The sequence below is a fragment of the Streptomyces sp. NPDC005820 genome, from assembly GCF_040630255.1.
Classification (GTDB): Bacteria; Actinomycetota; Actinomycetes; order Streptomycetales; family Streptomycetaceae; genus Streptomyces.
The window spans coordinates 1-111682 of the sequence record NZ_JBEXXE010000029.1 but is presented as its reverse complement, the minus strand read 5'-3'; the positions used below and the strand labels follow the sequence as shown (position 1 = coordinate 111682).

Below are 111682 nucleotides of genomic sequence, written 5' to 3'. Positions count from 1 at the left end.
GCCGGTCGGCGAACAGCCAGGCGGCGTCCGGGGTCTCGGCGCGGTGGCGGTTCGGGGAGCCGCAGTCGGCCTTGGTCTCGTAGCCGAAGTAGCCGACGTATCCGCCGGTGAAGTCGAACGGGAGCCCGGTGGCGTCGACCCGGCGGTTGGCCAACTGCCGCTTGAGGTAGTCGAAGACGCTCGCGGTGACCTTGCGCGGGGGGCGTCCGGCCCGCTCGATCTCGCAGCGGCCGGCCTCGACGTCGTACCGGACGAACTCGGCGAGCGGACCGCTGTCGTCGCCGAGGAAGGAGAAGCGGGCGAGGCCCTGCTCGACCCGGGAGCTGTCCAGCCAGAACGAGCGCGCCGATCCGGCGAACAGCCGGCTGAAGACGGCCTCGGTGTCGACCGCTCCGGCGATCCGGCGGGTGTGCAGCCGGTAGGCGGGGAGGTTGCCCTGCCGGGGGCGGGGGATGGTCGGCCCGGCGATCGAGGCCGAGGGGACGGCGGTGTTCTTGGAGCGGGGGCGGCGGGCCCGCTCGGCGGTGAGGTTGCGGAAGTTCACCAGCATGCGGTGGCCGTACTCGGTGAGCACCGACTCCGGGTGGAACTGCACGCCCCACAGCGGCCGTTCGCGGTGCCGGATGCCCATGAGGACGTCGTCCTCGGCCCAGGCGGTGGCCTCCAGGGTGTCGGGCAGCGGCTCGTGCACGGCGAGGGAGTGGTAGCGGACCGCGGTGAAGTGCTGGGGCAGCCCCTGGAACAGGTCCCGGTCGTCGTGCCGCACCTGGGTCAGATGCCCGTGCCGGGGCTGCGGGGCGGGCGCCACCCGGCCCTGCTCCCCGAGCGCGATGCCCTGGTGACCGAGGCAGACGCCGAGGACGGGCACGGTCGCCTCGGCGAGCACCCGGGCGCTGATGCCGAAGTCACGGGCCGTTCCCGGATGTCCCGGACCGGGCGAGACCACGACATTGTCGAAACCGCCGAGTACGTCTAATACATCGATCCCGTCGGCACCGCCGGCGTCATTGTGGATCACCACCGGCTCCTCGCCGTTGACCTCGGCGATCAGCTGGAACAGGTTGTACGTGTACGAGTCGTAATTGTCGATGAGCAGGGTCTTCACCCGCCCACCTCCTTCGTCGTTCACGAACCTATACGGTCCGTCGTTTGTGCCGCCCACGCAGCGCCTGAAGCGGGGGATACAGCCATTTCTTGAAGAAACGCTGAAGGCGCGGCATGAGAATCCAGGTGACGAGAGCCGTCACACACAGGCAGAGCAACAGCGTGCGAATGAACGGATTGAGGCCGCCGAGATAGGGCAGCACGATCAGATTGAACAGGAGCACCGGTGGGAACACCGCGCTCATATTCACGAACCACAGTTTCCATTTCGCCGGCGGAGTGGGGGGAGCAGGCGGGGGCGGCGGCGGGGACAGGGGGGCCTGGGTGTCGAACCACTCCTTCGACCCCTGCACGCTACGGCGGCCCGCCCGTTCGGCGATGCCCTGGGTCCGTACGTCCCATTGGACCCGGTCGGGAGAGAACTCCCAGGCCAGGGCCGTGTCTTCGGTGGCGAAGCGATAGACGACATGCCACTCCGCCTCTCGATCGACAAGGACGCCACCCCCGAGGAAACCCGGCTGCCGGGCGCTCGCGCCCAGCATGGCCCACCCCCAGGTGTGGAAGTCGGCCTCGCGGCCCGGCACCACGTGATAGGCCACGGTCACGGTGACGGGATTACTGCTCACAGGGGGCAGTACGGGGTGGGGGACCGTCGCGTTCAAAGATTCAACGAGTTTTTTGTGGCCGTCCTGTGAGTGTCCGAATCGCGGCTCTTGCCGGTGTTTCTGGCTCCTTGGTGTCATCTGTCGGACGGTACTGCGGGTAACTTCCGCCGAATTCAGGAAAGTGCTTGCCGTCGTCGCTCGGATGGTTGGACGATCGCGGTCCGAGATCGAAGGAGATCTTCATGTCCAGGTATGACTGGAAACTGACCGCCGGGGGACAACAGGGAATCGAACGGGCTCGTTCCGTGCTGGAATCCGCCAGAAAAGAAGTCACGACCCACCCCATTTACCAGCGGATATCCGGGCCGGAACACCTCAGGACGTTCATGGCCCACCACGTCTTCGCGGTGTGGGACTTCATGTCCCTGCTCAAGTCGCTCCAGCGCGAGCTGACCTGCGTCGACGTGCCCTGGGTGCCGCGCGGCTCGGCGGTGGCCCGCCGGCTCATCAACGACATCGTGCTGGTCGAGGAGAGCGACGAGCTGGGCGGCGGCTTCACCAGCCACTTCGAGTTGTACCGGGCCGCCATGACCGAGGCCGGGGCCGACACCACCCGCGTCGACGTCTTCCTCGACCTCATCGGTGAGGGACACGACCTGTCGGCGGCCCTGCGCGTGGCCCAGGTGCCCGCCCCCGCGGCGGAGTTCGTCACGACGACCTTCGACATCATCGCCCACCGCCCGCTGCACTGCCGGGCCGCCGTGTTCGCCTTCTCCCGCGAGGACCTGATCCCCGACATGTTCGACCAGGTCGTCAAGGAGGAGGGCACGGACCGCTTCCCCCTCTTCCGCGACTACCTCGCCCGCCACATCGAGGTCGACGGCGAGGAACACACCCCCATGGCCCTCCAGATGGTCACCGACCTCTGCGGCACGGACGACACCCGCTGGCAGGAGGCCGTGGAGACCGTCACCGTCGCGCTGGAGGCGAGGTCCCGCCTCTGGGACGGCATCACGGAGGCGATGGCCTGACCCACGGCGAGGTGACCGGCCGTGAGGCGACCGGCCGTGAGGTGACCGGCCGTGAGGTGACCGGCCGTGAGGTGACCGGCCGTGAGGTGACCGGCCGTGAGGTGACCGGCCGTGAGGTGACCGGCGGCGAGGTGACCGGCCGTGAGGTGACCGGCCGTGAGGTAAGGCGGCGAGGTGACCGGCGGCGACGGCCGGTGGCTTCCCGCCCGGTGGCTTCCCGCGTGGTGGCGCTCGCCCCCTCGGGGACGGCGCACGCCCCCCTGCCCCGCGCGCTCCCCGCTACGTCCATTGCCGCATTGCCCGGGCCCCGGGCCGGTGCTGGACTGAGGGGCCCGGGCCTCGGGGGAGGGCGGTGCGATGGGTGATCGTGGGCGGGGCGGGCGAGCGATGTTCCTGGGGCGGGCGGACGAACTCGCCGCGTTACGGACGACGTACGACCGGGCGGCGGCCGGGCGGCCCGTGCTCGCCGTCGTCGAGGGCCCGCCCGGCATCGGCAAGACCGCCCTGCTGGGTGAACACCCGCACGATCTGCGTCGCGTCGTTCGGTCCCATGACTACCGTTGCTCAGAGCCTCAGCGGCTCTCAGCATTCCGGGCATTCCGGCCCGGAAGGTCCGTCACATCACCAAAGCGTGAGGGGGGAGCGTGCTCTCGGCGTGCCGGGCGGAGACCCTCGTACTGGATGTACTTGGGACTTCGCCCGGGGCGGCGAGTGGGGGTGCCCCCTCTGGGGGAGCGTGCCAGGCGGCGCGGGGCTGGGGGTACCCCCTCTGGGGGAGGGACTTTGCGGACACGGCCTAGGCCTCCTCCGGCGCCTCCCCGAAGCGGGCCAGTGCCAGGGCGCCCGCCACCGCGACCAGGAAGCCCAGCACGGCGAGCCACGTCAGCCCCTCCCGGGTGCGGTCGCCCAGCCACACCACGCCCACCAGCGAGGGGCCGATGGTCTCGCCGATCACCATTCCGGCCGTCGCCGTCGTCGGTGAGCCGCGCTGCAGGGCGGAGGTGAGCGTGAGGAACGCGGCCCCGCCGCCCAGCAGCAGCGCGTACGCCGCCGGATCGGTGACGAGGTCCGCGGGGGACAGCGAGTCGATCAGCCGCACCGACACCTCGACGACCCCGAACCCGAACCCGGCCCCCACCCCCAGCACCAGCGCCCGCCCCCGCTCCGGCAGCCGCCCCCCGGCCACGCCCAGCAGCAGCACCCCCGCCGCCGTCCCGAGCGCGACCCACTGCAGCACCGCGGGCCCGGTCTCCTCACCCTCCGTGCCCGAGGCGAGCCCCAGCATGGCGAGCCCCGCGCACACCACGGCCACCGCACCCCACTCGCCCCGGCTCAGCCGCACCCGCAGCAGCCGCGCCGCCACCACCGCCGTCACCGCGAGGCTCGACGCCAGCGCCGCCGCCACCGCGTAGATCGGGATCGAGCGGAGCGCGGCGATCTGGAGGACGAACCCCAGCCCGTCCAGCCCCAGCCCCGCCAGGTACCGCCACTGCCGCAGCGCCCGCAGCAGCAGCGCCGCCTCCCCGCCGCTCCCGCCGGACGCGGCCCGCGCGGCCATCGCCTGCAGCACCGTCGCCGTACCGAAGCAGACCGCCGCGCCCAGCGCGCACACCATTCCGAACAACACGAACGGACTGTAGGCGCGCGGCACCGCACGGGGGGCCGGTGTGCACATGTTCTCACCGATCTTTAGGCTGGCGGCCGGAAGTCGCCGTAGGGGCGATGTAAAGACAGCAACAGACAGCAACAGACAGCAACAGACAGCAACGGGGAGACGGGGACATGGCGGAAGCACGCAGGCGTTTGCGGTCCAGCACGGTCGTACTCGGCGGTATGGGCGTGGTCGCCGCCGCCCTCACCTCCTGCGGGTCCGACCCGGACCGCCGCTGCGTCGACCGCGACAGCTACGACACCCTCTACGGCTACAAGGTCGTCGCCGACAAGAACTGCAAGTCCTCCACCTCCGGCTCCACATCCACGGGCAAAGGCAGGAAGACCGCCTCGGGCACGGCCAAGAAGACCGACGCCGACTGGTACTACGACGCCGACGTCGACAGGGGCTGGGCCGACTACGGCACCTTCAGCAGGAGCGAGGCCGTCGACCGGGGCGGCTTCGGCTGCTCCGGCTCCGGCAGCAGCGGCGGCTGAGCGGCCGTACGCCATGCAGCGCCACACCATCGAGCCCCGCCCCGGCTGGCAGCAGACGGTCGAGGAGCAGGGACTCGTCTATCCCCTCACCCGCCACCCCGACGGCGCCCTGCGCCCGTACTGGGACGAGAGCGCCTACTACGCCTTCACCCTCGACGAGGTCGAGGCCCTGGAGGAGACCGTCGAGGAACTGCACCGCATGTGCCTGGCGGCGGCGGACCACCTGGTCACCGCCGGCCGCCTCGCCGACCTCGGCATCACCGACCCGCGCGTCGCCGCCGCCGTCACCGAGGCCTGGCACCGGCGCGCCGAACTCCCCTCCGTCTACGGCCGCTTCGACCTGCGCTACGACGGCACGGGCCCGGCGAAGCTGCTCGAGTACAACGCCGACACCCCCACCTCCCTCGTGGAGGCGGCCTCCCCGCAGTGGTTCTGGATGGAGGAGCGCTTCCCGGGCGCCGACCAGTGGAACTCCCTGCACGAACGCCTGGTCGAGTCCTGGCGGAAACAGGCCCCGCTCCTCCCGCCCGGCAGCCCGCTCTACTTCGCGCACTCCACCGCCGACGAACTCGGCGAGGACCTGATGACGGTCGCCTACCTCAAGGAGACCGCCGAACAGGCGGGCCTCGACACGGCGTTCATCCCCGTCGAGGACATCGGCTTCGACCGTCTCTCCGGCCGCTTCGTCGACCACCGGCTCCGCTTCATCCGCAGCTGCTTCAAGCTCTACCCCTGGGAGTGGCTCACCACCGACCGCTTCGCCGGCCATGTCCTCGACACCCTCGACAACGGCGGCGGCACCGGCAGCACGATGTGGATCGAGCCCGCCTGGAAGATGCTGCTCAGCAACAAGGCCCTGCTCGCCGTCCTGTGGGAGCTGTACCCGGACCACCCGAACCTCCTCCCCGCCCACCTCGACGGCCCCCGCGAGCTCGCCGCCACCACCGGTTACGTGGCCAAGCCCCTGCTGGGCCGGGAGGGCGCCGGCGTCACGATCCACGAGAAGGGCGCCGACGCCGTCCTGCGCACCGACGAACCCTGCTGCTACCAGCAGCTCGCCCCGCTCCCCGCCTTCGACGGCAACCATGTCGTCCTCGGCGCCTGGGTGGTGGGGGAGGAGTCCGCGGGGCTCGGCATCCGGGAGTCGGCCGGCCTGATCACGGACGAGTACGCCCGCTTCGTACCGCATGTGATCCTCTGACGCCCTACAGCCCCAGCACCGCCCGGATCTGCTCCAGCCCCCAGTCCAGGTCCTCCGTGGCGACGACGAGGGGCGGCGCGATCCGGATCGTCGGGCCGCGGGTGTCCTTCACCAGCACGCCCCGGTCCACCAGCCGCTCCGCCACCTCCCGCCCCGACCCGTACCCCGGCGCCACGTCCACGCCCGCCCACAGCCCGCGCCCCCGCACCGCCGTCACCCGCCCCGTGGCGGCCAGCGCCCCCAGCTCCCGGTGCAGCCGGTCCCCGAGGAGCGCGGCCCGCTCCTGGTACGTGCCCGACCGCAGCATCGCGATCACCTCCAGCGCCACCGCGCACGCCAGTGGATTCCCGCCGAACGTCGACCCGTGCTCCCCGGGCCGGAACACCCCGAGCACCTCCGCGTCCGCCACCACCGCCGACACCGGCACGATCCCGCCGCCCAGCGCCTTGCCCAGCACATACACATCCGGTACGACTCCCTCGTGCTCGCACGCGAAGGTGCGCCCCGTCCGGCCGAGCCCCGACTGGATCTCGTCGGCGACGAACAGCACCCCCCGCTCCCGGGTCAGCTCCCGCACCGCCGGCAGATAGCCCTCCGGCGGGACGATCACCCCCGCCTCGCCCTGCACGGGTTCGAGCAGCACGGCCACCGTGTTCTCGGTCACCGCCGCCCGCATCGCCGTGACGTCCCCGTACGGGACGATCTCGAAGCCGGGCGTGTACGGCCCGTAGTCCGCCCGGGCCTCGGGGTCGGTGGAGAAGCTGACCACCGTCGTCGTACGGCCGTGGAAGTTGTTGCCGGCGACGACGATCTTCGCCATCTCCGCCGGGACCCCCTTCACCCGGTAGCCCCACTTCCGGGCGGTCTTCACGGCCGTCTCCACCGCCTCCGTGCCCGTGTTCATCGGCAGCACCATCTCCTTGCCGCACAGCGCGGCCAGCTCGGTGCAGAACGCGGCGAACCGGTCGTGGTGGAACGCCCTCGACGTCAGCGTCACCCGCTCCAGCTGCGCCTTCGCCGCCTCGATCAGCCGCCGGTTGCCGTGCCCGAAGTTCAGCGCGGAGTAGCCCGCCAGCAGATCCAGATACCGCCGCCCCTCCACATCCGTCAGCCACGCCCCGTCCGCCGTCGCGATCACCACCGGCAGCGGGTGATAGGTGTGCGCGCTGTGCGCGTCGGCGGCGGCGATCAGCGACTCGGTCATGCTCACGGGGACCCTCCTGGGACGGCCGGGGATCTCCAGCGTGCGCCCATGCCCGGTCGCTCGCATGGTGGACGCGGCACCTTCACGCGCGCGCGTGAACGGTAGTCTGGCGGCGGGCCGTGACTGGCGCGCTGGGCCCGGTCGTCACATTCCCGTCGTCCGCCCGGAGGGCGGGCGGCGCGGCGTCTGGCGCGTGCGATCGCAAGGCGCCGGAGCGCCCGCGTGGCGGAGCTACGTGGGCGATTCGGCAACGCGGCGAGCGTGCGTGTCAGACGCCGCGCCGCAGGCGGGAATGTGATGACCGGGCCCGAGGATGGGACGGACCATCGGGGAGCGGCCTGTGAGCAGCAACAGTGCCGTGCGCCTGGGCCGAACCGTGAACGCCGAACGCATGTCCGGAGGTCCCGAATGTCTGCCGAGTCCGCACCCCTGTCCACCGAGTCCACCGCCTTCCGCGCCGCCCTGGACGTGATCCGCGCCGTCGAGCCGCGCGTCGCCGACGCCATCGGCCAGGAGGTCCACGACCAGCGCGAGATGCTCAAGCTGATCGCCTCCGAGAACTACGCCTCCCCGGCCACCCTCCTCGCGATGGGCAACTGGTTCAGCGACAAGTACGCCGAGGGCACCGTCGGCCGCCGCTTCTACGCCGGCTGCCGCAACGTCGACACGGTCGAGGCGCTCGCCGCCGAGCACGCCCGCGAGCTCTTCGGCGCCCGCCACGCCTACGTCCAGCCGCACTCCGGCATCGACGCCAACCTGGTCGCGTTCTGGGCCGTCCTCGCCGACCGCGTCGAGGTCCCCTTCCTGGAGAAGACCGGCGCCCGCCAGGTCAACGACCTCACCGAGGCCGACTGGGCCGAGCTGCGCCAGGCCTTCGGCAACCAGCGCATGCTCGGCATGTCCCTGGACGCCGGCGGCCACCTCACCCACGGCTTCCGCCCGAACATCTCCGGCAAGATGTTCGACCAGCGCTCCTACGGCACCGACCCCGCCACCGGCCTCATCGACTACGACGCCCTGCGCGCCCAGGCCCGCGAGTTCAAGCCGCTGATCGTCGTCGCCGGCTACTCCGCGTACCCCCGGCTGGTGAACTTCCGGATCATGCGCGAGATCGCCGACGAGGTCGGCGCCACGCTGATGGTCGACATGGCGCACTTCGCGGGCCTGGTCGCCGGCAAGGTCCTGACCGGCGACTTCGACCCGGTCCCGCACGCCCAGATCGTCACCACGACCACCCACAAGTCCCTGCGCGGCCCGCGCGGCGGCATGGTCCTGTGCGACGACTCCCTCAAGGACCAGGTCGACCGCGGCTGCCCGATGGTCCTCGGGGGCCCGCTCCCGCATGTGATGGCCGCCAAGGCCGTCGCCCTCGCCGAGGCCCGGCAGCCCGCCTTCCAGGACTACGCCCAGCGGATCGTCGACAACTCCCGCGCCCTGGCCGAGGGCCTGATGCGCCGCGGCGCGACCCTCGTCACCCGCGGTACCGACAACCACCTCAACCTGATCGACGTCGCCACCTCCTACGGCCTCACCGGCCGCCAGGCCGAGGCGGCCCTCCTCGACTCGGGCATCGTCACCAACCGCAACGCCATCCCGGCCGACCCGAACGGCGCCTGGTACACCTCCGGCATCCGCGTCGGCACCCCGGCCCTGACCACCCGCGGCCTCGGCACGGCGGAGATGGACGAGGTCGCGGGCCTGATCGACCGCGTTCTCACCACCACCGAGCAGGGCACGACGAAGTCCGGCGCGCCGAGCAAGGCCGCCCACGTCCTCGACGCCAAGGTCGCGGACGAGATCTCCCAGCGGGCGACGGACCTGGTGTCGGGCTTCCCGCTGTACCCGGAGATCGACCTGGGCTGATCGACACCTTCAGGGGCAGCGCCCCGAAAGGGGCGCGGGGAACCGCGCGACCAGCCACAACGGTCCGCGGTCCCCCGCGCACCGCACCACCCCTCCCCTCCCGGGCCAAACTCACCCTCTCGCTCTGAGAGAATGGTGAACATGGCCTCAGACCGACCCCGCGTGCTCTCCGGCATCCAGCCCACCGCCGGCTCGTTCCACCTGGGCAACTACCTCGGCGCCGTCCGCCAGTGGGTGGCCCTCCAGGAGTCCCACGACGCCTTCTACATGGTCGTCGACCTGCACGCGATCACGGTCCCGCAGGACCCGAAGGACCTCACGGCCAACACCCGCCTGGCCGCCGCGCAGCTCCTCGCGGCGGGCCTGGACCCCGAGCGCTGCACCCTCTTCGTGCAGAGCCACGTCCCCGAGCACGCCCAGCTCGCCTGGGTCATGAACTGCCTCACCGGTTTCGGCGAGGCCGGCCGGATGACCCAGTTCAAGGACAAGTCCGCCCGCCAGGGCGCCGAGAGCGCCAGCGTCGGCCTGTTCACGTACCCGATCCTCCAGGTCGCGGACATCCTGCTCTACCAGGCCCACGAGGTGCCCGTCGGCGAGGACCAGCGCCAGCACATCGAGCTCACCCGTGACCTCGCCGAGCGCTTCAACGGCCGCTTCGGCGCGACCTTCACCATCCCGAAGCCGTACATCCTCAAGGAGACGGCGAAGATCTACGACCTCCAGGACCCGTCGATCAAGATGAGCAAGTCGGCGTCCACGCCGAAGGGCCTCATCAACCTGCTCGACGACCCGAAGGTCACCGCGAAGAAGGTCAAGAGCGCGGTCACGGACACCGACACGGTCGTCCGCTACGACCTGGAGAACAAGCCGGGCGTCAGCAACCTGCTCACCATCTACTCCACCCTCACCGGCAAGAGCGTCGCGCAGCTGGAGCAGGAGTACGAGGGCAAGATGTACGGCGCGCTCAAGACGGACCTCGCGGACGTGGTCGTCGACTTCGTCACCCCGTTCCGGGACCGCACCCAGCAGTACCTGGACGACCCGGAGACGCTGGACTCGCTCCTCGCGAAGGGCGCGGAGAAGGCGCGCGCCGTCGCCGCGGAGACGCTCTCCCAGGTGTACGAGCGGGTCGGCTTCCTGCCCGCGAAGCACTGAAGGCGCTCGGAAGCACCCGGGGCGCACCGCACACACGTTCCTCCGGGCGGAGCGCTGCACATCACTTCCTCTGCGCCTGCCCAGAGCACAGCCGTGGCCGTACAGTCGATAGCCGTACGACTGAGACGACTGAGTACGAACCCGGCACGACACCACCACCGGTTTTGACGACAGGAGACGACGTGGGGACCGTAACGATCGGCGTGTCGATCGCGGTCCCGGAGCCTCACGGCAGCCTGCTCCAGGAGCGGCGCACGGGCTTCGGCGACGCCGCTGCTCACGGCATCCCCACGCATGTCACGCTGTTGCCGCCGACGGAGATCGAGGCGAGCGACCTGCCGGCCGTCGACGCCCACCTCACCGAGGTCGCGGCGACCGGCCGCCCCTTCCCGATGCGTCTGTGCGGCACCGGCACCTTCCGTCCGCTGTCGCCGGTGGTGTACCTGAAGGTCGTCGAGGGCGCCGAGGTCTGCGCCTGGCTCCAGCAGCTGGTCCGGGACGCGTCCGGCCCGCTGGTGCGGGAGCTGCTGTTCCCGTACCACCCGCATGTCACGGTGGCGCACGGCATCGACGAGGACGCGATGGACCGGGCCTTCGAGGAACTCTCCGGCTACGAGGCCGACTGGTCCTGCACCGGCTTCGCCCTCCATGAACAGGGCGCGGACGGTGTCTGGCGCGAGCTCCGCGAGTACACGTTCGGCGGCCCGGTGGTCCCCCCTCAGGCAGCGCGGGTGAACAACGCCTCGGGTCAGTACACCTAGACAGGCAACCGTCTAGACAGGCAACCGCCGGAACACCCCCCGCGGCACATGCCGCAACGCCGACATCACCACCCTCAGCACCCCCGGCACCCACACCACCTCCGTCCGCCGCCGCAACCCCAGCTCCACCGCCGCCGCCACCTCCTCGGGCGTCGTCGCGAGCGGCGCCTCGGGTAGCCCCGCCGTCATCCGTGTCCGTACGAACCCGGGCCGTACGACCATGACGTGCACCCCGGTGCCCTGCAACGCGTCTCCCAGCCCCTGTGCGAACGCGTCCAGGCCGGCCTTGCTGGAGCCGTAGATGAAGTTCGAGCGGCGGGCCCGCTCCCCGGCGACGGAGGAGAGCACGACGAGCGCCCCGTGGCCCTGCGTCTGGAGGGCGCGGGCGCTCACCAGGCCCGCCGACACCGCGCCGGTGTAGTTGGTCTGGGCGACCCGCACCGCCGCCGCGGGGTCGCGCTCGTCGTGCGCCTGGTCGCCGAGGACGCCGAAGGCGAGCAGGACGAGATCGATGTCGCCGTCGGCGAAGACCTTGCCGAGGACCGGCTCGTGGCTGTCGGGGTCGAGGGCGTCGAAGGCGACCGTACGGACGTCGGCGCCGAGGGCGCGCAGCTCGGCGGCGGCCGACTCCAGGGCGGGGGAGGGGCGTCCGGCCAGCCACACCGTGCGGGTGCGGCGGGCGATCAGCCGGCGGGCGGTCGCCAGCGCGATCTCGGACGTACCGCCGAGGACGAGGAGGGACTGGGGGAGGCCGAAGGCGTCCTGCACTGCAGCTCCTAGAGGTTGAGGCGCCGGGACAGATCGGAGGTGAGGACCCCGCGCGGGTCCAGCTCCGCGCGCAGTGCGCGGAAGTCGGCCAGGCGCGGGTACATGGCGGTGAGCAGGTCGGGGCGCAGCCGGGAGTCCTTGGCGAGGTAGACGCGTCCGCCGGCGGCGGCCACCTCCTCGTCCAGCTCGTCGAGGAAGGCGCCGAGGCCGGGCAGGGCGGCCGGGACGTCCAGGGCGAGGGTCCAGCCGGGGCGCGGGAAGGAGAGCCAGCCGGGGTCGGCCTCCCCGAACCTCTTGAGGACGGCGAGGAAGGACGGGCAGCGGTGCGCGGAGATCCGGTCCACGATCCGGCGCAGGGCGTCCTCATGGCCGTACCCGACGACGAACTGGTACTGCACGAAGCCGCTCCTGCCGTAGACGCGGTTCCAGTGCGGGACGCCGTCGAGGGGGTGGAAGAACGCGGAGAGCGGCTGGAGTTCGCCGGTCCGCGCCCGGGGCGCCCTGCGGTACCAGAGTGCGTTGAACAGGCCGACGGTCGCGCGGTTCAGCAGGCCGCCAGGCAAGGCGGCGGGCGCGGCCGGGAGACGGGAGGGGCGGAAGGCGAGCGGTGCGCTGCGCGCGCGGGCGGGCAGCGCGTCCAGGGGCGCGTGGTCGCCGCGGGTGAGCACCGCGCGCCCGGTGGCCGCCCCGCGCGCGAGGAGGTCGATCCAGGCGACCGAGTAGCGGTGGCGGTGGTCGCCGGCGGTCAGCCGGGCCATCAGGTCGTCGAGGTCGGTGGCGCGTTCGGTGTCGACCGCCATCAGGGACGTCTCGACGGGCTGGAGCCGGACGGTGGCCGTGAGGATCACCCCGGTCAGGCCCATGCCGCCGGCGGTCGCCTCGAACAGCGGGGTGCCCCGGGCCGCCGTCCTGACGGCGCCGTCGGCGGTGAGCAGCTCGAAGGACAGCACATGCCGGGCGAAGGAGCCGGAGACGTGGTGGTTCTTGCCGTGGATGTCGGCGCCGATCGCGCCGCCGACGGTGACGTACCGGGTGCCCGGGGTCACCGGCACGAACCAGCCGAGCGGCAGCAGCACCTCCATCAGCCGGTGCAGCGAGACGCCCGCGTCGCACAGCACGGTCCCGCCGGCCACGTCGACGACATGGATCCGGTCCAGGCCGGTCATGTCCCACACCGTCCCGCCGGCGTTCTGCGCCGCGTCCCCGTACGCCCGCCCGAGCCCCCTCGGGATGCCCCCGCGGACCCCGCAGTCCCGGACCGCGGCCACGGCCTCCTCGTACGTCCGGGGGCGGACCAGACGGGCGGTGGAGGGGGCGGTGCGGCCCCATCCCGTGACGGAAACGGTCTCGGCAGGCATGATGGCGACCGTATCGCCCCTCTACGGGCGATCAGTTTTGAAACCTCCCGATGCTCCCCGAAATGGGTGATTAATGGGATGTCGCTCAATATTGCCGGAGTTCCGTCGGGGTCGGCGTGAACAGTGAATCCACATGGACCACCTCGACGACCTCGACGACATGGACCACCGCATCCTCTCCGCGCTGCGCGCCCGGGGCGCCGACCCCCGCGTCGCCGGTGCCGCGCGCGCCCTGTCCCGAGCGGGCGAACACGGCGCGCTGTGGCTCGCGGCGGGCCTCCTGGGAGCCGCAGTGGACCGCCCGAGACAGGGCGCCTGGCTGCGCGCGACCGCGCTCACCGCGGGCGCGCACCTCGCCAGCATGGGCGTGAAACGGGTCGTGCGCCGTCCGCGCCCCGCGCACGTCGACCCCCTGGTGCGCACCGCCGGGCGGCACTCCTTCCCCAGCTCGCACGCGACCTCCGCCACGGCCGCCGCCGTGGCCTTCGGCGCCCTCGGGGCACCCGCCGTCGCCCCGCTCGCCGCCGCGATGTGTCTGTCCCGCCTCGTCGTCGGCGTCCACTACCCCTCCGACGTGGCGGCGGGCGCGGCCCTCGGCGCCCTCATGGCGGGCCTGGGGAAGCGGTGGATGAGAGAGGGGCGCCGTGGCTGACACGGTCCTCCACCCGCAGCGCACCCGCCGCCGCCGCACCCCGCAGCCGCAGCGCCCCCGCCCCGGCGGCCCGCTGCGCGGCCTGCTGCGGACCGCCCGCCCCAAGCAGTGGGTCAAGAACGTCCTCGTCGTCGCCGCCCCCGCCGCGGCCGGCCGGCTCCTCACCGCCGGAACGCTCACCGAACTCGCCCTGGTCTTCACCCTGTTCACCGCCTGCGCCGCCGCCGTCTACCTGATCAACGACGCCCGCGACGCCGAGGCCGACCGCGCCCACCCCGTCAAACGACACCGCCCGGTCGCCGCCGGACAGGTCCCCGTACCCCTCGCCTACGCCGTCGGAGGCGCCCTCGCACTCCTCGCGCCGCTCCTCGCCGCCCGGCTGACGAACCCGGCCCTCGCCCTGCTCCTGACCGCCTACCTCGGCATGCAACTGGCGTACTGCGTCAGCCTGAAGCACGTCCTGGTCGTCGACCTCGTCGTCGTCACCACCGGTTTCCTGATGCGGGCCGCGGCCGGCGGGCTCGCGCTCGGCATCCCGCTCTCCCGCTGGTTCCTGATCACCACCGGCTTCGGCGCCCTGTTCATGGTCTCCGCCAAGCGCTACTCCGAGGCCGTCCAGATGGCCGGGAAAGCGGGCGCCACGCGCGCGTTGCTCACCGAGTACACCACCGGCTACCTCCGCTTCGTCTGGCAGCTCGCCGCCGGTGTCGCCGTCCTCGGCTACTGCCTGTGGGCACTGGAGGAGGGCGGCGGCGTCCCGCACACCGGGCTGCTGCCCTGGCGCCAGCTGTCGATGGTCGCGTTCATCCTCGCCGTCCTGCGCTACGCCGTCTTCGCCGACCGGGGCACCGCGGGCGAACCCGAGGAGGTCGTCCTCGGCGACCGCGCCCTCGCCCTGATCGGCCTGGCCTGGCTCGCCATGTACGGGCTCGCGGTGGCCCATTGGTAGCCGCCCGCCGCGAGATGCTGGGCTTCGCCGCCGCCGGCCTGCTCGCCTACGCCGCCGATCTCGCCCTCTTCGCCTGGCTGCGCGGCCCGGCCGGCCTCGGCCCGCTCACCGCGAAGGCCCTGTCCTTCCTCGCGGGCTGCACGGTCGCCTACCTCGGCAACGCGCTCGGCACCTACCGCCACGCACCCGCGCGCGGCCCGCGCCCCTACGCCGTGTTCTTCGCCGTCAACCTCGCCGGCGCCCTCGTCCAGCTGCTCTGCCTCACCGTCAGCCACTACGGCCTCGGACTCACCTCGCGACGCGCGGACCTCGTCTCCGGAGCCGTCATCGGCATGGCGCTGGCGACCGTGCTGCGTTTCTGGGGTACTCGGACCCTAGTCTTTCGCGTCATTCCCGCTGAGCAGGGCAGAGTCGGATCATGGACTGGCTGAAGAAGCTTCCCGGCGTCGGGCCGTGGGTCACCCGACTCATGGCCACGCACGCGTGGCGGTCGTACGAACGCCTGGACCGGGTCAAATGGACCCGGCTCGCCGCCGCGATGACGTTCATCAGCTTCATCGCGCTGTTCCCGCTGCTCACCCTGGCCGCCGCGATCGCCGCCGCCACCCTCAGCGAGTCCCAGCAGCAGGAACTCCAGGACAAGATCGCCGACCAGGTCCCCGGCATCTCCGACCAGCTCGACGTCCACAACCTGGTGCAGAACGCCGGCACCGTCGGCCTCATCGCCGGCGCGCTGCTGCTGCTCACCGGCATCGGCTGGGTCGGTCAGATGCGGGACTGTCTGCGCGCCGTGTGGGAGCTGCCCGACCAGGAGGAGAACCCGGTCCTGAGCAAGGGCAAGGACGCGGGCATCCTCGTCGGGCTCGGCGGCGCGGTCCTGGTCACCCTCGCCATCTCCACCGTCGCCTCCGCCCTGGTCGGCCGGATCATCGACGCCCTCGGCATCGACAAGGCGGGCTGGGGCGGCATCCTGCTGCGCGTCGCCGCCTTCACCATCGCCGTCCTCGCCGACTTCCTGCTCCTGCTGTACGTCCTGACCCTGCTGCCCGGCGTCGAGCCCACCCGCCGCCGTCTGATCGTCGCCGCGCTGATCGGCGCGGTCGGCTTCGAACTGCTGAAGCTGCTGCTCAGCGGCTATATGCAGAACGTGGCCGGCAAGAGCATGTACGGCGCGTTCGGCGTCCCCATCGCCCTGCTCCTGTGGATCAACCTCACCTCGAAACTGGTCCTGTACTGCGCCGCGTGGACAGCCACCGGCAGCGCGCCCGAGAGCGCTTTCGACGAAGACGTCAGCGGCGACGGCGTACCAGATCCGGCAGCGGCCAGCGGCGGTTGACGACGTACGCCCCGCCGGCGAGCAGCACCAGCACCCCGCCCGCGATGCCCAGCGCCGTCCACATGCCGCGCGAACCGTCGTCGGCGACCGCACTCGCCACCGGCTGCTGCGAGCCACCGCCCCGGCCGGCCTGCGCGGACTCACCGGAGGACGGGTTCGCACCCGGCTGCGCACTGGCCTGCGCGCTGGGGGCCGCCCCCTGCGGCGGGACCAGCTCGCCCACCGGTGTCACCTTCCCGGCCGCCGCGAAACCCCAGTCGAACAGCTTGGCGGTCTCCTTGTAGACCTCGTTGTGGTCGCTCTTCTCCGGGTTCATCACGGTGACGAGCAGCACCCGCCCGGCCCGCTCGGCCACCCCCGTGAAGGTCGCGCCCGCGTTGGTGGTGTTGCCGTTCTTGACGCCCGCGATGCCCGGGTACTGCGAGATGTCGTAGTCACCGGCCAGCAGCCGGTTGGTGTTCTGGATCTCGAAGGACGAGCGGACCTTCTTGCCCTTCTTGTTCTTCTTCGTCTCGCCCGGGAACTTGGCGGTGACCGTCGAGCAGTACTCCCGGAAGTCCTTCTTCTGCAGCCCCGAACGCGCGATCAGCGTCAGGTCGTACGCCGAGGAGACCTGGCCGGGCGCGTCGTAGCCGTCGGGGGAGACCACATGCGTGTCGAGGGCCTGGAGCTCCTCGGCGTGCTGGTTCATCTCCTTGACGGTGCTCTCGACCCCGCCGTTCATCGACGACAGCACATGCACGGCGTCGTTGCCGGAGCGCAGGAACACACCCAGCCACAGATCCTGGACCGAGTACGTCTCGTTCTCCTTTATCCCGACCAGGCTGGAGCCCGACCCGATGCCCGCCAGATCCTTGGGCACCACCTTGTGCTGGGTGGTCCTCGGGAACTTCGGCAGCACGGTGTCCGCGAACAGCATCTTCATCGTGCTCGCCGGGGGCAGCCGCCAGTGCGGGTTGTGCGCCGCCAGCACCTCGCCCGACTCGGCGTCCGCGACGATCCACGACCGCGCGGTGAGGTCCTTCGGCACCACGGGCGCGCCGCCCGCGAGCGCGACCTGCGTCCCGGCCTGCCCGAGCCGGGCGCCGCCGACGGTGGACATGGTCGCCGGGGGAGTGGCCGAGGGGGACGCGCTCGTGGAAGGGGACGCGCTCTTGGAAGGCGACGGGCTCTTGGAGGGGGAGGGACTCGGCGCGGCGAGGGAGGCGGGCGCGGTCAGCGCGAGAGAGGTGAGGGACGCTGCGGTGACCAGCAGGGATCGCCTGACGGTCTGCTTCATGGGTGCGGGCACGACGGAGAACGTACCTGGCAGCCGACGGGAAGTCCCGCCGCCCTCCCCACCCCGGTCATCGAACCGGACACCCGACGGCGATACTGAACCCATGAAGCTCAGCCGCCCCCTCTCCTGGTTCCTGCTCGCCTTCGGGGTGTGGAGCTGGGTCATCTGGGTCACTTTCGTCAAGAATCTCGTCAAGGACAGCAGCGGGCTCGCGTTCGACGACGGCCACCCCACGGCGTACTTCTGGGTGCACCTGACGCTCGCCGTCGTCTCCTTCGTATTGGGGACGGTCATCGGGGGCATCGGGTTGCGCGGTCTGCGCGCACTGCGCCGGACGTCATAGCCGATGGTGATCCTCTTCGCGCTGCTCGCGCTGACGGTCCTGGTCGGCGCCAACTGGTACCTGTGGCGCCGACTGTTCCGCGACACCACCCGCGGCCCCGGCCGGGCGCGCCGCGGCGGCGCCGTACTGATCGCGGGCGGCTGGGCCCTGGCGATCGGCGCCCTCGTCGCGGAGCGCACCGGCGCCCCCTTCTGGCTCCAGCGCACCCTGGCCTGGCCGGGCTTCCTGTGGCTCGCCCTGTCGATCTACCTGCTGCTGGGCGTCGTCGCGGGCGAGATCGTACGACCCCTGCTGCGCCGCTTCCTGGAGCGGCGGGCCCGCTCGGGGCGGCCGGTGCCGGCGCCCGCCGAGGAGCCGCTCCCGCAGCCGGTGCCGGACACCGCGTCCCCCTCGCGGCCGGCCCCGGTCGAGGCGAGCGCCCCCGAGCGGCCGGAGCCCCCGGCCGAGCTGTCCGAAAAGGACGCCCCCTCCCGGCGCCTCTTCGTCTCCCGGGTGGTCGCCGGCACGGCAGCCGCGGTGGCCGTGGGGACCGTCGGCGCCGGTACCCACGGTGTGCTGCGCGGTCCGAAGGTGAAGCGGGTGACCGTCCCGCTGGCCAAGCTTCCGCGCACCGCCCACGGCTACCGGATCGCCGTCGTCAGCGACATCCACCTCGGTCCGGTCCTCGGCCGGGGCTTCGCGCAGAAGGTCGTCGACACGATCAACGCCACCCAGCCCGATCTGATCGCCGTCGTCGGCGACCTCGTCGACGGCAGTGTGAAGGACCTGGGCCCGGCGGCCGCCCCGCTCGCCCGGCTGCGGGCCCGGCACGGCAGCTTCTTCGTCACCGGCAACCACGAGTACTTCTCCGGCGCCGAACAATGGGTCGAGGAGGTGCGCCGCCTCGGTATCGACCCCCTGGAGAACGAACGCACCGAACTCCCCTGGTTCGACCTGGCCGGCGTCAACGACATCGCAGGTGAGAGCGAGGGCCAGGGCCCCGACTTCACCAAGGCCCTCGGCGACCGGGACACCACGCGCGCGTGCGTGCTCCTCGCCCACCAGCCCGTCCAGATCCACGACGCCGTACGCCACGGCGTCGACCTCCAGCTCTCCGGCCACACCCACGGCGGCCAGCTCTTCCCCGGCAACCTGATCGCCGAGGCCGCGAACCCCACCCTGGCCGGTCTGGAACGCTACGGCGACACCCAGCTGTACGTCTCCCGGGGCGCCGGCGCCTGGGGCCCGCCCACCCGGGTGGGCGCGCCCTCGGACATCACCGTGATCGAACTGGCGTCCCGTCAGGCGTGAGCCGGAAGGCCTGAAACGGAACTGGGAAATCCCTGTGAAATCCGGCTGCAGCAACGGCGGAACAGGCACTGAACAAGGCGTCGGTAAGTTCTTTCTCATCTACCCAGAAGACTCTTCCGCCCGCTGAAACACGTGTGGTTAGGTGAGCCCCGCCACCAAGGGGGGTGGCTTTCTGTGTAGTACTGGGCCTTCTTGTGGCCCGGGGAGGGCAGGACGTCACCATGCGCTCGGTTCGCATGCGGATCCTCGTGGCATTACTCGTACTCGCGGTCGTCGGAGTGGGCGGCTGGCAGCTGCTCCCGTCGCAGGGGAGCAGCGAGGCCACGATCACCGTGGGCACCACGGACACCATCACGTCACTCGATCCGGCGGGCGCCTACGACGCCGGTTCCTGGGCGTTGTTCAGCAACGTCTTCCAGTCGCTGCTGACCTACGAGCCGGGCGGCGTCTCGCCCGTCCCGGACGCCGCCAAGAGCTGCTCCTTCCCGAAGGGCCGCCTGACGACGTACACCTGCGAGCTGCGGGACGACCTCACCTTCCCCAGCGGTCGCAAGATGACCGCCGAGGACGTGAAGTTCTCCTTCGACCGGGTCAAGAAGATCAACGCGGACGTCGGTCCGGCCTCGCTGCTGTCCACCCTGAAGTCGGTGGGCGCGGACGGTCTGAAGGTCACCTTCCATCTGTCGACACCCGACGCCACCTTCCCGTTCAAGGTGGCCACCGGCGCCGGCTCGATCGTGGACCACACCCGCTACCCGGCCGACGGACTGCGCACCGGCACCGCCGTCGACGGCACCGGCCCGTACACGCTGGCTTCGTACACGAAGGGCAAGCGGGCCGACCTCGAACCCAACACGCGGTACCGGGGCGCGGTGAAGAGCGGCGCGCCCGTCGAACTGCGCTACTACGCCGACCCGGACGCCCTGGAGAAGGGGTGGAAGGCCAAGGAGATCGACGTGGCGACCCGTCAGCTGCCGCCCGCCGTCCTCGCCGCCCTCAACGCCAGCGACCCGGACATGCGCGTCAGCGAGGCCGACAGCTCCGACACCCGCAACCTGTACTTCAACACCCGCGCCTCCTCGCCGCTGCACTCCGTGAACGTGCGCAAGGCGATGGCCTGGCTGGTCAACCGCGAACAGCTCGCCGCGACCGTGTACGACGGCACGGTCGACCCGCTGTACTCGCTCATCCCGGCCGGTCTCACCGGCCACACGACGTCCTTCTTCGACACCTACCCCGACCAGAACTCCCAGAAGGCCCGCACGCTCCTGGTGCAGGCCGGCGTGAGCATCCCGGTCAAGTTCACCTACGGCTACGGCCTGCGCAGCGGCGTCGCCGAGGCCGAGGCGAAGGAGCTCAAGCGGCAGCTGGAGGCCTCCGGTCTGTTCAAGGTGAACCTCAAGGGGTACGAGTGGACCGACTTCCAGAAGCGCTGGGCGAGCGGCAAGCTCGACGCGTACGCCGTCGGCTGGGTCGCCGACTACCCCGACCCCGACACCTACGCGGGCCCGCTCGTCGGCACCGACTCCACCATGAACACCGGCTACAGCAGCAAGACCGTCGACGGCTACATCACCCACAGCCAGCAGTACGCCGACCGCACGCAGGTCGCCGACGACTTCAAGAACCTTCAGCAGGCCATCGCCGACGACGTGCCGGTGATCCCGCTGTGGCAGCGCAAGGAGTACGTCGTCACCGACGCGGACGTCGGCGGCGGCCAGTACCTGGCCGACGGCAACGGCGTGTTCCGTCTGTGGTCCCTGGACTGGATCTGACACCCCGTACCCGTATCCCGCAGGAGTGACCCGGGGCCGGCCTGTCGGACCGGTCCGACAGGCCGATCCTGCCCGTTCGGGCATGCGCCCCCACAACCGCGGGCAGTCACCCGACGGGGCACGATGTGACCAGGCTGTGCGCGGGGTGAGGAGCAGACGTGCTGAGACGCAACTCCTTTCGGCTGCCCCGGCATCCGGCGTCGGTCGGGCTGGCCCGGCGCCGGGTGCGGGACCATCTGGCCGACTGGGGGCACGGACCCGAGGACCGGGCGCTGACCGACGCGGTCCTCGTGGTGTCCGAGCTGGCCACCAACGTCATACGCCACGGGCCCCTGCGGGAGCGGGAGTTCGAGGTGGCCGTCACCGCGCTCGCGGACGGCTCCTGTCTCATCGAGGTCTCCGACGAGGACCGGCAGGAACCCCGGCTGCGGCCGGTCGGCGAGTGGGAGGAACACGGGCGCGGCCTGCACCTCGTGGAACACCTCGCCACCGCCTGGGGCGTGTGGGGCCGTGGCCGCCACGGCAAGACGGTGTGGGCGCTGGTCCTGGCCGGCGCCCGGTGACCCGAGTCAGACGCAGGACTTCGGGCGGGTCGGCAGTTCCACCGTCACCCCGAGACCCTCGCCCGGCGCCGTCAGTACGCTCACCTCGCCGCCGTGGGCCCGCACCACCCCCTGCACGATCGCCAGCCCCAGCCCGCTGCCCGCGCCGCCGCCCGCCCGGAAGAACCGGTCGAAGACCCGCGCCGCGTCCTCCGCCCCCAGCCCCGGCCCCTCGTCCCGCACCGACAGCCGTACGACCCCGTCCACCCGCTCCGCTCCCAGCCGCACCGGCACCTCGGCGGGCGTGTGCGTGCGCACGTTGGCCACGAGATTGCCCAGCACCTGCCGCAGCCCCGACTCGTCCGCCCGCACCAGCAGCGCCCCGTCCGCGTGGACCGTGACGGGCCGGTCCGGCTGCTGCGCCCGCAGGTCCTCGGCCGCGTCCCGCACCAGGCGGCTCACGTCCACGTTCCGCAGCCGCAGTTCGGGCCGCTGGTCCAGCCGGGCCAGTGTGAGCAGCTCGTCGACGAGCCGGCCCATCCGGTCCACCTCGCCGTTCATCCGGTCCCAGGCCCGCTTGCGCTCCTCCGGCTCGCGCAGCATCCCCTGGTCGTACAGCTGGAGATAGCCGCGTATCGCGGAGAGCGGGGTGCGCAGCTCGTGCGAGGCGTCGGCGACGAACCGGCGCAGCTGGCCCGCGCTGCGCTCGCGCGTGAGGTACGCCGCCTCCACCTGGTGGAGCATCGAGTTCAGCGCGAGCCGCAGCTGCTCGACCTCCAGACTGGCCTCCCGGCTGGACGGCACCCGGCGGGTCAGATCGCCCTCCGCGATCGCCGACGACGTCTCCACCATGTCCTCCAGCGGCCGCATCCGCCGCCGCACGCTGAACAGCGTCAGACACGCGAGGAGCGCCAGCAGCAGGGTGCCGACGGCGAGGTCGAGCCTGAGGGCCTTGGCGATGCCCTGGTGCAGGGCCTCGGTGGAGGTCGCCATCAGGACGTAGGTGCCGTCCCCGAGCCGGGTGGCCGTGACCCGGTAGGCCGCGCCGCGCATGCTGACGTCGCCCGGGTCGGGCGCGAGGGTGAGCGTGTGCGGGTCGCGCACGGCCTCGGCGAGGTCGCGCTGGGCGGTGGTGGGCGGCACGCCTAGGATCGGCACGGCCCGCCCCGTGCCGTCCACGGCGGTGAAGACCGTGTCCGCCGTGGACTCCTCGTCGCTCTCCCCGGGCGCCATCCGGTCGCGCAGGAAGCTCAGCGCCGACAGCGAGTCCAGCTTCCGCAGGGTGATCCCCGTACCGGCGATCGAGTCACGTGTCTTGACCAGCTCGGAGTCGATCTGGTCCAGCAGATAGTGCCGCATCCCCATCAGGCTCACCGCGGTCGCCGCGACGATCCCGATCGCGAGCAGCGCCACGTTCGCCAGGGTCAGCTTCACCCGCAGCGAGTGCATGCCCCGCCCGCACCGCAGGGCCCGCAGCCTCCTCATGCCAGTCCGTACCCCACACCCCGCCGGGTGGTGATCACCGGCGGGCCCAGGGTGTCCAGCTTGCGCCGCAGATAGCTGATGTAGGTCTCGACGACCGTCGACTCCGGCGGGGTGTGCTCGTACTGCCAGACATGGCGCAGGAGTTGCTCCTTGGGCACGATCCGGCCGCCGTTGCGGACGAGGAAACGCAGCAGCGCGTACTCCGTGGGGGTCAGCTCGACCGAGCGGCCCGCGCGGCGCACGCTGTACGTCGTCTCGTCCAGCTCCAGCTCGCCGTAGCGCAGGGGCGGGCGCTGCGGCAGGACGTCCGCCGGGCGGGTGCGCCGCAGGACCGCCGAGATCCGGGCGATGACCACGTCGATGTCGAACGGCTTGGTGATGTAGTCGTCGCCGAAGCCGAGCGCGCCGACGATCTCGGCCGGCGCGTCGCGCGCGGTGAGGAACACCAGCGCCAGCTCGGGCCGCCGCCCGCGCAGTTCCCGTCCCAGCGCCCGGCCGTCGCCGTCCGGCAGCATGACGTCGAGCAGCGCGACGTCGGGCCGGGTGCGTTCGGCGAGGGCGAGGGCCTCACGGACCGTGCCCGCGGTCATGACCTCGAAGCGGTGATAGCGCAGCGCGATGGCGAGGACGTCCGCGATGCTCGGCTCGTCCTCCACGACCAGCACGGTGCCGGGGGCCGTCGACATGCCCCCAGTATCGGCGGACCCACCGACAACGGGGCCGGTTCCCGCTTTGGAGTTCCTTGAGAGTCATGGCGGGTCGATGTCCCCGCGCGGGTGCCGGTGCCGATGCTGTTGCCAGGACCCGGGGGACCCGTCGACTGTGAGTGAGGAGTTGCGCATCGTGGCGGCATTGGCACGCTGGTGCTACCGGCATCGGCTGGTGGTCCTGTTGCTGTGGGTGGGGGCGCTGTTCGGGCTGGGGTTCTCGGCCTCGACGGCGGGCACGGACTACGCGAACGTGTTCTCCCTCCCCGACACGGACTCCAAGAAGGCGTACGACCTGATGGAGAAGGCGTTTCCCGCGCGTGCGGGCGACACCGACACCGTCGTGTGGAAGGTGGACGAGGGCACGGTCCGCGACCAGGACGTACGGTCCCGGATCCAGCCCGCGCTGGAGAAGATCGCGGACATGAAGGGCGTCGGCGGGGTCACCAGCCCCTACGCCGACGACGCGGACGGCGGGGGCGCGGGGCAGATCAGCCGCGACGGGCGGATCGCGTACGCCCAGATCACCTTCGCCGACCAGGCGAACGCCGTGCCCAAGGAACTCGTCCAGGACGTCGTCGACACCGCGCGGGACGCCGAGCGCGGCGGCCTGGAGGTCGAACTCGGCGGCCAGGCCATCCAGCGCGTCCAGGAACCGCCCACCGGCCTCGCCGAGATGGTCGGTCTGGTCGCCGCCGCGATCGTGCTGTTCCTCGCCTTCGGTTCGCTCTTCGCGATGCTGCTGCCGCTCGCCGTGGCGGTCTTCGGCGTCGGCACCGGACTGTTCTCGACCCAGCTGCTCAGCCATGTCACCGACATCCCCGACCTGGCCCCGCTGCTGTCCTCCCTGATCGGTCTGGGCGTCGGCATCGACTACGCCCTCTTCATCGTCACCCGCCACCGCAAGGGCATCCTGCGCGGTGTCCCGCCGGAGGAGGCGGCGGTCACCGCCCTCAACACCTCCGGCCGCGCGGTGCTGTTCGCGGGCGGCACGGTCTGCATCGCTCTGGCCGGCATGCTGGTGACGAACCTGCGCTTCCTGGACGGCGTGGTCGTCGGCACCTCGCTGACGGTCGTCCTCAGCGTCCTCGCCGCCACCACCCTGCTGCCCGCCCTGCTCGGCTTCCTCGGCCCGCGGGTGCTCAGCCGCAAGCAACGCCGGCGGCTCGCCGCCGAGGGCCCGGAGGAGGAGCGGACGAGCGGTCCGGCGGCCCGCTGGTCGGCGGGGGTGCAGCGGCGCCCCCGGACGATCGCCGCGCTCGCGCTGGTCGTCATGGCCGTGCTCGCGTTGCCCGTGCTGTCGCTGCACCTGGGCGCCACCGACCAGGGCAACGACGACGCCTCCACCACCACCCGCAAGGCCTACGACCTGCTCGCCGAGGGCTTCGGACCGGGCTTCAACGGCCCGCTCCAGGTCGTCGTGGAGGGCACCGACACGACTGCCCTCGTCAAGGGCATCGAGGATGCGCCGGGCGTGGCGCAGGCGGCGCCGCTGCCGCCCGCGCAGGGCGTCACCGTCATCCAGGTCGTCCCCACGACCTCGCCCCAGTCGGAGGAGACCGACGCCCTCATCGACCGGCTGCGCGACGACGTCATCCCGAAGGCGGGGGTGACGGCGCACGTCGGCGGGGTCACCGCGGTCTCCAAGGACTTCGCGACGGTCACCGGCGACCGGCTGCCCCTGTTCGTCGCGACGATCATCGGACTCGGCTTCCTGCTGCTGCTGATCGCGTTCCGCTCCCTGGTGGTGCCGCTGACCGCCGCCGTGATGAACCTGATCGCGGCCGCCGCGTCCTTCGGCGTCCTGGTCGCCGTCTTCCAGTGGGGCTGGGGCCTGGAACTGCTCGGCCTCGGCAAGGAGGGCCCGATCAACGCCTTCCTGCCCGTCATCATGCTCTCCCTGCTCTTCGGCCTCTCCATGGACTACCAGGTGTTCCTGGTCAGCCGGATGCACGAGGAGTGGGTGCACACGCGGGACAACGCGCGCGCGGTGCGCGTCGGCCTCGCCGAGACCAGCCGGGTCATCAACTCCGCGGCCCTGATCATGGTCTGTGTGTTCCTCGCGTTCGTCCTCAGCGGCGACGCGGGCGCGGCGATGGCCGGCGTGGGCCTCGCGGCGGCCGTCGCCCTGGACGCGTTCATCCTCCGTACGGCCCTGGTGCCGGCCGCGATGCATCTGCTGGGCGCCTCCAACTGGTGGCTGCCGGTCTGGCTGGAGAAGCGGCTGCCGCATCTCGCGGTCGAGCCGAAGGAGGAGGACGTCACCGCCTCCGCCGCCCCGGGGGACGGTCCCGCCACGGTCGTCCACGGCTTCGTCCGCGACACCTCCGGCGACCCGGTGGAGGACGCCTCGGTCGCCCTGCTGTCCAAGGGCGGCCGCCCGCTGGACCAGGTGACGTCCCTGGCCGACGGCTCCTACGTCCTCTCCGTCCCGGCGCCGGGGACGTATCTGCTGTCGGCCACGGCGGCCTCGTACACCACCCAGGCCCGCCAGGTGACCGTCGTCGACGAGCCGCTGGTCCACGACGTGGAACTGGCGGAGATGTCGGAGGTGAACTAGCCGCTAGCCGCGCTTCTTCTTCTGCGGGTCCGGCAGGGCGTTGGTCATGCCGGGCAGGAAGTCCGTGAACAGTTCGTGGATCTCCAGGACGAGGGGCCGCAGGATGCGGAACCGGGCCAGCGCCACACCGCGCGCGGTGAGGCGCGCGCCCCGTTCCGCGAGCCGGTAGCTGCGCTCGCGGCCCTCCGTGCGGTCGTAGATCCAGTACATGACGAGGCCCATCTGCGCGAGCCACATCAGCTCGGGCAGCACCTCGCGCAGCTCCTCGGGCACCTTCGCCTTCGAGCCCGCGAGGACCTCCTTGTGGACGCCGATCGCCTCCACGCGCGCGTGCTCCGACTCCGCCGAGAAGGGGCTGAGCGGGCTGTCCGGGTCGGCGGCGTTCTTGAAGAACTGCACCGCGAACTCGTGGTACGGCGTCGCCACGTCCAGCCAGACCCGCAGCACGCCCGCCATCCGGGCCTCCAGGGAGGTCTCCGTCGCCAGGAGTTCACGGACCGCCTCGCGGTGCTCGGCCGCGAGACGGTCGTAGAAGCCCTGGATCAGCCACTCCTTGCCGGCGAAGTAGTAGTAGGCGTTCCCTACCGAGACCCCGGCCTCCTGGGCAATGGCCCGCATCGTCGTCTTGTCGTAGCCGCGCTCCTGGAACAGCCGCATCGCGGTCTCCAGGATCAGCGCGCGGGTCTGCTCGGACTTCGAGCCGGTCGCGGGGGACGGCTCACGGGGCTCGGCCGGAGAGGACGCAGCGGGCTCGGCGCGGTCGTCCCCGTCGGCGGACTCGTTCATGGCGGACACGGACAGAGCCTAGCCAGTGGAGCAGGCGCCGTCGGCACAGGAGGGCGGGGTGTAGGTCCAGCCGTGCCTCGGGTCGAAGGACCAGCCGTCGGCCCCGTAGTACGCGCCGCCGCCCCAGCCCGCCTCCTTGCGCCGCGCCCCGCGCCACTTGGCGGCGGCCAGGACCGCGCCCTTGGCGAGCTTCGCGCCCGCGGGGGTGCTCAGCCGGTGGGCGAGCGGCCGGTGCTCGCGCAGCGCCCACAGGGTGACGATCCAGGCGGCGGCGCCCCGGTAGACCTGGCCGCCGTCGCCGACGACGGTGATCTCCTCGAGGGTGGCGCGGTGGTCCAGCGCGGGGAAGCGGGCGGCCGCCTCGGCGGACCCGGCCGCGACCGGCTCCAGCGGGACGAGCTGCGGCTGCCGGACCAGCCAGTCGCGGACGAAGGCGCACAGGGCGCAGTCGGCGTCGTAGAGGACGGTGAGCCGGCGGACCGGGACCCCCGTGGTGTCCCGGTCGCCGTGTACGGCCGTGGTGGTCACGGCCGTCACGCCCCCGCCTGCGGGGCGGTCCAGCCCTGCGGGGCGACGGGCGGGAGCTGCTCGCGCTCCATGACCCCGCGCCGGCGGATCCGGTTGAGCACGTACACGTTGCCCAGGTGCATCACGCCGAGCACCAGCAGCACCACGCCCAGCTTGGTCGACAGGGCCTCGAAGACGCCGCGGGTGTCCTCGATGGTGTCGTCACCGCTCAGGTAGAGGGCGACGAAACCGAGGTTGACGAGGTAGAAGCCCACCACCAGGAGGTGGTTGACGGCGTCGGCGAGCTTCTCGTTGCCCTGGAGGACGTCGGCGAGGAAGACCCTTCCGTTCTGGCTGAGAGTGCGCGCCACCCAGACGGTCAGGCCGATGCTGACGACCAGGTAGATGACGTAGGCGATGACGGTGCGATCCATGGCGTCCCCCTTGTTGAACGCGTTCAAAACGCTGACAGGGATGACTGTAGCTCAGTTTTGAACGTGTTCAACACGTGGGGTGTGGGACCTGCGTCACGCCCTGCGGCCGAGCTCCGGCCGCTTGGTGTAGTCCGCGAACCCGAGGACGTTCCCCCAGGGATCCGCGACCTCGACGGTCCAGCCCGTCGCCACCGAGAACGGCGGATCGAGCGGTGCGATCCCGGCGTCGGCCAGCCGCCGTGCCGCCAGGCGCGCGTCCGGCACCTCGAGCCAGAGGCGCGGCGTCGCCCACGGCGGTGGCCGGTGTCCCAGGGCCTCCTCCTGTCGCAGCAGGATCCCGGGCGTCTCGTCCCCGACCTTCAACAGCGCGATCCCGCCCTCGTCGAACCGGAAGGCCACCGCGAACCCGGCCCGCTCGTAGAACCGCAGGGCCTCGGCGAGGTCGCCGACGGGCAGCAGGACGTTGTCGAACCCGAGCAGTTCGTAGGACTCGTCATCTGACATACCGTCAGAATAGGTGGGCAGTGCCCATGAATTGGTGATTGCCGCTCGAGGGGTGTCCTGTCTTGACCACCCCCGGCTTCTCCGGGGCCGGTTTTCTGCTGCAAGATGACGTGCACCCGCATTGCACGCAGATTTTCCGCTCATCCGATCACGGGGAGACCTCGCCTTGACCGAACAGCCGCAGCAGCCCCATCAGCCGCCCCAGCCCGGGTACGGCTACCCCAACGCCGGCGCCCCCGGGCCGTACGGCGCCGCCCAGCCCGGCGGTCAGCCCGGCCCCTACGGCTACCCGCAGCCGGGCCAGCCCCAGCCGGGCTACCCGCCGCAGGCCGGCTACCCCGCGCCGGGTTACGTGCCGCCGGGCACCTTCACCGGCGACCCCAACGCCCCCTACGGCTACGACCCCTACGGGCGTCCCTACTCGGACAAGTCCAAGATCGTCGCGGGTGTCCTCCAGCTGACCCTGGGCACCCTGGGCGTGGGCCGCTTCTACATAGGCCACGTCGGCATAGGCCTCGCCCAGCTGTTCACCTGCGGCGGCTTCGGCATCTGGGCGCTGATCGACGGGATCATGCTCCTGACCGGCAGCAACACCACGGACGGCAACGGGCGGGTCCTGCGTGGCTGAAGCGGAGCGCCCGTCCGCGCTGCGGCACCCCGCGGCGGCACCCCTCGCGGTGTTCGTCGCCGGCGCGGCGGGCTCCGCCTATCTCTACGGCACCGATCCCCACCAGAGCGGTCGGCTGCTCCCGCAGTGTCCGTTCCGCCTCGTCACCGGTCTGCTCTGCCCCGCCTGCGGCGGCACCCGCATGGTGTACGACCTGATGCACGGCCACTTCGCCCAGGCCTGGCTGGACAACCGCGTCCTGCTGCTCGCCTCCCCCTTCGCTCTCGCCCTGCTCGCCCGCTGGGCCTGGGAGGGCCTGCGCGGCCGCAGTTGGCGGCCGACGCTCAGCGGCCGGGGAATCGGCGTGATCCTCGGTGTCGCGGTGGCCTGGACGGTCGTCCGGAACGTCTTCTAGGCGCGCTGTCACCGCCGCGATTCCACCGCTCCGAGTTCACCGCTCCGAGTTCACACTTCGCCCACCGGACGTCCGAAAAGATTGCGGAGTTGGCGGATTTTGATCACGGAACAGGAACGATCAGTCCTGGCTACTCCCTTTCGCCCCACTGGTCTCTTTACTCTCACAAAACCAGGGGGACGTTCGCGCGTGGTCGACACCATGCTCGGACGTGGTCGTCGACGACGGTCGACGCGTAGGAGCAACTCGTCGCATCCCTCCTGGAGTCCCCGTCCGGAGCAAGTCGGCTCCGGTCACCCGAAGTCATCCCAGGAGCAGTTCTCATGACCGTCCCCACTCCCGAGGCCCCCTACGGCGTCGACCCGCTCGGCCGCCCGTACTCCGACAAGTCGAAGATCGTCGCCGGTATCCTCCAGCTCTTCCTGGGCACCCTCGGCATCGGACGCTTCTACGTCGGCTCCGTGGGCGTCGGCATCGCCCAGCTCCTGACCTGCGGCGGCCTCGGCTTCTGGGCCCTGATCGACGGCATCCTGTTCCTCACGAGCAACGACCGCACCGACAGCCAGGGCCGCGTCCTGCGCGGCTGAGCCCAGGCGCCATCACGGCGAGGGCCCCACTCCTTTCGAGTCCTTCGAGGAGCGGGGCCCTCGCCGTACCCCCGGCGTGGACCCGGGCCGGGAAATCCCGCCACCACGGGGCGAACTGCCCTAGGGCCTGTCCGGCGGATCATGCGGCAGACGCGGGGTCTGGCGGGCCCACCTGCCGCGTTGCCGTCGGTTGCCGACTCCCCCACTCTCGGCTGCGCTCGAGCGGGGGGACCCCCATCGCGTCGACGCCCTCCTCCGCCTTGCAGTTGGGCCCACCAGACCCCGCTCACCTGCGCTGATCAGTCACTGTTGCATTCCTGCGGCCTGATCCGCCGGACAGGCCCTAGGCTGGCGCCGATTTGATGATCCCGCGGAGCTCGAGAGGCGGCACTCGTATGTCCCGCACACCGTCAAGGCGCACCGTCCTGCACGGCGTCACGCTCGCCGGAGCCACGGTGATCGGCTTCGACCCCACCGCCCGAAGCTGGGCCGCGACGACGTCGGCGACCGGGCCCACGCCGGCCGGACTGGCGAGGATCCCCCGGCTGGACGGCACCCTCGTCACGGACGACTCCTCGCTCACCGCCGCGGCCGACGACTTCGGGCACATCGTGCACCGCCGCCCCTCGGCCGTCCTGCGCCCGGGCTCGGTCCGGGACGTCGTCACCATGATCCGGTTCTGCAACGACCACCGTCTGCCCGTCGCACCGCGCGGCCAGGGACACGCCGCCTTCGGACAGGCGCAGACGCGGGGCGGTCTGATCATCGAGACCGCGACCCTGGCGGACATCGGTGACCTGGACTCCGACAGCACCACGGTCACCGTCGGCGCCGGCGCCCGCTGGAGCGCGGTCGCCCGGGCCACGCTCGCCCACGGACTCACCCCACCCGTCTTCACCGACTACCTCGAACTCTCCGTCGGCGGCACCCTGTCCGTGGGCGGCCTCGGCGGCCAGGCCCACCGCCACGGCGCCCAGGTCGACAACGTCACCGAACTCCGGGTCGTCACCGGAGCGGGCGAACTGGTCCGCTGCTCGCCCTCCCGCCGCCCCGACCTCTTTCACGCCGTGCTGGCGGGGCTCGGGCAGTGCGCGGTCATCGTCGAGGCGACCGTGCGTCTGGTCCCCGCGCCCGCGACCGTACGCCACTACCTGCTGACCTACGACGACCTGGACACCTTCCTCGAGGACCAGCGCCTCCTGGTGCGGGAGGGCCGCTTCGCCTATGTGGAGGGCCAGGTCTCCGCGGACGCCGAGGGCGCGTTCCGCGTGTACATCCTGGAAGCTGTGGCCTACGGTCCACCGGTCGGCCCCGAGCCCGACGACACGGTCCTGCTGCGGGGCCTGCGCCACGATCCCGCGACCGTGAACCGCACCGACCGCACCTACTACGACTTCCTGGACCGCATCGCGCCCTTCGTCGCCGTGCTGAAGGAGTCGGGCCTGTGGGCGTACGCCCATCCCTGGCTCGACCTGATGTTCCCCGGCCGGTCCGCCGCCGCCCTCGCCGCCCCGCTCCTGGACGCGCTCACCCCCGACACCCTGGGACCCGGCGGCGTGGTCCTCTTCTACCCTCTCCTCCGTGAGCACTTCAGGACGCCGCTCCTGCGCACCCCCGACGACGACGTCTTCCATCTCTTCGACTTCCTGCGCACCGTCCCGCCGGACGACACCGCCGCCGTCGACGGCGCCCTGGCGGCCAACCGGGCCGCCTACGACACCGTCACCGCGGCCGGCGGCACCCGCTACCCCGTGGGCGCCATGCGCCTCACCCGCGACGACTGGCGGACCCACTTCGGCGCGGCCTGGCCCGCCTTCGAGCGGGCGAAGCACACGTACGACCCGAACGGAATCCTGACCCCGGGTCAGGGCGTCTTCTGAACCATGAAGGATCACCGTATGTGGACCGAGCTCATCTCCTCGCTGTCGTCGGACGTGGACATCGCCGACGGTCCCGGATGCGAGGAGCAGATGCGGGTGGCGGAAGTGGTGCTGGGGCATCCGCTGCCCGCGGCGCTGAAGGAGTTCTGGAGTGCGGCGGACGGGGCCCGGGACAAGTACGGCACCGGGATCATCTGTTCCGTCGGCGAGGTCGTGGACCGCAACCTGGAGTTCAGGAGTTCGGCCGACTTCCGGGAGCTCTACATGCCGTTCGATCCGCTGCTGCTCTTCGGCGAGAGCGCGGGGGGCGACCTCTTCGGCTTCGTCGTGAAGCCCGAGCGGCCGGACGTCTTCGTCTGGGAGCACGAGAGCGACAGCCGCCGCTGGGTGGCCAACAACCTGGAGGACTATCTCCGCCGCCGCCTGGGCAGCGGGGATCCGGAGTGGTACGCGTCCTGGTGACGCGGGGTCAGTCCTCCGTCTCCGGGCGTCCGGCCTCCAGCAGCCGGCTCACGTCCAGGACGACCTTGCCGCCGATCGATTCGGGCAAGGTGACCGACTCGCCGGCGGTGTGGATGTGGTGGGTCGTGTAGCTGTCCCGGACCGGGTCGGTGAGGACGTGGAGGCGCTGATGCCGACGGTCGATGATGACGTAGACGGGGATCCCGGCCCTCGCGTAGGACGTGACCTTCGCCCGGAGGTCGGTTTTCCAGTTGCTGGAGGTCACCTCCATGACGAGCCGGAAGCAGGCCGGGTCGTAACAACTGTTCTCGACCCGGTGGTCGCGGTAGTCGTCGTCGACCACCGACAGGTCGGGGATCACATAGTCCTCCGGTCCTGTCGGCAGCCAGAGGCCGATACCCGGAAGCGCTCGCACCAGACCGAGTTGCAGGAAAGGAACGGCGAACAGCATCAGGGCTTCGGAGTGCGGGCCGTCCGGTGCTGGGCTCACGAGGATCTGGCCTCCGATGATCTCGACGCGGCGGCCAGGAAGACTCTCCATGATGAGGTTCGCCTCGGCGATCAGCGGCCGGTTCTCTCGGGGCCGCTCGACAGCTGCTGAGGACATCTGGCGCCTCCTGTGGGCTGGTGTCGAGAGCATCATCGTAGGCCGGACGCCCCCCGGATGTCCCCCTTGATCACGTTCACCCGATCGTGGTGTTTGCACGCCCGAGGGCCCCGCCCCCGGTGCTGGAACCGGGAGACGGGGCCCTCGTGGCCGTACGGGAACGCGGGTCAGAAGCGGCGCGTGATCAGGGCCTTCTTGACCTCGGCGATCGCCTTGGTGACCTCGATGCCGCGCGGGCAGGCGTCCGTGCAGTTGAACGTGGTGCGGCAGCGCCAGACGCCGTCGCGGTCGTTCAGGATCTCCAGGCGCTGCTCGCCGGCCTCGTCACGCGAGTCGAAGATGAAACGGTGCGCGTTGACGATGGCCGCCGGGCCGAAGTACTGGCCGTCGTTCCAGAAGACCGGGCACGAGGACGTGCAGGCCGCGCAGAGGATGCACTTCGTCGTGTCGTCGAAGCGCTCGCGGTCCTCCGCCGTCTGGAAGCGCTCGCGGGTCGGCTCGTTCGTGTCCTTCGTGATGAGGAAGGGCATGACGTCGCGGTACGCCTGGAAGAACGGGTCCATGTCGACCACGAGGTCCTTGAGCACCGTCAGGCCCTTGATGGCCTCGACCGTGATCGGCTTCTCGGGGTTGATGTCCTTGATCAGCGTCTTGCACGCGAGGCGGTTCTTGCCGTTGATCCGCATCGCGTCCGAGCCGCAGATGCCGTGGGCGCAGGAACGGCGGAAGGTCAGGGTGCCGTCCAGGTCCCACTTGATCTTGTGGAGACCGTCGAGGACGCGCTCCTTCGGGTCGATCTCCAGCTGGAAGTCTTCCCAGACCGCCTCGGCCGAGATCTCCGGGTTGAAGCGGCGGATCCGGAAGGTGACCGTGATGTAGGGGGACGCCGCGGCCTCCGCCTCGACCTTGTCCAGAACAGGGGTTGCCATCAGTACTTACGCTCCATCGGCTGGTAGCGGGTCTGGACGACCGGCTTGTAGTCGAGACGAATGGAATCCGTGCCGTCGTCGCCGACCTCGCGGTACGCCATGGTGTGCCGCATGAAGTTGACGTCGTCGCGGTTGGGGTAGTCCTCGCGGTAGTGACCGCCGCGGGACTCCTTGCGGGCGAGGGCCGACACCGCCATGACCTCGGCCAGGTCGAGCAGGTTGCCCAGCTCGATCGCCTCGAGGAGGTCCGTGTTGAAACGCTTGCCCTTGTCCTGGATCGAGACGTTCTTGTACCGCTCGCGCAGCTCCGCGATCTTCTCGACCGCCGTCTTGATCGTCTGCTCCGTGCGGAACACCATGACGTTGGCGTCCATGATCTCCTGGAGCTCCTTGCGCAGGGTCGCCACCCGCTCGGTGCCCGTCGAGCCGCGCAGCTGCTCGATCTGGTCCACGACGAGCTGCGCCGGGTTCTCCGGCAGCTCGACGAAGGTCGCGGTCCGCTGGCTGTACTCCGCCGCCGCGATGCCGGCCCGGCGGCCGAACACGTTGATGTCGAGGAGGCTGTTCGTGCCGAGGCGGTTGGCGCCGTGGACGGACACACAGGCGACCTCGCCGGCCGCGTACAGACCCGGGACGACGGTGGTGTTGTCCGACAGGACCTCACCCTCGACGTTGGTCGGGATGCCGCCCATGGCGTAGTGCGCGGTGGGCTGGATCGGGATCGGGTCCGTGTACGGCTCGATACCGAGGTACGTACGGGCGAACTCGGTGATGTCCGGGAGCTTGGCGTCCAGCTGCTCCGGGGGAAGGTGCGTCAGGTCCAGGTAGACGTGGTCGCCCTCGGGGCCGCAGCCGCGGCCTTCGCGGATCTCCGTGTAGATGGAGCGGGAGACCACGTCACGGGACGCGAGGTCCTTCATGACCGGCGCGTACTTCTCCATGAAGCGCTCGCCGTCCTTGTTGCGGAGGATGCCGCCCTCACCGCGGGCGCCCTCCGTCAGCAGGATGCCCATGCGCCAGATGCCGGTCGGGTGGAACTGGAAGAACTCCATGTCCTCCAGCGGCAGCCCGCGCCGGTAGACCGCCGCCTGGCCGTCGCCGGTCAGCGTGTGCGCGTTCGACGTCACCTTGAAGAACTTGCCGCAGCCGCCGGAGGCGTAGATGACGGCCTTCGCCTGGAAGATGTGGATCTCGCCGGTGGCCAGCTCGTAGGCGACCACACCGGCGGACTTCTTGACGCCGTCCTCTTCGGTGATCAGCTGGTCGAGGACGTAGAACTCGTTGAAGAACTCCACGCCCTCCTTCACGCAGTTCTGGTACAGCGTCTGGAGGATCATGTGACCGGTGCGGTCGGCCGCGTAGCAGGAGCGGCGGACCGGGGCCTCGCCGTGGTTGCGGCTGTGTCCGCCGAAGCGGCGCTGGTCGATGGTGCCGTTCGGGGTCCGGTTGAACGGCAGGCCCATCTTCTCCAGGTCGAGGACGGAGTCGATGGCCTCCTTCGCCAGGATCTCGGCGGCGTCCTGGTCGACCAGGTAGTCACCGCCCTTGACCGTGTCGAAGGTGTGCCACTCCCAGTTGTCCTCCTCCACGTTGGCCAGCGCGGCGGCCATGCCGCCCTGCGCGGCGCCCGTGTGGGAGCGGGTGGGGTAGAGCTTGGTGAGCACGGCGGTGCGGCTGCGCTTCGTCGACTCGATGGCGGCGCGCATGCCGGCGCCGCCCGCGCCGACGATGACGGTGTCGTACTTGTGGATCTTCATGAGTCTCGTAACCCCGTGCCTAGCGGATGTTCGGGTCGAAGGTGAAGATCACCAGCGTGCCCAGCAGGATGGTGAACACCGTGGCGGTGTAGAGCAGGCCCTTCAGCCACAGCCGGGTGTTCGCGCGCTCCGCGTAGTCGTTGATGACCGTGCGCAGGCCGTTCGCGCCGTGCAGCATCGCGAGCCACAGCATCAGCAGGTCCCAGACCTGCCAGAACGGGGACGCCCAGCGGCCGGCCACGAACGCGAAGCCGATCTTCGACACGCCGCCGTCCAGCACCAGCTGGATCAGCAGGTGGCCGATGACCAGGACGACCAGCACGATGCCGGAGAGCCGCATGAACAGCCACGCGGCCATCTCGAAGTTGCCGCGGGTCGAGCGCGGGGTCTTCTTGGTGCGCTTGCGCGGGGCCTCGATGAGGGGCGCCGGGTTGTCGACGTCGTAGAGCGAGTCGCCCTCGACGGGGCCGATCCCGGAGGCGGAGGTTTCAGTGGTGGCCATCGGTCTCAGCTCCCGAACAGTTCACGAGCGGCGTGGCCGAGGACGGGGTAGATCGCCCCGAGCATCAGCACGAGCCAGATGCCCACGACACTCCACAGCATCTGCTTCTGGTAGCGCGGGCCCTTCGACCAGAAGTCGACGGCGATGACACGCAGGCCGTTGAGCGCGTGGAAGAGGATGGCGGCGACCAGGCCGTACTCGAGGACGGCGACGATCGGGGTCTTGTACGTGGCTACGACCTTGTCGTAGTCCTCGGGGGAGACACGCACGAGAGCGGTGTCCAGCACGTGTACGAACAGGAAGAAGAAGATGAGGACGCCGGTGACTCGGTGAGCCACCCAGGACCACATTCCTTCCCGGCCGCGGTACAGCGTTCCAGCCGGCACGGAAGAACCCTCCGGGAGCGGGGATTGGGGCCTGCCGGCTTGTGCTGTCGGACGGGCCCGGCCGGGTACGGTCCACCGGCCCCCAGCATCGTAGCCACGCCGCGGCGCTGGGCTTACAGCGGGCCTACCGGTGTGATCAAACTGGCACGCGGATGGGTGAGCCGTGCGGCATCCGTGGGGGGTTGTGTCGTTATGCGCCGGGTGCGGGTTCGTTGTGGCTGGTCGCGCAGTTCCCCGCGCCCCTTAGGTGGGTCAGGAGACGCTGCCTGGCAAGGCGGCGGAGTTCTTCTGCTGCCACTACCCGTTCGTCCTCCGGATCGTTTGTCAATCGTGACCGGATGCTCTCCAGGACGAAGTCCAGGGATTCGGCCGGGGGGACGTTGTCCAGGCAGATGACGAACACGTGTCCGAAGCGGGCTTCGTAGGCCGCGTGGGCCGCGTCCAGGGCCAGGTGGGCGGCCTCGTAGGCGTCGGCCGGGAGGGTGGGCAGGGACTCCGCCGCGAGGGCCTCGGTGAGGTCGGTCGTCGTCAGGTCGTAGGCCGCCTCGTCGGAGGCGGCGAGGAGGGCGTCGACCGTGGGGTAGGGGCGGTGGTCCGCGACCCTGTGCGCCCAGCAGAGGCTGTTCAGGCAGGTGAGGAGGGTGCCGAGGGCCTCTTCGGCCGGGGCGGCGTTGAAGGTGTCCACCAGGGTGGCCGGGGGTGTCCGGGTCTGCGCCGGTATGGGAAGGCGGCCGGTGAGGTGGGGAAGACGGTGCGCAGGCAGCGTGGATCCTCGCGTCACGAGTGATGTGGCAGGGGATGCGGTGAAAGGTGTGTCGCAACGTTATCGGGAGTGGTCATCCGGTGTCTGACGCTTGCCCGAATTTCACTCGAACGAGAGAGTTTCGGAACCGTTGGTGGACTCTCTCGGTGACCGTTCGGTGACGCGTTCGGTGATCTGCCCGGTGCGCTCCCGTCACCCGGGCGACGTACGGTTGGCGGGGTGAGCAGGCACAGGCATCGGCGTCCGGCGCCACGCAAGAAGGTCAGGGAGCAGGTCGCCCTGCGGGCCCTGATAGCCGGCGGGCTGGTCGCCGCCCTCGGGGCCGGGGTGGGGCTGTGGGCCTCCGGCGGGGACGACGGCGCGCCCACCGGATCGGCGGCGGCGCAGACCTCCCGGGGCGCGTCCAGCGCTGAACGGTCCGGCGTCGCCGCCGCGCCGTCCGCGAGCCCCAGTCCGACCCGTACGTACCCGCTGTCCACCGCCCCGCGCACGATCCCGGCCGTACGGGGCTTCACGGCGGCGCGCGGGCCCGGCTGGCGGCCCGCCTCCGGGCACCGGGTGGTCGTGACCGACCCGCGCCTCGCCGACGAGGGGCGGCTGGTCGCCGGTGAGCTGGGGATGACGTACGCGGGGCAGAAGAACGACACCCGGGCCGGCGATCTGCGGCTGACGCTCGGCGGGGGCGGCGACGGGGAGTCGTACACCATGACCGTGCGCGGTGGGCGCGTCACCGTCAGCGGGCCCTCCGACGCCGGCGTGTTCTACGGCACCCGCACGCTCAAGCAGGAGGTCCGAGGGGGCGGTACGGCCCCGGAGGGCGTCGTGCGGGACGCCCCGGCCAAGCCGCAGCGGGTCTTCCAGCTGGACATCGCCCGCAAGTACTTCTCGCCGGGCTGGATCGAGGACCGGGTCCGTGAGCTGGGGGACCTGAAGTTCAACCGGTTCGAGCTGCACTTCTCCGACGACCAGGCCTTCCGGATCGAGTCCGACACCCATCCCGAGATCGTCGCCGCGCAGCACCTGACCAAGGCGCAGGTGAAGCAGATCGTCGACCTCGCCGCGTCCCGGCACATCACCGTCGTGCCCGAGATCGACTCGCCGGGGCATCTGGGCGCCGTCCTCGCGGCCCACCCCGAGCTGCAGCTGCGCAACGTCAACGGGATCGCCAGGCGCGGGGCGATCGACATCTCCCAGGCCGCCTCCGGGAAACTCCTCGACGATCTGCTGAACGAGTACGCGGGCCTCTTCCCGGGCGGGCAGTGGCACCTCGGCGGCGACGAGTACCAGGCGCTGACCGTGCCCGACCCGGCCGCCTCCTTCCCGCAGCTCGCCGCCGCCGCACGGCAGCGCTACGGCTCGGGCGCGAACGTCGCCGACCTCACGACCGGCTGGCTCAACGACCGGGCCGAGACGGTCCGGGCCCACCAGCGGACCATGTGGGTGTGGAACGACGGCTTCTTCCGCGACGCGAGCGTGAAGCCGGCCTCCGACCTCGTCGTCGCGTACTGGACCGGCAAGGAGATCGGGGCGCGGGTGCCGGCCGAGTATCTGAGCGCGGGGCGCAAGGTGCTCAACTACAACGACGAGTTCCTGTACTACGTCCTCGGCGAGCCGCAGACCTTCGTCTATCCGACGGGGCAGCGGATCTACGAGCAGTGGACGCCGCGGGTGCTGCGCGGTACGACCGCGGTGTCCTCGGCGTACGACGCCCAGATCCTCGGCGGGGCCTTCTCCGTCTGGTGCGACCTCGCGAACTCCCAGACCCAGGACCAGGTCGCGGCCGGGATCCGGATGCCGCTGCGGGCCACCTCGCAGAAGCTGTGGGACGCGCGCACGCCTGCCCTTACCTGGGCACAGTTCAGGACACTCGCGGGACGGCTGGGCTGAGGAGGGCTTTTTCGGCCCACAGATCACCCCTTGGCTGAAAATCCACTCTGTGACAGTCTTCCTCCGTCGCACGCAGTAAGGGAAAGTGCGGGCTCCGTGAGGGCGGCGCCCTGGCGAGGGAGACGTGGATGAGCCTGGTGGAACTGATCGCTCAGGCCGACGAACGCGGACTGGCCGCCAGCGGGCTGGCTTGTTTGGACCGGTGCGTGCCGCTGCTCGGCGGTGACGACGCCATCCTGCGGCCGCTGTGGGCGAGCCTCGCCGAGGCGGGTTCGGGCGAGGACTGGGACAGCGGGCTCGAACAGGTGCGCGCCAAGCTGGAGTCCGGCGAGACCGGCGGCGAGGCCGCGCTGCTCGCCCGCCGGATGCTCGACGCGGCCCCCGCCGGCCGGGCCGCCGCCGAGGTACGGGTGTGGGCCGACGCATGCTCCGTCGCCTCGCTCCAGATACACCGCCTCCTCGACCCGGCCAAGGACGCCGACTCGGTCGACTCGCGCCGCGCGGGCCGCACCGAGGGCATGCCGCCCCTCGTCGCCGCCGAGCTGCGCCGCCAGATCACGGTCCTGGAACTCCTCACGAACCACGGCGCGGCCGGCCTGCGCCGCGCCCTGGACGTCTCCACGGAGGGCCGCCGCGTCCTCCGCGCGGTGGTCTCCCGCGGAGCGCGTGGCCGCATGTGACACCCGCCGTGGGCGGGTCGCTGCGCGAGCCGGCTCACGGGGTCGGCCGCCGCCGGGGTGCCACGCGAGTTGCTTCAGGGCGTCGGCCTTGGGCGGGTCGCTGCGCGAATTGCCTCAGGGCACCGGCGGCTGCCGGGGCGCCACGCGAGCCGCCTCGGGGTGCCGGCTGTGGGTGGGTCGCTGCGCGAGCCGGCTCAGGGGGCCGGCCACTTCACCACCGCGTCCTGGTGGAGGGCCGTCGTGGTGTAGAAGGCCGTCAGGTCGCGGTGGGCCGCGGCGAAGGCGGCTCGGGTGCGGGGCTCCCGGGTGGGGCCGCCGTGGCGGGGCAGGAGTTCCGCCCGCGCCGGGCGCCACAGTTCGTCGAAGTCGGCCGTCGCGAGGAAGTCCGCGACCCGGGCCGTCTGCGCCGCCGTGAGCAGCAGGAACGGAGGTTCCCGCACATCGGCCGAGTACACCCGGCCGCCGCCGAGGACCGCGTAGGCCCCGGGGCCCGCATCCACATGCTCCGGCGGGGTGTCGCCGTAGAGGAACCGCTGGTCGCGGTCCACCCGGTCCACCCGGTCCCGGACCGGGACGGCCCGGCGGCGGTCGTCATCGTCGGCGAACAGTCTTCGCAGCCACATCGCGCTGTTGCGCAGCGCCGAAGGAGGCACGGCGCGGAAGTCGAGGTACGCGCTCATCACTCAAGGAGCGCACGGGGACGCGGAACCATCACTCCTGTGCGGGTTCCGGGCCGGTTCCGGGGAGGCGCCCCGAACCGCGTGACGGATCACCGCCGCGCCACGCTGTCCCGTACATGACCAGGACGACTCACCCGTTCCCCACCCGGCCCCAGGCCGCCGTGAAGCCGGTGCGCTGGGCGGCCGACACGGTGTCCGCGCTGCGCGAGGGCGCCCGGCTGTACCTCGACCACTCGGCGCAGAGCCTGTGGCGCGTCGACCGGCTGATCGAGGACCTGCGCGCCGAGGGCACCCCGTACCCGGCCGTCGAGCAGGTGCTGCGCGGCCTCGGGGCGTACGCCGGTGAGGTGGTCGTCCGGCACACCGGCGCCGAGTGGTGGACGGCCGGCGGCGACCACTGGATCCGCACCCCGGACGGTCGCCTCTGGGACCCCCTCGACGAGGCCCGCCGGTGCTTCGGCGGCCACGGGTCGCTCCGGCTGCTGTGCCGGGACGCGATGCGCAGCGGACGTGACGGACGACACGTCGGTGACCCGTGATGCTCCGGGGCCGCCGTCCGCTGGGACAGCGGGGAGCCGAGCCGGTTCCCCCGTGACGAGCGGGCCGAGCGAAGGGGTGAGGACCCATGGGCAGCGGGACGGACGAACAGTGCGGAGCGGACCCGCGGGGAACGGGCGCGGCGGAGATGCGGGCGCGGGCCGGTGCCTTCGTCGCACGCGCCACCGCACGGCACCGGCTGCCCCTCGACTACTCCCCGGCCAGCCTGCGCCTGGTCGACTTCCTGGTCGACGGGGTGCGCAAGGGCGGCGCCGACCGGGAGCGCGCCCACGACACGCTCGTGGAACTGGGCGCGTACGTCGGTGAGGTGCTGGTCCGCCGCGCGGGCGCGGTCTGGGTGGACCTGGACGAGCCGCAGCGCGGCTGGTTCGGGCAGCCGGTCGGGGTGCGGATGCCCGACGGCCGGGTCTGGAACCCGCTCGGCAAGGTCGTCAACCGCTTCGAGACGGGCTCCCCCGAGGAGTCCCTGCGCACCTTCTACCTCACCCTGCACGGCCGCTCACGCCGGGTGGCGGCCTGAACGCGGTGAAGGGCCCGCCCCTGACCGGGGCGAACGGCCCACCCTGTGACACTTCTGTGCGGCCCGGCGCTGAAGACCGTGGGGGTGCACCCCCAGCGAATTCCGTACGAACGAGGACAGTCTTGGGCCAGGGAGGGGAACCCCGGCGCGCGCAGGCGTACGACGGGGAACTGGGAGCGGCCGTCGCGCGGGCCCAGGACGGGGACGAGACAGCGTTCGCCGTCGCGTACCGGATCGTCCAGCCGGGGCTGCTCGGCTATCTGCGCGGGATCGTCGGCGACGACGCCGAGGACGTGGCCTCCGACGCCTGGCTGGAGATCGCCCGCGACCTCGGGCGGTTCAAGGGCGACGGCGCCGGGTTCCGCGGCTGGACGGCGACCATCGCCCGGCACCGGGCCCTGGACCATCTGCGCCGGCTGCGGGTGCGGCCGAGGGCGGCGGCGCTGGAGCAGGACGTGGTCATGGACCTGCCCGGTCCGCACTCCACGCACGACCAGGCGCTGGAGTCGCTCTCCACCGCGAGGGCGCTGGAACTGGTCCGCGGGCTGCCGCGGGACCAGGCGGAGGCCGTGCTGCTGCGGGTCGTGGTGGGGCTGGACGGCCCGGCCGCGGCCCGGGTGCTCGGCAAGCGCCCCGGCGCGGTCCGCACGGCCGCGCACCGCGGCCTGAAACGGCTGGCCCGCCAGCTCGGCGTCGCGGACGCGAACGGCGAAGGTGTGACGGATGACGGGCCCCGCACGCTGGGGGAGTCGAAATGAACGGCCACGGCCGAGCGGCCGGATCGGCGGCACGCGTAGACGCACGCATGGGACAGAGGCGGAAACGGACATGGGTGAACGGCTGAACGACGGCGGAGAGCCGGTCCGTCGGCGTCCGCACCCTGCCGGGACGACCCCGGCGGCGGACGCCTTCGGCCATGAGAGGGAAGCCCAGGAGCTGGAAGTCCAGGAGCTGGAAGCCCGGGAGCTGGAGGCGCTGCTCGCCGAGGTCCTGCGCGTCGCGGGTGGTCCCGTCGCCCCGCCCGCGGGCAGCGAGGGCGAGCTGCGGGCCGTGGCTGCCTTCCGGGCCGCCCGGGACGCGGGCGCGCACACGGCCCGTACCCGCCGCCGGGACGACTGGCGGCCCCGCACCCGCCGCTCCACCGCCCGCTCGCTGCGGGCCACGCTCTCCGTCGCCGTCGCGAGCCTCGCCCTCGGCGGGGTCGCGTTCGCCGCGATCGGGTCCGCCGGGGACGACTCCGCCGAGGCGAAGCGCCCCGAGCGGTCGGCGAGCGCCACCGAGGGCCGCTCGCACGCGCCCTCGCTCACCCCGTCCCCGTCCGCCTCGGCGGACCGGGACCGCCCGGTGACCGCGAAGGACACCGAGGCCCACTGCCGCGCCTACGAGCAGGTCAAGGAGCGGGGCAAGGCGCTGGACGCCACGGCCTGGCAGCGGCTGGTGACGGCGGCCGGCGGCGAGGAGAACGTCGAGGCGTACTGCGCGGCGCAGACGGCGTCCGCCAAGAACAACGGAGAAGCCGGGAACGCCGGGAACGACGCCGGGAACAACGGCACCACCGGAGCCACCGGCAAGGGCCAGGAGAAGGCAGGGAACACCCCCAAGGGCAACGCCAGGAAGCAGTAGCCCGCCCCTCGGTCGAGGGGGCCGAGGCAACGACCGGGGTCGCCACCCCCCACAGGAGAGACCCCGGCCGTCGCGCGGCACGGACCGCGCGGCGGCCCGTACTCCCTACAGCGCCGGGAGTGCGTTTTCTGTCACACCCCGGGGCCCGTCCGCGACCGTCCCCTACGGGATCACGAGTTCGTTGCATGTTGTACGGACATGGACGCCCGACGCTTTCAGGTCGTAACGTGCCTTTCGCGCCGGACGGCCAAGCGGCAGACCACCGCAACGACCTGCGGTCTCGACCGCGACCATCGACCGACCGAGGAACCACGACGTGGGGGACGACGCGGAGCTGACAGCCGCGGTGCTTGCGGCACAGAACGGGGACGAGACCGCTTTCCGGGCTGTGTACCGCACGGTGCACCCGCGGCTCCTCGGGTACGTGCGCACACTCGTCGGCGACCTCGACGCCGAGGACGTGGCCTCCGAGGCCTGGCTGCAGATCGCCCGGGACCTGGAGCGGTTCAGCGGCGACGCGGACCGCTTCCGCGGCTGGGCCGCCCGGATCGCCCGCAACCGCGCGCTCGACCACATCCGCATGCGCGGCCGGCGTCCCGCGATCGGCGGTGACGAGACCGAGCTGACCGGCCGGGCCGCCGAGTCCGACACCGCCGGCGAGGCCATCGAGGCGCTGGCCACCGGCCGCACCCTCGACCTGATCGCCCGGCTCCCGCAGGACCAGGCCGAGGCCGTCGTGCTGCGGGTCGTGATGGGCCTGGACGCCAAGACCGCCGCCGAGACCCTCGGCAAACGCCCCGGCGCCGTCCGCACCGCCGCGCACCGCGGCCTGAAGAAACTCGCCGAACTGCTCGGCGACGATCCGGAGACCGCCGGGGTGCTCGACGCCCTGCCTCCCCAGCGAGGGCCGCGTTCGCGCGCGGTAACGTCCGCGAGTGTGACGCAAGCGAGCGCGCGGACGCAGAAGGACATGTGATGGCCGACAAGCAGGACAGGTGGCTCGACCGCGAGACGGCGGAGCGTCTGCTGCGCGGTGAGTCACCCGAGAACGCTGTCGCCCCGCAGGCCCAGGACCAGGCCGAACGCCTCGCCAGAACACTGGCGGCGCTCTCCGCGCTGGGCGCCGAACCGCTCCGGTCCGACGAGGAGCTCCCCGGCGAGGCCGCCGCCCTCAAGGCCTTCAGCGAGGCCCGGGCGGCACGTGAGTCCCAGACGTCACAGCAGTCGTGTACGTCACACCAGTCGGCGTACCCGGACGATGCCGGACTGGTCCGCATCGGCGGGCGCGCCGGCGGCGATCGCAACGGCGAACGGGCACGCCGCCGCTGGAACCGCCCGCTGCGGCTCGGGCTGGCCGCCGCGGTGGCCGCCGGCATGCTCGGCGGGGTCGCGGTGGCCGCCGGTACCGGAGTGCTGCCGAGCCCCTTCGACGGGGCCGGACCCGAACCCGGGGCCTCCGTCTCCAGCGCCGCGAGCCCCGACCGCCCGCTGATCTCGCCCTCCCCGGACGCCTCCGGCGGCCCGGACGCGGTGGCGCCGGACGGCGGCGCCGAGCGTGACACCACCGACGGCACGAAGGGCGCCGACGGCTCCTCCACCGCACCCGGCGTCCGGGGCTGGCCGAAGGGCGTGACCTCGTCCTGCCGGGACATCGAGGCCGGCCGGACCCTGGACACCCAGCACCGCCGCACCCTGGAGGGCCTGGCCGGCGGCTGGTCCCAGGTGACGTCGTACTGCGCGAACGTCCTCGAGGGCGGCTCCCGCCGGAACACGGGCGACGACCAGGACACGTCGGACTACCGGGACTCCTGGGGCGACAACGACAGCGGTACGGGCCGCGGCGGTGACGACGACGGGTCGGCCGGGCTGTCCGCCGGTCAGAGCGCCGGTGCGGGCCAGGACCAGGACGACGACCGCTCCGGCGGCACCGGCTCGCACGACGGCGACGCCCAGGGCGGCGGATACGGCGGCGGACACAGCGGGGGCGACGGCGGCAGCCGCAACGGCGGCGCGTCCGGCGGCACCGGCCGCCACTGATTCCCCATCCCCGCACGCCCCCTCTGACCTGCGGATTCATCATCCGAGAAATTTTTTTTCGCGCCGGGTGTGACGTTTTCGGGAGCCGCGGCGCAGTAACAAGTGAGCCGACTGGTCATCGGCCTTCGCACAGAGCCGGGGTTCCCCCCGTACCTACGGCTCGTGCACCTGGCGCGGGCGGGACACGTTCCCCCGGTCCCGCCCGCGCCCCGAACTCACCAGGACACCACGACCTTGTCGCCCCCGCGGACCTGAGCGAAGAGCGCCGAGACCGCCGCCTCGTCCCGTACGTTCACACAGCCGTGCGAGGCGCCCGCGTATCCCCGGGCCGCGAAGTCGGCCGAGTAGTGCACCGCCTGGCCGCCGCTGAAGAACATCGCGTAGGGCATCGGCGTGTGGTAGAGCGTGGACACATGGTCGCGGGACTTCCAGTAGACCTGGAACACCCCCTCGCGGGTGGGCGTGTACTGGGAGCCGAACCGTACGGACATCGTCGACACGGTCCGGCCGTCGATCATCCAGCGCAGGGTGCGACTCGTCTTGTCGATGCACAGCACCCGCCCGGTCAGACACCGGGGGTCGGGCGCGGCGGCCGGCTGACCGCCCATCAGATACAGCTCCCACTGCCCCGGTTCCCGTGTCATCCCCACCAGCCGGTCCCAGGTGACGGTGTCCGTCGTCCCGGTCCGCGGCAGCCCGCGCTTGCCCTGGAACCCCTTGACGGCCTCCTCGGTGGCCGCGCCGTACAGCCCCGTGGGCCCCTCGAACAGCCAGGCGAGCTGCCGCAGCCGGGCCTGGAGTTCGCGTACGTCCCGCCCGGAGTCGCCGCGCTTCCACCGCACGGCCGCGGCGGGCGTCGGCGTGCCGGGGGTCCGGGACGCGTTCGGCTTGTCGTCCGGGGCGGTGCCGCTCGGGTCCGGGGCGGGGCTCGTACGGGTGACGTCGACGTGGCCGGGCGGGCGCGCCCTGCCGTCCTGGGTGTCCGGGGTCCGCACGGTACAGCCGCACAGGGTCGCCAGGGCCGCCGTGCCGGCCAGGGCGATGATCGATCTCCGCATCCGCATGCCTGAGATGTTCCCCCCGGATGACGCCGGGCGAACGGAGCGGCATGGTGGTGGGCATGGTGCGCGAGTCGGAGTCGGGGCTGCCCATCGAGCCGGTGTACGGGCCGCGGGCCCTGGACGGCTGGGACCCGGTCGAACAGCTGGGCGAGCCGGGCGGGTACCCCTTCACCCGGGGCGTCTACCCGACCATGTACACCGGCCGCCCCTGGACCATGCGCCAGTACGCGGGCTTCGGCACGGCGGCCGAGTCCAACGCCCGCTACCGGCAGCTCATCGCCCACGGCACGACCGGCCTGTCCGTCGCCTTCGACCTGCCCACCCAGATGGGGCACGACTCCGACGCCCCGATCGCCCACGGCGAGGTCGGCAAGGTGGGGGTCGCGATCGACTCCCTGGACGACATGCGGGTGTTGTTCGACGGGATCCCGCTGGACAGGGTGTCCACGTCGATGACGATCAACGCCCCGGCCGCGCTGCTTCTGCTGCTGTACCAGCTGGTGGCGGAGGAGCAGGGCGTCCCCGCGGACCGGCTCACGGGGACGGTCCAGAACGACGTGCTGAAGGAGTACATCGCGCGCGGGACGTACATCTTCCCGCCCCAGCCCTCCCTCCGGCTGACCGCCGACATCTTCCGGTACTGCCGGGCCGAGATCCCGAAGTGGAACACGATCTCGATCTCCGGCTACCACATGGCGGAGGCGGGCGCGTCCCCGGCGCAGGAGATCGCTTTCACCCTGGCGGACGGTATCGCGTACGTCCGAACGGCGGTCGCGGCGGGCATGGACGTCGACGACTTCGCCCCCCGGCTGTCCTTCTTCTTCGTCTCCCGGACGACGCTCCTGGAGGAGGTCGCGAAGTTCCGCGCCGCCCGCCGGATCTGGGCGCGGGTGATGCGGGAGGAGTTCGGGGCGCGGGACCCGAGGTCGCTGATGCTGCGGTTCCACACCCAGACCGCGGGTGTCCAGCTGACGGCCCAGCAGCCCGAGGTGAACCTGGTGCGGGTCGCCGTCCAGGGCCTGGCCGCCGTCCTGGGCGGCACCCAGTCCCTGCACACCAACTCCTTCGACGAGGCGATCGCGCTGCCCACGGACAGGAGCGCGCGGCTGGCGCTGCGGACCCAGCAGGTGCTGGCCCACGAGACGGACGTGACCGCGACGGTCGACCCCTTCGCGGGCTCGTACGTCGTCGAGAGCATGACCGACGACGTGGAGGCCGCGGCGGTCGGGCTGATGCGGAAGGTCGAGGAGTTCGGCGGCGCGGTCGCGGCGATCGAGCACGGCTTCCAGAAGAACGAGATCGAGCGGAACGCCTACCGGATCGCGCAGGAGACCGACTCGGGCGAGCGGGTGGTCGTGGGCGTCAACCGCTTCCGGCTCGACGCGGAGGAGCCGTACGAGCCGCTCCGGGTGGACCCGGTCATCGAGGCCCGGCAGGCGGAGCGGCTCGCGCGGCTGCGGGCCGAGCGCGACCGTTCGGCGGTCGAGACCACCCTGGCCGCCCTGGGCAAGGCCGCGGAGGGGAAGGACAACGTCCTGTACCCGATGAAGGAGGCGCTGCGGGCCCGGGCGACGGTGGGGGAGGTGTGCGGCGCCCTGCGCGGGGTGTGGGGGAGGTACGTCCCGACCGACGCGTTCTGACGGGTGAACCCCTATGCGACACTCGTCCCCATGTTCGGAGTCGTCGACCTTCCCACCTATCTCGCGGGCCTCGTCCTGATCGTCCTCCTTCCGGGGCCCAACTCCCTGTACGTCCTCTCGGTCGCCGCCCGGCGCGGGGTGCGGGCGGGGTACACCGCCGCGGCCGGGGTGTGGTGCGGGGACACCGTGCTGATGACGCTGTCGGCGGCCGGGGTGGCCTCGCTGCTGCAGGCCAACGGGGTGCTGTTCGGGATCGTGAAGTACGCCGGCGCCGGATATCTGACCTGGCTCGCCGTCGGGATGCTGCGGGCCGCGTGGGGGATGTGGGGGACGCGGCGGGAGCGGCTTGTCGCCGAGGGAGCCGAGGGGGCGGCCGTCGTCCCCGATGAGCGGCCGTTCCGGCGGGCGCTGGTCGTGAGCCTGTTCAACCCCAAGGCGATTCTGTTCTTCGTCGCCTTCTTCGTGCAGTTCGTGGACCCCGGATACGCCTACCCGGCGCTGTCGTTCGTCGTCCTCGGGGCCTTCGCGCAGGCGGCGAGTTTTCTCTATCTCAGCGCGCTGATATTCAGCGGGACGCGGCTCGCGGACGCGTTCCGGCGGCGGAGGCGGCTGGCCGCGGGGGCCACTTCGGCGGCCGGGGCGCTGTTCCTCGGGTTCGCCGTGAAGCTCTCGCTGGCCGGCGCGTGAGCTACTCCTCGTAGCGGGCGGCCAGGGTCCGTGCCGTCTCGGCGATGCGGTCGCGCAGTTCCGCCGGTGCGAGGACCTCGATGTCGGCGCCCAGCCGCAGGAACTCGCCATGGGCGTGGTCGATCGACTCGATGGGCACCCGCGTCTGCGTCCATCCGTCACCCACCGGTGCCACGCCGAGGCGGTGGGCTCCCCGCGGGGTGAGCCGTACCAGGGCCTCTCCGGTGTGCAGCCGGGCCCGGAAACCGGCCACATGGTCCTGCCAGTGCGCGGCCAGGTCGAAGTCGTCCGGGACGGTGAACTCCTCTTGCAGGGGACGGAGTTCGATGATCTGGTCGATCCGGTAGGTGCGGATCCCGGAGGGCCCGTCGGCGACCAGGTACCAGCGGCCGGCCTTGAGCACGAGCCCGTACGGCTCCACCCGCCGCTCGATCTCCTCCGGTGCGCGCCAGCGCCGGTACCGCAGGACCACCGCCCGTCGCGCCCACACCGCGGCGGCGACCGCGGCGAGGTGAGGCGTGCGGTCGCCGTCGCCGTACCAGCCGGGGGCGTCGAGCAGGAAGCGTTCCTGGATCCGCCCGGCGTGCTCGCGCAGCTCCGTCGGCAGGGCGGCCCGCCACTTGAGCTGGGCGGTGGCGAGCGCCTCGCCGAGGCCGAGGTCGGCGGCGGCTCCGGGGAGCGCGGCGAGGAACGCGGCCTCGGCCTCGGGCGCGGTCAGTCCGGTGAGGCGGGTCCGGTAGCCGTCGACCAGCCGGTAGCCGCCCGCGTGTCCGGCGGCTCCGTACAGCGGGACACCCGCGGCGCCGAGCGCCTCGACGTCCCGGTAGACCGTGCGGACGGAGACCTCCAGCTCCTCGGCCAGCTGCCGGGCCGTCATCCGGCCCCGGTTCTGGAGCAGCAGAAGCAGGGTGACCAGTCGGCTCGCGCGCACGCCGCCCAGTATGCAGAGCGTTCACTGACAGTGGATGTCAGGGGAGTGTCCCTAGCCTGCGGCGCATGAGCATCGTCGAACTCCGGCAGTACACCCTGCACCCCGGCGCCCGGGAGACGCTGATCGAGCTGTTCGAGCGCGAGTTCGTCGCCGGGCAGCGGGCGGTCGGCATCACCGTCGGCGGCCGGTTCCGCGACCTCGACGACCCGGACCGCTTCGTCTGGCTGCGCGCGTTCCCCGACATGGGGCGCCGTCGGCGCGCGCTGGAGGCGTTCTACACGGGCCCGGTCTGGCGGGAGCACCGGGACGCGGCCAACGCCACCATGGTCGACAGCGACGACGTCCTGCTGCTGCGGGGGCCGTGCTTCACCGCCGAGCCGGGCGCCCGCGAGGTGGAGGCGACGATCTGCCGGCCGTCCGACGCGGCCGCCTTCGACGCGTACGCCGCCGGGCACCTGGCCCCGGGCCACGCGCTGCACCGCACCGAACGGGCCGAGAACGACTACCCCCGCCTGCCCGTCCGCACCGGCGAGGACGTCCGGCTCTGGTTCGGGCCTGCTGAGCCGCCCCCCTGGCCGGTCGAGCGGCTGCGGCTGGCGCCCGTGCGAGCCGCGCGGCATCAGCAGCCCACGCGTGCCCGGTAGCCCGCCATCCCCGTCTCCGTCTCGCCCGCCCAGCCCACATAGCCGTCCGGGCGGACCAGGAAGACGCCCTCCTTCAGGGTGATCGTCGTCCAGTCCGGGCCCCTCAGCCGGTCGAAGAGGCGTTCGCCGTTCTCGGTCAGGTCCGGCATGCGGTCGCCCGCCCGGATCCCGCCCGGGGTGCGGCGGGTCTCTTCGGTGAGTGAGGAGTCGCGGTAGTTCAGGGCCAGTTGGCGGGTCTCGGCGCCCCGGCGGGCCTCGCCCCGGTGGATGGCCGTCGACAGGCCCAGCATGGCCGCGGCGTTGGGGCGGCGCTCCTCCTCGTAGGTGTCCAGGAGGGATTCCGGGGCCCGCCCGCCGAGGACCGCCCCCAGCTTCCAGCCCAGGTTGTAGGCGTCCTGGACGCTGGTGTTGAGGCCCTGTCCGCCGGCGGGGGAGTGGATGTGCGCCGCGTCCCCGGCGAGGAGGACGCGGCCCGCGCGGAAGCGGTCCGCCAGGGCGGCGCGCGGGCGGAAGTCCGAGGACCAGCGGACCTCGGTCACGTCCCCGGGGTCGAGGTGGGTGCGGTCGGCGATCACCGTGCGGACGCCGGCCAGGGACAGCAGGGGCTCCAGATCGGTGCCGTCCGGGAACTGTGCCACCAGTTGGAAGTCCTCCGTCCCGGCCAGCGGGCACAGCGCCAGGAAGCCCGCGCCCTCCCCGGCCGGCGGGAAGACGTGCCACCACGTCCGGTCCAGGCCCGTGATCCGTACGTCCGCCACCAGCAGCGGGTCCGGGTCGACCGTCTCGCCCGTCATCCCGATGCCCAGCGCCCGGCGCACCGCCGAGCGGCCCCCGTCGGCGGCGACCGCGTACCGCGCGCGCACCGGCCCGCCGGAGGCGAAGCGCGCCGTCACCCCTTCGTCGTCCTGCTCGATGCCCACCAGCTCCCGGCCGAGGGCGACCTCGCCGCCCAGCTCCGCCAGCCGAGCCCGCAGGATCTCCTGGTTGCGCCACTGCGGGATCATCCACGGCACGGTGAAGCGGGAGCCCTCCTCGCCCTCCTTCGCCGGGTCGAACATCTGGTGCTCGCCGGCCTGCTTCCCGTCCTGCCAGATCATGCCGACCGGGTAGGGGCCGCCGGCGGCGAGGATCTCGTCGAGGACGCCCAGATCCTCGTAGATCTCCAGGGTGCGCGGCTGCAGGCCCTTGCCGCGGGAGCCGGGGGCGAGGGTCTCACCGCGCTCCACCACCAGTGCGTCCACCCCGCGCCGGGCGAGGTCGATGCCGAGGGCGAGGCCGGTGGGGCCCGCACCCACGATCAGTACGTCCGTCTGCCGCATCCCATTCTCCTTAACGCCGTTAAGTGCTGCCGATGACGACTGTGCCCTTAACGGCGTTAAGCTGTCAACCGTGACCACCGAACGAGCCCCCAGGGCCCCCCTCGACCGCAAGCGCGTCGCCGACACCGCCCTGGCGCAGCTGAACGAGACCGGTCTCGACGGGCTGACTCTGCGTGCCATCGCCAAGGAGCTCGACGTCAAGGCGCCCGCCCTGTACTGGCACTTCAAGGACAAACAGGCGCTGCTGGACGAGATGGCCACCGAGATGTACCGGCGGATGGTCGCCGGAACCGCCCTCGACCCGGCCGACTCCTGGCAGGAGCGGCTGCGCAAGGTCAACCGCGGGCTGCGTGAGGCCCTCCTCGCCTACCGCGACGGTGCGCGGGTGTTCAGCGGCTCCCGCTTCACCGGCACCGACCACGCCCATGAGATGGAGGAGAACCTGCGGCTGTTCACGGCCGCCGGGTTCAGCCTCGGTCAGGCCGTCCGGGCGACCTCGACCGCGTACTCGTACACCATCGGGTTCGTCATCGAGGAGCAGGGTGTGCAGCCGCTGCCCGGCGAGCGGCGGGAGGGGTACGACGTCGAGGAGCGCGCCCGACTGCTCGCCGAGTTCCCGCTGTCCGCGCGGGCCGGCGCGGAGATCTTCGCCGATTACGGCACGCATTTCGACGAGGGGCTGGAGATCGTCATTGCGGGAATAGGGGTGCGCTGCGGAGTTTCCTGAAAAGGGCCCCGTAATTCACTCGGAATTCACTGACGCGGCGCTGCCAGCGCCTTCCGCAGCCTCGGTGTCAGCCGCTCCTCCACCAGTTTGTTCATCGCGTAGGCCAGCAGCAGCATCGACGCGATCGTCAGCAGGAACGTGGCGGCGGACGGGATGCCGAGGCGGCGGTGCAGGGCCGCGACCACGACCCAGCCCAGGTGCTCGTGCACCAGGTAGAAGGGGTAGGTGAGCGCCCCGGCCACCGTCAGCCAGCCCCAGTTCACCCGGTCCAGCCGGCCCAGGGCGATCGCCCCGACGGCGAGGAACCCGAACGCGACGACCGCGATGATGCCGTACGAGGTGCGGTGGGCGAAGGCGTTCGGGTCGGAGACGTTCCACAGACTGCGGACCGCGTAGTGCTGGCCGATCAGGAAGCTCACCGCGGTGATCCCCCACGCGTAGGGGTCCCGGCGGTCGCGGTGGACCAGGTAGAGGCCGACCCCGCCGACGAAGAACGGCGCGTACTCCGGCATCAGCACGATGTCCAGCAGCGGTTGGTGTGCGCCCTGCGCGATCGCCGCCGCCAGGATCCAGCCCACGCAGAACAGGACCACCCGGCGCCGGTTCGCCCCCGGCAGCACCACGCACAGGGCGAACAGCGCGTAGAAGCGGACCTCCGCCCACAGCGTCCAGTCCACGCCCAGCACCCGGTCCACGCCCAGCGGCTGCTGAAGCAGGGTCAGGTTGACCAGGACGTCACTGGGCGAGACGGCGTCGTAAACGACCACCGGCAGCGCGAAGACGGCCGTCACCAGCAGGACCGCCACCCAGTACGCGGGCATCAGCCGGGCCACCCGGGAGGCGAAGAACGAGCGCAGCGGGCGGCCCCAGCCGCTCATGCAGATGACGAAACCGCTGATCACGAAGAAGACCTGGACGCCCAGACAGCCGTACGCGAACGGCGTGTGCAGGGTCGGGAAGACCGTCGACGCCGAGGTGCCCCAGGCGCGGGTGATGTCACCGCCCCGGCCGCCGTAGTGGTAGCAGGCCACCATCAGCGCGGCGATCAGCCGCAGCCCGTCCAGTGCGCGCAGCCGGCCGCCGCGCGGTGCCGCCTTCGGGGTGGCGACCGCCAGGCTCCCTTGTGTCGTGTTCACGACCGTCTGTGTCACGCGGGTGTCCCTAGGAATGCGGATGAGTGCCGTCTATGTGGACCCTATGGCGTCACCCGCGAAACTTCTGTTCGACAGCCTCAGCATTCGCTCCTCTGTTCCGAGGGGTTCACCTGGGCGTCGTTTTCCTTTCTTACGTTCTCCCAACCTCACCAGGTTTCAGTACGTCAATACGCTTTTCATAAGACCAGGAGAACCATGACGAGGGTCCGCAGCAGAGGGTCAGACACCAGGCCACAAAGGCCCTCGTCGGCGCCATCCCCGGTCTCGCTCGACGACTGCCTGCGCGCCTGCTCCGTGCACAGCGGCAAGCTCGTCGGCAGCCTCGACCCGCGCCGCCAGGCAGTCGCCGAAGCGCTGCGCCAACTGCTCGCCACCTGGGCGATCCAGGAGCAGTCCGCACCCGCGCCCACCGCCACCAGCCTGCTCCGGCGCACCAAGGCCGCCGCGACCGGCAGCGGCGGCAACCTCGGCAACGAGGTCCTCGACGCCCTGCTCAACGTCGGCAACAAGGCCGTCCTCTGCGCCTACGACGACGAGCTGAACCTCACGGTGACGATCACCGACACCATCCTCCACCTGCGCCGGGGCTCCCGCGCCGGCTGGCGGCTGCGCGGCCGGATCCTGGAGGCCCTCGGCCTGCCCGAGGAGGCCGCCGAGGCCTACGAGCGCTACCTCGAGCTCACCAAGGAGGACGGCTTCGGCGTCCGCGCCCGCGTCGACGGCATCCACGCCGCGACCAAGGCCCGCACCGAACTGCTGACCCTCCTGGAGCGCACGGTCCCCGAGGCCGCCCGCTTCGGCGCCGGACCCGCCACCGACGTCTGGGCCGAGGGCCTCGCCGCGCACGCCGCCGGCGACCAGTCCGGCGCCGAGGCCCGGCTGGCCGGCGCGCTGCTCGCCATGGACCGCGAGGGCGCCCCCGAGGACGAGGTCCAGGAGGCCCTCGCGCACTACCTCGACCTGGCCACCGGCCGGCAGACCCGGCCCACCCCCGAACTGACCCGGTCCCTCGCCCTGTACGCCGACGTCCGCCGCAACCGGATGCGCGGACCCGTCCCCGACCCCCTGTTCGGGGGCGTGCAGTGGCTCAGCCTCGGCGAGTTCCGCAACCGGATCGCCGGCAAGTCGATCTGCCTCGTCGCCAACTCGGGCAAGGTCGGCGAGAGCGGCCTCGGCCACGACATCGATGCCTACGACCTCGTCGTGCGCTTCAACTCGTACCGCATCGACCCGGCGCACACCGGCAGGAAGACCGACATCCACGTCACCATCCACAAGCACAACTACAACTGGGACAAGCCCGTCGACACCCGGCTCGTCTTCAGCGGCAGCTCACCGGACTGGAAGTACTCCGTCCGCAACAAGCTGATCCCCGGCGCCCAGACCTACGTCAACGACGAGTCGCTGCGCTGGCCCGTGCGCAACATCGGCGGCTGGACCACCGAGCAGTTCGCGGCCATCCCCACCTCCGGCTTCAACATGCTCTGGCTGCTCGACTTCCTCGACGTCAGCCCCACGCTCGACCTGATCGGCTTCGACTTCTACGAGAGCGGCGCCTACCGCCTCCCCGAGGCGATGAAGCTGGCCATCACCAACGTGCACGAATACGGCAGCGAGAAGACGTGGGTCATGGAACGGGCCCAGAGCGTCTCCGGCATGAGGATTTCCCTGCGATGACCACTTCCCTCTCGGCTTCCGCCTCCGCCCCGGCGGCCCCCGCCACCGACGCCTCCGCCCTCACCGGCAAGCGGCGCATCGCCTTCGCGAGCTTCGTCGACGAGAACTACCTGCCCGGCTTCCTCGTCCTGCTGCGCTCCCTCGCCCTCTCCAACCCGGAGGTCTGCGAGGACTTCCTCGTCCTCCACGACGACCTGCGCCCCGCCTCCGTCGCCGCGATCCGCGATCTGCACCCGCGCGTGAAGTTCCGCCGGGTGGACGCCGACCACTACGACTCCTACGTCAAGGGCGACCAGGACAACTACCTCGTCCGCAAGGCGTACTTCATCCTCGACGTCTTCCGGATCCGCGACTACGACACCGTGATCACCCTGGACACCGACATGGTGGTCCTCGGCCCGATCGACGACCTCCTGTCGCTGCGCCACGGCCTCGCCGCCGTCCCGCAGTTCTTCTACGGCGACAAGACCCGCATGCTCAACAGCGGACTGCTCGTCATCCAGAAGGAGTACCTCACCGACGCGTTCTGCGCGAAGATCGACGCGATCGGCCGCAGCGGGAAGTACGAGCTCGACAAGCACGACCAGGGCATCCTCAACGCCCTCCTCGACGGCGACTTCGTCGACCTCGACCCCGCGTACAACTACGTCAAGCGCCGCCTCTCCGGCGACCTCCCGGTCCCGGACGACGTCGCCGTCCTGCACTTCACCGGCCGCCACAAGCCCTGGCAGGGCGGCGAGGCCGGCTACGGGCTCGCCCAGGAGCGCTGGGCCGAGTTCGAGCTCACCGACGCCGAGTTCCACGCCGCCTACCTGGAGGCCGGCGACACCCTCCACCACGACCTGCTCGTCCACTACGGCACCCCGCACGTCGAGCGCACCGGCGACGTCGACACCGCCCGCAAGGTCGCCCTCGCCCACATCGGCGCCGGCGACTTCCAGGCCGCCGTCGACATCCTGGAGCGCGTCCACCTGCCGGTCGACGAGGCCTGGCCGCACGAGGTCTACGGCAACGCCCTGATGAGCGTCTCCCGCTACGAGGAGGCCCGGGCCCGGCTCCACCTCGCCGCCGCAGCCCCCAACCGGGCCGCCACCGCCTTCTCCCGGCTCGCCCAGATCGCCTGGGTGCACGGCGACGACACCGAGGCCCGCGCGTACGCCACCGCCGGCCTCACCGTCGACCCCACCCACCGCGCCAGCCGCATCTGGCACCAGCGCACCACCGGCATCCCGGCCCAGCCCGCGGGCCGACCCGAGGACCAGCTCGCGCACGTCGCGTTCTACATGGACCGCCAGGGCAACGCCGGCGACAAACTGCTCCCGGAGAGCGTCCGGCTCGGCTTCGACCGGGACACCACCTCCCGCCGCTGGCACTCCGTGCACGCCCACCGCCTCTTCGACGAGGCCGCCCTGGAGCGGGTCAACGCCCGCCGCGGCCTGGTCATCGGCGGCGGCGGCCTCTTCATCCCGGACACCATGCCCAACGGCAACAGCGCCTGGCAGTGGAACGTCCCGGACGAGATGCTGAAGGGCATCGAGGTCCCGATCGCGGTCTACGCCGTCGGCTTCAACGCCTTCGACGGCCAGTCCTACCGCGCGGGCCGCTTCCGCGAGTCGCTGCGCCTCCTCGTCGAGAAGTCCTCCTTCTTCGGCCTGCGCAACCACGGCTCCATCGAGAAGGTCCGGGCGATGCTCCCCGCCCACCTCCACGACAAGGTCCGCTTCCAGCCCTGCCCGACCACGGTCACCCGCCAGCTGGTCGACGGCTGGCAGGACCCCGTGCGGCGCGACGACACCATCCTCATCAACGCCGCCTACGACCGCGCGGGCCTGCGCTTCGGCCACGACTACGGCTACTTCCTCGCCCAGATGGCCAAGGCCGTCGAGGGCCTGCGCGAGCTGGCCGACGTGCAGTGCGTCGCGCACTCCCTCGACGACGAGAAGATCGCCTTCGACCTGCGCCGCGAACACGGCGTCTCACTGCCCGTCATCCCGATGTACGACTTCGACAACGACGGCATCCGCGAGCTGTACGCCCGCACCAGACTGGTCATCGGCATGCGCGGCCACGCCGGCATGATCCCGTTCGGCTGCGGCACCCCGATCATCAGCCTCATCTCGCACCCCAAGATGGCGTACTTCCTGCGCGACATCGACCGCCCCGAGTGGGGTGTCTCGGTGCACGACCGCAACCTCGCAGCGCTCCTCGTCGAACGCTCCCGCGAACTGCTCGCCGACCACGACCGCACGGTCGCCGACGTGCACGGCCGCCAGCAGGAACTCTGGAAGGTCACCGAGGCCAACTCCGCCGACCTGCGCACGATCCTGGGCGGCTGATCCCATGGCGACGACGACCGCCCCGGTCGACGCGCCGCCCGCCCCCCGCGCCCGCCGGTCACCCCTGTGGTGGCCGGTGGTCGCGGCCCTGGCCGCGGCGGCCGTCGTGTACACGGTCCTCATCCGGCGGCTGACGGGCGACCTCCAGTACGTGCTCGCCGCCCTGCGCCTGGGCGGCGAGGCCGGCTACTCCCCGTCCGAGGTCTTCACCCACCGCCCGTTCTTCTACCGGTGGTTCATCGCCCTGCTGGACCTGCCCACCTCCGGCGGCGTGGTCGTACGGGAGACGATCATCGAAGCCGAGGGTGCGCTGGTCGTCGCGGCGGCGGCCTTCGCCCTGCACACCGCGCTGCTGCGCCGGATCACCCCGCGCGAGGCCGCCCTCACCGCGGGCGCCACCGGACTCGTCCTGGTCCTCGCCCCGCGCACCGACTTCCTCCAGCCGGAGTGGACGGCGGTCGTCCTGACGGTCTTCGGGATCGCGGCCGCGCTCGGCGTCCGCCGCGCCTGGCCCGCCGCCCTGATCGCCGCGCTGCCGCTGGGCCTCGCGGTGATGATGAAGTACTCCACCGCCTCCACCGCCGCCTTCGGCGTCCTCATCCTGTGGGCCGCCGACCGCGGCCGGGCGATCCGCGTCGCCGTGGTCGCCGTACCCGGCGCGGTCCTGCTCTTCGCACTGAGCGTCCTCGCCGGCTCGCACGAGCTGCAGTGGACGCACGACATGCCGCAGATCAACCAGTCGGCCCTCAGCCGCACCGGCATCCGGCCGGGCTTCATCCTGCACCGGTCCTTCGAGTTCCTCGCCGACCGGTCGATCCTCACCCCGGTGCTGCTGCTCCTGCCCGGCGCGCTGCTGCTCCTCCTCACCCGCGTCCAGGGCCGCGCCCGCCGCCTGGAACTGCTGACGATCGCCGTGCTCATCGGCTTCGGCTCGCTCGCCGTGGTGATCGTCCAGGGCAACTGGTTCCCGTACCACGCCGTCCAGCTGACCGTCTTCGCGGCCGCCGTGTGGGGTCTCGCGGTGGGCGGTTCCCCGAAGCCCCCGTGGTGCTTCAGCGCGGTGTCCCTGCTGTACGGCACCCTGCCCGCGCTCTACACCCGGCTGCCGCACGGGCTCCAGCGCCCGGCGACGATGTGGGTGCTCGGCCTCGTCGCGCTGCTCGCCGCGCTGGCCGACACCCGGCTCACGGGCCTGCCCCGACGCACGCTGGCCCCGGTCGCGCTCGCCGGGGTCGTCCTGCTCGCCGGACCGGTCTGGCCGAGCTCGCCGCACCTGGCCCAGTACGGCAAGGTGTCGTCGACGAACACCAAGTTCCACCGGAACGCGGAGACCAAGCAGAAGGACGCCGACAAGCTGCGCGCGCAGCTCCCGGCGGGCGCCAAGGTGCTCTACCTGGCCTTCGGCGACACGGTCTACTACGTCGACCACCCGGCCCAGTGCCGCTACCCGATCGCCACGTTCCTGCAGCGCACCCGCTTCATCCCGGACGTGGCCGACCTGAAGTCCTTCAAGGAGAACGCGGACTGCGTCGACCACGACCCGGCGCCCTACGCGATCCTGGACCGGGCCTGGTTCCGGCTGGCGTACGTCGACGCGGACCTGCGCAGGCGCGTACAGGCGACGTACGACTGCCCGCCGCTCAAGCCGAAGACACCACTGGTGGTGTGCAGGCTGAAGTAGCCGCGTGCGCGGAAGGGGCCCCGGTGAACACCGGGGCCCCTTCCGCATGTGCGTGTCCGGTCAGCGCAGCCCGAGCGAGGCGGTCACCTTCCGGGCCATCTCCACCGAGTAGCTCTGCCCCCGGTCCTGGGGGTAGATCTGCGCCATCGTCGCCAGCGTGACCCGGCTCATCGGGGTCTCGTGGCCGGGGATCAGCGCCCGGTACCGCGGGGTCACCACGGGCTGGGCGAAGCCGGCCTTCGAGAAGTGCCAGTCCTTGATCCAGGCCGGGTCGAAGGCCGGGTTGATCCGCTTCAGGTACGGCACGAACGCGTTCAGCAGCTCACCGGGGTCGGTGGTGAAGCGCCAGTCCTCGCGCTCGACGTAGTTGCCGACGTAGAGGACGTGCCGGCCGCCGTAGACCGCCGGGTCGATCATCCTGGTGTGCTCGACCACCGCGAGGAACGGGAAGTCGGGCTCGTTGATGTTGAGCCAGTAGTACGGGATCACGCTGCGGTCCATCTCCAGGACGAAGCAGGTGGCGCCCAGGTACTGGTTCTTCCACACCGCGTCCTCGGCGGGCAGCTCGGCGGCCTTGGCGAAGGCGGGCTGCGGCGTGGTGACGATCAGGTGGTCGAAGCGGTAGGTCGAGCCGTCCGCGCAGGTGACGACCGGCGTGTCGCCCTCCTGCCGGATCGTCTCCACGGCCTTCCCGAACTCGACCTTCCCGCCCCGCTCCTCGATCCCGTCCCGCAGCGCCGCGTACACCCGCTCGAACCCGCCGTCCACATAGCCCAGTTCGAAGGTCCGGCAGTGGATACGGGCCCACAGCCACGCCATCGACACCTGCTCGGCGCGCTCGCCGAACTTGCCCTTCAGCAGCGGTTCCCAGATCGCGGCGGTGGCCTTCTTCCCGGCGTGCTTGCGCAGCCAGGCGAGGGCGGTGAGGTCGTTGTACCGCTCGCCGTTCCGTACGGCCTTCAGCACCGCCGACGACCCGGCGAAGCGCACCGCGTCCACCGGCGAGAACTCCGGGAAGCGGAGCATGTCGAACGGGGTGGTGAAGTCGATGAGCTTCCCGCCCCGGTAGATCCCGGTGGTCGGCTTGTGGAACCGCAGCGCGTCCCCGAGCCCCAGCTCCCCGATGAGCGCGATCATCGCCTTGTCGCTGCGGAAGATGTGGTGGTAGTACCGCTCCAGCGGCACCCCGCCCACCTCCAGCGAGGCGGCCAGCCCGCCGAGTTCACCGGCGGCCTCCAGGATGGTCACCTGGTGCCCGGCCCGTACGGCGTCCCAGGCGGCCGTGAGGCCGGTGGCACCGGCGCCGATGATGCCGAGGTTCATATGATCTCTCTTTTCTGGAGTGCCGGAAACTCACAATGAGAGGCCCTGCTTTGTGAGGCATGGCCACTCACGTGAAGCGGGCGTTCAAGTACCGCTTCTGCCCGACGGACGCGCGGGCGGCTGAGCTGTCGCGCACCTTCGGATGCGTGCGAAAGGTCTGCAACAAGCGAGGTGTCGTCTGTCCTTCTCCAACAGGCGTTGCGGCACTTGCAGGTCGCGTTCACGAACTTCTTCGCCCAGCGGGCCAGGTACCCGCGCTTCAAGTCGCGGAAGAAGTCCCGGAAGAGCGCGGAACACACCACCAGTGCCTTCCGCTTCCGTTGCGGGACACTGACGCTTGCGAAGATGGCGGAGCCGCTGGCCACCGTATGGTCCCGGCCGTTGCCCGAGGGCGCGACCCCTTCGACGGTGACCGTGTCCCAGGATGCGGCAGGGCGCTGGTTCGTCTCCCTGCTTGTTGGCATCGGCGTGGGCCTGAACCATCTGCTGACCCTGTCGACCGGTGAGAAGGTTGCCAACCCGAGGCACGAGCGCCGAGCGAACCGAGCCGAAGCCCGACGGAAGGTTGCGAAGATCCATGCCCGGATCGCCAACCGCCGCAAGGACCACCTGCACAAACTGACCACTGACGCGGCGTGGGCGGACGGACGGGAAGTGATCGCGGTCGACCGCTTCTTCCCTTCCTCCAAGCTGTGTTCCCACTGCGGCGCCCTTGCCGCGAGCCTGCCGCTCAGCGTCCGCACCTGGACCTGTGACGGCTGCGGCAAGACCCATGACCGGGACGAGAACGCCGGGATGTCAAGCGAAGCTCCATTTTTTGTTGAGCACGAACTGGAGCGCCAGGACCAGGGGCATCGAGGCCACCTTGATGATGTTGGCGTCGATGCCCAGTCCGTCGGTGAAGGCGAGGAAGAGCAGGTTCGTCAGGGCGATGCCGGTCAGGCCGACGGCGTAGAAGCGCAGGAAGCGGATGAACAGGCGGTCCCGGGCCTCGAAGGTGAAGCGTGCGTTGAGGACGAAGTTGTTGGTGATGGCGAGCGTGGTGCTGAGCGCGTTGGCGAACTGCTCGTCCATCCCGGCCCAGTTGTGCAGCAGCAGGAAGACGACGAGGTCGAGGGTGACGCCGCTGCCGCCGATCAGGGTGTAGCGGACCAGTTGGCGCATCGTGCCCGAGGACGAGGAAGGCGCCTGGATCCTGGCCGTGGTCTCAGTCATCGGCCCTGGAACCGCCGATCACCTCGCGCACCAGGTACAGCGGACGGCCCTGAGCCTCGCTGTAGATGCGGCCTATGTAGGTGCCGATGACCCCGAGGGACAGCATCTGGACGCCGCCCAGGAACAGCACGACGACCATCAGCATCGTCCAGCCGGAGACGGTGATGTCGGGGCGGAAGAACTTCATCGCGAGGGCGTAGAGGATGCCGACCATGGAGAGCGTCAGGACGACGAAGCCGAGCCGGGTGATCATCTTCAGCGGCACGGTGGAGAAGCTGGTCACGCCGTCGATGGCGAGCTTGGCCATCTTGCGCAGCGGGTACTTGGTCTCGCCGGCGAAGCGTTCGTCGCGGTCGAAGGCGACCTCGGTCTGCCGGTAGCCCATCGAGGCGACGATCCCGCGGACGAACCGGCTCTTCTCGCGGTACTTGCGCAGCTCGTCGGCGACGCGCCGGTCGAGGAGGCGGAAGTCGCCGGTGTCCAGCGGGATGTCGACCTCGGTCGAGGAGCGCAGGACGCGGTAGTACAGGTGCGCGGTGCTCCGCTTGAACGCGGTGTCCTGGCGGCTGCGCCGACGCGCGTGCACGATCTCCGCGCCCTCGCGCCAGGCGTCCACCAGTTCCAGGCTGACCCGGGGCGGGTCCTGGAGGTCGGTGTCCATGACGATCACCGCGTCGCCCCGGGCGACGTCCAGGCCGGCGGTGATGGCGATCTGGTGGCCGAAGTTGCGGGCGAAGTCGACGACGCGTACCCGGTCGTCCTGCTCGGCCAGCCCCCTGAGGATGGCCAGCGAGCCGTCGGCGGAGCCGTCGTTGACGTACACCATCTCGAAGTCGAGCTCCGGGCGGCCGGCGAGGGCTGCGGTCAGCTCGGTGTGGAAGGCGGCGATGCCGTCCTGCTCGTTGTAGACCGGCAGGACATAGGAGACCAGAGGCCGGTGTTCCGGTGCCCGGGTGGCGACCGGTTGCTGGGAGAGCGCTGTTTGCAGCATTCGGGGAAGCTATGGAGCGTTGGTTAACCGCGCCCCAACTCCGCCCGTCCGAAAGCGGGCTTCCCCGTTGCTCTTCATCTTTTCAGGTTTATTTGACCGAGTGGCGGCGTATTACCGCTTGATCGCCTTCCGCAGAGCCTTCGCCCGCCGTACGACCCGACGGGCCGTGGAGTTGTGCGGAAGGAACGCCAGCCGTTCCGGGATACCGCCCGGAAGCCCCAGCGAAGTCAGCCGTTTGCGCTTGAAGTAACGCTGGGTACGCGGACCGAGATGGGTGCGCAGATAGTTTTCGGCCTCGGGACGCAGACCGGAAAGAATCTGCGGCTGCATGACGAATCCGACGGCGGACAGCAGCCCGGCCGGAGTGTCCGCCGCAACGGTCTTCTCCTTGTCCTCCAGGTCCGCCAGCAGCGCGTCCGCGAGCACCACCGGCACCCGGTTGCTGTTCTGGTAGGGCGTCAGCCGGTCCAGCAGCGGCCAGGTGCCGATCCGGGCGACCGGCAGCTCGTAGAACGCGGACGCGGTGAACAGCGCGGTGGAGAAACAGCCGACGACCAGCGCGGGCGGCGCCTTCTGGAACAGCACCTCGGCGAGCACGGGCACGTCCAGGACCGTGAGGTCGACCCCGAGCTTCTCCGCCTCCGTCTCCAGGATCCGGCTGTAGCGGGCCGGAGCGGACGGATGCGGCTTGAAGACGACCGAGCGGTGCCCCTTGGCCACCGCCCCGCGCATCATCCGTACGTGCAGGTCCTCCTCCTCCTTCGCGGACATGATGTCCAGCGCGGAGAGGTACTGCCCGAGCAGCAGCGCCGAGTCGTCGGGCGGCGCCGGCAGGTCCGGCACGGCGTCGGCGACCTGCCCGAGCACCTTCAGGAACGCGGCCGCCGGGACCGTACGCGCGGGCACCTCGAACTCGGTGAGCAGCAGCGGTACGAGCCCGGGGACCAGGTCGAGATGGAGCAGCCGGCGCACCCGGGTGCCGATCAGCGGGTCGAGCTTGTTGCGGGTGGGGCCGTAGCTCATCAGACCGTCGGCGTACACCTCGATCGGCGCGCCCGGGAACACCTGGGCGATCGCCTGGGCCGGGTTGACCTGGATGGACTCCAGGACGATCTCCACCCGGTCCGTGCCGAGCCCCCACAGCAGCCGCAGATACCGCTCGAACAGCGGGACGTCGTCGGGGCGCGGGGTCCAGGCGCCCGGGTGGAAGGGGCTGATCGCCTCGTTCCAGGACAGGACCTCGTCGAAGCGGTCGCGCAGGGGAGCGAAGCCCGGCATCTCGTCGAGGGCCGGGGCGGTCTCCGGGTTCGTCGCGTTGTTGCAGACCAGCAGCAGCCGCCGCTCGGCCGCCGGGAAGCAGTCGGCGTCCAGGGCGGCGGCGAGGGTGGCCGCGCCGTACAGCGTGGAGGCGCAGAGGATCTGCGTGGTCTGTCCGGTGGTGCGTGCCATCAGGCGGCCGCCTTCGCGCTGGTGATCTGGCGCCTGAGCCGCCGCAACTTGGCGGAGCGCCGCAGGTCCATGGTGTCGAGAACGTCGGTGAGCAGCTCCTGCGGCATCCGCTTTATGGCCGCCGAGCTCATGGTCCGCAGCTGCTTGGCCACGGCGGGCTCGAACTTGTCGATCTCCGCGAGATGGTGGGCGATGATCGCGCAGTAGGTGCGCACCGCCTTGGGCAGCAGCCGGTCGGCCTCCCGGTCCTGCGCGGTCTCCTCGATCACCTCGTCGAAGGCGCGGATGAAGTCCAGCTGGCGGGCGTCGCCGATCTGGGTGAGGGAGGAGGCGACCCCGCGGCGGTAGAAGACACCGTGCAGGTTCAGCACCGCGAACGACTCCGCCTCCCGGTGCAGCTTCCAGATCCACGGCCGGTCCTCGGCGGTGCGCAGCCCGTGCGTGAAGTGCAGCAGCCCCCGGTCGAGGAGCCGGCGGTGGTAGGCGCCGGCCCAGGCGTAGGCGTAGTCGACGGAGGTGGAGCGGTCGACGGGCAGGATCGCGTCCCGGGGGCTGAGCACCTCCTCGCGCCGCCCGAGCGGATGCCGGACGATCGTGCGGGCCCGTCCGGTGGCCTGCACATGGTCCGTCCGGACGAAGTCGCAGCCCAGCGTCTCGATCGCGGTGACCAGTTCGGTCAGATACCCGCGCGCCAGCCAGTCGTCGCCGTCGAGGAACGTCAGGTACTCGCCGCTCGCCGCGTCGAGTCCGGTGTTGCGCGCGGTGGCCAGCCCCCCGTTCTCCTCATGGCGGACGTACCGCACCTGGGCGACCTCGGAAAGCTCTTCGACCGCCCGTTCGAGAATGGCCGGAGTTTCGTCCTTCGATTTGTCGTCCACCAGGACGAACTCGAAGTCCGGGTGGGCGTTGAGGCGAAGGCTTCTGAGGGTGTCCGGCGCGTATTGCTGGACGTTGTAGAACGGCACGATCAAGGAAAGCTTTGGCACGGCGAAATCCTAGGAGGGCCCCCGACAACGGAACTTTCCGTTGAGGAGACAGGGGGTGAACTCAATGTGTCGGAATGGTGCACCGGGCGTGCGTCACAGCTTCTGGAGAGCCAGTTCGGCCGCCGGTGGGCTGCTGTTAACTTTTCGTTGAATCGAGGTTGGGCCAACCCTCGGTTTTGCTTTCTAGCGTCTTCGACGTGCCAGCAAGTACTGCGAACCCCCCACGGATTGCCGTCCTCGCGGACTCGGACACCCGATGGAAATGGGGTGCGCTGACCGCCTCCAGGATCGTGCCCGGATCCGGAGGCGGGGTGCAAGCCGACCCCGTCGCCGCCCCCGTCCTCGACGGGTTCCTCCTGCGCGGCCGCGCCACCCCCACCCCGCGCCAGCTCGCCGAGGTGGGCGTGCACGCCGACTCCCTGCGTGAGGTCACCGCCGTCGAGTTCCTGCGCGCCATGGCGCAGGAGTCGTACGACGTCCTCGTCCTCGCGCTCGTCGGCGGCGGCGTCCAGGCCGTCCTGCACGGCCTCAAGCGGGTCTGGGAGGGCAACCCGGACCGCCCCGTCGTCGTCACCGGCTACGTCGGCGTCGTCTACGAGAAGCTCGCCGACGGCCTGCTGCTGCGGCACGGCGCCGACCTCGTCCTCGCCAACTCCCGTCAGGACGCGGAGCGGTTCCGCGCGGTCTACGACGGGGTCGGCGCCGACTCCTCCTCGGTGACCGAGGTCGCCCTGCCCTTCCTCGGCGGCGACCCCTACACCGGCGAGCACGACCCCTACACGGTCGTCTTCGCCGCGCAGCCCTCCGTACCGGAGAGCCGCAAGGACCGTACGTACCTGCTGAACCGGCTGGTCCGGCACGCCCGGCTGCACCCCGAACGCGAGGTGCTGCTGAAACTGCGCTCCAAGCCCGGCGAACACACCACCCACATCGAGGAACTGCCCTACCAGAAGCTGGTCCAGCGGCTCGATCCGCCGGCCAACTTCCGCCTGGTGTACGGCAACATGGGCGAGGTCCTCGACCGCACCGACCTGCTGGTCACGATCAGCTCCACCGCGGCCCTGGAGTCCCTCCACCGGCGTGTCCCCACCGTCGTGCTCAGCGACCTCGGGGTGCGCGAGGCCCTCGGCAACCACCACTTCGTCGGCTCCGGCTGTCTCGCCTCCTGGGACCAGCTCGACGCCGGCCACCGGCCCACCCCCGACGAGGAGTGGGTCTCCCGGCAGGGCGTCGCTGCCGACGGAGCCTACGCCACCGCCTTCGACGCGGCCCGCGAGCGCATCGCCAAGCTCCTCGACCGGCCCGGCGGACTGCCGCCCCTCACCCCCTGGTACACGCCCGCCACCGCGCCCGGCTATCTGCCCGGCATCCTCGCCCGCCACCACCTCGGCCCCGACGGCAGCCCGCTGCCCGGCGCACCCGCCTCCGACAAGGAGCCCGGCCCGGTCCGCCAGATCGTCCGCCGTGCCGCCCGCGGCGCCTACCGGCACGGAGTGCAGCGGGTGGCGCCCGTGATCCGGCGGATGGGGGAGCTGTGAGCGGGGACCGTCCGGCGACGGGCCGGGTACAGGCCGCCGGGTCCGCCCTGTCCGGCGGGGGCGGGCCGGGGGCGGCCGCCGATCGGCGCGACGGCGACGGCGGTCTGCCGCCCCGTGCGGGGCGCGCCGTGGGCGGGGACCGTCCGGCGACGGGCCGGGTACAGGCCGCCGGGTCCGCCCTGTCCGGCGGGGGCGGGCCGGGAGCGGCCGCCGATCGGCGCGCCGGCGACGGCGGTCTGCCGCCCCGTGCGGGGCGCGCCGTGAGCGGGGACCGTCCGGCGACGGGCCGGGTACAGGCCGCCGGGTCCGCCCTGTCCGGCGGGGGCGGGCCGGGGGCGGCCGCCGATCGGCGCGACGGCGGTCCGTCGCCCCGTGCGGGAAGCGCCGTGAGCGACCGTCTTCCACAGCAAGGAGAAGCCTCCATGTCCGACTCCCCAGCGGCGCGGCGCCGCGTCCTCGCCGTGATCCCCGCCCGCGGCGGCTCCAAGGGCGTGCCCGCGAAGAACCTCGCCCCCGTCGGCGGCGTCCCGCTGGTCGCCCGCGCGGTCCGCGAGTGCCGGGCCACCCGGCTCGTCACCGACGTCGTCGTCTCCACCGACGACCAGGCCATCGCCGCCGCGGCGCGCGAGGCGGGCGCCGAGGTCGTGCTGCGCCCCGCCGCCATCGCCGGCGACACCGCCACCTCCGAGGCGGCCGTCCTGCACGCCATGGACGCCCACGAGGCCCTGCACGGCGCACCGGTCGACGTCGTCCTGCTCGTCCAGTGCACCAGCCCGTTCCTGATCCGCGAGGACGTCGACGGGGTCGCCTCGGCCGTCGTGGAGAAGGGCGCCGACACGGCCGTGACCGTGGCCCACTTCCACGGCTTCGTCTGGCGCGACGCCGACGCCGGCGGCAACGGCGTCAACCACGACAAGTCCTACCGCCCGCGCCGCCAGGACCGCCCCCAGGACTTCCTGGAGACCGGCGCCGCCTACGCCATGGACGCGGCCGGCTTCCGCGCGCACGGCCACCGCTTCTTCGGCCGCACCGACCTCGTCCGCACCGACCCCGCCCGGGTCCTGGAGGTCGACGACCCGCACGACCTGGCCCGGGCCCGCGCCCTCGCCCCGCTGTTCGACGCGGACCGCCCCGACGGGCTGCCCACCGCCGAGGACATCGACGCGATCGTGCTCGACTTCGACGGCACCCAGACCGACGACCGGGTGCTGATCGACTCCGACGGACGGGAGTTCGTCTCCGTCCACCGCGGCGACGGCCTCGGCATCGCCGCCCTGCGCAGGAGCGGCTTCAAGCTCCTGATCCTGTCCACGGAACAGAACCCGGTCGTCGCCGCCCGGGCCCGGAAGCTGAAGCTCCCGGTCCTGCACGGCATCGACCGCAAGGACCTCGCACTCAAGCAGTGGTGCGAGGAACAGGGCATCGCGCCGGAGCGCGTGCTCTACGTCGGCAACGACGTCAACGACCTCCCCTGCTTCGCCCTCGTGGGCTGGCCGGTGGCGGTCGCGAGCGCCCACGACGTCGTACGCGGCGCCGCACGCGCGGTCACCACCGTCCCCGGTGGCGACGGCGCGATCCGGGAGATCGCCGGCTGGATCCTCGGACCCTCTCTCGACACCCTCACCAGGTAAGGAACGTTCCGCCATGAGCACCAACTCCCGTCTGCGCACGTTCGGCTCCCGCGAGGTCGGCCCCGGCCGCCCGGTCTACATCTGCGGCGAGATCGGCATCAACCACAACGGCGACCTCGAGAACGCGTTCAAGCTGATCGACGCGGCCGCCGAGGCCGGCTGCGACGCCGTCAAGTTCCAGAAGCGCACCCCCGAGATCTGCACCCCGCGCGACCAGTGGGACATCGAGCGCGACACCCCCTGGGGCCGGATGACGTACATCGACTACCGCCACCGCGTGGAGTTCGGCGAGGACGAGTACCGCCGGATCGACGAGTACTGCAAGGAGAAGGGGATCGACTGGTTCGCCTCCCCGTGGGACACCGAGGCCGTCGCCTTCCTGGAGAAGTTCGACATCCCCGCCCACAAGGTGGCCTCCGCCTCCCTCACCGACGACGAGCTGCTGCGCGCCCTGCGCGCCACCGGCCGCGCCGTCATCCTCTCCACCGGCATGTCGACCCCGAAGCAGATCCGGCACGCCGTCGAGGTGCTCGGCAGCGACAACATCGTCATGTGCCACGCCACCTCGACCTACCCGGCCAAGGCCGAGGAGCTCAACCTCCGCGTGATCAACACGCTGGAGAAGGAGTACCCGAACGTCCCGATCGGCTACTCGGGCCACGAGACCGGCCTGCAGACCACGCTGGCCGCCGTCGCCCTCGGCGCCGTCTTCGTCGAGCGCCACATCACCCTCGACCGCGCGATGTGGGGCTCCGACCAGGCCGCCTCCGTCGAGCCGCAGGGCCTGACGCGCCTCGTCCGTGACATCCGCACCATCGAGGCCTCCCTCGGCGACGGCGTCAAGAAGGTCTACGACTCCGAGCTCGGCCCCATGAAGAAGCTGCGCCGCGTCAGCGGTGTCGTCGCGGAGGCGGAGATCGCCGCGGCTGCGGGCGAGCCGGTCGCGGTCTGAGCCACCACGGTCCCAGACACCCACCACTACGGGACGGTCGTACGAGGATGAGCCCCCGCGCCGGCACGCACACCGGCACCACCCCCCACACGCTCGCGTTCGTCGAGAGCCCGGTGCAGCTCCTGAACGTGCTCGAATGGGCGCACGGCCAGGAGCTTCCCGGCGCGGAGCTCACCCTCGTCGTCCTGTCCCCGACCGACCCGATGACCCGCGGCCAGCTGCGCCGCATGGCCGAGCTGGCCCGCGACGAGGGCCACGCGGTCCGCTGGGAGGAGGCGCGCGGCGGCACCACGGCCCCCTTCCGCACGATCGGCGGTCTGACCCCGCTGCTGCGCCGCGCCCACCGGGTCGTCATGGGGGACCCGTTCTCCCGGTACGTCCAGCTCCTGCTCTCCATCACCAGGGCCTCCGATCTCGTCGTGGTCGACGACGGCACCGCGACCATGGAGTTCGTCGGGCAGCTGGCCCGCGGCGAACGCCTCGTGCGCTGGCACCGCAAGGGCGGCCGGCCAGGCCCCCGCGACCTGGTCTTCGCGCCGGTGTCCTCCTCGGCCCGCCGACGTCTCACCCCTTCGGCCGACACCCGGGTCGAGGTGTTCTCGGCGATGCCGGTCCAGGACATCCCCGAGGGCGTCACGGTCACGGCCAACACCTTCACCTGGACCCGGGCCCGCTTCGGGCCGCCGCGCGTCACCAAGGGCGCGGACATGGTCGGCACGTCCCTCGTCGAGACCGGTGTGGTGGACGCGGACCGCTACCTGGAGGCCGTCCAGGCCCTCGCCAAGGCCCATGGCGCGGCGCGCTACTTCGCCCACCGCCGCGAGAGCGCGGAGAAACTCCACCGGCTGGCCGTGGAGACGGACCTGGAGGTGGTCCGCCCCGACCTCCCGCTGGAACTGATCGCCCGCCGCGGCCCGATCGGCCGTACGGTCCTCAGCTTCCCGTCCACCGTCGTCCACACCCTCCCGCTGGCCCTCTCCGGCACGGACGTCCGCGTGGCGGTCTGCGACATCGACCCCACCTGGCTGACGGAACACGCGTCACCTCGGGCGCAGGGCTTCTTGTCGGGGGTGACGGGGACGGCGCGGGATGTGCACCGTTTGGCGGCCGTGATGCCGTAGCCGCGGGCCGTCACCCGGCTGCGGGCAGTCGCGCTCGGCAGTCGTGCTACATGCCGGGTACCTGAGCCAGGAGATACGCCCTCGGGTACTTGCGGCCCTCTTCCGGGGCGAGGACCACGCGGGCCAGTACCCCGAAGCCCGTCTCCCCCAGCAGCGCCGCCACCGCCTCCGGATCCCGCAACCAGTACCGCAGTGAGACCTGGTGACCGAAGCGTTCCGTGACGTGGAGTTCCTCGCCCCGGCCGGTCTGGAAGGCGAGGAGCAGATGCCCGCCGGGGACCAGGACCCGGCGGAACTCCCGCAGGACGGAGGGGAGTTCGCCGTCCGGTACGTGGATCACGGAGTACAGCGCGATCAGGCCGGCGAGCGAGTGGTCCGGCAGGTCCAGCCCGGTCATCGAGCCCACGTGGAACCGCAGATGCGGATGCGCCCGCGAGGCCAGCGCCACCATGCGCGGCGAGACGTCCACCCCGAACACCGAAAGGCCCAGCGCGTCCAGCCGCCGGGTCACATACCCCGGCCCGCTCCCGACGTCCGCGACCGGCTCGCCGCCCCCGCGCTCCTTCACCAGGTCCGCGAAGCCGGAGAGCAGCGCTCTGTCCAGGTGCCGGTGCTCCAGCCCGTCCGAGAACTCCTCGGTGTAGGCCTCGGCCATCGCGTCGTACGAGGTGCGGGCGGCGTGCAGGAAGTCGACGTCCAGGTCGGTCATGGGCGCGCACACTACCGGCGCGCGCGGCGACTCGTACGAACGTCCGATGAACGATTCCGGAACGTGGACACAGCGGGCGCCCCACCCGTACCTCATGGTATGGGTGAGGATAGGAAGAGGGCGGCGCCAGATGAAAAACCGGCGAGTTTACCCACCCTCTACGGCAACCATGCGTCGGGCGGCCAACTTTTCTTCCTCCAACAGGTTGAAATTTTGTTGATCGGGTCAGTTGACCGCTCCGGCGTCCTACCCTTCAGAGGGTGAAGCAACTGATGTCCCGAGAGTCCGAGGCCGATCCTGCGAAGCGCGCCGCCCTGCCCGGCACGCTGCCCGAAGCCCTGCGTGCGGAGCTCGTCGCCTTCCGGCGCGACATGCACATGCATCCCGAGCTCGGCAACCAGGAGTTCCGTACGACCGCCGCGATCAAGGCCCGCCTGGAGAAGGCGGGCCTCAAGCCGCGTGTCCTTGCCATCGGGACCGGCCTCATCTGCGACATCGGGATCGAGGAGGGGGAGCCGGTCTCCGGCGTGCCCATCCTCGCCATGCGCGCCGACATCGACGCGCTGCCCATCCCGGACACCAAGACCGAGTGCGCGTACCGCTCCACGGTCCCCGACCGCGCCCACGCCTGCGGTCACGACGTGCACACCACCGTCGTCCTCGGCGCCGGCCTGGTCCTCGCCGAGCTGCACAGGCAGGGCCGCCTCCCGCGGCCCGTGCGGCTGATCTTCCAGCCCGCCGAGGAGGTGCTGCCCGGCGGCGCCGCCGACGCCATCGAGTGCGGCGCGCTGGACGGCGTCGGCCGGATCATCGCCGTGCACTGCGACCCGCGCGTCGACGCGGGCCTCATCGGGCTGCGCGAAGGCGCCATCACCTCCGCCTGCGACCGGCTGGAGATCACCCTGGACGGGCCCGGCGGCCACACCGCCCGCCCGCATCTGACCACCGACCTGGTCACCGCGGCCGCCCGCGTCGTCACCGACGTGCCCGCGCTCGTCGGACGCCGGGTCGACACCCGGGCGGGCCTCGCGGTCACCTGGGGCCGCATCGAGAGCGGCCACGCCCCGAACGTGATCCCGCAGCACGCCGAGCTCTCCGGCACCGTGCGCTGCCTGGACATCGAGGCCTGGCGGCAGGCCCCGGACATCGTGGTGGCGGCGATCGACGAGGTCGCCAACCTGCACCGCGCCAAGTCCGAGATCAACTACGTCCGGGGCGTCCCGCCCGTCGTCAACGACGGCGAGGTCGCCGCCCTGCTGCACCAGGCGATGATCGCCCGGCGCGGCGAGGGCTCGGTGGAGGGCACCGAGCAGAGCCTCGGCGGGGAGGACTTCTCCTGGTACCTGGAGCGGGTGCCGGGTGCGATGGCCCGGCTCGGCGTCCGTCCCCCGGGTGAGCGCACGGTCCGCGATCTGCACCAGGGCGACTTCGACGCCGACGAGTCCGCGATCACCGTGGGCGTGGAGCTGTTCACGGCCGCCGCCCTGCTGGACGCGGCGACGCGGGAGGTCTGACGGCGTACGGGGGCGCAGGGGGAACCGAGGGTGACCGAAAGGCATCCCTTCGTCCCCTTGTGTCACCCGCCCGTAACCGCGAGGACGCGCTTGCGAACCAAGGTCGGCACGAATCGATAACGGGAGCGAGCAACCCCGTTCCCCTCCCCGTCTACGCGCGTTACTGTCGCCGAAATCGCCACCCGGTACGGCTTGTTGGGGAGCCCTCCGGAACGGCGCCACCAAGGGGAAAGCGGGCCGGTCACGGCGCCGTGGGGATTTCGAAGGGGTGCTTGCTGTGCGTCTGATATCTCGGAAGAGCAGAATTTCCCAGGCAGCGGTGGCCGTCGCGGTCATCGCGCTGGCGGCCACCGGCTGCGGTGAGTCCAGCACCGGTTCCAAGGCGAGCGACTCGGCGTCGTCGTCGTCCGGGAAGTACTCGGGCAAGGGCATCGGTCTCGCGTACGACATCGGCGGCAAGGGCGACCAGTCCTTCAACGACGCCGCCTACGCCGGTCTGCAGAAGGCCGAGAAGGAGTTCGGCATCAGCGGCCGGGACGTCGAGCCGCAGGACAACGAGACGGACGCGGACAAGATCCAGCGTCTGACCCAGCTGGCCCAGGCCGGCTACAACCCGGTGATCGGCGTCGGCTTCGTCTATGGGCCGGCCGTCAAGGAGGTCGCCGCGAAGTTCCCGAACACCACCTTCGGGATCATCGACGACGAGACCGTCCAGGCGAAGAACGTCGCCGACATGGTCTTCCACGAGGAGCAGGCCTCCTACCTGGCCGGCGTCGCCGCGGCCAAGACCTCCAAGAAGGCCCACATCGGCTTCATCGGCGGTGTGGACATCCCGCTGATCCACAAGTTCGAGGCCGGGTACGTCCAGGGCGCCAAGTCGGTCAACCCGAGCATCAAGATCGAGTCGCAGTACCTGACGGAGACGCCCCAGGAGGGCGGCTTCTCCAGCCCCGACAAGGGCAAGGACGCCGCGGCCGGCCAGATCGAGGCCGGCGCCGACGTGATCTACCACGCGGCCGGTCTCTCCGGTCAGGGCGTGATCACCGAGGCCGCCGCCAAGAAGGTGTGGGCCATCGGCGTCGACTCCGACCAGTACAGCCAGAGCGCACTCGCGGCGTACAAGGACTACATCCTCGGCTCGGCCCTGAAGAACGTCGGCGGCGCGGTCTACGACCTCGTGAAGTCCGTCCACGAGGGCAAGCCGCTGTCCGGCGTGGTCCGCGGCAGCCTCTCCAACGACGGGGTCGGTTTCGCCGACTCCAACCCGAAGTACAAGGCGATGACGGACGTCGTCGCCGCCGTGGACAAGGCCAAGCAGGCCATCATCGACGGCACGGTCACGGTCAACACCAAGTAACACCCCGACGGGGCCGGTGTAACACCGGCCCCGCCCGCCGCTTACGCCCTTACGGGCGTCCTTGCAGCCCAAGCGCCCCGGGGCGCGGGGCGTCGGCCACCCGTCTGCCCCGTGGGCGGACGACGCGTGGCCGACGCCCCGCGCCCCGCCTCCCGCAGGGGGCGTTCGGCTGTACGTAACCTGGATTACAACTGTGGCCACAGCTCGATAACGGAGCGGACAGAAGGGTTTTTCCTCCCGGTCTACGCGCGTTACGCTGCGGCGGAACCAGCGCCTGGTTTGGGCGCTTGCACAAAGGAGTCTCGTTCCATGCGCCGGGTGTCCCGAATCGCCGTTGCGGGTGTTGCCACCGCAGCTCTCGCAGTGACCGTTTCCGCCTGTGGAAGCTCGTCCACGTCGTCGTCCTCGTCCGAGAGCAGCAAGAACAACCTCGGCCTCGCGCTCGCGTACGACGTCGGCGGCAAGGGCGACCAGTCCTTCAACGACGCCGCCACCGCCGGTCTGGAGCAGGCCGACAAGGAGTTCGGCTACAAGTCCACCGCGGTCGAGCCGCAGGACGGCGAGTCCGACGCGGACAAGGTGCAGCGCCTGGAGAACCTCGCCAAGCAGGGGTACAACCCGGTCATCGGCGTCGGCTTCGCCTACGCGCCCGCCGTCAAGGAGGCCGCGGCCAAGTACCCGAAGACCACCTTCGGCATCGTCGACGACGAGCAGATCAAGGCCGACAACGTCGCCGACCTCGTCTTCCACGAGGAGCAGGCCTCCTACCTCGCCGGTGTCGCGGCCGCCAAGGCGACCAAGTCGAACGTCGTGGGCTTCGTCGGCGGTGTGGACGTGCCGCTGATCCACAAGTTCGAGGCCGGCTTCAAGCAGGGCGTCGAGGACACCAAGAAGGGCGTCACGGTCAAGTCGCAGTACCTGACCGAGACCGCCGCCGAGGGTGGCTTCTCCAGCCCCGACAAGGGTGAGAGCGCCGCCGAGGGCCAGATCGACGCCGGCGCGGACGTCATCTACGCCGCCGCGGGTCTGTCCGGCCAGGGCGTCATCAAGGCCGCCAACGCCAACAAGGTGTGGGCGATCGGCGTCGACTCCGACCAGTACAAGCAGGACGCGCTCAAGGCGTACAAGGACTCGATCCTGACCTCCGCCATGAAGAACGTCCAGGGCGCGGTCTACACGCTGGCCAAGTCGGTCGAGGACGGCAAGCCGGAGACGGGCGTCGTCCGCGGCAGCCTGGAGAACGGCGGCGTGAGCGTGTCGAGCTCCAACCCGACCTTCTCCGGCAACGCCGACATGCAGGCCGCGATCAAGAAGGCCGAAGAGGGCATCAAGAACGGCACCATCACCGTCAAGACCTCCTGACGACCTCCTCTCCCGAGAGGAAAACCGGTCGGAGGCATTGGCCAACAGGACGCTGTGATGACAGCGTTACGGCCACGGAACGGGGCACGGGAAGCAAGGCGTACTCGTGCCCCGTTCGCGCGGCAGAATGCTCGGAACGGATCGTGACCGAAAATGAGCGATCAGATCCGGGCACTATTTAAAGCAGGGGCGCTACGCGCGTAGAGCGGCCCCTTTCCCAAGGAGAGTGCGCCATCGACGCGTCCAGCAGCCCTCCGCTCACCGCACAGTCGACGATCGCGGTAGAGCTGGCGGGGATCACCAAGCGCTTCCCCGGTGTCGTCGCCAACCACGACATCCACCTGACCGTCCGCAAGGGCACCGTGCACGCCCTGGTCGGGGAGAACGGCGCCGGCAAGTCGACCCTGATGAAGATCCTCTACGGCATGCAGAAGCCGGACGAGGGCACCATCGCCGTCGACGGACAACAGGCGACCTTCTCCAGCCCCGCCGACGCCATCGCCCGCGGCATCGGCATGGTCCACCAGCACTTCATGCTGGCCGACAACCTGACCGTCCTGGAGAACGTGGTGCTCGGCAGCGAGAAGCTGCACGGCATCGGCGGCGGCGCCCGCAAGAAGATCAAGGAGATCTCCGACCGCTACGGCCTCGGAGTGCGCCCCGACGCCCTGGTCGAGGACCTCGGTGTCGCCGACCGCCAGCGCGTGGAGATCCTCAAGGTCCTCTTCCGCGGCGCCCGCACCCTCATCCTCGACGAGCCGACCGCCGTGCTCGTCCCGCAGGAGGTCGACGCGCTCTTCGCCAACCTGCGCGAGCTCAAGGCCGAGGGCCTCTCCGTCATCTTCATCTCCCACAAGCTGGGCGAGGTCCTCTCCGTCGCCGACGACATCACCGTCGTCCGGCGCGGTACGACCGTCGGCACCGCCGTCCCCTCCGAGACCACCCCCCGCCAGCTCGCCGAGATGATGGTCGGCTCCGAGCTGCCCACCCCGGAGACCGCCGAGTCCACGGTCACCGACCAGGCCGTCATCACGGTCGCGAACCTCACCGTCTACGCCAGCGGCGGCGCCTCCATGGGCACCGAGGCCGAGCCCAGCGGCGGCATCACGCTGGCCCCCGAGGGCGGCGAGATCAAGCGCGTCCTGGACGACGTCAGCTTCACCATCCACGCCGGCGAGGTCATGGGCATCGCCGGCGTCGAGGGCAACGGCCAGACCGAACTGATCGACGCCCTGATCGGCACCAAGAACGCCGACTCCGGCTCGATCGCCTTCCTCGGCGAGGACATCACCCCCTGGCCCACCCGCAGGCGCCGCGAGTCCGGCGTCGGCTACATCCCCGAGGACCGCCACCGCCAGGGCCTGCTCCTGGAGGCCCCCCTCTGGGAGAACCGCATCCTCGGCCATGTCACCGAGAGCCCCAACGCCAAGGGCTTCTGGCTGAACCCCAAGGGCGCCCAGGCCGACACCCGCCGGATCGTCGAGGAATTCGACGTCCGCACCCCCGGCATCGACGTCACCGCCGCCTCCCTCTCCGGCGGCAACCAGCAGAAGCTGATCGTCGGCCGCGAGATGAGCCACAACCCGAAGTTCCTGATCGCCGCCCACCCCACCCGCGGTGTGGACGTCGGCGCGCAGGCCCAGATCTGGGACCGCATCCGCGAGGCCCGCCGCGAGGGCCTGGCCGTGCTGCTGATCTCCGCCGACCTGGACGAGCTGATCGGCCTGTCGGACACCCTGCGCGTGATCTACAACGGAAGGCTGGTCGCGGACGCCGACCCAGCCACCATCACACCCGAAGAGCTGGGCTCGGCCATGACGGGTGCCGCCACCGGACACCTTGAGCACGTCGAGGAAGCGAGCGCCCCGGAGGACGAGGCCCGATGAAGAAGTTCGACAAGGAGCGCCTGCTCCTCGCCGTGGCCGGCCCGGTCATGGCGCTCGTCGCGGCGATCCTGCTGACCTCGGTCGTGCTGATCGCCTCGGGCAAGAGCCCGATCGAGCCGTACACGCTCATGCTGGAGCAGATCGGCTACTCCGACGTCCAGGTCCTGATCATCAACCAGGCGTCGCTGTACTACATCGCCGCCCTCGCGGTCGCCCTCGGCTTCCGTATGAACCTGTTCAACATCGGCGTCGACGGCCAGTACCGCCTCGCCGCGATGATGACCGCCGTGGTCGGCGCCCACATGGACCTGCCGGCCTTCCTCCAGGTCCCGCTGCTGCTGCTGGTCGCCGCCTTCACCGGTGGCATCTGGGCCGGTGTCGCGGGCGTCCTGAAGGTCACCCGGGGCGTCAGCGAGGTCGTCGCGACGATCATGCTCAACGCGATCGCCACCAGCCTCATCGCCTACCTCACCCTGCCCGACGTCTTCGGCCAGCTCGTCGGCGACAACAAGACCACCGGCATCATGAAGGAGTCCGGCTGGGTCCCCGGCATCAACCTGGGCGCCGACGTCGGCGAGATCTACGGCCTGGTCTTCCTCGCCGTCGCCCTCGGCATCGTCTACTGGCTGGTCCTCAACCGCACCCGCTTCGGCTTCGACCTGCGCGCCACCGGCGAGTCCGAGTCGGCCGCCGCCGCCTCCGGGGTCGACGCCAAGCGCATGATCCTCACCGTGATGATCGTCTCCGGCGCGGTCTCCGGCCTCGCCGGACTGCCGCTGCTGCTCGGCGACGCCCACACCTACAGCCTGAGCTTCCCGACCGGCGTCGGCTTCACCGCCATCGGCATCGCCCTGCTCGGCCGCAACAACCCCGGCGGCATCGCCCTCGCCGCCCTCCTGTGGGCCTTCCTCGACAAGGCGTCCCCCGCCCTCGACTACGCGACTCCCGAGCCGTACGAGAAGGAAATCGCGATGATCATGCAGGGCCTGATCGTCTTCGCGGTCGTCATCTCCTACGAGGTCGTCCGCACCTGGGGTCTGCGCCGCCAGCAGAAGCGCGTCGGTGAGGAACTCGCCGCCGCCGCGAACACCAAGAAGGAGGTGGCGGTCTGATGAGCACCGCGACCATCGCGAAGCCGAAGTCCGGGCAGCCCGGCAAGGGCGGCCGCCGGATGTCGCTGCCCGTCCTCCTGCTGGTCATCGCGGGCGTCCTGATCCTGACCTCGGTCGTCCGCCTGATCACCGGCGCGGACGGCATCACGTCCACCGGCCAGATGTCCACCGCCCTGCGCGCCGCCGTCCCGATCGGCCTCGCAGGCCTCGGCGGTCTGTGGGCCGAGCGGGCGGGCGTCGTCAACATCGGCCTCGAGGGCATGATGATCCTCGGCACCTGGTTCGGCGCCTGGGCCGGCTACCAGTGGGGCCCGTGGACCGGTGTCGTCCTCGGCATCCTCGGCGGCGCCCTCGGCGCCGTCCTGCACGCCATCGCCACCGTCACCTTCAAGGTCAACCACATCGTCTCCGGTGTGGCCCTGAACATCCTGGCCCTCGGCGTCACCCGCTACCTGTCGAAGTTCACCTTCGAGAACGCCCCGCAGGGCTCCTCCAAGCAGTCCCCGCCGATCGACTCGCTCGGCACCTTCGACGTCCCCGGCCTGTCCAGCTGGCTGGAGACCCTCAACGACAAGCACTGGTTCCTGATCTCCGACCTCGCCGGTCTCACCGGCGGTCTGATCACCAACCTCTCGCCGCTCACCGTCGTCGCCGTCGCCCTCGTCCCGGCCACCTGGTACGTGCTGTGGCGCACCTCCTTCGGTCTGCGGCTGCGCTCCTGCGGCGAGAACCCGGTCGCCGCCGAGTCCCTCGGCGTCAACGTCTACAAGTACAAGTACATCGCCGTGATCATCTCCGGCGGCTTCGCCGGCCTCGGCGGCGCCTTCCTGTCGATCGTCGCGTCGAACGTCTACCTCGACGGCCAGACCGCCGGCCGCGGGTACATCGGTCTCGCCGCGATGATCTTCGGCAACTGGATGCCGGGCGGCCTCGCCCTCGGCGCCGGGCTGTTCGGCTACACCGACAGCCTCAACCTGCGCGGCGGCGCCACCAACGTCCACGCGCTGATCCTGCTGATCGCGATCCTGCTGGTCGCCGGCTTCGCCTACCTGGCCTGGAAGAAGCAGTACGTCCCGGCCTTCATCACCGCCGCGGTCTCGGCCCTGATGTTCATCTGGTACGTCAGCACCGACGACGTCCCCAACCAGGTCGTGACGGCCACCCCGTACGTCGTGACCCTGCTGGTCCTCTCGCTGTCCGCCCAGCGCCTGCGCATGCCGAAGGCGGACGGACTGCCGTACCGGAAGGGACAGGGCAAGTGACCCCGGTCGACTGGGAGAAGCTGCGTTCGGTGGCCCGGGACGCCATGTCCCGGGCGTACGCCCCGTACTCCGGCTACCCGGTCGGCGTGGCGGCCCTCGTCGACGACGGCCGGATCGTCTCCGGCTGCAACGTCGAGAACGCCTCCTACGGCCTCGGCCTGTGCGCCGAGTGCGGGCTGGTCTCCGAGCTGCAGAACACCGGCGGCGGCCGGCTCACGCACTTCACCTGCGTGGACGGCAAGGGCGAGATCCTGGTCCCGTGCGGCCGCTGCCGCCAGCTCCTGTACGAGTTCGGCGGCGCCGGCCTCCTGCTGGAGACCCCGGCCGGGATCCTGCCCCTCGCCGAGATGCTCCCGCAGGCCTTCGGCCCGGACCACCTCACCAAGTAAGCAAGCAAGCACCTCCGTACGGCCCCTCTGAATCGCTGTCACCGTGACACACACTCTCAGGGGGGCCGCACACTTTCTGGACCCTCGGAAGGAACGCACGCCATGACCATGGACGCCATCTCCGTCATCCGCACCAAGCGGGACCGCGGTGAGCTCGGCGACGAGCAGATCGACTGGGTCATCGACGCGTACACCCGCGGCGAGGTCGCCGACGAGCAGATGTCGTCGCTCGCGATGGCCATCCTGCTCAACGGCATGAACCGCCGTGAGATCGCCCGCTGGACCGCCGCGATGATCGCCTCCGGCGAGCGCATGGACTTCTCCTCCCTGTCCCGCCCGACCGCCGACAAGCACTCCACCGGCGGCGTCGGCGACAAGATCACCCTCCCGCTCGCCCCGCTCGTCGCGGCCTGCGGCGCCGCCGTCCCGCAGCTCTCCGGCCGCGGCCTCGGCCACACCGGCGGCACCCTGGACAAGCTGGAGTCCATCCCCGGCTGGCGCGCCCTGCTCTCCAACGAGGAGATGCTCTCCGTCCTCGACACCACCGGCGCGGTGATCTGCGCGGCCGGCGACGGCCTCGCCCCCGCCGACAAGAAGCTGTACGCGCTGCGCGATGTCACCGGCACGGTCGAGGCGATCCCCCTCATCGCCTCCTCGATCATGTCCAAGAAGATCGCCGAGGGCACCGGTTCCCTGGTCCTGGACGTCAAGGTCGGCACCGGCGCCTTCATGAAGACGCTCGAGGACGCCCGTGAGCTGGCCTCCACGATGGTCGGCCTCGGCACCGACCACGGCGTGAAGACGGTCGCCCTCCTCACCGACATGAGCACCCCGCTGGGTCTGACCGCCGGCAACGCCCTGGAGGTCCGCGAGTCCGTCGAGGTCCTCGCGGGCGGCGGCCCGGCGGACGTCGTGGAACTGACGATCGCCCTCGCCCGAGAGATGCTCGACGCGGCCGGCGTGAAGGACGCCGACCCGGCGAAGGCGCTCGCCGACGGCTCCGCGATGGACGTCTGGCGCCGCATGATCGCGGCCCAGGGCGGCGACCCGGACGCGACCCTGCCGGTGGCCCGCGAACAGCACGTCGTCACCGCCCCGTCCTCCGGCGTCCTCACCCGCCTCGACGCCTACGACATCGGCATCGCCGCCTGGCGCCTCGGCGCGGGCCGCGCCCGCAAGGAGGACCCGGTCCAGGCGGGCGCGGGCGTCGAACTCCACGCCAAGCCCGGCGAGACGGTCACCGCGGGCCAGCCCCTCCTGACCCTCCACACCGACACCCCCGAGCGCTTCGACTACGCCCTCCAGGCCGTCACCGGCTCCTACGACATCGCCCCGGCCGGTACGCCGTTCACGGCGTCGCCGGTGGTGCTGGAACGTATCGCCTGACCTGCTGCTCATGTGTTCGGTCGAACGGGACCGGTGGACCTCCGCCGGTCCCGTTCGGCGTTCCGGCGTTCCGGCGTTCCCGCTCCGATGAGTTGGACCCGCCCGCCCGGTCTACCGCACGTGGACCCCAAAACACCGCCCGTGCTCGCCCTGACCGGCCCTCTCACCCGCGACCGGGTGGCAGGGCTCTCCGACGATGTACGGGCCCTGCTGGCGGCCGGTGGTGGTGGGGTCGTCGTCTGTGAGGTGAGCGGGATCGGGCCGCCGGGCCTGGCCGCCGTCGATCTGCTGGCCCGGCTCCAGCTCGCCGCCCGCCGAGCCGGAGGGCGGATACGGCTGCGCGACCCCGACCCCGCCCTACGCGCCCTGCTCGACCTCGTCGGACTCCCCGTCGAGGTGGAGGGGGAGACCGAAGAGCGGGAACCACCGCTGGGTGTCGAGGTAGAAGTGGAACCCGGTGAGGCGGCCGTCTGAGATCTCCAGGACCTGGATCGCCCAGGGGCTGAAGCCGCCCTTCTCCGGGTCCGGCTTGTACTGGGCGAACCCCGGCAGCCCGTTCACCTGGACCGGCAGCAGCCGCGAGCCCTCGCAGCCCGAGCCGATCGTCGTCATGAAGCCCGCGATGTCGTCGTGGCCCGTGAGCCACAGGTCGAACGGCGGCATCGTCATGATGGCGTCCTCGTGGAGCAACGCCGTCAGGGCGGCCATGTCGTACCCCTCGAAGGCCGCCACATAGCGCTCCAGCAGCTTCTGCTGCTCCTCGTCCAGCGGGTCGGACACCGCCGCGTCCGCGCCCGCCTCCGCCCGCTCGGCCAGCGTGGCCCGCGCCCGCTGCAGCGCGCTGTTGACCGAGGCGACCGAGGTGTCCAGCAGCTCGGCGACCTCACTCGCCTTCCACGCCAGCACCTCGCGCAGGATCAGCACCGCCCGCTGCTTGGGCGGCAGCTGCTGGAGCGCGGCCATGAAGGCCAGCCGAACCGACTCCTTGGCCACCGCCGCCTCCGCAGGGTCCTCCACCGTGGGCAGCACGCGCGCGTCCGGCACCGGCTCCAGCCAGGTGTGGTCGGGACGGGGGGAGAGGGCCGCCTGGGCGAGCGGCGTCGACTCCGAGAGGTCCATCGGCCGGGCCCGCTTGTTGCCCGCCGTCAGCATGTCCAGACAGACGTTCGTCGCGATCCGGTACAGCCACGAGCGCAGGCTGGAGCGCCCCTCGAACCTGTCGTAGCTCCGCCAGGCCCGCACCAGCGTGTCCTGCACCGCGTCCTCGGCCTCGAAGGAGGAACCGAGCATGCGATAGCAGTACCCGGTCAGCTCGACCCGGTGCCGCTCCAGCCGGACATCGAGATCCTCGATCGTCGCGGCGCCCGCCGTACCGTCACTCATCGTGGTCCACCCACCCCTGTGGCCGTCCTGTCACGCGTCTGTGCGCCCAGCACTTCGGAAGCTACCGCAGCCCACTGACAATGGCCCGCCGAGTCGACGAAACCGCAGGTCAGGACAGCTGCTTCACGGACATCAACAGATGCCGGTGGACACCGGGCGCGTCCGCCGCGTCCAGCAGCGCCCGCTGCCCCGTCCCCAGCAGCTCCAGCCGCAGCTCCCGCGCCTCGAAGGAGGTCAGCGCGTCCAGCAGGAACGCCGGGTTGAAGGCGACCGTCACCTCCTCGGCACCCGTCAGCGCGGCGGGCACCCGCTGCGCGGCCACGTCGTCGCCGTACCCGGCGCGCAGCAGCACCGACTCCGGCGCGAACTCCAGCCGCACGGGACCGTTCGCCTCCGCGACCACCGCGACCCGCCGTACGGCCTCCGCGAGCGCCCCGCACTCCACCGCGGCCACCGCCGCGCCCGTCATGTCGAACAGCTTCCCGTAGCCAGGCAGCCGCCCGTCCAGCCGCCGCAGGACGGTCCGCATCCGCCCGCCCTCGAACCCGATCGACCCGCCGCCGCCCGTGTCGAGTCCGATCCGCACCACTGCGCACCGCGCCAGCGACCGGGCCACCTCCACCAGCCGCCGGGCGGGCACCAGCGCCTCCACCACACCCTCGACGCCCGCCCCCGCCTCCGCCCCCGCCTCCGCCTTCCACTCCAGCCGCCGTACCGCGTACCGGTAGCGGTCGGAGGCGGACAGGGTCATCTCGTCGCCGTCCAGGCGCAGTTGCAGACCGGTCAGGGTGGGGAGCGTGTCGTCGCGGCCCGCCGCCACCGCGACCTGTCCTACGGCGGCGGCGAACGCGGCCGCGTCCACGGTGCCGTACACCCCCGGCGGTACGGGCGGGGGCGGGTACTCCTCGCGCGGCAGGGTCGACAGCCCGAAGCTCGTCCCGCCCGCCTCGACCGTGAACCGCGTCCCCTCCAGCGCACAGCGCACCGGCCCGTCGGGCAGCACCTTGCAGATGTCCAGCAGCCGCCGCCCCAGGACCAGCACCTGCCCGCCCCGCACCACCTCGGCGTCCGTATCGATCCGCGCCGCCGTCTCCAGGTCCGACCCGGACACCCTCAGCCGCCCGTCACCCGCCTCCAGCAGCAGCCCGCCCAGCACCGGCACCGGGGTCCGCGCGGGCAGCGCCCGGGCCGACCACCCCACGGCCTCGACGAGATCACCCCGGTCGACCCGGAACTCCACCATGAACGAACCCCCTGCTCGGACCAGCGGCCAATGGCTGCGCACGTTATGCGCGACCACTGACAAGCGGCCCTGAGCAGGGGGGATGTCAGGTGCGAGGAGCCGGCCTCAGTGGACGGGCACCGGCTCCCGCCGGGCCGCGACCCGGGCCGCCCGCGTCCCGAGGACGGTGATCGCCACGACCCCGAGGACCGCCAGGACGCCCACGCCGACCGTGCCGGCCCAGCCGCCGGAGTGGAAGGCGATCGCGCCGACCGTGGAGCCGGTGCTGGAGCCGATGTAGTAGGCCGACTGGTAGAGGGCGGAGGCCTGGGCGCGGCCGGTGGTCGCCGTCCTGCTGACCGCCGAGGACGCCACCGCGTGCCCCGCGAAGAAGCCCGCCGTGATCAGGACCAGGCCCAGCAGGACCATCGGCAGGGTGTCCGCCAGGGACAGCAGCAGGCCCGTCGCCGTCGTCCCGGCCGCGAGATACAGCGCCCCGCGCCGCCCGAGCCGGCCCACCAGGCGGCCCGCCGTCGACGCCGACACCGTACCGACCAGGTACACCAGGAAGATCGAGCCGACGATGCCCTGCGGGAGCGAGAACGGCGCCTCGGTCAGCCGGTAGCCGACGACCGTGTACACCCCGCCGAAGACGGTCATGAACAGCGCGCCGATCGCGTACAGCCGGCACAGCAGCGGGTTCGCCAGGTGCGCGCGGACCGTGCGGGCCAGGACGCGGGGCCGCAGCGAGCCCGCCGTGAAGTGCTTCGGCGCCGGCAGCAGCAGCCGGAACGCGATCGCGCAGCCCACGGCCAGCACACCGATCACCCCGACGGCGACCCGCCAGCCCCACTCCTGCGCCACCCAGCCGGTGATGACCCGGCCGCTCATCCCGCCGACGCTGTTGCCCGCGACGAACAGCCCGATCGCCGTGACGAGGGCCCGCGGCCGCACCTCCTCGGCCAGATACGCGGTCGCCGACGCCGGAAGACCGGCCAGCGCCGCGCCCTGCACCGCCCGCAGCACCACCAGCGCGCCCAGCGACGGCGCGAAGGGGACCAGCAGTCCGACGGTCACCGCGACCGCCAGCGAGGCCGTCATCACCGTACGGCGGCCGTAGCGCTCGGAGAGGGCGCTCATCGGCAGCACGAACAGGGCCAGTCCGCCGGTCGCCGCCGCCACCGTCCAGCTCGCCTCGCTCGCCGCCACCCCGAAGTCGCCGGAGATCAGCGGCAGCAGCGCCTGCGTGGAGTACAGCAGGGCGAAGGTCGCCACACCGGCGAGGAAGAGCGCGAAGCTCATCCGGCGGTAGCCGGGGCCACCGGGGGCCATACGGGAGTCGTCGACAACAGGGACAAAGGACGCGGCGCCCACGATCGTGGACGCCCCGGTACTGGCGGGAGACATGCCTCGAAACTACGTACGCCCCCGTTCATCCGTCCAATGCACGGACTCGCCATAATCGTTCCCATGGTGCATCAGCAGAGGTCACGGGCCCACCTGTCACCGTCCAGTGACACAGAAGACATGACTGACATGTCGAGGTTGCTGGCGCCCCGGCTCGCCTACTTCGCCGGGGTCGCCCGTACCGAGCACGTCACCCGGGCCGCGCAGGAGATGCAGGTCCCGCAGTCCACGCTCTCCCGGGCGATGGTCCGCCTCGAACAGGACCTGGGGGTCGACCTGTTCGCCCGCCGCGGCCGCACGGTCTCCCTCACCCCGGCCGGCCGTACGTTCCTCACCTCGGTCGAAAGGGCCCTCGCGGAGATCGAGAAGGCCGCCGAGGAGGTCCGCGCCGACGCCGACGCCGCCACCGGCAAGGTCGCCTTCGGCTTTCTGCACACCATGGGCGCCGAGACCGTCCCCGGCCTGATCCACGCCTTCCGCGCCGACCACCCCCGCGTCCGCTTCTCCCTCGTCCAGAACTACGGCGAGGCGATGCTCGAACGCCTCCGGGCCGGCGAACTCGACCTCTGTCTGACCTCCCCGGTCCCGGACGCCCCCGACCTGGTCGCCCGCCGCCTCGACGAACAGAAGCTCCGCCTGGTCGTCCCCGCCGACCACCGCCTGGCCGCCCGCCGGCGCATCCGCCTCGCCGAAGCGGCCGACGAGACCTTCGTCACCCTCGAACCCAACTACGGCATGCGCCGCATCACCGACGACCTCTGCAAGGAGGCCGGCTTCAAACCCCGCATCGCCTTCGAGGGCGAGGAGGCGGAAACCCTGCGCGGCCTGGTGGCGGCGGGCCTGGGCGTGGCCCTCCTGCCACCCCCGGCGGTGGCCCGCCCCGGCGTGGTGGAACTGACGGTCACCGCCCCGAAAGCGGTCCGCGAAATCGGAGTGGCCTGGCTGGACGGCCACCCGGACACACCCCCGGTGGCCGCCTTCAAGAAGTTCCTGCTCTCAAGAAGGGGCAACTTGCTCCCGACCTAGGGTCAGCCCACCAAGGGGCGCGGGGAACTGCGCGACCAGCCACAACGCACCCGCACCCGAAACCCGGCCCGGCCTACCTCCGCAACGACTTCCCGAACCCCGCAGCCAACGGCATCCGCAACCCCAACGGCGGCGGAGCCGCCAACGCATCCTCCACCGGCCGCGAAAACCCCTTCCCGAACAGCACCCCCATCACGAAGTCCTCGGCCAACGCCAGCACTTCGTCCCGGTACTGATGCAACCCGTGCCCGTCCGCATGCACCTCGAACCGGCACACATCCCGATTCGCCTTCTTCGCCCGCGCCGCCAGCCGGAACGACAACTCCGGGTCGCTGCGGTCGTCATGGGTGCCGTGCACCACCATCACCCGCCGCCCCACCAACTGCTTCACCGGTTCGGGTGGCGCCGCCACATCCTCCTGCGGCAGCCAAGGGGCGAGGGCCAGCACGGAGTTGACGGCCTCATGGCCCCCCGCCCGGAGCGCGGCCCGTCCGCCCATCCCGACCCCGGCCAGGCACACCGGAACGTCCCCGTACCGTCGTACGACCTCGTCGGCCGCCCAGGTCGCGTCCGCGGCGAGATGCGCCTCGCTGCCGTTCCAGCCGCGGTAGCGGTAGTGCACGACATGGGTGACCAGCCCTTCCTCCCGGCCGGCCCGGGTGAGTCTTCGCCCGAGGCCGCGTACGGAGGCGGCCGCCCACATCGGTGAGGGTCTGCGTTCGGACACCTCCTCGCCGCCCGGGAGCAGCAGCACCACCCCGCTCACCGCCGTCGGCTCTGGTCCGAGTGCCTTCCCCAGCCGGGCCGTCCGAGCCGGCGTCAGTTGCTGTGCCATGACAGAACAGTGTCAGAAGCAGTGGTGTACTCCACCCGTACGTGCGGTCACCATTGCGTATCGGCGGCGGGGCGCAGCGGGCGATCTACGCGCGTAGGAGTTAGAGTGCGGAAATGACGAGCCAGAGCATCCAGGCGGGCATCACCCCCAACCCGGACCAGATCCGGCGGGCGCCCAAGGTTCTGCTGCACGACCACCTCGACGGCGGGCTGCGCCCCGGCACGATCGTCGACCTCGCCCGGGAGACCGGGTACGCCCAACTCCCCGAGAGCGACCCCGACAAGCTCGGCCTCTGGTTCCGGGAGGCCGCCGACTCCGGTTCGCTGGAACGGTACTTGGAGACCTTCTCGCACACCGTCGGCGTGATGCAGACCCGCGACGCCCTGGTCCGGGTCGCCCGGGAGTGCGCCGAGGACCTCGCCGAGGACGGCGTCGTCTACGCCGAGGTGCGCTACGCCCCCGAGCAGCACCTCGAGGGCGGACTGAGCCTCGAAGAAGTCGTCGAGGCCGTCAACGAGGGCTTCCGGGAAGGCGAGCGGACGGCACGTCGGAACGGCCACCGCATCCGCGTCGGCGCCCTGCTCACCGCGATGCGGCACGCCGCCCGCGCCCTGGAGATCGCCGAACTCGCCAACCGCTACCGGGACCTAGGCGTCGTCGGCTTCGACATCGCGGGCGCCGAGGCCGGCTTCCCGCCCACCCGCCACCTCGACGCCTTCGAGTATCTGAAGCGGGAGAACAACCACTTCACGATCCACGCGGGCGAGGCCTTCGGGCTGCCGTCCATCTGGCAGGCCCTGCAGTGGTGCGGCGCCGACCGGCTCGGGCACGGCGTCCGCATCATCGACGACATCGAGGTCGCCGCCGACGGCACCGTGAAACTCGGCCGGCTCGCCTCCTACGTCCGCGACAAGCGCATCCCGCTGGAGATGTGCCCCAGCTCCAACCTGCAGACCGGCGCGGCCGCCTCCTACGCCGAGCACCCCATCGGTCTGCTGCGGCGGCTGCACTTCCGGGCCACGGTCAACACCGACAACCGGCTGATGTCCGGCACCAGCATGAGCCGGGAATTCGAGCACCTTGTCGACGCATTCGGCTACACGCTCGACGATCTGCAATGGTTCTCGGTCAATGCTATGAAGTCAGCATTCATTCCTTTCGATGAACGTCTCGCCATGATCAATGACGTGATCAAGCCCGGCTACGCCGAGCTGAAATCCGAATGGCTGTTCCAGCAGACGGCCTCCACCAGCGGTTCCCTGCCCTCGGAGGGCTGATCGCAGGGTTTCCCCGGGTGCGAAATGCGGGCGCACGTTCACAACCCGTCCGCATTTCGATGTTTGCGGCCTCCCCCTTTCCGTGTTTACGGTCGTGGACCGATCGGTTCCCCGTATCCCATTCGAGGACGCATTTTCATGAAGCAGTCTGCTGCCAAGTCCCTCGGCGTCGCCGCCCTCGGTGCCGCCATCGCCGCCGTCGGCGCGGGCGCCGCCAACGCCGCCCCGGCCGTCCCCGACGCCTCGCAGGCGCTGGGGACGGTCACCGGCGCGCTGCCCTTGGCGAACGTCACGCACGTCACCAAGGCGCTGCCGGGTGCCGGCAAGGCCCTGGAGCAGGCCCAGCTGTCGCAGGCCCAGCCGGCGCTCGCCGCGGGCCTCGCCACCGTGCAGCCGGCTGCCGAGCAGGCGCTCGCCCACGGCCCGACCAAGCCGGTCGCCGGGCTGCTCGGCGGTCTTCCGGTCCAGGGTCTGCCCACGCACGGGCTGCCGGTGAACGGGGTCCCGCTCGGCTGAATCCCCGTACGCACGACGCCGTTGGGGCGCACCCGCAGTGACGGGCGCGCCCCAACGGCGTTCTCGCGTGGACCGGGGTCACCAGGCCGTGCGCGCCTTGTCCTCCGACGGGAACATGATCCACAGCGCTATGTAGAGCAGGAACTGCGGACCCGGCAGCAGACAGGAGAGCAGGAAGATCACGCGCATGGTGGTCGCGGAGGTGCCGAAGCGGCGGGCCAGCGCGGCGCACACTCCGCCGATCATGCGGCCATTGGTGGGGCGGGCGAGGCTGGACATCTGCGGCTCCTTCGTGAGCGTCGGAGGGAGGCGGCCCCTGCGGCCGTCCCATCTGCCTACAACGCTACGGAGCCGAAGAGGACGAGGCGTCACTCTCCGGAGCCATCCCGACCCCGAGATTCCTTCGCCTACGGGGCGATGCCGACCCTGGGAATCCTCGGGGTCCGACCCTGAGCCGCGTCCTCCTGCGAGGCCGCCGCCGGCCACCGGCGCTCCCCTCTGCGGCGCAGCCACACCCGGGCCGCCGGCACCACCGCGGCATGCGCGAGCGCCACCCCCACGGTGTTCAGCAGCAGGGAGTCCACGTCCACGACCTGACCGGGCACCCCGGTCTGCAGCAGCTCGATCGCCAGGGACAGCAGCGCGCCCGCCGCGACCGTACGGATCAGGGACGCGAGCGGGGAGACGCGGAGCCGGCCGTGCACCAGCGGCAGCAGGACGCCCAGCGGGGCCAGCAGCCCCAGCCCACCGCCGATCCGCCGGGCCGCCTCGGGCCAGCCCAGTCTCAGGTCGGCGCGGATCCCGGCGAACGGATGCAGATTGGTGGGCAGCACCCAGGGCACGTCCCGGGGGCGCAGCGTGACCCAGGCCACGAACACGAGGTGCGCGGCCAGGAGGACAACCCCGGTCGCACGGAGACGGATCGCGGCGCTGCCGCCGATGGAGCCTTGACGCTGCACGACCCCCTAGACGCACCCCTCGGCACGATCGGTTCCGGCTCCCCGCCCGACACTCCCGCAAGCCCTTGCCGCTCCCTGTCGGCCACCACCCCTCCGCCCGACGGTGACCTGCGGCGACGCCGCCCGCGGACCCGCCCATGAGGCGTCCGCCACACCGGCGGCGAAGAGGCGCTCAGAGCCTGTGTCGTATCCCCGGTCGGATGCCGGACGCCGTGCGCCCGGCCGGGGACATGACGGCGCTCAGCTCCCGGTGACCGCCGCCGACGGCGGCTCGGTGCTGCCGGGCCGGGAGCGGACCTCGTCCGTGCACTCGTAGCGGCGCAGGGGGTCGGAACCGGGGCCGCCCAGCACGACCGAGCCGTCGCCCTCGGCCGCGGCCGAGTCGGAGAAGGTGCACACCAGCTGGGCGAGCGCGTACGAGGTGAGGGTGTCCGGCGGCACGCTCAGCCGGAGCGCGTCGTCGGGGTCCTTGGCGCCCGGTCCGCCCACCGTCATCCCGCCCCGGACGTCGGTGGTGTACCCGGCCTCCTTCTCGGCGGCCGACGGCGACTCGGCGAGCTGGTCGAGCAGCCCCTGCGCCACCAGCGCCCGCCGCTGGGCGTCCGCGGCCCCGTCCGTGACCCGCACCGAGCGGTCGACGGCCACCAGCGACGAGCCGCACAGCAGGAACACCTGCACCGGCACCCCCGCGCGCCCGGACTGCGCCGTCACGTCAGGCTCGCTGAGCGAGCAGCGCACCCGGGACGGCGCGGCCCCGAAGTCGGTCGGCACCTCGGTGGCCCGGATCCCGCAGCCGGTGAGCAGACCGGCGAGCAGGGGAAGCGCGAGCAGACGGCGTACGTTCATCAGGCGTCCCCCTCGTTGTCCTTCCCGGCCTGTGCGCCCGGCGTGCCCGGTCCGCCCCGCGCCCCCTGTTCGCCCGGGTCCACCAGCTCCGACGCGTCCCTCGGCAGCCGCAGTGTGAACACCGCGCCACCCTCCGGGGAGTTGGCGGCGGTGATCTCGCCGCCGTGGATGTGGGCGTTCTCCAGGGCGATCGACAGACCGAGCCCGCTGCCGTCGGAGCGCGGCCGGGAGGCGCTCGCCTTGTAGAACCGGTCGAAGACGTGCGGCAGCACCTCCTCGGGAATGCCGGGACCGTGGTCGCGTACGGCGATGACCACGTCCTCGGCCGACTCGCGCACCGACACCCGCACCGGGGAACCGCCGTGCTTGAGCGCGTTGCCGATGAGGTTGGCGAGGATCACGTCCAGCCGGCGCGGATCCAGCCGGGCGTGGATGCCGCGCGCGGCGTCCAGATCGACCGCGTCCAGCCACGCGCGTGCGTCGATGCAGAAGGTGATCTGGTCGGCGACGTCGACGGTGTCGACGACCAGACGGGCCGTACCGGCGTCGAAGCGGGTGACCTCCATCAGGTTCTCGACGAGGTCGTTGAGCCGCCGGGTCTCGCTGACCACCAGCCGGACGGCGGGCTCGATCATCGGGTCGATGCTGCCCGACTCGGCGTCCAGCTCCTCCTCCAGCACCTCCGTGACGGCGGTGATGGCGGTCAGCGGCGTCCGCAGCTCGTGCGACATGTCGGCGACGAACCGCCGGGACGCCTCGTCCCGCGCGGCCATGTCGTCGACCCGCTTCTCCAGCGCCTCGGCGGTCCGGTTGAAGGTCCGGGAGAGGTCGGCGAGTTCATCGGTGCCCGACACCCGCAGCCGGGTGTCCAGCCGGCCCTCGCCGAGCCGCCGCGCCGCGACCCCCAGCCGGTGCACCGGCTTCAGCACGGTCGTGGCGGCGGCCTGCGCGAGCAGCGCGGCGCCGATCAGCGCGAGCCCGGTGGCGATCCCCAGCGACCAGGCCAGCGAGTTGAGGTCCTTCGCCTCCGGCTCCAGCGACTTGCGCATGTATCCGGTCGGTCCGCCGCCGATCACCTTCGTCCCGGCCACCAGATACGGCGTGCCGTGCTCCACGACCCGCTGCCAGTACAGGTGGTACGGCGACTTGTTGCCGCCGGTGACGTCCTGCTTCTTGTTCACCGCCGTACGCAGCGACTTGGGGACGTCGTCCAGCGAGAAGCCGCTCAGCCCGCCGGAGTTGCCGTACACCGTCCGGCCGTCCGCGTCCTCGCCGACCAGCAGCACACTGAACCGCTGGCTGCTGTTGGCCATCTGCCCGGCGGTGTGCTGCAGCTCGTCCTGCGTCGGATGCTCGGGCAGCGAGCCCGCCCGGTTCTGCATCTCCTGCTCGAAGTCCCGCAGCACCGCGCCCTGGGTACGGGTGAGCACGGCCTCCCGGTTGAGCCAGTACGCGATGCCGGACGCCGACACGGCGGCGGTCAGCGCGACCGCCCCGAAGACGACGACGAGCCGGAGCCGCAGGCTGGTGAACCGCAGCCGTGACAGATGCCCCTTGCGCACCGCGGACCAGCCGCGGAACCCTCCGTGCTGTTCGGTTCGCTCCTGTGTCACTGCTTCCGTCACTGAGGGACGTCCAGGCGATAGCCGACCCCGCGGACGGTACGGATCAGCGTCGGGGACGAGGGCACGTCCTCGACCTTGGCGCGCAGCCGCTGGACACAGGCGTCGACGAGCCGCGAGTCACCGAGGTAGTCGTGCTCCCACACCAGCCGCAGCAGCTGCTGCCGGGACAGCGCCTGCCCCGGCCGCCGGCTCAGCTCGAGGAGCAGCCGCAGCTCGGTCGGCGTGAGCTGGAGATCCTCGCCGTTCTTCGTCACGGTCATCGCCGCGCGGTCGATGACCAGGCTGCCGAAGGTCGCCGCGTCGTTCGACTCGCGCTCCCCGCGGCGCAGCACGGCCCGGATCCGGGCGTCCAGCACCCGGCCCTGGACGGGTTTGACGACGTAGTCGTCGGCGCCGGACTCCAGCCCGACCACCACGTCGATGTCGTCGCTGCGCGCGGTGAGCAGGATGATCGGCAGCTGGTCGGTGCGCCGGATCCGCCGGCACACCTCGAAACCGTCGATGCCGGGCAGCATCACATCCAGAACGATCAGATCCGGCCGCTGCTCGCGCAACAGCTTCAGACCGTCCTCACCGCTCGCAGCGGTCGCCACACGGTGCCCCTGGCGCGTCAGTGAGAGCTCCAGGGCCGTACGGATGGCGTCGTCGTCCTCGATCAGCAACAGGGAAGGCACGGGCTCATTCTGGCCCATGAGGGGGGTGTCGTTCGACCTGTGGGGCAGGGCTCAGACGCCAGAGCGAGATGGTTTCGGCGGCGCGGGCGGTGTGCAGGGGGTCGGAGGTGTCCCTTGCGCGCCGGTGGCGGGGGTGGGTGTCGAGCCGGTCGCGTACCCGTAGACCTGCGGTTTCGAGGTGGGAGAGCAGTTCGGCGCGGGTGCGCAGACCGAGGTGTTCGGCGAGGTCGGAGAGGATCAGCCAGCCCTCTCCGCCGGGCCGCAGACGCCGTACGAGACCGGTCAGGAAATCGCGCAGCATCTCCCCGTTCTCGTCGTACACGCCGAGTTCCAGCGGCGCGGTGGGCCGGGCGGGCAGCCAGGGCGGGTTGCAGACGACCAGGTCGGCGCTGCCGTCCGGCGGGTACAGCCCCCGGGTCACCGTGATCCGTGCGGCCAGTCCGAGCCTGTGGGCGTTCTCCTCGGCGCAGGGCAGGGCGCGCGGGTTGACGTCCGTCCCGACGATCCGTCCCACGCCCCGCCGGGCCAGGACGGCCGCGAGCACCCCGGTGCCGGTGCCCAGGTCGAAGGCGGTGGCCGTGCCCGGGTTCCGGCGGACCGGGGCCGTCAGGGGAGCCCGCGCGACGAGATCGACGTACTCGTGCCGCGTCGGTGCGAAGACGCCGCGGGGCTGGGGGTACCCCCTCTGGGGGAGGGACTTTGCGGACACGACCCGGCGCGGGCACCTCGACGCCCCGCAGCCGCCACTGGTGGGCGCCGATCACGCCGAGCAGCTCGCGCAGCGGCACGGCCGTGGGTCCGGCCGGCGGGCCGTAGGCGGCGTGGCAGGCGGCGCGGACGTCCGGCGCGCGACGCAGGGCGAGTGTGTGGTCGTACGACAGCTCGACCAGCAACTTGTTCAGGACGCGGGCCCGGTGGGAGCGGGCGCGCCGGTGGAGGTGGAAGGCCCTGGCCGGGTCGTCGGCGGGGAGCGGGGCGGTGCGGACACGGCGGTCCATCGCCGCGAGCAGCCGGCGGGCGCCCGGGAAGTCGCCGCGCCACAGGAGGGCGGTTCCCTCGCAGGCCAGACGGTGTGCGGTGGCGGCGCGCAGCCGGTCGTCGGCGAGGACGACGCGCTCGGGGAAGGGCAGGGGGAAGGGGCAGGGGAAGGGGAAAGTGAGGTCGGTGTCGGACACCGGGAAGCTCCTCGTGATCGTAAGTGCCGGGTCACGGAGGGCACTTCGACGAGGGGAGCGGGCAGGCACCGGTGCCGCCCGGCCGCGGTGGGCGGGGCGCGCGAGGTCGTGAAGTGGTGGTCGGCGCTACCGCGTCCGCGTCGAAGCGCGGAGGCGGGCGTCGAACAGCACCAGGCCGGCAATCACCAGGTCAGGGTGGCACGGTGAGGGCCGCGGGACCAAGCCGGCGGCCGTACCCCCGACGACTGTGAACCCCCTGTGGTGTCGGCATGACGGACCCCTGTGACAGGTCTGTGACAGTCGGCGGACACGGCGATGAAGTGGCCCAGGCAGTCTTTTCGGCACAGGCAAGAACGCAAAGAACGAAACACCGGAAGTCCACGACGGGGGGCGCGAGATGAACACGCTGCACGGTAAGAGCACCACCGCAGTCGCAGTCGTCACGCGTCTCCACGACGTGAACGTCGGCCGGGGTTCCGAGAAGTCCGGTGTCGTGAGCGGGCGGGGGTGCGCTCGCGGCACCGGGCGTCAGCACACCGGGTTCATGACGGTGGTTGACACGGGGGAACAGGCTCACGGGGGAGCCGCGTACAGGGAGGACACGGGGGAGCGTCGCTCGCTGACCGAGGCGGAGTTCACCGCCTACGTCCAGGAGCGCCGCGCCTCCCTGTACGCCACCGCCTACCACCTCACCGGCGACCGCTTCGAGGCCGAGGACCTGCTGCAGAGCGCGCTGTTCTCGACGTACCGGGCGTGGGACCGGATCAGCGACAAGGCCGCCGTCGGCGGATACCTGCGTCGCACCATGACGAACCTGCACATCAGCGCGTGGCGCCGCCGCAAGCTGAACGAGTACCCGACCGAGGAGCTGCCGGAGACGCCCGGCGACACGGACGCGATGCGCGGCACCGAACTGCGCGCGGTCCTGTGGCAGGCGCTGGCCCGGCTGCCCGAACTCCAGCGGACGATGCTGGTCCTGCGCTACTACGAGGGCCGCACCGACCCGGAGATCGCGGAGATCCTCGACATCAGTGTCGGCACGGTGAAGTCCAGCATCTGGCGGTCGCTCCGCCGGCTGCGCGAGGACCAGGTCCTCAGCTTCGGCCGTGACGAGGAGGACGCCTTCGGGGAGCTTGTCGCCTGAGGGTGAACGGGGGAAGCAAGGGGGGGAGCACGGGGGAAACGAGGGAGCGGTACCGGGGGGCCCGACGGGGGAAGCCGGGGAGCGGTGCCGTGCGGTAACGGGGGAGCGCCACTGGGGGGTGGCGTTGGGGGGAACGGGGGAAGCGGGACTGGAGGGCCGGGGGGTCCATCCAGTCCCGCTTTTCGTATGTCCCCGTCGGGGTGTCCCCCGTGCGGGTGAATCCGGAGGGGCGGGTGAATCCGGAGGTCCGGGTGAATCCGGAGGGGCGGGCCGCCGGTGTCAGGCCGTCGTGCGCGCCGTCGGCGCGCAGCGGCCCGCCGCCGCGGACGCCAGACGGCCCATCGCCTCGTCGCGGTCGCAGGCGTACGCCCCGAGCGCGGTCTGCCGCGCCACGATGGAGCGCTCCGCGCGCATCAGCCGCCAGCCCCGGCGCAGCAGGAACGGGACCGACTTGCGGCCCTCGCGCAGATCGCGCAGGAAACGGCGGCGGAACGTCTTCACCGGGCCGCGGCTCAGACACAGCGCGTCGGCCAGCACCCCCAGCTCACGGCAGCGCTCGACGATCTCGGCGGCGAAGATGCCCTCCGCGATGAACAGCGGGGTCCGCCCCACCTCGACCGCCTCCAAGCCGGTGCGGGCGCTGAGCGAGATGTCGTAGACGGGGACGTTCGTACGGCCCGACGCGCACAGTTCCACGATGGCGGCGACGGCCGTGTCCGCGTCCCAGGACAGGGGATGGTCCCAGTCGATGTCGGAGCTCCCGGCGACCAGCGGCAAGGTCGGGTCGTCGCCCTCCTTGTAGAAGTCGTCGAGCCGCAGCACGGGCAGGCCGGAGCGGGCGGCGAGAAGGGACTTGCCGGAGCCGGAAGGGCCGCAGAGCAGCACGACTCGCGTGGGTATGGGCGGTTGGGAGCTCACGGGACACCAGTGTGAGGCATGCATCGGGCCCGGTACGACCCCGCGGGTCGGCTTTGAAGCGCGCGTCACACCTCGCCTACGCTTTGTGGCGGCCCGATCACGTTGCGCAGCAGAAGGTGGCAGCACCCATGGCTCGACACGCTTCCCCCCACAACCCCACCGGCCGGCGCGTGCTCGCCGCCCTCGCGACCGCCTCCGTGGCGCTGGGCGCGGGCGCCGGTGCCGCCTCCGCGGCACCCGACGAGCCCGTCCTCGACGTGATGCGGACCAGGCCGACCTCGCTCGGCAACATCGATCCGCAGACCGGGGTGCGGGGCGTGCTCACCACCCTGCCGTACGTCACCGGCGCCTTCACCGGTCTCAAGCCCAACCCGCTGGCGGGCACGGGTGTGGACCCCCTCGACAACGGCGTCGGCACCCAGGTCGCCGACTTCCAGCCGCTCACCTCGCAGATGCTGACGGCGCCGGTGGCGCAGGCGCGGTCGCTCGGGGCGGTTCCGGTGCTGGGGGATGTGACGCGGGTGCTCGGCGGGTGAGGCCGGTCGGGAACTGCGGGTCCGTGGAGGCCGGTCGCGCAGTTCCCCGCGCCCCATTCGGGGCGCTTCGGTCACCTCAGTAGGCAGAGCCCGACGCGCCCAGCGAGCCCGTCGGGTGCCAGACCGTCTTCGTCTCCAGGAAGGCCGTCATGCGGTCGATCCCCGGGGTCGCCGTCCAGTCGTCCACAGGCTGTGGACGCAGGACGCGCTTGAGGTTGTCGGCCGCGGCGATCTCCAGTTCCTTCGCCAGGACCTCGTCCGCGCCCGCGAGGTCGATCGCGTTGACGTCCTGATGCGCGGCCAGCGGGGCCGCGATCTCCGCCGTACGGCCGGAGAGGACGTTGACGACACCGCCGGGGACGTCGGAGGTGGCCAGGACCTCGCCGAGGGAGAGGGCCGGGAGCGGGAAGTTCTCGCTCGCGATCACGACCGCCGTGTTGCCGGTCGCGATCACCGGGGCGAGGACGGACACCAGGCCCAGGAAGGACGACTCCTGCGGGGCCAGGACCGCGACCACGCCCGTCGGCTCGGGCGAGGAGAGGTTGAAGTACGGGCCCGCGACCGGGTTGCCGCCGCCCACGACCTGGGCGATCTTGTCGGTCCAGCCCGCGTACCAGACCCAGCGGTCGATCGTGGCGTCCACGACGGCGCCCGCCTTGGACTTGCCGAGCCCCTCCGCGTCGCCCACCTCGCGCACGAACTGCTCCCGGCGGCCCTCCAGCATCTCCGCTACGCGGTAGAGGATCTGGCCGCGGTTGTAGGCAGTGGCGCCGGCCCAGCCGCCGAACGCCTTGCGGGCGGCGACGACCGCGTCCCGGGCGTCCTTACGGCTCGACTGCGGCGCGTTGGCCAGCCACTTGCCCTTCGGGTCGGTCACCTCGTACACCCGGCCGCTCTCCGAACGCGGGAACTTCCCGCCGACGTACAGCTTGTAGGTCTTGAAGACAGTCAGACGCTCGTTGGTGCGCTCAGACATCGAGGTACGCCTCCAGGCCGTGGCGACCGCCCTCGCGGCCGAAGCCCGACTCCTTGTAGCCGCCGAACGGCGAGGTCGGATCGAACTTGTTGAACGTGTTGGACCAGACGACACCGGCCCGGAGCTTGTTCGCCACCGCGAGGATGCGGGAGCCCTTCTCCGTCCAGATGCCCGCCGACAGGCCGTACGGCGTGTTGTTGGCCTTGGCGACGGCCTCGTCCGGGGTCCGGAAGGTCAGCACCGACAGGACCGGGCCGAAGATCTCGTCGCGGGCGACCGTGTGGGCCTGGGAGACGTTGGTGAAGAGCGTCGGGGCGAACCAGTAACCCGCTTCCGGGAGTTCGCAGGCCACGGACCAGCGCTCGGCGCCCTCCGCCTCGCCCCGCTCGACCAGCGAGGTGATCCGGGTGAGCTGCTCCTCGGAGTTGATCGCGCCGATGTCGGTGTTCTTGTCCAGGGGGTCGCCGAGGCGGAGGGTGGAGAGCCTGCGCTTCAGGGACTCCAGCAGCTCCTCCTGGATCGACTCCTGGACGAGGAGACGGGATCCGGCGCAGCAGACCTGGCCCTGGTTGAAGAAGATGCCGTTGACGATGCCCTCGACGGCCTGGTCGATCGGCGCGTCGTCGAAGACGATGTTCGCGCCCTTGCCGCCCAGCTCCAGGGTGAGCTTCTTGCGGCTGCCCGCGACCGTCTTCGCGATCTCCTTGCCGACGGCCGTGGAGCCGGTGAAGGCCACCTTGTTGACGTCCGGGTGCGCGACGAGCGCGGCGCCCGCGTCGCCGTAACCCGGCAGGATGTTGACGACGCCCCTGGGCAGGCCCGCCTGGCGGCAGACGTCCGCGAAGAACAGGGCGGACAGGGGGGTGGTCTCGGCCGGCTTCAGGACGACCGTGTTGCCGGTCGCCAGCGCCGGGGCGATCTTCCACGCCAGCATCAGGAGGGGGAAGTTCCAGGGGATGACCTGGCCCGCGACGCCGAGGGCGCGGGGACTCGTGCCGAAGCCCGCGTGGTCGAGCTTGTCGGCCCAGCCCGCGTAGTAGAAGAAGTGCGCGGCGACCAGCGGCAGGTCGGCGTCGCGCGTCTCCTTGATCGGCTTGCCGTTGTCCAGCGTCTCCAGGACGGCCAGCTCACGGCTGCGCTCCTGGATGATCCGGGCGATGCGGAACAGGTACTTCGCCCGCTCGGAGCCGGGCAGCGCCGACCACTTCTCGAACGCCTTGCGGGCGGCCCTCACCGCACGGTCGACGTCCTCGGCACCGGCCTGCGCGATCTCCGACAGCACCTCTTCGGTGCTGGGGGAGACCGTCTTGAAGACCTTGCCGTCGGCCGCCTCCACGAACTCGCCGTCGATGAACAGGCCGTAGGAGGGGGCGATGTCGACGACCGAGCGGGACTCGGGCGCCGGTGCGTACTCGAACACGGATGTCTGCTCTTCCATGGTCATGGGGGCTCAGTCCACCGTCACGTAGTCGGGGCCGGAGTAGCGGCCGGTGGCCAGCTTCTGGCGCTGCATCAGCAGGTCGTTCAGGAGGGAGGAGGCGCCGAAGCGGAACCAGTGGTTGTCCAGCCAGTCCGGGCCGGCCGTCTCGTTGACCAGGACCAGGAACTTGATCGCGTCCTTGCTGGTCCGGATGCCGCCGGCGGGCTTCACACCGACCTGGACCCCGGTCTGCGCCCGGAAGTCCCGCACCGCCTCCAGCATGAGGAGGGTGTTCGCGGGGGTGGCGTTGACGGCGACCTTGCCGGTGGACGTCTTGATGAAGTCGGCGCCCGCCAGCATGCCGAGCCAGCTCGCCCGGCGGATGTTGTCGTACGTCGACAGCTCGCCCGTCTCGAAGATGACCTTCAGCCGGGCCGCCCCGCAGGCCTCCCTGACGGCGACGATCTCCTCGTACACCTTCAGGTAGTTCCCCGCGAGGAACGCGCCGCGGTCGATGACCATGTCGATCTCGTCGGCGCCCGCGGCGACCGCGTCGCGCACGTCCGCCAGCTTGACCGCGAGCGCGGCGCGGCCGGCCGGGAACGCGGTGGCGACCGAGGCGACCTTCACACCGGAGCCGGCGACGGTCTCCTTGGCGACGGCCACCATGTCGGGGTAGACGCAGACCGCGGCGGTGGTGGGCGCGGTGCGGTCGGTCGGGTCGGGGAGGACCGCCTTGGCGCCGAGCGCCCGGACCTTGCCCGGGGTGTCCGCGCCTTCCAGCGTCGTCAGGTCGACCATCGAGATGGCGAGGTCGATGGCGTACGCCTTCGCGGTCGTCTTGATGGAACGGGTGCCGAGCGAGGCGGCGCGCGCCTCCAGGCCGACCGCGTCGACGCCGGGCAGCCCGTGGAGGAAGCGGCGCAGCGTGCTGCCGGACGAGGTCACGTCCGTGAGGGCTGCGGTGGGTGCATTGGTGGGCATGGTCACCAGACGAGCATATCTACGCGCGTAGCGGATGTATAGCCCAGGGACGGATCCTCGGGTACCGGGTGAGTGGTCCGGCCTCGAACGGGCGCGGGGAACCGTGCGGGCAACCACCGCGCACCCGCACCCGCATACGGGCTGGGGCAGAATCGGCCCCATGACCACCCCCGAAGACCAGCCCTCCGCGCAGCCCCCGGCCCCCGAGTTCGACGACCGTGTCCATCGGTCGTCCGCCGGTATCGCCAGTGGTGTCCTGCTGCTGGCCCTCGTCGGCTGGCTCGGCATCGACGCGATCGTCGCGGGCGAGGGGCGTACGCCGTGGCTGGCGCTCGCGATGCTGATCCTGGTCGTGCCGCTGGTCGTCGCCTTCACCCTGCGGCCCGCCGTGTACGCCGGCCAGGACCGGCTGCGGGTGCGCAATCCGTTCCGGGTGGTCGTGCTGCCGTGGGGGCAGGTCGCGGCGCTGCGCTCCGGGTACTCCAACGAGGTCGTCGCCAAGTCGGGGACGAAGTTCCAGCTGTGGGCGGTCCCGGTGTCGCTGCGGGCCCGCAAGTCGGCGGCGCGGCGGGAGGCCCGGGCGGCGGCGCAGGGGGCCGTGGGGAGTGACGGGCGAGGGAGCGGTCGGGGAGGGCTCGGTGGCTTCGGCGGTTCGTCCCGGCCGGTGCCGCAGGGGCCCGTGCGGGCGGCGACCGACCAGGTCATGGACGAGCTGCGGAACCTGTGGGAGGGGCGCGAGAAGGCGGAGAGCGCCCAGGGCGAGGTGACCGTGCGGTGGGCGTGGGAGATCCTCGGCCCGGCCGCCGCGGGGGCCGTGGTGCTGGCGATCCTGCTGGCGGTGGGATGAGCTTCGGGGTCTCTTGACACCGGGTTGTGACCCGGTACTTCTTCCAGGTCACAGGGTTGTTCGTCATCATCGGCGCGCGGACCCCCGGCCAGGCCGGCCGAGAGCGGGGCCCCGTGAGTCTGGGGAACGATGACGACGAATCCTGGCGAGGTGCTGCGGCTGCCCGCCTCCGCGACACCCGAGGGCTGCTCGGCCTGGGACGGTGAGTCGGCGCCCCGCTGGACGCGGACGCTGCCCCCGCGCGGTGTGCCGCTGCGCGCCCCGCTGTGGGCGGCCCTGTGGCTGCCGCTGTTCGCCGTGGCCGGCGCGGGAACCCTCGCCTACCACGGCGTGCTGCCCGGGTGGGCCGCCGCCCTGCTCTCCCTCCACCTCGTCTGGGCGGCCCAGCGGCCCGAGGCGGTGCCGGTGCTCACGCCCGTCGCCGCCGTCGCGGTCGTCGCCCTCGGTGACTGGCCGGGGCCCGCCTGGCGGCGCAGCGCTTCTCTGGCTCGCTCTGACTCGCAGGTGTCCACGAGTCTGCGCTGTTGACCTCAGTCAGGTCGCTTCTGGTTCTCGATGTACTCCTTGATGATCTCCAGCGGTGCGCCGCCGCAGGACGCGGCGAAGTACGAAGGCGACCAGAAGTGGTCACCCCACAGGTACTTGCGGATATGGGCTGGGAACTCCTGACGGAGCCGCCGGGCGGAGACGCCTTTGAGGGAGCCGACCAGCCGGGACAGGGCGACTTCGGGCGGGTAGTGCACCAGCAGGTGGACGTGGTCCCTCTCCCCGTTGAACTCCACCAGCTCGGTGTTGAAGTCCGCGCACACGTCACGCATGACCTCCTCGCAGCGCCGGAGGATCTCATCGGTGAATGGCCCCCGCCGGTACTTGGGCGTGAAGACCAAGTGCGCGTGAAGGGTGTGGACGACTGTTCTGCCCCTGCGGATGTCGGGGTTTGGTTCCCAGCGTGGTGACATAGAGCAATGCTGCGATCACGCCTGTGAAACTCGTTGTGCAGGTGAAGCTGATGCCGCAGCCCCAGCAGGCCGCCGCGCTGTCGGCGACCCTGCGCACGGTCAACGAGGCCGCGAACTGGGTGTCGGCGGTGGCGTTCGAGCAGGGTGTGCCGCGCGAGTACGAGCTGCGCAGGCACACCTACGCGGAGTTGAAGTCGCGGGGGCTGGGGGCGCAAGCGGCCCAGCACATCATCAAGAAGGTCCGCGACGCGTACACGACACTCAAGGCCAACATCAAGGCCGGAAACCTCGGCAGGCCGGGCTCGAAGCGGCGCAGGAAGGCCGAGTCCAAGCCCATCGCCCTTCGGCCCGAGGCGGCCCAGCCGTACGACGACCGGTGCTTGTCCTGGCAGTACGACGCGCAGACGGTGTCCATCTGGACCACCGCCGGACGCATCCGGGGTGTGCGGTTCGTCTGCTCCGCCGACGGCCTCAAGACGCTGCAGCAGTACCGCAAGGGCGAATCGGATCTGATCGAACGCGACGGCGCGTTGTATCTGATCGCCACGTGCGAGGTGCCCGAGGCTGAAGAGTACGAGCCCGACGGGTTCATCGGCGTCGATCTCGGCATCGTCAACATCGCCACCACGTCCACCGGCTACCAGGCTGCCGGGCGCGGCCTGAACCGGCGCCGCACACGCGAGCGCGACCTGCGCGGCAAGCTCCAGAAGAAGAACACCAAGTCCGCCAAGAGGCGGCTCAAGGCCCGTGCCCGCAAGGAGCAGCGGCATGTGAAGAACACCAACCATGTCATCGCGAAACGAATCGTGACCGAGGCTGAACGCACCTCGGCCGGAATCGCCTTGGAAGACCTGGGCGGCATCCGGCAGAGGGTACGGCTCCGCAAGCCCCAACGGGTCACGCTCCACTCCTGGGCATTCGCCCAGCTCGGGGAGTTCATCGCGTACAAGGCACGCCGCGCGGGCGTGCCCGTGGTTCATGTCGACCCCGCCCACACCTCGCAGACGTGCTGCGAGTGCGGGCACGTCGACCAGAAGAACCGGGTCGACCAGGCCCTCTTCATCTGCCGGAACTGCGGGGTCGTTGCCCACGCGGACCGGAACGCTTCCCACAACATCGCCCAACGCGGCGCTGCGGTGTGGACCCGGTCTTTCAGGACCGGGTCGAGTTGACGGTGCACCTGTCCGCGACCGGCTGCGTCGGTCCGGCGGGGCGCTCTCCGGCGGCCGGCAGTGGCGGCTGTGCTTCGCGCGCTCGCCGGCGGTACGGCCCCGGGTGCTGCTGATGGACGAGCCGTGCTCGGCGCTCGACCCCACCTCGACCCGGCGGATCGAGGAGACGATCCACGAACTGTCGGGGGAGGCCGAACCGGGCACCCCCGGCGCGATCGTGGAGCACGGTCCGACCGACGCCGTGTGCCACAGCCCGCAGGACCCGCGCGCCGCGGACTACGTGGGCGGCCGCTTCGGCTGAGCCGCCCCGGGGACGGCTCCACGGTTCACAGGCCGGCCGCCGCCGACAGGTCCCGCTTGATCGTGGCGAGGACCTCGGCCGCCTCCGCGCGGGCGGCGGGGAGCGCGGCGAGGCCGGCCACCGGGACCACCACCTCCAGGTAGCACTTCAGCTTGGGCTCGGTGCCGCTGGGCCGGACGATCACCCGGGCGCCTTCGAGGGTGTAGCGCAGACCGTCGGTCGGCGGCAGCCGGTCCGTGCCCCGGGTCAGGTCCTCGGCCCGGGTGACGGCCAGCCCGGCGAGGGAGACCGGGGGCCGCTCGCGCAGCCGGCGCATGGCGTCGGCGATCACGGACAGGTCCTCGACCCGGACCGAGAGCTGGTCGGTGGCGTGCAGTCCGTGCTCCACGGCCAGGTCGTCCAGCAGGTCGAGCAGGGTACGGCCCTGTTCCTTCAGCTCGGAGGCCAGTTCCGTGATCAGCAGCGCCGCGGTGATGCCGTCCTTGTCGCGCACGCCCTCCGGGTCCACGCAGTAGCCGAGGGCCTCCTCGTAGCCGTAGCGCAGGCCCTCGACCCGGGCGATCCACTTGAAGCCGGTGAGGGTCTCCTCGTACGGCAGCCCCGCCTTCTCGGCGATCCGGCCGAGGAGCGAGGAGGAGACGATCGACTCGGCGAACGTGCCGCGCGCGCCGCGCCGGACCAGATGGGCGGCGAGCAGGGCGCCGACCTCGTCGCCGCGCAGCATCCGCCAGTCGCCGCCGTCGGGGACGGCCACGGCGCAGCGGTCGGCGTCGGGGTCGTTGGCGACGACGAGGTCCGGGCTCGTCGCGCGGGCCTGCGCGAAGGCGAGGTCCATCGCGCCGGGCTCCTCCGGGTTGGGGAAGGCCACCGTCGGGAAGTCCGGGTCCGGCTCGGCCTGCTCGGCGACCAGCACCGGTGCCGGGAAACCGGCGCGGGTGAACGCGGCGAGGAGGACGTCCTTGCCGACGCCGTGCATCGCCGTGTACACCGTGCGGGCGGTGCGCGGGGAGCCCTCGGCGAGCACGGCGTCCGTACGGGCCAGGTAGGCGTCGAGGACGGAGTCGTCCAGGGTCTCCCAGCCGCTCTCGGGGCGGGGGACGTCGTTCAGCGAGGCGACCGCGTCGATCTCGGCGGCGATCTGCGCGTCGGCGGGCGGGACGATCTGCGAACCGTCGCCCAGGTAGACCTTGTAGCCGTTGTCGCGGGGCGGGTTGTGGCTGGCGGTGACCTCGACCCCGGCGACCGCCCCGAGGTGCCTTATGGCGTAGGCGAGGACGGGGGTCGGCAGGGGGCGGGGGAGCACCGCGGCGCGCAGTCCGGCGCCCGTCATCACGGCCGCCGTGTCGCGGGCGAAGTCGGCGGACTTGTGGCGGGCGTCGTAGCCGATGACGACGAGGCCGTCGGTGTGGCCCTGCTTCCCGAGGTGGGCGGCGAGACCGGCGGCGGCTCGGATGACGACGGACCTGTTCATCCGCATCGGCCCGGCCCCGAGCTCCCCGCGCAGGCCGGCCGTGCCGAACTGGAGCGTCCCGCCGAAGCGGGCGGCCAGCTCGGTGACGTCCTGCGCCTCCAGGAGCTTCGCGAGTTCGGCGCGCGTCTCCGGGTCGGGGTCCTCGGCCAGCCAGGCCCGGGCGCGGGTGATCAGGTCGTCTTGCACGTCGGTCAGCCTCTCGTGGGTGGTGTCTCGCCGCGTCCAGGGATGCCCGTTTTCCTGTTTCCCGACCGGGTTTCCTGTTTTCCCGACCGAGACGCGTGGCGGGTGGGCACAGGCCGGGGGTCTGGGGGCGGAACCCCCAGGTGCCCGGTTACAGGCGGTCCAGCACCTGGGTCAGGAGGGCGCCCATGCGCGTCGCCGAATCCCGGCCCGCCTGGAGGACCTCCTCGTGGTTGAGGGGCTCACCCGTCATCCCCGCGGCGAGGTTCGTCACCAGCGAGATGCCGAGCACCTCCGCCCCCGCCTCACGGGCCGCGATGGCCTCGAGGACGGTCGACATGCCGACCAGGTCCGCGCCGATGACACGGGCCATCCGGATCTCCGCCGGCGTCTCGTAGTGCGGCCCGGGGAACTGGGCGTAGACGCCCTCCTCCAGCGTGGCGTCGATCTCCTTGCACAGCGCCCGCAGCCGCGGCGAGTACAGATCGGTGAGGTCGACGAAGTTCGCGCCGACGATCGGCGAGGTCGCCGTGAGGTTGATGTGGTCGCTGATCAGGACCGGCTGACCGGGGCGCATGCCCTCGCGCAGACCGCCGCAGCCGTTCGTCAGCACGACGGTCTTGCAGCCCGCCGACACGGCCGTACGGACCCCGTGCGCGACGGCGGCCACCCCGCGGCCCTCGTAGAAGTGGGTGCGGCCCAGGAAGACCAGGGCCCGCTTCCCGCCGATGCGGTATGAGCGGATCGTGCCGCCGTGGCCCTCGACCGCGGGCGGCGGGAACCCGGGCAGCTCGGTGACCGGGAACTCGGCGTCGGGGGCGCCCAGGGCGTCCACGGCGGGTGCCCAGCCGGAGCCCATCACGAGGGCGACGTCGTGGGTCTCGGCGCCGGTCAGTTCGCGCAGGCGCGCGGCGGCGGCGTCGGCGGCGGCGTGCGGGTCGCCCTGGATGTCGTCCGGGAGAAGAGATGCGTTCACGCGGATGAGGGTAGCCGGTTCTTGCCTACGCGCGTAGATGACGGAGCCCACGGGAAAGGGATCGTTGTCTTGTCGTTTCCAACCAGGGGCGTCGCCGGAGCCGGCGGTCAGTCCTCCTGGACCAGGACGTCCTCGTCGCTGAACACCTCGACCACGAAGATCAGCAGCCGGCCGCGGCTGACGATGTACTCCGCGAACATGTGCTCGGTGAGCCGCACCGTGCGGTCGTCGCCGGTGCCGCTCACCGCGCGCGACGCGGGGAGGTAGGGGTCGCGGGTGAGGACGGCGACCCCCTTGTCGAACCTGGCGCGCTGGCGTTCGTCCAGGCGGTCGCGCGCCGCCGCCGCCTGCTCGGTGTACTGGACCTGGTAACCGTGACGTGCCCCGCTCATGCCTTCCAGGATCGATCAGCAGGGACGCTTCCGCAGCTCCATCACATAGTCGTGGGGCGCGCCCGCCGACTCGGCGGCGTCCGCGACCTCCCCGAGATAGCGGGCCGACGGCAGCCCGCCCTCGTACCCGTTCAGCACGTACACCCACGCCGGGGCCTGGCCCTCCAGGGTGTGCACGCGCACCCGCAGCCGGCGGTAGATGCCGAGGCCGACGCCCTCCCAGCGGTCCAGGGACTCCTCGTCCGTCGGGGTGATGTCGTACAGCGCGACGAACACCTGCGCCCCCGGGTCCTCGGCCAGGGTCGCCAGCGCGCCCTCCCAGCCGAGCTGCTCCCCGCCGAAGGTCAGCCGCCAGCCGTCGAGCCAGCCCGTCGAGCGCAGGGGCGAGTGCGGGGCGCGGCGGGTCATCAGCCGCGCGTCGAGGTTGCCGGCGTACGCGGCGTAGAGCGACATGGGAGGAGGGTACGGCAGCCGGTGCGCGGGTCACTTCCGTCACAGGCGTATCTCCGTTCGCCCCCGGGCGGCAGGGACCGCGGACCGTGCGGGACAATGGAGCATGTGACTCGGATCGTGATCATCGGTGGCGGACCCGGCGGCTATGAGGCGGCGCTGGTGGCCGCGCAGCTCGGCGCGGAGGTGACCGTCGTCGACAGCGACGGTCTGGGCGGAGCGTCGGTGCTGACCGACTGCGTGCCGTCGAAGACCCTTATCGCTACGGCCGAGGTCATGACGACCTTCGACTCGTCGTACGAGGAACTCGGCATCATCGTCGCCGACGACACCCCACCCCTGGAGCAGGCGGCCCGGGTGGTCGGCGTGGACCTCGGCAAGGTCAACCGCCGGGTGAAGCGGCTCGCGCTCGCCCAGTCGCACGACATCACCGCCTCCGTCACCCGGGCCGGCGCCCGCGTCCTGCGCGGCAAGGGCCGGCTGCGGGGCATGCAGGCCCTCGACGGCTCCCGCCAGGTCGTCGTCACCGCCGCCGACGGCACCGAGGAGACCCTCACCGCCGACGCCGTGCTGATCGCCACCGGCGGTCACCCGCGCGAGCTGCCGGACGCCCAGCCCGACGGCGAGCGCATCCTGAACTGGACCCAGGTCTACGACCTCGGCGAGCTGCCCGAGGAGCTCATCGTGGTCGGCTCCGGCGTCACCGGTGCCGAGTTCGCCGGCGCCTACCAGGCCCTCGGCTCCAAGGTCACCCTCGTCTCCTCCCGCGACCGGGTGCTGCCCGGCGAGGACCCGGACGCCGCCGCCGTCCTGGAGGACGTCTTCCGGCGCCGCGGGATGAACGTGATGGCCCGCTCCCGCGCCGAGTCCGCGAAGCGGGTCGGCGACCGCGTCGAGGTCACCCTCTCCGACGGCCGGGTCATCACCGGCTCGCACTGTCTGATGGCCGTCGGCGCCATCCCCAACAGCGAGGGGCTGGGCCTGGAGGAGGCGGGCGTCAAGGTCCGCGAGTCCGGGCACATCTGGACCGACAAGGTCAGCCGCACCACCGCGCCCGGCGTGTACGCCGCCGGTGACGTGACCGGCGTCTTCGCGCTCGCGTCCGTCGCCGCCATGCAGGGCCGTATCGCCATGTACCACTTCCTCGGCGACGCGGTGGCCCCGCTCAACCTCAAGACGGTCTCGTCGAACGTCTTCACCGACCCCGAGATCGCCACCGTCGGCTACACCCAGGCCGACATCGACGGGGGCAAGATCGAGGCCCGGGCCGTCAAGCTGCCGCTGCTGCGCAACCCGCGCGCCAAGATGCAGGGCATCCGCGACGGCTTCGTCAAGATCTTCTGCCGCCCGGGCACCGGGATCGTCGTCGGCGGTGTGGTCGTCGCACCGCGCGCCTCGGAACTGATCCACCCCATCTCGATCGCCGTCGACAACAATCTGACGGTCGAACAGATCGCGAACGCGTTCACCGTGTACCCGTCCCTTTCGGGGTCGATCGCCGAGGTGGCCCGGCAGCTGCACACCCGACGCGAGCTCTGAGAAGCCCGGAAAGGGGGCGGGGCACGGTCCGGTCGAGGTCCTATACCACTCCCCGTCCCCTTGTGCGAACAACTTCTACTATTCGGCGCAAAGAGCTGAAAGCAGACGGTCGCCCGCGTTACTGTCAGTTTCGTGTTCGCTGCAGAACGTCGCCAATTGATCCTCGAAATGGTGCGAGCGAACGGGGCCGTGTCGCTCCGTGAGCTCGCCCGCGTCGTCCAGACCTCCGAAGTGACCGTACGGCGGGACGTGCGCGCACTGGAGGCAGAAGGACTCCTCGACCGCCGGCACGGCGGTGCGGTATTGCCGGGCGGATTCACGCGGGAATCCGGCTTTCCGCAGAAATCCCATCTCGCGACCGCCGAAAAGACCGCCATCGCGGACCTCGCCGCGGGCTTCGTCGAAGAGGGCGAGGCCATCGTCGTCGGAGCCGGTACGACCACCCAGGAACTCGCCCGCCGGCTCGCGCGCGTCCCCGGACTCACGGTCGTCACCAACTCCCTGCTGGTGGCCCAGGCCCTGGCCCATGCCAACCGGGTCGAGGTCGTCATGACCGGGGGCACCCTGCGCGGTTCCAACTACGCCCTCGTCGGCAGCGGGGCCGAACAGTCCCTGCAGGGGCTGCGTGTCTCCAGAGCCTTCCTCTCCGGGAGCGGACTGACCGCCGAGCGCGGACTGTCCACGTCCAACATGCTGTCGGCCTCCGTCGACCGGGCGCTCGTCCAGGCCGCCGCCGAGGTCGTGGTCCTCGCCGACCACACCAAGCTCGGCACCGACACCATGTTCCAGACGGTGCCGACCGACCTCATCACCCGGCTGGTGACCGACGAACCGCCCGCGCACGACGACCGCGCCGGCACCGAGCTCCAGGCCCTCGCCGATCAGGGGGTGCAGATCGCCGTGGCCGGGGCGTCCGGGAACCCGGGGGGTGAGCCGGTCCCGGCGCGACCGCAGCCGCAGCGCCGGGACGTTCCGCTGCCGGCGCCGCGCCGGGGGCAGGTGCCGGGGTCCGCGGCGGGACTGCGCGCGGCCGCGGTCCTCGGCGAAGCGCCCCCCGGCGCCGACCGGGCCCGGGTCGCGGACCTCCGCCGCCGCTGACCGGGGGACCACCGGGTCCCCACGTCACCGGTCCGCCGGGTGCGTTCACCCGTGCCGGTGAGGACGGGTGCGCGGGCCTCGTCGGGGGCGGCCCGGGCCGTACGGTCGTCCCAGGTGCGTCGAGGCAGCGCCGGGGGACGTGATGGAGATCAGCGGTGCCGACGCGCGGCGGGTGCTGTCGCTCGTACGGGGGCTCGAAGAGGCCGACTCCGTGGCGGAGTTGCAGGAATGGGCGCTGCCCGAGCTGATGCGGCTCGTGGCGGCGGACGCGGCACAGTGCTACCGGCTGTCGGTGGACGCCGCCGGACTGTTCACGCTGTCGCTGCCCCGGGACTCCTTCCACGAGGACCCGACGGTCATCTACGACCACCCCCTCGACCACCCGCTCACCGAGCTCATGCTCCGGACCCCCGCACCTCGGGCCTGGAGAGTGAGCGACGTGGCCGGGGAGCGGCAGTGGCGGCGCACCCACTGCTACAACCTCGACTTCCGCCCGTTCGGCCACACCCGGCACCTCGTCGCCTCGGCCGGCGCGGAGGCGGGCGTCGTCGAGGGGTACGCGCTGGTGCGCTCCGGGCGGGACTTCACCGGGACCGACCGGGACCTGTTCGGCCTCGCCCAGCAGCAGCTGGCCCTCGTGGCGGGCCAGCTGGTCCGCCGGGACCGGCTGCGGCTGCTCGCCGCGACCGCGCTGGGACTGGTCGGCGGGGGCGGCCGGGGCGTCGCCCGCCTCGACGAGGACGGCCGCCCGCACCCCCTCGACGCCACCGCCGCCCGCCTGCTGGCCGCCGTACGGGACGACCCCCGGCTCGGCGGTCCCGACCCCTTCACCGCACACGACACCGAGGTGCGGTACGTCCCCTCCGCCGGCCCCGGGCTGCCCGCGCTGCTCCTGCTGCGCGACCTCGCCCGGGGCCGGCGCCTCGCCCGGCTCCTCGGTGTCACCGACCAGGAACACCGCACCCTGCGCCACCTCCACGGCGGCCGTACGGCCACGGAGACCGCCCGGCACATGGGCCTCTCCCCGGCCACCGTGCGCGGCTACATCGCCTCCCTGCACCGCAAACTCGACGCCGGCCACACCGCCGCCCTGCTGCATCGGGGGCGTGAGCTGGGGCTGCTCGACTGAGCGCCGTGCACGCGACATGTCGCGACCCGTCAGAATTGACGGATGGTCACGGCCCGGACCCGGCCGCTTCACTGACGGAGAACGCCCCGCGCGCGGGGCCGGTCGGCAAGGGGGACCCCATGACCACGACACCGTCACGCCCTGACATCTCCGCCGCGGACACCGGCACCGCGGCCGGCCCCACCCGGCTCCTCGCGGCCGGCGTCGCCGGTCTCGGACCGCTGCTGCTCGCCGTCGGCACGGCCCTCACCCCGTATCGCACCGATGACTCCGACCAGGAGATCGTCCGTGCGATCGCCGGGCACCGGACGACCGCCGAACTCACCCAGTGGTTCTGGATCGCGGGCTCGATCCTGCTCGTCCTCGGCACGGTCCTCGTCGGGCTGGTCGCCGTACGGTGCTCACCGAAGCTGGGACTGTGGGGCGGGCTCGCCTTCGGCACCGGGCTGCTGGCGATCGCCTCGACCCCGTCCCTGGACCTCGTCGTCCTCGGCGGACTCGACCAGGGGGTGAGCCAGAAGGCGCTGGTCGCGACCGCGGACGGTACGTATGCGCTGGCCCTGACCGGCGTGCCCACGTTCTACTTCGTCGTCGCGCACGTCGTCGGCGCGATCCTGCTGGGCGTGGCGCTGCTGCGGGGGCGGGCGATTCCGGTCTGGGCGGCGTGGGTGCTGATTCTTTCCATGCCGCTCAACGTCGTCGGGTATGTCGGCGGGATCATGCCGCTCACCGTTGCGACGTTTGTGATGCTCGGGGTGGGCTTCGCCTTCGGTGCGGTGTGCCTGCCGGCGGCTTGGCGGGGCGCCTTGGCTTCGTAGTCATGGACAGGGCCCCGCGCCCCTTTTGGGTGGGCGCGGGGAACCGGTCTTCAGAAGTGCCCTCAGTCCTTGATTTCGCAGATTGCTGCGCCGGAGGTGATGGAGGCGCCGACCTCTGCTGCCAGGCCCTTGATGGTGCCGGAGCGGTGGGCGTTGA

At 71.5% G+C, this 111682-nt stretch carries 109 protein-coding genes and 4 pseudogenes (1 of these 113 cut by a window edge); 63 read left to right on the top strand and 50 right to left on the bottom strand.

All coding sequences use genetic code 11. The features are described 5' to 3' along the window. A protein-coding gene (pabB, locus tag ABZ464_RS32070) for an aminodeoxychorismate synthase component I (RefSeq protein WP_359282600.1) crosses the window boundary here: on the bottom strand, nt 1-1105 show its 5' portion. 1046 nt of this gene lie to the left of the window's left edge; only the first 1105 of its 2151 coding nucleotides appear in the window; it begins with the start codon at nt 1103-1105; the stop codon falls past the left edge of the window. A gap of 28 nt (nt 1106-1133) precedes the next feature. Continuing rightward, nucleotides 1134-1730 carry a hypothetical protein gene (locus ABZ464_RS32065; RefSeq protein WP_359282597.1) on the bottom strand — a complete coding sequence of 199 codons (597 nt, stop codon included), beginning with the start codon at nt 1728-1730 and terminating at the stop codon, nt 1134-1136. A 221-nt stretch (nt 1731-1951) separates the two neighbouring features. Here ABZ464_RS32065 and ABZ464_RS32060 point away from each other — a divergent pair, with 221 nt between their 5' ends. Together ABZ464_RS32060 and ABZ464_RS32055 are read left to right on the top strand one after the other, a co-directional pair. Then, nucleotides 1952-2740: a DUF3050 domain-containing protein gene (locus tag ABZ464_RS32060; protein ID WP_359282594.1), complete on the top strand. Its 789-nt coding sequence runs from the start codon at nt 1952-1954 to the stop codon at nt 2738-2740. Between the two features lie 357 nt (nt 2741-3097). Then, nucleotides 3098-3244: pseudogene (locus ABZ464_RS32055) on the top strand (AAA family ATPase); the annotation flags it as partial. Between the two features lie 292 nt (nt 3245-3536). On the opposite strand, the gene ABZ464_RS32050 reads toward ABZ464_RS32055, so the two are convergent. Further along, entirely contained in the window at nt 3537-4355 is an 819-nt protein-coding gene (locus ABZ464_RS32050) for a hypothetical protein (protein ID WP_359282688.1), read from the bottom strand. 167 nt (nt 4356-4522) lie between these two features. On the opposite strand from ABZ464_RS32050, the gene ABZ464_RS32045 reads away from it, so the two are divergent. Together ABZ464_RS32045 and ABZ464_RS32040 are read left to right on the top strand one after the other, a co-directional pair. Continuing rightward, nucleotides 4523-4888 carry a hypothetical protein gene (locus ABZ464_RS32045; protein WP_359282591.1) on the top strand — a complete coding sequence of 122 codons (366 nt, stop codon included), beginning with the start codon at nt 4523-4525 and terminating at the stop codon, nt 4886-4888. Nucleotides 4889-4901: 13 nt separating this feature from the next. Beyond that, nucleotides 4902-6089 carry a glutathionylspermidine synthase family protein gene (locus ABZ464_RS32040; protein WP_359282589.1) on the top strand — a complete coding sequence of 396 codons (1188 nt, stop codon included), beginning with the start codon at nt 4902-4904 and terminating at the stop codon, nt 6087-6089. Between the two features lie 4 nt (nt 6090-6093). Here the strand turns inward: ABZ464_RS32040 and rocD are convergent, their stop codons facing one another. Then, nucleotides 6094-7299, bottom strand: a complete 1206-nt coding sequence (gene rocD / locus ABZ464_RS32035) for an ornithine--oxo-acid transaminase (protein WP_359282586.1) — start codon at nt 7297-7299, stop codon at nt 6094-6096. 402 nt (nt 7300-7701) lie between these two features. On the opposite strand from rocD, the gene ABZ464_RS32030 reads away from it, so the two are divergent. The 3 genes from ABZ464_RS32030 to ABZ464_RS32020 all read left to right on the top strand — a co-directional run bounded on the left by ABZ464_RS32030 (nt 7702) and on the right by ABZ464_RS32020 (nt 11072). After that, the gene (locus ABZ464_RS32030; RefSeq protein WP_359282584.1) at nt 7702-9156 is read left to right on the top strand and encodes a glycine hydroxymethyltransferase; all 1455 of its coding nucleotides are present in this window, start codon (nt 7702-7704) and stop codon (nt 9154-9156) included. A 141-nt stretch (nt 9157-9297) separates the two neighbouring features. Further along, on the top strand, nt 9298-10311 hold the full coding sequence (trpS, locus tag ABZ464_RS32025; RefSeq protein WP_359282581.1) for a tryptophan--tRNA ligase: 1014 nt from the start codon (nt 9298-9300) through the stop codon (nt 10309-10311). 182 nt (nt 10312-10493) lie between these two features. Further along, nucleotides 10494-11072: a 2'-5' RNA ligase family protein gene (locus ABZ464_RS32020; RefSeq protein WP_359282578.1), complete on the top strand. Its 579-nt coding sequence runs from the start codon at nt 10494-10496 to the stop codon at nt 11070-11072. A 12-nt stretch (nt 11073-11084) separates the two neighbouring features. Here ABZ464_RS32020 and ABZ464_RS32015 read toward each other — a convergent pair whose 3' ends face one another. Both ABZ464_RS32015 and ABZ464_RS32010 read right to left on the bottom strand, forming a co-directional pair. Further along, nucleotides 11085-11840, bottom strand: coding sequence for a decaprenylphospho-beta-D-erythro-pentofuranosid-2-ulose 2-reductase (locus tag ABZ464_RS32015; RefSeq protein ID WP_359282575.1), 756 nt, complete (start codon nt 11838-11840; stop codon nt 11085-11087). A gap of 8 nt (nt 11841-11848) precedes the next feature. After that, on the bottom strand, nt 11849-13198 hold the full coding sequence (locus ABZ464_RS32010; RefSeq protein WP_359282572.1) for an FAD-binding oxidoreductase: 1350 nt from the start codon (nt 13196-13198) through the stop codon (nt 11849-11851). A gap of 133 nt (nt 13199-13331) precedes the next feature. Between ABZ464_RS32010 and ABZ464_RS32005 the strand changes: the two genes are divergently transcribed. The 4 genes from ABZ464_RS32005 to ABZ464_RS31990 are packed head-to-tail and all read left to right on the top strand — an operon-like array spanning nt 13332 to nt 16135. Then, nucleotides 13332-13850 carry a phosphatase PAP2 family protein gene (locus ABZ464_RS32005; protein ID WP_359282569.1) on the top strand — a complete coding sequence of 173 codons (519 nt, stop codon included), beginning with the start codon at nt 13332-13334 and terminating at the stop codon, nt 13848-13850. Further along, the gene (locus tag ABZ464_RS32000; RefSeq protein WP_359282567.1) at nt 13843-14799 is read left to right on the top strand and encodes a decaprenyl-phosphate phosphoribosyltransferase; all 957 of its coding nucleotides are present in this window, start codon (nt 13843-13845) and stop codon (nt 14797-14799) included. Before ABZ464_RS32005 ends, ABZ464_RS32000 begins: the two co-directional genes overlap by 8 nt. Nucleotides 14800-14813: 14 nt before the next feature. Beyond that, on the top strand, nt 14814-15230 hold the full coding sequence (locus tag ABZ464_RS31995; protein ID WP_359282685.1) for a GtrA family protein: 417 nt from the start codon (nt 14814-14816) through the stop codon (nt 15228-15230). Next, nucleotides 15218-16135, top strand: coding sequence for a YihY/virulence factor BrkB family protein (locus ABZ464_RS31990; protein WP_359282566.1), 918 nt, complete (start codon nt 15218-15220; stop codon nt 16133-16135). The genes ABZ464_RS31995 and ABZ464_RS31990 overlap by 13 nt, the downstream gene beginning before the upstream one ends. On the opposite strand, the gene ABZ464_RS31985 is transcribed toward ABZ464_RS31990, so the two are convergent. Then, nucleotides 16089-17426 carry a D-alanyl-D-alanine carboxypeptidase gene (locus ABZ464_RS31985; RefSeq protein WP_359282563.1) on the bottom strand — a complete coding sequence of 446 codons (1338 nt, stop codon included), beginning with the start codon at nt 17424-17426 and terminating at the stop codon, nt 16089-16091. The two genes, ABZ464_RS31990 and ABZ464_RS31985, sit on opposite strands and share 47 nt — an antisense overlap. Before the next feature lie 91 nt (nt 17427-17517). Here ABZ464_RS31985 and ABZ464_RS31980 point away from each other — a divergent pair, with 91 nt between their 5' ends. The 4 genes from ABZ464_RS31980 to ABZ464_RS31965 all read left to right on the top strand — a co-directional run bounded on the left by ABZ464_RS31980 (nt 17518) and on the right by ABZ464_RS31965 (nt 21385). Beyond that, a complete protein-coding gene (locus ABZ464_RS31980) occupies nt 17518-17757 on the top strand; it encodes a hypothetical protein (protein ID WP_359282562.1) in 240 nt (79 codons plus the stop codon). A gap of 3 nt (nt 17758-17760) precedes the next feature. After that, the gene (locus ABZ464_RS31975) at nt 17761-19047 is read left to right on the top strand and encodes a metallophosphoesterase (RefSeq protein ID WP_359282560.1); all 1287 of its coding nucleotides are present in this window, start codon (nt 17761-17763) and stop codon (nt 19045-19047) included. Between the two features lie 221 nt (nt 19048-19268). Beyond that, nucleotides 19269-20822, top strand: a complete 1554-nt coding sequence (locus ABZ464_RS31970; protein WP_359282558.1) for an ABC transporter substrate-binding protein — start codon at nt 19269-19271, stop codon at nt 20820-20822. A 158-nt stretch (nt 20823-20980) separates the two neighbouring features. Continuing rightward, complete coding sequence (locus ABZ464_RS31965) at nt 20981-21385, top strand: ATP-binding protein (RefSeq protein ID WP_359282556.1); 405 nt, start codon at nt 20981-20983, stop codon at nt 21383-21385. Between the two features lie 6 nt (nt 21386-21391). On the opposite strand, the gene ABZ464_RS31960 is transcribed toward ABZ464_RS31965, so the two are convergent. Continuing rightward, a complete protein-coding gene (locus ABZ464_RS31960) occupies nt 21392-22849 on the bottom strand; it encodes a HAMP domain-containing sensor histidine kinase (RefSeq protein WP_359282554.1) in 1458 nt (485 codons plus the stop codon). Further along, a complete protein-coding gene (locus ABZ464_RS31955; protein WP_359282552.1) occupies nt 22846-23535 on the bottom strand; it encodes a response regulator transcription factor in 690 nt (229 codons plus the stop codon). The genes ABZ464_RS31960 and ABZ464_RS31955 overlap by 4 nt, the downstream gene beginning before the upstream one ends. Before the next feature lie 166 nt (nt 23536-23701). Between ABZ464_RS31955 and ABZ464_RS31950 the strand changes: the two genes are divergently transcribed. Continuing rightward, a complete protein-coding gene (locus ABZ464_RS31950; RefSeq protein ID WP_359282683.1) occupies nt 23702-26116 on the top strand; it encodes an MMPL family transporter in 2415 nt (804 codons plus the stop codon). 3 nt (nt 26117-26119) lie between these two features. Here ABZ464_RS31950 and ABZ464_RS31945 read toward each other — a convergent pair whose 3' ends face one another. The 4 genes from ABZ464_RS31945 to ABZ464_RS31930 all read right to left on the bottom strand — a co-directional run bounded on the left by ABZ464_RS31945 (nt 26120) and on the right by ABZ464_RS31930 (nt 28347). Continuing rightward, nucleotides 26120-26902 carry a TetR family transcriptional regulator gene (locus ABZ464_RS31945; RefSeq protein WP_359282681.1) on the bottom strand — a complete coding sequence of 261 codons (783 nt, stop codon included), beginning with the start codon at nt 26900-26902 and terminating at the stop codon, nt 26120-26122. 18 nt (nt 26903-26920) lie between these two features. Beyond that, nucleotides 26921-27439: a DCC1-like thiol-disulfide oxidoreductase family protein gene (locus ABZ464_RS31940; RefSeq protein ID WP_359282549.1), complete on the bottom strand. Its 519-nt coding sequence runs from the start codon at nt 27437-27439 to the stop codon at nt 26921-26923. Continuing rightward, complete coding sequence (locus ABZ464_RS31935) at nt 27436-27843, bottom strand: hypothetical protein (RefSeq protein WP_359282548.1); 408 nt, start codon at nt 27841-27843, stop codon at nt 27436-27438. The genes ABZ464_RS31940 and ABZ464_RS31935 overlap by 4 nt, the downstream gene beginning before the upstream one ends. A 93-nt stretch (nt 27844-27936) precedes the next feature. After that, nucleotides 27937-28347 carry a VOC family protein gene (locus ABZ464_RS31930; protein WP_359282545.1) on the bottom strand — a complete coding sequence of 137 codons (411 nt, stop codon included), beginning with the start codon at nt 28345-28347 and terminating at the stop codon, nt 27937-27939. Nucleotides 28348-28513: 166 nt separating this feature from the next. On the opposite strand from ABZ464_RS31930, the gene ABZ464_RS31925 reads away from it, so the two are divergent. The 5 genes from ABZ464_RS31925 to ABZ464_RS31905 all read left to right on the top strand — a co-directional run bounded on the left by ABZ464_RS31925 (nt 28514) and on the right by ABZ464_RS31905 (nt 32298). Continuing rightward, nucleotides 28514-28975 carry a TM2 domain-containing protein gene (locus ABZ464_RS31925; RefSeq protein ID WP_359282543.1) on the top strand — a complete coding sequence of 154 codons (462 nt, stop codon included), beginning with the start codon at nt 28514-28516 and terminating at the stop codon, nt 28973-28975. After that, nucleotides 28968-29369: a DUF2752 domain-containing protein gene (locus ABZ464_RS31920; protein ID WP_359282541.1), complete on the top strand. Its 402-nt coding sequence runs from the start codon at nt 28968-28970 to the stop codon at nt 29367-29369. Before ABZ464_RS31925 ends, ABZ464_RS31920 begins: the two co-directional genes overlap by 8 nt. Nucleotides 29370-29692: 323 nt before the next feature. Next, complete coding sequence (locus ABZ464_RS31915; protein ID WP_055632039.1) at nt 29693-29956, top strand: TM2 domain-containing protein; 264 nt, start codon at nt 29693-29695, stop codon at nt 29954-29956. 395 nt (nt 29957-30351) lie between these two features. Next, on the top strand, nt 30352-31836 hold the full coding sequence (locus ABZ464_RS31910; protein WP_359282538.1) for an FAD-binding protein: 1485 nt from the start codon (nt 30352-30354) through the stop codon (nt 31834-31836). A gap of 18 nt (nt 31837-31854) precedes the next feature. Continuing rightward, nucleotides 31855-32298, top strand: a complete 444-nt coding sequence (locus ABZ464_RS31905; RefSeq protein ID WP_359282535.1) for an SMI1/KNR4 family protein — start codon at nt 31855-31857, stop codon at nt 32296-32298. 7 nt (nt 32299-32305) lie between these two features. Here ABZ464_RS31905 and ABZ464_RS31900 read toward each other — a convergent pair whose 3' ends face one another. The 6 genes from ABZ464_RS31900 to ABZ464_RS31875 all read right to left on the bottom strand — a co-directional run bounded on the left by ABZ464_RS31900 (nt 32306) and on the right by ABZ464_RS31875 (nt 37260). Continuing rightward, entirely contained in the window at nt 32306-32905 is a 600-nt protein-coding gene (locus tag ABZ464_RS31900; RefSeq protein ID WP_358997532.1) for a Uma2 family endonuclease, read from the bottom strand. Between the two features lie 167 nt (nt 32906-33072). After that, nucleotides 33073-33834 (bottom strand): succinate dehydrogenase iron-sulfur subunit, encoded by a 762-nt coding sequence (locus ABZ464_RS31895; RefSeq protein WP_359282532.1) that lies wholly within the window; start codon nt 33832-33834, stop codon nt 33073-33075. Next, nucleotides 33834-35591, bottom strand: a complete 1758-nt coding sequence (sdhA, locus tag ABZ464_RS31890) for a succinate dehydrogenase flavoprotein subunit (RefSeq protein ID WP_359282530.1) — start codon at nt 35589-35591, stop codon at nt 33834-33836. Before sdhA ends, ABZ464_RS31895 begins: the two co-directional genes overlap by 1 nt. A gap of 19 nt (nt 35592-35610) precedes the next feature. Beyond that, entirely contained in the window at nt 35611-36093 is a 483-nt protein-coding gene (locus ABZ464_RS31885; RefSeq protein WP_359282528.1) for a succinate dehydrogenase hydrophobic membrane anchor subunit, read from the bottom strand. Nucleotides 36094-36098: 5 nt separating this feature from the next. Further along, nucleotides 36099-36479, bottom strand: coding sequence for a succinate dehydrogenase, cytochrome b556 subunit (gene sdhC / locus ABZ464_RS31880; RefSeq protein WP_359282526.1), 381 nt, complete (start codon nt 36477-36479; stop codon nt 36099-36101). 190 nt (nt 36480-36669) lie between these two features. Then, a complete protein-coding gene (locus ABZ464_RS31875; RefSeq protein WP_359282523.1) occupies nt 36670-37260 on the bottom strand; it encodes a 2-oxo-4-hydroxy-4-carboxy-5-ureidoimidazoline decarboxylase in 591 nt (196 codons plus the stop codon). 273 nt (nt 37261-37533) lie between these two features. Here ABZ464_RS31875 and ABZ464_RS31870 point away from each other — a divergent pair, with 273 nt between their 5' ends. Together ABZ464_RS31870 and ABZ464_RS31865 are read left to right on the top strand one after the other, a co-directional pair. Continuing rightward, nucleotides 37534-39129: a glycoside hydrolase family 20 protein gene (locus ABZ464_RS31870; protein ID WP_359282679.1), complete on the top strand. Its 1596-nt coding sequence runs from the start codon at nt 37534-37536 to the stop codon at nt 39127-39129. Between the two features lie 128 nt (nt 39130-39257). Beyond that, complete coding sequence (locus ABZ464_RS31865; RefSeq protein WP_359282521.1) at nt 39258-39809, top strand: hypothetical protein; 552 nt, start codon at nt 39258-39260, stop codon at nt 39807-39809. 194 nt (nt 39810-40003) lie between these two features. On the opposite strand, the gene ABZ464_RS31860 is transcribed toward ABZ464_RS31865, so the two are convergent. Continuing rightward, complete coding sequence (locus tag ABZ464_RS31860) at nt 40004-40489, bottom strand: DUF1877 family protein (RefSeq protein ID WP_359282518.1); 486 nt, start codon at nt 40487-40489, stop codon at nt 40004-40006. A gap of 116 nt (nt 40490-40605) precedes the next feature. On the opposite strand from ABZ464_RS31860, the gene ABZ464_RS31855 reads away from it, so the two are divergent. The 6 genes from ABZ464_RS31855 to ABZ464_RS31830 all read left to right on the top strand — a co-directional run bounded on the left by ABZ464_RS31855 (nt 40606) and on the right by ABZ464_RS31830 (nt 45227). After that, nucleotides 40606-41028, top strand: coding sequence for a hypothetical protein (locus ABZ464_RS31855; RefSeq protein ID WP_359282515.1), 423 nt, complete (start codon nt 40606-40608; stop codon nt 41026-41028). Between the two features lie 86 nt (nt 41029-41114). Next, nucleotides 41115-41567, top strand: coding sequence for a hypothetical protein (locus tag ABZ464_RS31850; RefSeq protein ID WP_359282512.1), 453 nt, complete (start codon nt 41115-41117; stop codon nt 41565-41567). 122 nt (nt 41568-41689) lie between these two features. After that, nucleotides 41690-42325 (top strand): RNA polymerase sigma factor, encoded by a 636-nt coding sequence (locus tag ABZ464_RS31845; protein ID WP_359282510.1) that lies wholly within the window; start codon nt 41690-41692, stop codon nt 42323-42325. A gap of 70 nt (nt 42326-42395) precedes the next feature. Next, the gene (locus tag ABZ464_RS31840) at nt 42396-43190 is read left to right on the top strand and encodes a hypothetical protein (protein WP_359282508.1); all 795 of its coding nucleotides are present in this window, start codon (nt 42396-42398) and stop codon (nt 43188-43190) included. Nucleotides 43191-43506: 316 nt separating this feature from the next. Then, nucleotides 43507-44166: an RNA polymerase sigma factor gene (locus tag ABZ464_RS31835; RefSeq protein ID WP_359282507.1), complete on the top strand. Its 660-nt coding sequence runs from the start codon at nt 43507-43509 to the stop codon at nt 44164-44166. Then, nucleotides 44166-45227, top strand: a complete 1062-nt coding sequence (locus ABZ464_RS31830; RefSeq protein ID WP_359282504.1) for a hypothetical protein — start codon at nt 44166-44168, stop codon at nt 45225-45227. Before ABZ464_RS31835 ends, ABZ464_RS31830 begins: the two co-directional genes overlap by 1 nt. Before the next feature lie 215 nt (nt 45228-45442). On the opposite strand, the gene ABZ464_RS31825 is transcribed toward ABZ464_RS31830, so the two are convergent. Beyond that, complete coding sequence (locus tag ABZ464_RS31825; protein ID WP_359282677.1) at nt 45443-46285, bottom strand: L,D-transpeptidase family protein; 843 nt, start codon at nt 46283-46285, stop codon at nt 45443-45445. 62 nt (nt 46286-46347) lie between these two features. Between ABZ464_RS31825 and ABZ464_RS31820 the strand changes: the two genes are divergently transcribed. Together ABZ464_RS31820 and leuE are read left to right on the top strand one after the other, a co-directional pair. Then, nucleotides 46348-47928, top strand: coding sequence for a methylmalonyl-CoA mutase family protein (locus tag ABZ464_RS31820; RefSeq protein WP_359282675.1), 1581 nt, complete (start codon nt 46348-46350; stop codon nt 47926-47928). Nucleotides 47929-47958: 30 nt separating this feature from the next. Next, a complete protein-coding gene (leuE, locus tag ABZ464_RS31815) occupies nt 47959-48615 on the top strand; it encodes a leucine efflux protein LeuE (protein WP_359282502.1) in 657 nt (218 codons plus the stop codon). A 1-nt stretch (nt 48616) separates the two neighbouring features. Here the strand turns inward: leuE and ABZ464_RS31810 are convergent, their stop codons facing one another. Further along, nucleotides 48617-49546: a WYL domain-containing protein gene (locus ABZ464_RS31810; protein WP_359282501.1), complete on the bottom strand. Its 930-nt coding sequence runs from the start codon at nt 49544-49546 to the stop codon at nt 48617-48619. Between the two features lie 65 nt (nt 49547-49611). On the opposite strand from ABZ464_RS31810, the gene ABZ464_RS31805 reads away from it, so the two are divergent. Next, nucleotides 49612-50190: an NIPSNAP family protein gene (locus ABZ464_RS31805; protein ID WP_359282498.1), complete on the top strand. Its 579-nt coding sequence runs from the start codon at nt 49612-49614 to the stop codon at nt 50188-50190. On the opposite strand, the gene ABZ464_RS31800 is transcribed toward ABZ464_RS31805, so the two are convergent. Next, entirely contained in the window at nt 50166-51509 is a 1344-nt protein-coding gene (locus tag ABZ464_RS31800) for an FAD-dependent monooxygenase (RefSeq protein ID WP_359282495.1), read from the bottom strand. The two genes, ABZ464_RS31805 and ABZ464_RS31800, sit on opposite strands and share 25 nt — an antisense overlap. A gap of 70 nt (nt 51510-51579) precedes the next feature. On the opposite strand from ABZ464_RS31800, the gene ABZ464_RS31795 reads away from it, so the two are divergent. Next, on the top strand, nt 51580-52236 hold the full coding sequence (locus ABZ464_RS31795; protein ID WP_359282492.1) for a TetR/AcrR family transcriptional regulator C-terminal domain-containing protein: 657 nt from the start codon (nt 51580-51582) through the stop codon (nt 52234-52236). A 26-nt stretch (nt 52237-52262) separates the two neighbouring features. Here the strand turns inward: ABZ464_RS31795 and ABZ464_RS31790 are convergent, their stop codons facing one another. Then, nucleotides 52263-53372, bottom strand: coding sequence for an acyltransferase (locus ABZ464_RS31790; protein WP_359282671.1), 1110 nt, complete (start codon nt 53370-53372; stop codon nt 52263-52265). Between the two features lie 312 nt (nt 53373-53684). Here ABZ464_RS31790 and ABZ464_RS31785 point away from each other — a divergent pair, with 312 nt between their 5' ends. The 3 genes from ABZ464_RS31785 to ABZ464_RS31775 are packed head-to-tail and all read left to right on the top strand — an operon-like array spanning nt 53685 to nt 59084. After that, nucleotides 53685-55067, top strand: a complete 1383-nt coding sequence (locus ABZ464_RS31785) for a glycosyltransferase family 29 protein (RefSeq protein ID WP_359282490.1) — start codon at nt 53685-53687, stop codon at nt 55065-55067. Beyond that, nucleotides 55064-57403, top strand: coding sequence for a glycosyltransferase (locus tag ABZ464_RS31780; RefSeq protein WP_359282488.1), 2340 nt, complete (start codon nt 55064-55066; stop codon nt 57401-57403). Before ABZ464_RS31785 ends, ABZ464_RS31780 begins: the two co-directional genes overlap by 4 nt. 4 nt (nt 57404-57407) lie before the next feature. Then, nucleotides 57408-59084: a hypothetical protein gene (locus ABZ464_RS31775; RefSeq protein ID WP_359282485.1), complete on the top strand. Its 1677-nt coding sequence runs from the start codon at nt 57408-57410 to the stop codon at nt 59082-59084. A gap of 60 nt (nt 59085-59144) precedes the next feature. On the opposite strand, the gene ABZ464_RS31770 is transcribed toward ABZ464_RS31775, so the two are convergent. Further along, entirely contained in the window at nt 59145-60407 is a 1263-nt protein-coding gene (locus ABZ464_RS31770; protein WP_359282483.1) for an NAD(P)/FAD-dependent oxidoreductase, read from the bottom strand. A 59-nt stretch (nt 60408-60466) separates the two neighbouring features. Between ABZ464_RS31770 and ABZ464_RS31765 the strand changes: the two are divergent. Continuing rightward, nucleotides 60467-61199 (top strand): annotated as a pseudogene (locus tag ABZ464_RS31765) (zinc ribbon domain-containing protein); the annotation flags it as partial. 6 nt (nt 61200-61205) lie between these two features. On the opposite strand, the gene ABZ464_RS31760 reads toward ABZ464_RS31765, so the two are convergent. From ABZ464_RS31760 to ABZ464_RS31745, 4 genes are all read right to left on the bottom strand, one after another. Beyond that, nucleotides 61206-61622 carry a GtrA family protein gene (locus ABZ464_RS31760; protein WP_359282481.1) on the bottom strand — a complete coding sequence of 139 codons (417 nt, stop codon included), beginning with the start codon at nt 61620-61622 and terminating at the stop codon, nt 61206-61208. Next, entirely contained in the window at nt 61615-62613 is a 999-nt protein-coding gene (locus ABZ464_RS31755) for a glycosyltransferase family 2 protein (RefSeq protein WP_359282478.1), read from the bottom strand. The genes ABZ464_RS31760 and ABZ464_RS31755 overlap by 8 nt, the downstream gene beginning before the upstream one ends. Nucleotides 62614-62724: 111 nt before the next feature. Continuing rightward, a complete protein-coding gene (locus ABZ464_RS31750) occupies nt 62725-64062 on the bottom strand; it encodes a polysialyltransferase family glycosyltransferase (RefSeq protein WP_359282476.1) in 1338 nt (445 codons plus the stop codon). Further along, complete coding sequence (locus tag ABZ464_RS31745; protein ID WP_359282474.1) at nt 64062-65048, bottom strand: glycosyltransferase family 2 protein; 987 nt, start codon at nt 65046-65048, stop codon at nt 64062-64064. The genes ABZ464_RS31750 and ABZ464_RS31745 overlap by 1 nt, the downstream gene beginning before the upstream one ends. A 197-nt stretch (nt 65049-65245) precedes the next feature. Between ABZ464_RS31745 and ABZ464_RS31740 the strand changes: the two genes are divergently transcribed. Beyond that, nucleotides 65246-66586 (top strand): DUF6716 putative glycosyltransferase, encoded by a 1341-nt coding sequence (locus ABZ464_RS31740; RefSeq protein ID WP_359282472.1) that lies wholly within the window; start codon nt 65246-65248, stop codon nt 66584-66586. On the opposite strand, the gene ABZ464_RS31735 is transcribed toward ABZ464_RS31740, so the two are convergent. Further along, nucleotides 66529-66996, bottom strand: a complete 468-nt coding sequence (locus ABZ464_RS31735; protein ID WP_359282470.1) for a hypothetical protein — start codon at nt 66994-66996, stop codon at nt 66529-66531. The two genes, ABZ464_RS31740 and ABZ464_RS31735, sit on opposite strands and share 58 nt — an antisense overlap. A 12-nt stretch (nt 66997-67008) precedes the next feature. Between ABZ464_RS31735 and ABZ464_RS31730 the strand changes: the two genes are divergently transcribed. Genes ABZ464_RS31730 through ABZ464_RS31720 form a run of 3 tightly spaced genes read left to right on the top strand, consistent with a single transcriptional unit; the run spans nt 67009 to nt 70290 of the window. Next, nucleotides 67009-68217, top strand: coding sequence for an N-acylneuraminate cytidylyltransferase (locus ABZ464_RS31730; RefSeq protein WP_359282467.1), 1209 nt, complete (start codon nt 67009-67011; stop codon nt 68215-68217). A 13-nt stretch (nt 68218-68230) separates the two neighbouring features. After that, nucleotides 68231-69169 (top strand): N-acetylneuraminate synthase family protein, encoded by a 939-nt coding sequence (locus ABZ464_RS31725; protein ID WP_359282466.1) that lies wholly within the window; start codon nt 68231-68233, stop codon nt 69167-69169. A 47-nt stretch (nt 69170-69216) separates the two neighbouring features. After that, nucleotides 69217-70290 carry a hypothetical protein gene (locus ABZ464_RS31720; RefSeq protein WP_359282464.1) on the top strand — a complete coding sequence of 358 codons (1074 nt, stop codon included), beginning with the start codon at nt 69217-69219 and terminating at the stop codon, nt 70288-70290. Between the two features lie 46 nt (nt 70291-70336). Here ABZ464_RS31720 and ABZ464_RS31715 read toward each other — a convergent pair whose 3' ends face one another. Further along, the gene (locus tag ABZ464_RS31715; RefSeq protein ID WP_359282461.1) at nt 70337-70999 is read right to left on the bottom strand and encodes a methyltransferase domain-containing protein; all 663 of its coding nucleotides are present in this window, start codon (nt 70997-70999) and stop codon (nt 70337-70339) included. Nucleotides 71000-71271: 272 nt separating this feature from the next. On the opposite strand from ABZ464_RS31715, the gene ABZ464_RS31710 reads away from it, so the two are divergent. From ABZ464_RS31710 to ABZ464_RS31670, 9 genes are all read left to right on the top strand, one after another. Then, the gene (locus ABZ464_RS31710) at nt 71272-72513 is read left to right on the top strand and encodes an amidohydrolase (protein WP_359282458.1); all 1242 of its coding nucleotides are present in this window, start codon (nt 71272-71274) and stop codon (nt 72511-72513) included. A 286-nt stretch (nt 72514-72799) separates the two neighbouring features. Continuing rightward, nucleotides 72800-73870: a BMP family ABC transporter substrate-binding protein gene (locus tag ABZ464_RS31705; RefSeq protein WP_359282669.1), complete on the top strand. Its 1071-nt coding sequence runs from the start codon at nt 72800-72802 to the stop codon at nt 73868-73870. Nucleotides 73871-74179: 309 nt separating this feature from the next. Beyond that, nucleotides 74180-75232 (top strand): BMP family ABC transporter substrate-binding protein, encoded by a 1053-nt coding sequence (locus ABZ464_RS31700; RefSeq protein WP_359282457.1) that lies wholly within the window; start codon nt 74180-74182, stop codon nt 75230-75232. 275 nt (nt 75233-75507) lie between these two features. Beyond that, on the top strand, nt 75508-77118 hold the full coding sequence (locus ABZ464_RS31695; RefSeq protein WP_359282668.1) for an ABC transporter ATP-binding protein: 1611 nt from the start codon (nt 75508-75510) through the stop codon (nt 77116-77118). Then, complete coding sequence (locus ABZ464_RS31690; protein WP_359282455.1) at nt 77115-78230, top strand: ABC transporter permease; 1116 nt, start codon at nt 77115-77117, stop codon at nt 78228-78230. Before ABZ464_RS31695 ends, ABZ464_RS31690 begins: the two co-directional genes overlap by 4 nt. After that, nucleotides 78230-79492, top strand: coding sequence for an ABC transporter permease (locus ABZ464_RS31685; protein ID WP_359282452.1), 1263 nt, complete (start codon nt 78230-78232; stop codon nt 79490-79492). Before ABZ464_RS31690 ends, ABZ464_RS31685 begins: the two co-directional genes overlap by 1 nt. After that, nucleotides 79489-79881: a cytidine deaminase gene (locus ABZ464_RS31680; RefSeq protein WP_359282450.1), complete on the top strand. Its 393-nt coding sequence runs from the start codon at nt 79489-79491 to the stop codon at nt 79879-79881. The genes ABZ464_RS31685 and ABZ464_RS31680 overlap by 4 nt, the downstream gene beginning before the upstream one ends. A 102-nt stretch (nt 79882-79983) precedes the next feature. Next, complete coding sequence (locus tag ABZ464_RS31675) at nt 79984-81267, top strand: thymidine phosphorylase (RefSeq protein WP_359282447.1); 1284 nt, start codon at nt 79984-79986, stop codon at nt 81265-81267. 87 nt (nt 81268-81354) lie between these two features. Further along, the gene (locus ABZ464_RS31670; RefSeq protein WP_359282445.1) at nt 81355-81741 is read left to right on the top strand and encodes an STAS domain-containing protein; all 387 of its coding nucleotides are present in this window, start codon (nt 81355-81357) and stop codon (nt 81739-81741) included. On the opposite strand, the gene ABZ464_RS31665 is transcribed toward ABZ464_RS31670, so the two are convergent. The 3 genes from ABZ464_RS31665 to ABZ464_RS31655 all read right to left on the bottom strand — a co-directional run bounded on the left by ABZ464_RS31665 (nt 81625) and on the right by ABZ464_RS31655 (nt 85279). Next, nucleotides 81625-82650, bottom strand: coding sequence for a sigma-70 family RNA polymerase sigma factor (locus ABZ464_RS31665; RefSeq protein WP_359282442.1), 1026 nt, complete (start codon nt 82648-82650; stop codon nt 81625-81627). The two genes, ABZ464_RS31670 and ABZ464_RS31665, sit on opposite strands and share 117 nt — an antisense overlap. 109 nt (nt 82651-82759) lie before the next feature. Then, entirely contained in the window at nt 82760-83890 is a 1131-nt protein-coding gene (gene dnaN / locus ABZ464_RS31660) for a DNA polymerase III subunit beta (RefSeq protein ID WP_359282665.1), read from the bottom strand. 108 nt (nt 83891-83998) lie between these two features. Further along, entirely contained in the window at nt 83999-85279 is a 1281-nt protein-coding gene (locus ABZ464_RS31655; RefSeq protein ID WP_359282441.1) for an MFS transporter, read from the bottom strand. Nucleotides 85280-85342: 63 nt separating this feature from the next. Between ABZ464_RS31655 and ABZ464_RS31650 the strand changes: the two genes are divergently transcribed. Then, a complete protein-coding gene (locus ABZ464_RS31650; protein ID WP_359282439.1) occupies nt 85343-86305 on the top strand; it encodes a LysR substrate-binding domain-containing protein in 963 nt (320 codons plus the stop codon). A gap of 73 nt (nt 86306-86378) precedes the next feature. Here the strand turns inward: ABZ464_RS31650 and ABZ464_RS31645 are convergent, their stop codons facing one another. Then, nucleotides 86379-87140: an alpha/beta hydrolase gene (locus ABZ464_RS31645; RefSeq protein WP_359282437.1), complete on the bottom strand. Its 762-nt coding sequence runs from the start codon at nt 87138-87140 to the stop codon at nt 86379-86381. 113 nt (nt 87141-87253) lie between these two features. On the opposite strand from ABZ464_RS31645, the gene ABZ464_RS31640 reads away from it, so the two are divergent. Both ABZ464_RS31640 and ABZ464_RS31635 read left to right on the top strand, forming a co-directional pair. Further along, entirely contained in the window at nt 87254-88417 is a 1164-nt protein-coding gene (locus tag ABZ464_RS31640; RefSeq protein ID WP_359282435.1) for an adenosine deaminase, read from the top strand. Nucleotides 88418-88555: 138 nt separating this feature from the next. Beyond that, the gene (locus ABZ464_RS31635) at nt 88556-88933 is read left to right on the top strand and encodes an ATP-binding protein (protein ID WP_359282433.1); all 378 of its coding nucleotides are present in this window, start codon (nt 88556-88558) and stop codon (nt 88931-88933) included. 78 nt (nt 88934-89011) lie between these two features. On the opposite strand, the gene ABZ464_RS31630 is transcribed toward ABZ464_RS31635, so the two are convergent. The 6 genes and pseudogenes from ABZ464_RS31630 to ABZ464_RS31605 form a co-directional block, all read right to left on the bottom strand. After that, nucleotides 89012-89212: a PspC domain-containing protein gene (locus ABZ464_RS31630; RefSeq protein WP_055637973.1), complete on the bottom strand. Its 201-nt coding sequence runs from the start codon at nt 89210-89212 to the stop codon at nt 89012-89014. Between the two features lie 128 nt (nt 89213-89340). After that, entirely contained in the window at nt 89341-89892 is a 552-nt protein-coding gene (locus ABZ464_RS31625) for a VanZ family protein (RefSeq protein WP_359282432.1), read from the bottom strand. A 240-nt stretch (nt 89893-90132) separates the two neighbouring features. Continuing rightward, on the bottom strand, nt 90133-90738 hold the full coding sequence (locus tag ABZ464_RS31620; protein WP_359282429.1) for a hypothetical protein: 606 nt from the start codon (nt 90736-90738) through the stop codon (nt 90133-90135). Continuing rightward, on the bottom strand, nt 90738-92351 hold the full coding sequence (locus ABZ464_RS31615) for a HAMP domain-containing sensor histidine kinase (protein ID WP_359282427.1): 1614 nt from the start codon (nt 92349-92351) through the stop codon (nt 90738-90740). The genes ABZ464_RS31620 and ABZ464_RS31615 overlap by 1 nt, the downstream gene beginning before the upstream one ends. A gap of 8 nt (nt 92352-92359) precedes the next feature. Further along, entirely contained in the window at nt 92360-93037 is a 678-nt protein-coding gene (afsQ1, locus tag ABZ464_RS31610; RefSeq protein ID WP_055637969.1) for a two-component system response regulator AfsQ1, read from the bottom strand. A gap of 4 nt (nt 93038-93041) precedes the next feature. Continuing rightward, nucleotides 93042-94164: pseudogene (locus ABZ464_RS31605) on the bottom strand (class I SAM-dependent methyltransferase); the annotation flags it as partial. Nucleotides 94165-94609: 445 nt separating this feature from the next. Between ABZ464_RS31605 and ABZ464_RS31600 the strand changes: the two are divergent. Then, nucleotides 94610-95356, top strand: coding sequence for a SigE family RNA polymerase sigma factor (locus tag ABZ464_RS31600; RefSeq protein ID WP_359282426.1), 747 nt, complete (start codon nt 94610-94612; stop codon nt 95354-95356). 279 nt (nt 95357-95635) lie between these two features. On the opposite strand, the gene ABZ464_RS31595 is transcribed toward ABZ464_RS31600, so the two are convergent. Next, entirely contained in the window at nt 95636-96343 is a 708-nt protein-coding gene (locus tag ABZ464_RS31595; protein WP_359282424.1) for a uridine kinase, read from the bottom strand. Between the two features lie 59 nt (nt 96344-96402). Between ABZ464_RS31595 and ABZ464_RS31590 the strand changes: the two genes are divergently transcribed. After that, nucleotides 96403-96810 carry a hypothetical protein gene (locus ABZ464_RS31590; protein ID WP_359282421.1) on the top strand — a complete coding sequence of 136 codons (408 nt, stop codon included), beginning with the start codon at nt 96403-96405 and terminating at the stop codon, nt 96808-96810. Between the two features lie 76 nt (nt 96811-96886). On the opposite strand, the gene ABZ464_RS31585 is transcribed toward ABZ464_RS31590, so the two are convergent. The 3 genes from ABZ464_RS31585 to deoC are packed head-to-tail and all read right to left on the bottom strand — an operon-like array spanning nt 96887 to nt 100190. After that, nucleotides 96887-97786, bottom strand: a complete 900-nt coding sequence (locus tag ABZ464_RS31585) for an aldehyde dehydrogenase family protein (RefSeq protein WP_359282420.1) — start codon at nt 97784-97786, stop codon at nt 96887-96889. After that, nucleotides 97779-99224 carry an aldehyde dehydrogenase family protein gene (locus ABZ464_RS31580; protein ID WP_359282662.1) on the bottom strand — a complete coding sequence of 482 codons (1446 nt, stop codon included), beginning with the start codon at nt 99222-99224 and terminating at the stop codon, nt 97779-97781. The genes ABZ464_RS31585 and ABZ464_RS31580 overlap by 8 nt, the downstream gene beginning before the upstream one ends. A gap of 12 nt (nt 99225-99236) precedes the next feature. Then, nucleotides 99237-100190, bottom strand: coding sequence for a deoxyribose-phosphate aldolase (gene deoC, locus ABZ464_RS31575; protein ID WP_359282659.1), 954 nt, complete (start codon nt 100188-100190; stop codon nt 99237-99239). Nucleotides 100191-100350: 160 nt separating this feature from the next. Between deoC and ABZ464_RS31570 the strand changes: the two genes are divergently transcribed. Together ABZ464_RS31570 and ABZ464_RS31565 are read left to right on the top strand one after the other, a co-directional pair. Then, a complete protein-coding gene (locus ABZ464_RS31570; RefSeq protein ID WP_359282418.1) occupies nt 100351-101037 on the top strand; it encodes a PH domain-containing protein in 687 nt (228 codons plus the stop codon). Nucleotides 101038-101166: 129 nt separating this feature from the next. After that, nucleotides 101167-101565 carry a hypothetical protein gene (locus tag ABZ464_RS31565; protein WP_359282416.1) on the top strand — a complete coding sequence of 133 codons (399 nt, stop codon included), beginning with the start codon at nt 101167-101169 and terminating at the stop codon, nt 101563-101565. A 2-nt stretch (nt 101566-101567) separates the two neighbouring features. Here the strand turns inward: ABZ464_RS31565 and tnpA are convergent, their stop codons facing one another. Beyond that, the gene (gene tnpA, locus ABZ464_RS31560; RefSeq protein ID WP_359282414.1) at nt 101568-101996 is read right to left on the bottom strand and encodes an IS200/IS605 family transposase; all 429 of its coding nucleotides are present in this window, start codon (nt 101994-101996) and stop codon (nt 101568-101570) included. A gap of 50 nt (nt 101997-102046) precedes the next feature. Here tnpA and ABZ464_RS31555 point away from each other — a divergent pair, with 50 nt between their 5' ends. Next, the gene (locus ABZ464_RS31555; RefSeq protein WP_359282657.1) at nt 102047-103168 is read left to right on the top strand and encodes a transposase; all 1122 of its coding nucleotides are present in this window, start codon (nt 102047-102049) and stop codon (nt 103166-103168) included. Between the two features lie 10 nt (nt 103169-103178). Further along, a pseudogene (locus ABZ464_RS31550) lies at nt 103179-103469 on the top strand (ATP-binding cassette domain-containing protein); the annotation flags it as partial. A gap of 25 nt (nt 103470-103494) precedes the next feature. Here the strand turns inward: ABZ464_RS31550 and ABZ464_RS31545 are convergent. The 4 genes from ABZ464_RS31545 to ABZ464_RS31530 all read right to left on the bottom strand — a co-directional run bounded on the left by ABZ464_RS31545 (nt 103495) and on the right by ABZ464_RS31530 (nt 106944). Then, on the bottom strand, nt 103495-105126 hold the full coding sequence (locus ABZ464_RS31545; RefSeq protein WP_359282411.1) for a phospho-sugar mutase: 1632 nt from the start codon (nt 105124-105126) through the stop codon (nt 103495-103497). Nucleotides 105127-105274: 148 nt separating this feature from the next. Next, nucleotides 105275-106099: a purine-nucleoside phosphorylase gene (locus ABZ464_RS31540; RefSeq protein ID WP_359282408.1), complete on the bottom strand. Its 825-nt coding sequence runs from the start codon at nt 106097-106099 to the stop codon at nt 105275-105277. A 107-nt stretch (nt 106100-106206) separates the two neighbouring features. After that, on the bottom strand, nt 106207-106491 hold the full coding sequence (locus ABZ464_RS31535; RefSeq protein WP_359282406.1) for a hypothetical protein: 285 nt from the start codon (nt 106489-106491) through the stop codon (nt 106207-106209). A 15-nt stretch (nt 106492-106506) separates the two neighbouring features. Then, nucleotides 106507-106944, bottom strand: a complete 438-nt coding sequence (locus ABZ464_RS31530) for a gamma-glutamylcyclotransferase (protein ID WP_359282405.1) — start codon at nt 106942-106944, stop codon at nt 106507-106509. Nucleotides 106945-107040: 96 nt separating this feature from the next. On the opposite strand from ABZ464_RS31530, the gene ABZ464_RS31525 reads away from it, so the two are divergent. From ABZ464_RS31525 to ABZ464_RS31510, 4 genes are all read left to right on the top strand, one after another. After that, entirely contained in the window at nt 107041-108480 is a 1440-nt protein-coding gene (locus ABZ464_RS31525; protein WP_359282402.1) for an NAD(P)H-quinone dehydrogenase, read from the top strand. A gap of 132 nt (nt 108481-108612) precedes the next feature. Then, nucleotides 108613-109578 (top strand): DeoR/GlpR family DNA-binding transcription regulator, encoded by a 966-nt coding sequence (locus ABZ464_RS31520; RefSeq protein WP_359282400.1) that lies wholly within the window; start codon nt 108613-108615, stop codon nt 109576-109578. Nucleotides 109579-109720: 142 nt separating this feature from the next. Then, nucleotides 109721-110707, top strand: a complete 987-nt coding sequence (locus tag ABZ464_RS31515; RefSeq protein WP_359282398.1) for a helix-turn-helix transcriptional regulator — start codon at nt 109721-109723, stop codon at nt 110705-110707. Between the two features lie 119 nt (nt 110708-110826). After that, nucleotides 110827-111525, top strand: a complete 699-nt coding sequence (locus ABZ464_RS31510; RefSeq protein ID WP_359282396.1) for a hypothetical protein — start codon at nt 110827-110829, stop codon at nt 111523-111525. Nucleotides 111526-111682 lie beyond the last annotated feature (157 nt).

Bases quoted from the DNA above. Each gene is read 5' to 3' on its own strand.
- ABZ464_RS32060 (WP_359282594.1), top strand. From the start codon at position 1,952: ATGTCCAGGTATGACTGGAAACTGACCGCCGGGGGACAACAGGGAATC.
- ABZ464_RS32050 (WP_359282688.1), bottom strand. From the start codon at position 4,355: ATGGTGTGCGCGCTGGGCGCGGCGGTCTGCTTCGGTACGGCGACGGTG.
- ABZ464_RS32045 (WP_359282591.1), top strand. From the start codon at position 4,523: ATGGCGGAAGCACGCAGGCGTTTGCGGTCCAGCACGGTCGTACTCGGC.
- ABZ464_RS32040 (WP_359282589.1), top strand. From the start codon at position 4,902: ATGCAGCGCCACACCATCGAGCCCCGCCCCGGCTGGCAGCAGACGGTC.
- ABZ464_RS32030 (WP_359282584.1), top strand. From the start codon at position 7,702: ATGTCTGCCGAGTCCGCACCCCTGTCCACCGAGTCCACCGCCTTCCGC.
- trpS (WP_359282581.1), top strand. From the start codon at position 9,298: ATGGCCTCAGACCGACCCCGCGTGCTCTCCGGCATCCAGCCCACCGCC.
- ABZ464_RS32010 (WP_359282572.1), bottom strand. From the start codon at position 13,198: ATGCCTGCCGAGACCGTTTCCGTCACGGGATGGGGCCGCACCGCCCCC.
- ABZ464_RS32005 (WP_359282569.1), top strand. From the start codon at position 13,332: ATGGACCACCTCGACGACCTCGACGACATGGACCACCGCATCCTCTCC.
- ABZ464_RS31995 (WP_359282685.1), top strand. From the start codon at position 14,814: ATGCTGGGCTTCGCCGCCGCCGGCCTGCTCGCCTACGCCGCCGATCTC.
- ABZ464_RS31990 (WP_359282566.1), top strand. From the start codon at position 15,218: ATGGACTGGCTGAAGAAGCTTCCCGGCGTCGGGCCGTGGGTCACCCGA.
- ABZ464_RS31980 (WP_359282562.1), top strand. From the start codon at position 17,518: ATGAAGCTCAGCCGCCCCCTCTCCTGGTTCCTGCTCGCCTTCGGGGTG.
- ABZ464_RS31975 (WP_359282560.1), top strand. From the start codon at position 17,761: ATGGTGATCCTCTTCGCGCTGCTCGCGCTGACGGTCCTGGTCGGCGCC.
- ABZ464_RS31970 (WP_359282558.1), top strand. From the start codon at position 19,269: ATGCGCTCGGTTCGCATGCGGATCCTCGTGGCATTACTCGTACTCGCG.
- ABZ464_RS31960 (WP_359282554.1), bottom strand. From the start codon at position 22,849: ATGAGGAGGCTGCGGGCCCTGCGGTGCGGGCGGGGCATGCACTCGCTG.
- ABZ464_RS31955 (WP_359282552.1), bottom strand. From the start codon at position 23,535: ATGTCGACGGCCCCCGGCACCGTGCTGGTCGTGGAGGACGAGCCGAGC.
- ABZ464_RS31945 (WP_359282681.1), bottom strand. From the start codon at position 26,902: ATGAACGAGTCCGCCGACGGGGACGACCGCGCCGAGCCCGCTGCGTCC.
- ABZ464_RS31935 (WP_359282548.1), bottom strand. From the start codon at position 27,843: ATGGATCGCACCGTCATCGCCTACGTCATCTACCTGGTCGTCAGCATC.
- ABZ464_RS31930 (WP_359282545.1), bottom strand. From the start codon at position 28,347: ATGTCAGATGACGAGTCCTACGAACTGCTCGGGTTCGACAACGTCCTG.
- ABZ464_RS31915 (WP_055632039.1), top strand. From the start codon at position 29,693: ATGACCGTCCCCACTCCCGAGGCCCCCTACGGCGTCGACCCGCTCGGC.
- ABZ464_RS31910 (WP_359282538.1), top strand. From the start codon at position 30,352: ATGTCCCGCACACCGTCAAGGCGCACCGTCCTGCACGGCGTCACGCTC.
- ABZ464_RS31905 (WP_359282535.1), top strand. From the start codon at position 31,855: ATGTGGACCGAGCTCATCTCCTCGCTGTCGTCGGACGTGGACATCGCC.
- ABZ464_RS31900 (WP_358997532.1), bottom strand. From the start codon at position 32,905: ATGTCCTCAGCAGCTGTCGAGCGGCCCCGAGAGAACCGGCCGCTGATC.
- ABZ464_RS31895 (WP_359282532.1), bottom strand. From the start codon at position 33,834: ATGGCAACCCCTGTTCTGGACAAGGTCGAGGCGGAGGCCGCGGCGTCC.
- sdhA (WP_359282530.1), bottom strand. From the start codon at position 35,591: ATGAAGATCCACAAGTACGACACCGTCATCGTCGGCGCGGGCGGCGCC.
- ABZ464_RS31885 (WP_359282528.1), bottom strand. From the start codon at position 36,093: ATGGCCACCACTGAAACCTCCGCCTCCGGGATCGGCCCCGTCGAGGGC.
- ABZ464_RS31865 (WP_359282521.1), top strand. From the start codon at position 39,258: ATGAGCCTGGTGGAACTGATCGCTCAGGCCGACGAACGCGGACTGGCC.
- ABZ464_RS31860 (WP_359282518.1), bottom strand. From the start codon at position 40,489: ATGAGCGCGTACCTCGACTTCCGCGCCGTGCCTCCTTCGGCGCTGCGC.
- ABZ464_RS31855 (WP_359282515.1), top strand. From the start codon at position 40,606: ATGACCAGGACGACTCACCCGTTCCCCACCCGGCCCCAGGCCGCCGTG.
- ABZ464_RS31850 (WP_359282512.1), top strand. From the start codon at position 41,115: ATGGGCAGCGGGACGGACGAACAGTGCGGAGCGGACCCGCGGGGAACG.
- ABZ464_RS31840 (WP_359282508.1), top strand. From the start codon at position 42,396: ATGGGTGAACGGCTGAACGACGGCGGAGAGCCGGTCCGTCGGCGTCCG.
- ABZ464_RS31830 (WP_359282504.1), top strand. From the start codon at position 44,166: ATGGCCGACAAGCAGGACAGGTGGCTCGACCGCGAGACGGCGGAGCGT.
- ABZ464_RS31825 (WP_359282677.1), bottom strand. From the start codon at position 46,285: ATGCGGAGATCGATCATCGCCCTGGCCGGCACGGCGGCCCTGGCGACC.
- ABZ464_RS31820 (WP_359282675.1), top strand. From the start codon at position 46,348: ATGGTGCGCGAGTCGGAGTCGGGGCTGCCCATCGAGCCGGTGTACGGG.
- leuE (WP_359282502.1), top strand. From the start codon at position 47,959: ATGTTCGGAGTCGTCGACCTTCCCACCTATCTCGCGGGCCTCGTCCTG.
- ABZ464_RS31805 (WP_359282498.1), top strand. From the start codon at position 49,612: ATGAGCATCGTCGAACTCCGGCAGTACACCCTGCACCCCGGCGCCCGG.
- ABZ464_RS31800 (WP_359282495.1), bottom strand. From the start codon at position 51,509: ATGCGGCAGACGGACGTACTGATCGTGGGTGCGGGCCCCACCGGCCTC.
- ABZ464_RS31780 (WP_359282488.1), top strand. From the start codon at position 55,064: ATGACCACTTCCCTCTCGGCTTCCGCCTCCGCCCCGGCGGCCCCCGCC.
- ABZ464_RS31775 (WP_359282485.1), top strand. From the start codon at position 57,408: ATGGCGACGACGACCGCCCCGGTCGACGCGCCGCCCGCCCCCCGCGCC.
- ABZ464_RS31770 (WP_359282483.1), bottom strand. From the start codon at position 60,407: ATGAACCTCGGCATCATCGGCGCCGGTGCCACCGGCCTCACGGCCGCC.
- ABZ464_RS31760 (WP_359282481.1), bottom strand. From the start codon at position 61,622: ATGACTGAGACCACGGCCAGGATCCAGGCGCCTTCCTCGTCCTCGGGC.
- ABZ464_RS31755 (WP_359282478.1), bottom strand. From the start codon at position 62,613: ATGCTGCAAACAGCGCTCTCCCAGCAACCGGTCGCCACCCGGGCACCG.
- ABZ464_RS31750 (WP_359282476.1), bottom strand. From the start codon at position 64,062: ATGGCACGCACCACCGGACAGACCACGCAGATCCTCTGCGCCTCCACG.
- ABZ464_RS31730 (WP_359282467.1), top strand. From the start codon at position 67,009: ATGTCCGACTCCCCAGCGGCGCGGCGCCGCGTCCTCGCCGTGATCCCC.
- ABZ464_RS31725 (WP_359282466.1), top strand. From the start codon at position 68,231: ATGAGCACCAACTCCCGTCTGCGCACGTTCGGCTCCCGCGAGGTCGGC.
- ABZ464_RS31720 (WP_359282464.1), top strand. From the start codon at position 69,217: ATGAGCCCCCGCGCCGGCACGCACACCGGCACCACCCCCCACACGCTC.
- ABZ464_RS31715 (WP_359282461.1), bottom strand. From the start codon at position 70,999: ATGACCGACCTGGACGTCGACTTCCTGCACGCCGCCCGCACCTCGTAC.
- ABZ464_RS31710 (WP_359282458.1), top strand. From the start codon at position 71,272: ATGTCCCGAGAGTCCGAGGCCGATCCTGCGAAGCGCGCCGCCCTGCCC.
- ABZ464_RS31700 (WP_359282457.1), top strand. From the start codon at position 74,180: ATGCGCCGGGTGTCCCGAATCGCCGTTGCGGGTGTTGCCACCGCAGCT.
- ABZ464_RS31690 (WP_359282455.1), top strand. From the start codon at position 77,115: ATGAAGAAGTTCGACAAGGAGCGCCTGCTCCTCGCCGTGGCCGGCCCG.
- ABZ464_RS31685 (WP_359282452.1), top strand. From the start codon at position 78,230: ATGAGCACCGCGACCATCGCGAAGCCGAAGTCCGGGCAGCCCGGCAAG.
- ABZ464_RS31675 (WP_359282447.1), top strand. From the start codon at position 79,984: ATGACCATGGACGCCATCTCCGTCATCCGCACCAAGCGGGACCGCGGT.
- ABZ464_RS31670 (WP_359282445.1), top strand. From the start codon at position 81,355: ATGAGTTGGACCCGCCCGCCCGGTCTACCGCACGTGGACCCCAAAACA.
- ABZ464_RS31665 (WP_359282442.1), bottom strand. From the start codon at position 82,650: ATGAGTGACGGTACGGCGGGCGCCGCGACGATCGAGGATCTCGATGTC.
- ABZ464_RS31655 (WP_359282441.1), bottom strand. From the start codon at position 85,279: ATGTCTCCCGCCAGTACCGGGGCGTCCACGATCGTGGGCGCCGCGTCC.
- ABZ464_RS31650 (WP_359282439.1), top strand. From the start codon at position 85,343: ATGGTGCATCAGCAGAGGTCACGGGCCCACCTGTCACCGTCCAGTGAC.
- ABZ464_RS31645 (WP_359282437.1), bottom strand. From the start codon at position 87,140: ATGGCACAGCAACTGACGCCGGCTCGGACGGCCCGGCTGGGGAAGGCA.
- ABZ464_RS31640 (WP_359282435.1), top strand. From the start codon at position 87,254: ATGACGAGCCAGAGCATCCAGGCGGGCATCACCCCCAACCCGGACCAG.
- ABZ464_RS31635 (WP_359282433.1), top strand. From the start codon at position 88,556: ATGAAGCAGTCTGCTGCCAAGTCCCTCGGCGTCGCCGCCCTCGGTGCC.
- ABZ464_RS31630 (WP_055637973.1), bottom strand. From the start codon at position 89,212: ATGTCCAGCCTCGCCCGCCCCACCAATGGCCGCATGATCGGCGGAGTG.
- ABZ464_RS31620 (WP_359282429.1), bottom strand. From the start codon at position 90,738: ATGAACGTACGCCGTCTGCTCGCGCTTCCCCTGCTCGCCGGTCTGCTC.
- ABZ464_RS31600 (WP_359282426.1), top strand. From the start codon at position 94,610: ATGAACACGCTGCACGGTAAGAGCACCACCGCAGTCGCAGTCGTCACG.
- ABZ464_RS31590 (WP_359282421.1), top strand. From the start codon at position 96,403: ATGGCTCGACACGCTTCCCCCCACAACCCCACCGGCCGGCGCGTGCTC.
- ABZ464_RS31585 (WP_359282420.1), bottom strand. From the start codon at position 97,786: ATGTCTGAGCGCACCAACGAGCGTCTGACTGTCTTCAAGACCTACAAG.
- ABZ464_RS31580 (WP_359282662.1), bottom strand. From the start codon at position 99,224: ATGGAAGAGCAGACATCCGTGTTCGAGTACGCACCGGCGCCCGAGTCC.
- deoC (WP_359282659.1), bottom strand. From the start codon at position 100,190: ATGCCCACCAATGCACCCACCGCAGCCCTCACGGACGTGACCTCGTCC.
- ABZ464_RS31570 (WP_359282418.1), top strand. From the start codon at position 100,351: ATGACCACCCCCGAAGACCAGCCCTCCGCGCAGCCCCCGGCCCCCGAG.
- ABZ464_RS31565 (WP_359282416.1), top strand. From the start codon at position 101,167: ATGACGACGAATCCTGGCGAGGTGCTGCGGCTGCCCGCCTCCGCGACA.
- tnpA (WP_359282414.1), bottom strand. From the start codon at position 101,996: ATGTCACCACGCTGGGAACCAAACCCCGACATCCGCAGGGGCAGAACA.
- ABZ464_RS31555 (WP_359282657.1), top strand. From the start codon at position 102,047: ATGCCGCAGCCCCAGCAGGCCGCCGCGCTGTCGGCGACCCTGCGCACG.
- ABZ464_RS31535 (WP_359282406.1), bottom strand. From the start codon at position 106,491: ATGAGCGGGGCACGTCACGGTTACCAGGTCCAGTACACCGAGCAGGCG.
- ABZ464_RS31530 (WP_359282405.1), bottom strand. From the start codon at position 106,944: ATGTCGCTCTACGCCGCGTACGCCGGCAACCTCGACGCGCGGCTGATG.
- ABZ464_RS31525 (WP_359282402.1), top strand. From the start codon at position 107,041: ATGGAGCATGTGACTCGGATCGTGATCATCGGTGGCGGACCCGGCGGC.
- ABZ464_RS31515 (WP_359282398.1), top strand. From the start codon at position 109,721: ATGGAGATCAGCGGTGCCGACGCGCGGCGGGTGCTGTCGCTCGTACGG.
- ABZ464_RS31510 (WP_359282396.1), top strand. From the start codon at position 110,827: ATGACCACGACACCGTCACGCCCTGACATCTCCGCCGCGGACACCGGC.